This is a genomic window from Sphingomonas sp. GW821-FHT02B09, from assembly GCF_059421875.1.
Window position 1 is genome coordinate 111,806 of record NZ_JBWKVV010000006.1, and the last position, 82,015, is coordinate 193,820.

General features: G+C 63.3%; 89 protein-coding genes and 2 pseudogenes (1 of these 91 only partly in view). 52 read left to right on the top strand and 39 right to left on the bottom strand.

The genetic code is table 11. The annotated features are described in order from the left end of the window. Nucleotides 1-478, top strand: the end of a protein-coding gene (locus tag AC07U4_RS19690; RefSeq protein WP_495196671.1) for a recombinase family protein. It extends 1,415 nt beyond the left edge of the window; the window shows 478 of its 1,893 coding nt (coding positions 1,416-1,893); its start codon lies beyond the left edge, outside the window; it ends in the stop codon at nucleotides 476-478. Here AC07U4_RS19690 and AC07U4_RS19695 read toward each other — a convergent pair. Beyond that, nucleotides 395-1,135 (bottom strand): hypothetical protein, encoded by a 741-nt coding sequence (locus AC07U4_RS19695; protein WP_495196672.1) that lies wholly within the window; start codon nucleotides 1,133-1,135, stop codon nucleotides 395-397. The genes AC07U4_RS19690 and AC07U4_RS19695 overlap by 84 nt on opposite strands. Nucleotides 1,136-1,490: 355 nt before the next feature. Between AC07U4_RS19695 and AC07U4_RS19700 the strand changes: the two genes are divergently transcribed. Then, complete coding sequence (locus AC07U4_RS19700; protein ID WP_495196673.1) at nucleotides 1,491-1,844, top strand: hypothetical protein; 354 nt, start codon at nucleotides 1,491-1,493, stop codon at nucleotides 1,842-1,844. Nucleotides 1,845-1,985: 141 nt separating this feature from the next. Beyond that, on the top strand, nucleotides 1,986-2,294 hold the full coding sequence (locus AC07U4_RS19705; RefSeq protein WP_495196674.1) for a hypothetical protein: 309 nt from the start codon (nucleotides 1,986-1,988) through the stop codon (nucleotides 2,292-2,294). Between the two features lie 238 nt (nucleotides 2,295-2,532). Here the strand turns inward: AC07U4_RS19705 and AC07U4_RS19710 are convergent, their stop codons facing one another. From AC07U4_RS19710 to AC07U4_RS19730, 5 genes are all read right to left on the bottom strand, one after another. Next, nucleotides 2,533-3,354, bottom strand: coding sequence for a hypothetical protein (locus AC07U4_RS19710; RefSeq protein WP_495196675.1), 822 nt, complete (start codon nucleotides 3,352-3,354; stop codon nucleotides 2,533-2,535). Beyond that, nucleotides 3,351-3,875, bottom strand: a complete 525-nt coding sequence (locus tag AC07U4_RS19715; RefSeq protein WP_495196676.1) for a hypothetical protein — start codon at nucleotides 3,873-3,875, stop codon at nucleotides 3,351-3,353. Before AC07U4_RS19715 ends, AC07U4_RS19710 begins: the two co-directional genes overlap by 4 nt. Nucleotides 3,876-3,952: 77 nt before the next feature. Next, complete coding sequence (locus AC07U4_RS19720; protein WP_495196677.1) at nucleotides 3,953-4,279, bottom strand: hypothetical protein; 327 nt, start codon at nucleotides 4,277-4,279, stop codon at nucleotides 3,953-3,955. Then, nucleotides 4,276-4,629 (bottom strand): hypothetical protein, encoded by a 354-nt coding sequence (locus AC07U4_RS19725; RefSeq protein ID WP_495196678.1) that lies wholly within the window; start codon nucleotides 4,627-4,629, stop codon nucleotides 4,276-4,278. The genes AC07U4_RS19720 and AC07U4_RS19725 overlap by 4 nt, the downstream gene beginning before the upstream one ends. Before the next feature lie 43 nt (nucleotides 4,630-4,672). Further along, nucleotides 4,673-5,122 carry a hypothetical protein gene (locus AC07U4_RS19730; protein WP_495196679.1) on the bottom strand — a complete coding sequence of 150 codons (450 nt, stop codon included), beginning with the start codon at nucleotides 5,120-5,122 and terminating at the stop codon, nucleotides 4,673-4,675. Between the two features lie 188 nt (nucleotides 5,123-5,310). Here AC07U4_RS19730 and AC07U4_RS19735 point away from each other — a divergent pair, with 188 nt between their 5' ends. The 4 genes from AC07U4_RS19735 to AC07U4_RS19750 all read left to right on the top strand — a co-directional run bounded on the left by AC07U4_RS19735 (nucleotide 5,311) and on the right by AC07U4_RS19750 (nucleotide 8,071). Beyond that, nucleotides 5,311-6,180: a lysozyme inhibitor LprI family protein gene (locus AC07U4_RS19735; protein ID WP_495196680.1), complete on the top strand. Its 870-nt coding sequence runs from the start codon at nucleotides 5,311-5,313 to the stop codon at nucleotides 6,178-6,180. Nucleotides 6,181-6,229: 49 nt separating this feature from the next. Continuing rightward, complete coding sequence (locus AC07U4_RS19740) at nucleotides 6,230-6,922, top strand: lysozyme inhibitor LprI family protein (protein WP_495196681.1); 693 nt, start codon at nucleotides 6,230-6,232, stop codon at nucleotides 6,920-6,922. 74 nt (nucleotides 6,923-6,996) lie between these two features. Then, nucleotides 6,997-7,491, top strand: a complete 495-nt coding sequence (locus AC07U4_RS19745) for a DUF4189 domain-containing protein (protein ID WP_495196758.1) — start codon at nucleotides 6,997-6,999, stop codon at nucleotides 7,489-7,491. A gap of 61 nt (nucleotides 7,492-7,552) precedes the next feature. Continuing rightward, nucleotides 7,553-8,071, top strand: a complete 519-nt coding sequence (locus AC07U4_RS19750; protein WP_495196682.1) for a DUF4189 domain-containing protein — start codon at nucleotides 7,553-7,555, stop codon at nucleotides 8,069-8,071. 39 nt (nucleotides 8,072-8,110) lie between these two features. Here AC07U4_RS19750 and AC07U4_RS19755 read toward each other — a convergent pair whose 3' ends face one another. Continuing rightward, the gene (locus AC07U4_RS19755) at nucleotides 8,111-8,725 is read right to left on the bottom strand and encodes a hypothetical protein (protein ID WP_495196683.1); all 615 of its coding nucleotides are present in this window, start codon (nucleotides 8,723-8,725) and stop codon (nucleotides 8,111-8,113) included. A gap of 235 nt (nucleotides 8,726-8,960) precedes the next feature. Between AC07U4_RS19755 and AC07U4_RS19760 the strand changes: the two genes are divergently transcribed. The 3 genes from AC07U4_RS19760 (at nucleotide 8,961) to AC07U4_RS19770 (ending at nucleotide 10,759) form a co-directional block, all read left to right on the top strand. Beyond that, the gene (locus AC07U4_RS19760) at nucleotides 8,961-9,554 is read left to right on the top strand and encodes a DUF4189 domain-containing protein (RefSeq protein WP_495196684.1); all 594 of its coding nucleotides are present in this window, start codon (nucleotides 8,961-8,963) and stop codon (nucleotides 9,552-9,554) included. Nucleotides 9,555-9,686: 132 nt separating this feature from the next. Next, nucleotides 9,687-10,133: a hypothetical protein gene (locus AC07U4_RS19765; RefSeq protein ID WP_495196685.1), complete on the top strand. Its 447-nt coding sequence runs from the start codon at nucleotides 9,687-9,689 to the stop codon at nucleotides 10,131-10,133. Nucleotides 10,134-10,318: 185 nt separating this feature from the next. Beyond that, nucleotides 10,319-10,759 carry a DUF2442 domain-containing protein gene (locus AC07U4_RS19770; protein WP_495196686.1) on the top strand — a complete coding sequence of 147 codons (441 nt, stop codon included), beginning with the start codon at nucleotides 10,319-10,321 and terminating at the stop codon, nucleotides 10,757-10,759. A 1,094-nt stretch (nucleotides 10,760-11,853) separates the two neighbouring features. Here the strand turns inward: AC07U4_RS19770 and AC07U4_RS19775 are convergent. From AC07U4_RS19775 to AC07U4_RS19805, 7 genes are all read right to left on the bottom strand, one after another. Further along, a complete protein-coding gene (locus tag AC07U4_RS19775; RefSeq protein ID WP_495196687.1) occupies nucleotides 11,854-12,096 on the bottom strand; it encodes a hypothetical protein in 243 nt (80 codons plus the stop codon). Between the two features lie 351 nt (nucleotides 12,097-12,447). Continuing rightward, the gene (locus AC07U4_RS19780) at nucleotides 12,448-12,768 is read right to left on the bottom strand and encodes a DUF4189 domain-containing protein (protein ID WP_495196759.1); all 321 of its coding nucleotides are present in this window, start codon (nucleotides 12,766-12,768) and stop codon (nucleotides 12,448-12,450) included. 334 nt (nucleotides 12,769-13,102) lie between these two features. Then, nucleotides 13,103-13,579 carry a VOC family protein gene (locus tag AC07U4_RS19785; protein WP_495196688.1) on the bottom strand — a complete coding sequence of 159 codons (477 nt, stop codon included), beginning with the start codon at nucleotides 13,577-13,579 and terminating at the stop codon, nucleotides 13,103-13,105. A 30-nt stretch (nucleotides 13,580-13,609) separates the two neighbouring features. Beyond that, nucleotides 13,610-15,139, bottom strand: a complete 1,530-nt coding sequence (locus tag AC07U4_RS19790) for an ArnT family glycosyltransferase (protein WP_495196689.1) — start codon at nucleotides 15,137-15,139, stop codon at nucleotides 13,610-13,612. Further along, nucleotides 15,136-15,873 carry a DUF4386 domain-containing protein gene (locus tag AC07U4_RS19795; RefSeq protein WP_495196690.1) on the bottom strand — a complete coding sequence of 246 codons (738 nt, stop codon included), beginning with the start codon at nucleotides 15,871-15,873 and terminating at the stop codon, nucleotides 15,136-15,138. The genes AC07U4_RS19790 and AC07U4_RS19795 overlap by 4 nt, the downstream gene beginning before the upstream one ends. Beyond that, nucleotides 15,866-16,279: a DUF6326 family protein gene (locus tag AC07U4_RS19800; RefSeq protein WP_495196691.1), complete on the bottom strand. Its 414-nt coding sequence runs from the start codon at nucleotides 16,277-16,279 to the stop codon at nucleotides 15,866-15,868. Before AC07U4_RS19800 ends, AC07U4_RS19795 begins: the two co-directional genes overlap by 8 nt. Nucleotides 16,280-16,441: 162 nt before the next feature. Next, nucleotides 16,442-16,954, bottom strand: coding sequence for a PadR family transcriptional regulator (locus tag AC07U4_RS19805; protein WP_495196692.1), 513 nt, complete (start codon nucleotides 16,952-16,954; stop codon nucleotides 16,442-16,444). 53 nt (nucleotides 16,955-17,007) lie between these two features. On the opposite strand from AC07U4_RS19805, the gene AC07U4_RS19810 reads away from it, so the two are divergent. Continuing rightward, nucleotides 17,008-18,321: a hypothetical protein gene (locus AC07U4_RS19810; RefSeq protein ID WP_495196693.1), complete on the top strand. Its 1,314-nt coding sequence runs from the start codon at nucleotides 17,008-17,010 to the stop codon at nucleotides 18,319-18,321. Between the two features lie 121 nt (nucleotides 18,322-18,442). On the opposite strand, the gene AC07U4_RS19815 is transcribed toward AC07U4_RS19810, so the two are convergent. Continuing rightward, nucleotides 18,443-19,237, bottom strand: coding sequence for a hypothetical protein (locus AC07U4_RS19815; RefSeq protein ID WP_495196694.1), 795 nt, complete (start codon nucleotides 19,235-19,237; stop codon nucleotides 18,443-18,445). Between the two features lie 118 nt (nucleotides 19,238-19,355). Then, on the bottom strand, nucleotides 19,356-20,189 hold the full coding sequence (locus AC07U4_RS19820; protein ID WP_495196695.1) for an AraC family transcriptional regulator: 834 nt from the start codon (nucleotides 20,187-20,189) through the stop codon (nucleotides 19,356-19,358). Between the two features lie 102 nt (nucleotides 20,190-20,291). Here AC07U4_RS19820 and AC07U4_RS19825 point away from each other — a divergent pair, with 102 nt between their 5' ends. Continuing rightward, nucleotides 20,292-21,491 (top strand): FAD-dependent monooxygenase, encoded by a 1,200-nt coding sequence (locus AC07U4_RS19825; RefSeq protein ID WP_495196696.1) that lies wholly within the window; start codon nucleotides 20,292-20,294, stop codon nucleotides 21,489-21,491. Nucleotides 21,492-21,847: 356 nt separating this feature from the next. Here the strand turns inward: AC07U4_RS19825 and AC07U4_RS19830 are convergent, their stop codons facing one another. Both AC07U4_RS19830 and AC07U4_RS19835 read right to left on the bottom strand, forming a co-directional pair. Further along, nucleotides 21,848-22,507, bottom strand: coding sequence for an MBL fold metallo-hydrolase (locus tag AC07U4_RS19830; protein WP_495196697.1), 660 nt, complete (start codon nucleotides 22,505-22,507; stop codon nucleotides 21,848-21,850). Nucleotides 22,508-22,563: 56 nt separating this feature from the next. Then, nucleotides 22,564-23,295, bottom strand: a complete 732-nt coding sequence (locus tag AC07U4_RS19835; protein WP_495196698.1) for an SDR family oxidoreductase — start codon at nucleotides 23,293-23,295, stop codon at nucleotides 22,564-22,566. A gap of 92 nt (nucleotides 23,296-23,387) precedes the next feature. Between AC07U4_RS19835 and AC07U4_RS19840 the strand changes: the two genes are divergently transcribed. Then, nucleotides 23,388-23,816 carry a MarR family winged helix-turn-helix transcriptional regulator gene (locus tag AC07U4_RS19840; RefSeq protein WP_495196699.1) on the top strand — a complete coding sequence of 143 codons (429 nt, stop codon included), beginning with the start codon at nucleotides 23,388-23,390 and terminating at the stop codon, nucleotides 23,814-23,816. Between the two features lie 153 nt (nucleotides 23,817-23,969). Here the strand turns inward: AC07U4_RS19840 and AC07U4_RS19845 are convergent, their stop codons facing one another. Continuing rightward, nucleotides 23,970-24,554, bottom strand: coding sequence for a TetR/AcrR family transcriptional regulator (locus tag AC07U4_RS19845; protein WP_495196700.1), 585 nt, complete (start codon nucleotides 24,552-24,554; stop codon nucleotides 23,970-23,972). Between the two features lie 74 nt (nucleotides 24,555-24,628). Between AC07U4_RS19845 and AC07U4_RS19850 the strand changes: the two genes are divergently transcribed. The 3 genes from AC07U4_RS19850 (at nucleotide 24,629) to AC07U4_RS19860 (ending at nucleotide 26,209) form a co-directional block, all read left to right on the top strand. Beyond that, nucleotides 24,629-25,036 carry a VOC family protein gene (locus tag AC07U4_RS19850; RefSeq protein ID WP_495196701.1) on the top strand — a complete coding sequence of 136 codons (408 nt, stop codon included), beginning with the start codon at nucleotides 24,629-24,631 and terminating at the stop codon, nucleotides 25,034-25,036. Nucleotides 25,037-25,301: 265 nt separating this feature from the next. Continuing rightward, nucleotides 25,302-25,712, top strand: coding sequence for a VOC family protein (locus AC07U4_RS19855; RefSeq protein WP_495196702.1), 411 nt, complete (start codon nucleotides 25,302-25,304; stop codon nucleotides 25,710-25,712). A 122-nt stretch (nucleotides 25,713-25,834) separates the two neighbouring features. After that, entirely contained in the window at nucleotides 25,835-26,209 is a 375-nt protein-coding gene (locus AC07U4_RS19860; protein WP_495196703.1) for a VOC family protein, read from the top strand. A 246-nt stretch (nucleotides 26,210-26,455) separates the two neighbouring features. On the opposite strand, the gene AC07U4_RS19865 is transcribed toward AC07U4_RS19860, so the two are convergent. The 3 genes from AC07U4_RS19865 to AC07U4_RS19875 all read right to left on the bottom strand — a co-directional run bounded on the left by AC07U4_RS19865 (nucleotide 26,456) and on the right by AC07U4_RS19875 (nucleotide 28,848). Next, nucleotides 26,456-27,085: a TetR/AcrR family transcriptional regulator gene (locus tag AC07U4_RS19865; RefSeq protein ID WP_495196704.1), complete on the bottom strand. Its 630-nt coding sequence runs from the start codon at nucleotides 27,083-27,085 to the stop codon at nucleotides 26,456-26,458. Between the two features lie 33 nt (nucleotides 27,086-27,118). Further along, a complete protein-coding gene (locus AC07U4_RS19870; protein ID WP_495196705.1) occupies nucleotides 27,119-27,355 on the bottom strand; it encodes a hypothetical protein in 237 nt (78 codons plus the stop codon). 62 nt (nucleotides 27,356-27,417) lie between these two features. Further along, nucleotides 27,418-28,848 (bottom strand): IS1182 family transposase, encoded by a 1,431-nt coding sequence (locus AC07U4_RS19875; protein ID WP_495196706.1) that lies wholly within the window; start codon nucleotides 28,846-28,848, stop codon nucleotides 27,418-27,420. Here AC07U4_RS19875 and AC07U4_RS19880 point away from each other — a divergent pair. Then, nucleotides 28,847-30,016 carry an FAD-dependent monooxygenase gene (locus AC07U4_RS19880; RefSeq protein WP_495196707.1) on the top strand — a complete coding sequence of 390 codons (1,170 nt, stop codon included), beginning with the start codon at nucleotides 28,847-28,849 and terminating at the stop codon, nucleotides 30,014-30,016. The two genes, AC07U4_RS19875 and AC07U4_RS19880, sit on opposite strands and share 2 nt — an antisense overlap. A gap of 142 nt (nucleotides 30,017-30,158) precedes the next feature. On the opposite strand, the gene AC07U4_RS19885 is transcribed toward AC07U4_RS19880, so the two are convergent. Further along, nucleotides 30,159-30,890: an AraC family transcriptional regulator gene (locus AC07U4_RS19885; RefSeq protein ID WP_495196708.1), complete on the bottom strand. Its 732-nt coding sequence runs from the start codon at nucleotides 30,888-30,890 to the stop codon at nucleotides 30,159-30,161. A gap of 136 nt (nucleotides 30,891-31,026) precedes the next feature. On the opposite strand from AC07U4_RS19885, the gene AC07U4_RS19890 reads away from it, so the two are divergent. The 4 genes from AC07U4_RS19890 to AC07U4_RS19905 are packed head-to-tail and all read left to right on the top strand — an operon-like array spanning nucleotide 31,027 to nucleotide 35,622. After that, on the top strand, nucleotides 31,027-33,126 hold the full coding sequence (locus tag AC07U4_RS19890) for an FUSC family protein (RefSeq protein WP_495196709.1): 2,100 nt from the start codon (nucleotides 31,027-31,029) through the stop codon (nucleotides 33,124-33,126). After that, nucleotides 33,123-33,338: a DUF1656 domain-containing protein gene (locus AC07U4_RS19895; RefSeq protein ID WP_495196710.1), complete on the top strand. Its 216-nt coding sequence runs from the start codon at nucleotides 33,123-33,125 to the stop codon at nucleotides 33,336-33,338. The genes AC07U4_RS19890 and AC07U4_RS19895 overlap by 4 nt, the downstream gene beginning before the upstream one ends. Continuing rightward, a complete protein-coding gene (locus AC07U4_RS19900; RefSeq protein WP_495196711.1) occupies nucleotides 33,335-34,231 on the top strand; it encodes an HlyD family secretion protein in 897 nt (298 codons plus the stop codon). The genes AC07U4_RS19895 and AC07U4_RS19900 overlap by 4 nt, the downstream gene beginning before the upstream one ends. Continuing rightward, nucleotides 34,228-35,622, top strand: coding sequence for an efflux transporter outer membrane subunit (locus tag AC07U4_RS19905; RefSeq protein ID WP_495196712.1), 1,395 nt, complete (start codon nucleotides 34,228-34,230; stop codon nucleotides 35,620-35,622). Before AC07U4_RS19900 ends, AC07U4_RS19905 begins: the two co-directional genes overlap by 4 nt. Before the next feature lie 321 nt (nucleotides 35,623-35,943). On the opposite strand, the gene AC07U4_RS19910 is transcribed toward AC07U4_RS19905, so the two are convergent. The 4 genes from AC07U4_RS19910 to rpsU all read right to left on the bottom strand — a co-directional run bounded on the left by AC07U4_RS19910 (nucleotide 35,944) and on the right by rpsU (nucleotide 36,989). Then, nucleotides 35,944-36,066, bottom strand: coding sequence for a hypothetical protein (locus AC07U4_RS19910; RefSeq protein WP_495196713.1), 123 nt, complete (start codon nucleotides 36,064-36,066; stop codon nucleotides 35,944-35,946). A 175-nt stretch (nucleotides 36,067-36,241) separates the two neighbouring features. After that, on the bottom strand, nucleotides 36,242-36,454 hold the full coding sequence (locus AC07U4_RS19915) for a hypothetical protein (protein ID WP_495196714.1): 213 nt from the start codon (nucleotides 36,452-36,454) through the stop codon (nucleotides 36,242-36,244). Between the two features lie 110 nt (nucleotides 36,455-36,564). After that, nucleotides 36,565-36,768, bottom strand: coding sequence for a DUF5818 domain-containing protein (locus tag AC07U4_RS19920; RefSeq protein ID WP_495196760.1), 204 nt, complete (start codon nucleotides 36,766-36,768; stop codon nucleotides 36,565-36,567). 20 nt (nucleotides 36,769-36,788) lie between these two features. Next, complete coding sequence (rpsU, locus tag AC07U4_RS19925) at nucleotides 36,789-36,989, bottom strand: 30S ribosomal protein S21 (RefSeq protein WP_495196715.1); 201 nt, start codon at nucleotides 36,987-36,989, stop codon at nucleotides 36,789-36,791. 187 nt (nucleotides 36,990-37,176) lie between these two features. On the opposite strand from rpsU, the gene AC07U4_RS19930 reads away from it, so the two are divergent. The 3 genes from AC07U4_RS19930 to AC07U4_RS19940 all read left to right on the top strand — a co-directional run bounded on the left by AC07U4_RS19930 (nucleotide 37,177) and on the right by AC07U4_RS19940 (nucleotide 39,644). Beyond that, nucleotides 37,177-37,452, top strand: coding sequence for an HU family DNA-binding protein (locus tag AC07U4_RS19930; protein ID WP_495196716.1), 276 nt, complete (start codon nucleotides 37,177-37,179; stop codon nucleotides 37,450-37,452). 78 nt (nucleotides 37,453-37,530) lie between these two features. Then, on the top strand, nucleotides 37,531-38,400 hold the full coding sequence (locus tag AC07U4_RS19935) for a 3'-5' exonuclease (RefSeq protein WP_495196717.1): 870 nt from the start codon (nucleotides 37,531-37,533) through the stop codon (nucleotides 38,398-38,400). A 152-nt stretch (nucleotides 38,401-38,552) separates the two neighbouring features. After that, on the top strand, nucleotides 38,553-39,644 hold the full coding sequence (locus AC07U4_RS19940) for a tyrosine-type recombinase/integrase (RefSeq protein ID WP_495196718.1): 1,092 nt from the start codon (nucleotides 38,553-38,555) through the stop codon (nucleotides 39,642-39,644). 376 nt (nucleotides 39,645-40,020) lie between these two features. Here AC07U4_RS19940 and AC07U4_RS19945 read toward each other — a convergent pair whose 3' ends face one another. After that, nucleotides 40,021-40,806 carry a BrxR family transcriptional regulator gene (locus AC07U4_RS19945; RefSeq protein ID WP_495196719.1) on the bottom strand — a complete coding sequence of 262 codons (786 nt, stop codon included), beginning with the start codon at nucleotides 40,804-40,806 and terminating at the stop codon, nucleotides 40,021-40,023. Nucleotides 40,807-40,880: 74 nt separating this feature from the next. On the opposite strand from AC07U4_RS19945, the gene AC07U4_RS19950 reads away from it, so the two are divergent. From AC07U4_RS19950 to AC07U4_RS19965, 4 genes are all read left to right on the top strand, one after another. After that, nucleotides 40,881-42,026 carry an exonuclease SbcCD subunit D gene (locus AC07U4_RS19950; RefSeq protein WP_495196720.1) on the top strand — a complete coding sequence of 382 codons (1,146 nt, stop codon included), beginning with the start codon at nucleotides 40,881-40,883 and terminating at the stop codon, nucleotides 42,024-42,026. After that, a complete protein-coding gene (locus AC07U4_RS19955; protein WP_495196721.1) occupies nucleotides 42,023-45,100 on the top strand; it encodes an AAA family ATPase in 3,078 nt (1,025 codons plus the stop codon). Before AC07U4_RS19950 ends, AC07U4_RS19955 begins: the two co-directional genes overlap by 4 nt. Before the next feature lie 69 nt (nucleotides 45,101-45,169). Further along, nucleotides 45,170-45,727 (top strand): SLATT domain-containing protein, encoded by a 558-nt coding sequence (locus tag AC07U4_RS19960; RefSeq protein WP_495196722.1) that lies wholly within the window; start codon nucleotides 45,170-45,172, stop codon nucleotides 45,725-45,727. Continuing rightward, nucleotides 45,724-47,259: a nucleotidyltransferase gene (locus AC07U4_RS19965; RefSeq protein ID WP_495196723.1), complete on the top strand. Its 1,536-nt coding sequence runs from the start codon at nucleotides 45,724-45,726 to the stop codon at nucleotides 47,257-47,259. The genes AC07U4_RS19960 and AC07U4_RS19965 overlap by 4 nt, the downstream gene beginning before the upstream one ends. 87 nt (nucleotides 47,260-47,346) lie before the next feature. Here the strand turns inward: AC07U4_RS19965 and AC07U4_RS19970 are convergent, their stop codons facing one another. Next, nucleotides 47,347-47,796, bottom strand: a complete 450-nt coding sequence (locus AC07U4_RS19970; protein ID WP_495196724.1) for a hypothetical protein — start codon at nucleotides 47,794-47,796, stop codon at nucleotides 47,347-47,349. A 233-nt stretch (nucleotides 47,797-48,029) separates the two neighbouring features. Here AC07U4_RS19970 and AC07U4_RS19975 point away from each other — a divergent pair. From AC07U4_RS19975 to AC07U4_RS19985, 3 genes and pseudogenes are all read left to right on the top strand, one after another. Next, nucleotides 48,030-48,185 (top strand): annotated as a pseudogene (locus AC07U4_RS19975) (transposase); the annotation flags it as partial. A 100-nt stretch (nucleotides 48,186-48,285) separates the two neighbouring features. Beyond that, on the top strand, nucleotides 48,286-48,663 hold the full coding sequence (locus tag AC07U4_RS19980) for a transposase (RefSeq protein WP_495196725.1): 378 nt from the start codon (nucleotides 48,286-48,288) through the stop codon (nucleotides 48,661-48,663). A 318-nt stretch (nucleotides 48,664-48,981) separates the two neighbouring features. Next, nucleotides 48,982-52,350: a DEAD/DEAH box helicase gene (locus tag AC07U4_RS19985; RefSeq protein ID WP_495196761.1), complete on the top strand. Its 3,369-nt coding sequence runs from the start codon at nucleotides 48,982-48,984 to the stop codon at nucleotides 52,348-52,350. Between the two features lie 28 nt (nucleotides 52,351-52,378). Here AC07U4_RS19985 and AC07U4_RS19990 read toward each other — a convergent pair whose 3' ends face one another. After that, nucleotides 52,379-52,768: a type II toxin-antitoxin system VapC family toxin gene (locus tag AC07U4_RS19990; protein WP_495196726.1), complete on the bottom strand. Its 390-nt coding sequence runs from the start codon at nucleotides 52,766-52,768 to the stop codon at nucleotides 52,379-52,381. Next, nucleotides 52,765-53,064: an AbrB/MazE/SpoVT family DNA-binding domain-containing protein gene (locus tag AC07U4_RS19995; protein WP_495196727.1), complete on the bottom strand. Its 300-nt coding sequence runs from the start codon at nucleotides 53,062-53,064 to the stop codon at nucleotides 52,765-52,767. The genes AC07U4_RS19990 and AC07U4_RS19995 overlap by 4 nt, the downstream gene beginning before the upstream one ends. Before the next feature lie 284 nt (nucleotides 53,065-53,348). Between AC07U4_RS19995 and AC07U4_RS20000 the strand changes: the two genes are divergently transcribed. After that, nucleotides 53,349-54,002, top strand: a complete 654-nt coding sequence (locus AC07U4_RS20000) for a recombinase family protein (RefSeq protein ID WP_495196728.1) — start codon at nucleotides 53,349-53,351, stop codon at nucleotides 54,000-54,002. Between the two features lie 530 nt (nucleotides 54,003-54,532). Here the strand turns inward: AC07U4_RS20000 and AC07U4_RS20005 are convergent. Beyond that, a complete protein-coding gene (locus AC07U4_RS20005; RefSeq protein WP_495196729.1) occupies nucleotides 54,533-55,024 on the bottom strand; it encodes a hypothetical protein in 492 nt (163 codons plus the stop codon). 217 nt (nucleotides 55,025-55,241) lie between these two features. Between AC07U4_RS20005 and AC07U4_RS20010 the strand changes: the two genes are divergently transcribed. The 5 genes from AC07U4_RS20010 to AC07U4_RS20030 all read left to right on the top strand — a co-directional run bounded on the left by AC07U4_RS20010 (nucleotide 55,242) and on the right by AC07U4_RS20030 (nucleotide 62,464). Next, entirely contained in the window at nucleotides 55,242-55,754 is a 513-nt protein-coding gene (locus AC07U4_RS20010) for a sigma-70 family RNA polymerase sigma factor (protein WP_495196730.1), read from the top strand. Between the two features lie 109 nt (nucleotides 55,755-55,863). Further along, nucleotides 55,864-56,838, top strand: coding sequence for a FecR family protein (locus AC07U4_RS20015; protein ID WP_495196731.1), 975 nt, complete (start codon nucleotides 55,864-55,866; stop codon nucleotides 56,836-56,838). 124 nt (nucleotides 56,839-56,962) lie between these two features. Continuing rightward, complete coding sequence (locus AC07U4_RS20020) at nucleotides 56,963-60,067, top strand: TonB-dependent receptor (protein WP_495196732.1); 3,105 nt, start codon at nucleotides 56,963-56,965, stop codon at nucleotides 60,065-60,067. Between the two features lie 116 nt (nucleotides 60,068-60,183). Further along, complete coding sequence (locus AC07U4_RS20025; protein WP_495196733.1) at nucleotides 60,184-60,948, top strand: Slam-dependent surface lipoprotein; 765 nt, start codon at nucleotides 60,184-60,186, stop codon at nucleotides 60,946-60,948. Beyond that, complete coding sequence (locus AC07U4_RS20030; protein ID WP_495196734.1) at nucleotides 60,932-62,464, top strand: surface lipoprotein assembly modifier; 1,533 nt, start codon at nucleotides 60,932-60,934, stop codon at nucleotides 62,462-62,464. Before AC07U4_RS20025 ends, AC07U4_RS20030 begins: the two co-directional genes overlap by 17 nt. An 84-nt stretch (nucleotides 62,465-62,548) precedes the next feature. On the opposite strand, the gene AC07U4_RS20035 is transcribed toward AC07U4_RS20030, so the two are convergent. Continuing rightward, entirely contained in the window at nucleotides 62,549-62,911 is a 363-nt protein-coding gene (locus tag AC07U4_RS20035; protein ID WP_495196735.1) for a hypothetical protein, read from the bottom strand. Nucleotides 62,912-62,936: 25 nt separating this feature from the next. Here AC07U4_RS20035 and AC07U4_RS20040 point away from each other — a divergent pair, with 25 nt between their 5' ends. The 7 genes and pseudogenes from AC07U4_RS20040 to AC07U4_RS20070 all read left to right on the top strand — a co-directional run. Next, nucleotides 62,937-63,260 carry an energy transducer TonB gene (locus AC07U4_RS20040; protein ID WP_495196736.1) on the top strand — a complete coding sequence of 108 codons (324 nt, stop codon included), beginning with the start codon at nucleotides 62,937-62,939 and terminating at the stop codon, nucleotides 63,258-63,260. Nucleotides 63,261-63,283: 23 nt separating this feature from the next. Next, a complete protein-coding gene (locus AC07U4_RS20045) occupies nucleotides 63,284-63,883 on the top strand; it encodes a biliverdin-producing heme oxygenase (protein ID WP_495196737.1) in 600 nt (199 codons plus the stop codon). Continuing rightward, the gene (locus AC07U4_RS20050) at nucleotides 63,880-64,782 is read left to right on the top strand and encodes a heme/hemin ABC transporter substrate-binding protein (protein ID WP_495196738.1); all 903 of its coding nucleotides are present in this window, start codon (nucleotides 63,880-63,882) and stop codon (nucleotides 64,780-64,782) included. The genes AC07U4_RS20045 and AC07U4_RS20050 overlap by 4 nt, the downstream gene beginning before the upstream one ends. Nucleotide 64,783: 1 nt before the next feature. After that, nucleotides 64,784-65,857 (top strand): FecCD family ABC transporter permease, encoded by a 1,074-nt coding sequence (locus AC07U4_RS20055; protein ID WP_495196739.1) that lies wholly within the window; start codon nucleotides 64,784-64,786, stop codon nucleotides 65,855-65,857. Next, nucleotides 65,854-66,669: an ATP-binding cassette domain-containing protein gene (locus AC07U4_RS20060; RefSeq protein WP_495196740.1), complete on the top strand. Its 816-nt coding sequence runs from the start codon at nucleotides 65,854-65,856 to the stop codon at nucleotides 66,667-66,669. The genes AC07U4_RS20055 and AC07U4_RS20060 overlap by 4 nt, the downstream gene beginning before the upstream one ends. Nucleotides 66,670-66,680: 11 nt before the next feature. Next, on the top strand, nucleotides 66,681-67,001 hold the full coding sequence (gene hmuQ, locus AC07U4_RS20065; protein WP_495196741.1) for a heme-degrading protein HmuQ: 321 nt from the start codon (nucleotides 66,681-66,683) through the stop codon (nucleotides 66,999-67,001). 713 nt (nucleotides 67,002-67,714) lie between these two features. Further along, nucleotides 67,715-68,297: pseudogene (locus tag AC07U4_RS20070) on the top strand (IS5 family transposase); the annotation flags it as partial. 500 nt (nucleotides 68,298-68,797) lie between these two features. Here AC07U4_RS20070 and AC07U4_RS20075 read toward each other — a convergent pair. Further along, nucleotides 68,798-70,273, bottom strand: coding sequence for a hypothetical protein (locus tag AC07U4_RS20075; protein ID WP_495196742.1), 1,476 nt, complete (start codon nucleotides 70,271-70,273; stop codon nucleotides 68,798-68,800). A gap of 587 nt (nucleotides 70,274-70,860) precedes the next feature. Between AC07U4_RS20075 and AC07U4_RS20080 the strand changes: the two genes are divergently transcribed. The 5 genes from AC07U4_RS20080 to AC07U4_RS20100 all read left to right on the top strand — a co-directional run bounded on the left by AC07U4_RS20080 (nucleotide 70,861) and on the right by AC07U4_RS20100 (nucleotide 75,939). Further along, on the top strand, nucleotides 70,861-71,175 hold the full coding sequence (locus AC07U4_RS20080; RefSeq protein ID WP_495196743.1) for a helix-turn-helix domain-containing protein: 315 nt from the start codon (nucleotides 70,861-70,863) through the stop codon (nucleotides 71,173-71,175). After that, a complete protein-coding gene (locus tag AC07U4_RS20085; RefSeq protein WP_495196744.1) occupies nucleotides 71,162-72,151 on the top strand; it encodes a reverse transcriptase domain-containing protein in 990 nt (329 codons plus the stop codon). The genes AC07U4_RS20080 and AC07U4_RS20085 overlap by 14 nt, the downstream gene beginning before the upstream one ends. A gap of 284 nt (nucleotides 72,152-72,435) precedes the next feature. Further along, nucleotides 72,436-73,086, top strand: coding sequence for a DUF433 domain-containing protein (locus AC07U4_RS20090; RefSeq protein ID WP_495196745.1), 651 nt, complete (start codon nucleotides 72,436-72,438; stop codon nucleotides 73,084-73,086). Then, a complete protein-coding gene (locus AC07U4_RS20095; RefSeq protein ID WP_495196746.1) occupies nucleotides 73,083-73,511 on the top strand; it encodes a DUF5615 family PIN-like protein in 429 nt (142 codons plus the stop codon). The genes AC07U4_RS20090 and AC07U4_RS20095 overlap by 4 nt, the downstream gene beginning before the upstream one ends. A gap of 142 nt (nucleotides 73,512-73,653) precedes the next feature. Then, on the top strand, nucleotides 73,654-75,939 hold the full coding sequence (locus AC07U4_RS20100; protein ID WP_495196747.1) for a porin family protein: 2,286 nt from the start codon (nucleotides 73,654-73,656) through the stop codon (nucleotides 75,937-75,939). A 255-nt stretch (nucleotides 75,940-76,194) separates the two neighbouring features. On the opposite strand, the gene AC07U4_RS20105 is transcribed toward AC07U4_RS20100, so the two are convergent. After that, complete coding sequence (locus tag AC07U4_RS20105) at nucleotides 76,195-76,989, bottom strand: hypothetical protein (protein ID WP_495196748.1); 795 nt, start codon at nucleotides 76,987-76,989, stop codon at nucleotides 76,195-76,197. Nucleotides 76,990-77,271: 282 nt separating this feature from the next. On the opposite strand from AC07U4_RS20105, the gene AC07U4_RS20110 reads away from it, so the two are divergent. Further along, on the top strand, nucleotides 77,272-77,709 hold the full coding sequence (locus tag AC07U4_RS20110) for a flagellar protein FlhE (protein WP_495196749.1): 438 nt from the start codon (nucleotides 77,272-77,274) through the stop codon (nucleotides 77,707-77,709). 132 nt (nucleotides 77,710-77,841) lie between these two features. Here AC07U4_RS20110 and AC07U4_RS20115 read toward each other — a convergent pair whose 3' ends face one another. Both AC07U4_RS20115 and AC07U4_RS20120 read right to left on the bottom strand, forming a co-directional pair. Beyond that, entirely contained in the window at nucleotides 77,842-78,531 is a 690-nt protein-coding gene (locus tag AC07U4_RS20115) for a hypothetical protein (protein ID WP_495196750.1), read from the bottom strand. 32 nt (nucleotides 78,532-78,563) lie between these two features. Further along, nucleotides 78,564-79,196, bottom strand: coding sequence for an SOS response-associated peptidase (locus AC07U4_RS20120; protein WP_495196751.1), 633 nt, complete (start codon nucleotides 79,194-79,196; stop codon nucleotides 78,564-78,566). Between the two features lie 60 nt (nucleotides 79,197-79,256). Here AC07U4_RS20120 and AC07U4_RS20125 point away from each other — a divergent pair, with 60 nt between their 5' ends. After that, the gene (locus tag AC07U4_RS20125) at nucleotides 79,257-80,291 is read left to right on the top strand and encodes an IS110 family RNA-guided transposase (protein WP_495196752.1); all 1,035 of its coding nucleotides are present in this window, start codon (nucleotides 79,257-79,259) and stop codon (nucleotides 80,289-80,291) included. Nucleotides 80,292-80,621: 330 nt separating this feature from the next. Next, a complete protein-coding gene (locus AC07U4_RS20130) occupies nucleotides 80,622-81,077 on the top strand; it encodes a hypothetical protein (RefSeq protein ID WP_495196753.1) in 456 nt (151 codons plus the stop codon). A 164-nt stretch (nucleotides 81,078-81,241) separates the two neighbouring features. On the opposite strand, the gene AC07U4_RS20135 is transcribed toward AC07U4_RS20130, so the two are convergent. Continuing rightward, on the bottom strand, nucleotides 81,242-81,511 hold the full coding sequence (locus AC07U4_RS20135; protein ID WP_495196754.1) for an HU family DNA-binding protein: 270 nt from the start codon (nucleotides 81,509-81,511) through the stop codon (nucleotides 81,242-81,244). A gap of 142 nt (nucleotides 81,512-81,653) precedes the next feature. Continuing rightward, a partial coding sequence (locus AC07U4_RS20140) for an AAA family ATPase (protein WP_495196755.1) occupies nucleotides 81,654-82,015 on the bottom strand: 362 nt, incomplete at its 5' end.

An 82,015-nucleotide genomic window follows, 5' to 3' on the forward strand; every position in this document is an offset into this window, starting at 1 on the left:
GAAATTGCTTGTATCGAACTCGTCTTGGGCAGCTGGCAAGCTCTCGGTCGACTTCAACCAACCCTTTGCTATGCTTGAGGAAATCACCCCTGATCACGCGCACGACGGGGCGCCGAACCAAGGCGCTTCTGCTGCCGTTTCCAACCTGGTGAGCCGTACAGGACACGAAGCGGCGAGCGATCAACCTAAACCCCCTTCTTCTAATGTGAGATCGACTCGCATTAGCGATGCGGTTCGGTCCGGTACAGCCCTAATCTCAATTGACGGTCGTGCCGATTTAGGCTCGAGGAGCTGCCGATCAGCCACGCTAGCCCCCTTGATCCAGCCGACGATTTCGCTCGATGCGTGGGTTTGGAGCGTTCCCATGGGTGGGCGAAACGCGGGAGCGCTCCGATCAAGGGATGGTCTGGTCGCCCCACCAGGTTCGGTCGCACTGTACCTTGGGCTTCTTGATCTTGACCGCGAGGGCAGGCCGTAATTTCGGCAGCGCGTCGATGGCTTCGCGGAGAGCTGCAATGTCAACCTTGCCGCGCATCAATTCCTTGCTGCCGCCCAGCCGCTCGGAAGGCCGGATCAATATCCAATCAAGCATATCGTAGCCTTCCGCATAAGCGAGCAGATCGCCGAGCGGTAGTTCGCCATGACCATTGCGCATGTCATGTTCATTAGTGGCAAAAATCTCGGTGGAAAGCGCGGTGCTGCCAAGCACACCATGGGGCTCGATCGGGAAGGGCCGCTGGATTTGCAGCCAGCTCACCCAAGGCAGATCGACGTCCAGCCCAACCTGCAATTGGACGTCGATCTTGCGCAACTCGATTCTGGGCTGGCTCGTCTGACTCCAACCATAGGATAGCTGCAGTTCCAGCGGACGCTGGACCTCTCCTGGTTTATGGCCGACAGGCTGCCACAACACGAAATCGCGCGAGGCTTCTCCGTTTTCGTCAAACATGCGGCTGAGTGAGATGGTGCCGCCCTTCAGCACACGTGTGACGCGGCAATCGTAACGCCATCCATCATCACCTCGGGCAGGCGTAGAGGATGCCTGTGGTTCACCGATGACAGGATGATGCGCGTACGCGACCGCAGGAACCAGCAAGAGTAGCGGCAAGATGTTCAGATGGTAACACGGTGGCATCTGCGATCCCCTGATGTCGGAAAGAACGTCCAGACGTTACAACTATTCACCTAGAGGGATAATACTGTTTGCCGGTCTATGCGGGTAAAGATGTATGAGGAGCGCCGCCCCGGTTTGCGTTTCATCATCAATGCGTTGAGGTGGTGTGGGGGAAGCGGGGGAGGTATGGCATCGCACGTGCCGCCGCTTTGAGGCTTGCCGATGCCGATACCGCAGTCGTAAGTCGGAACGCGGAAAGGCAGTTCCGAGATTATCTAAAGCGAATGCAGTCGCCCCGGGCAGGATCAGTGAGGTTATGACGGAAAGCAGGCTAACGCAAACACGGTCGAGTCCACTGGCGCGCAACGTCACGCGATTGCTCCTGTTCGTGTTTCTGTCGGGCATCGCGTCTACGGCAGTGATCGCCGTCGGCAGAACCGATATGCCGATCACCATCAGGACGGAGATATTCGCCCGTCCTCCGTATTCAAGCGCCACCTACTTCATTTATGATCAGGCCGGCCGCACGGTCTGCACCAAGCTCGCGGTCTGTAACAAATATGAACAGTGCCGAACCAGTTATTATGGCGGCCGTTACGTGGACTGGCTGGATACCGACGAGCAGCCGTTTTCGAAAACGGCTGCTGTCACCATCGCGGCGTCGGCGATGCCGAAGCATACCTGCCTCACCCGCTTCGGCTTCGCGTCCGGAACCGGTTCGAAGCGTTGATGTACGGCCTGCGTAGGGAGCGTGATGGTTGGCGTTGATTCGCCGTGCCGGTCGCCGGATGCTGGCGAACGGGGGCCGGATGCAATACGATATGGTCATGGCACCATCAGGGGTAACCTGCCGGTCGAAGGAGCAGAGGCAATGATGCGCTGGGGAAAGAGCCTTCTGGCATTGTCGTGCTCTACCGTCGTCATGTCGCCGGCCCTGGCCGATGGCGAGATGCCGCCGGTGCCGATGCTGCCCCGGATGTTCAAGAGCTTCGCCGAATGCCGCTCGTTTCTCGATGCGTCATACCAGCAAGATCGCCAGCGAGCGGATCCGACGCCGCGCAAGACCGACGGCGGGACCACGCAGACACTGATCGACAGCGAGGGGCCGAAGGCCATCGGTCCCCGGCAAGCGTCGTACGAAGTGACCGAAGGCTGGGCGAACCGGACTCCGGTTGCTTAAAGCGGCCAGATCAGGACCAACTACAGCTACAAGACGACGCGGGAACGTTGCGACGGCGCGCGTCTGACGGGAGAAACCTCCACCGGATATTCCTTGGAGGGATACGAGCCGGCGCCGGCGCAAGGGAATTGAGCGCGCCTGTCGGGGTTGATGCCGTCTCTGGTGTCGATCCAGCCTAACGGGGTGCCGACGCCGACCGCGCACACCGGTTGCGCCCGATGTAACGAGGCGACCGAGGTCAACGGCACCACAACGCACCCTTGACCATATGCGGCCTGGCGCAACCATTCGCCGGCACGGGGAACGGCTGTCCGGAACGCCGTAAGCCGAGGCGACCAAAGATGTTCGGCATCTCCGCGTCGATCACCGCGAGCGGATTGTTATCGCCGTAGCGCGTCGCACTGCGATAGCGTAGCGCCCGGCTGTAGCCGGTGCCGGCGAAACGGCTGACCGAGATCCAATATCCGAACGGCGCGTCCTGCGTCGGCTCCGCGACGATCACGGCACCCCTGAGCGGCCCCGCCTCGACATAGCGAAGCTCTTGGTTGTTGTTGCGGCCGACGAAATGTTCATAGACCGCGACGAAGGCATCGGTGCCGCGATCATACCGAAGCAGCGCCATCCCGTTCAGTTGATCGCCGTTGCCGGCATGCAGGCTGCCTGCCGAGATGCGCAGCAGCGTCACGCCATTGGCGGGGTGCATCAATGCCGGCGTGCCGAGATAGTGCGGCTGGGAGAAGGTATCGCGCGTGTCTCCGCCGGGTGCGATCAGCAGGGTATCGAGGCGGGGGCGGCAGGAGCGACCGCCGTCCTTGCTGATGCACAACCTGATCGCGCCCGGCTCGGTGCCTTCGGGTGATGGCGTGTCGTTGCTGTCCGGCCCTTGCGTGGCGGTGAAACGCCATGGCGAGCGCGTCGCGAACGGCTTCGACAGGTCCATCGTGGCGATGGTCTTCATCGGCGGAGCAGCGCTGCCGATCGCTGCCGGGAAAGCGACGAGCGCGGCGACCGGCAGGGCAACGGCGACGATCTGATGCCGGATCGCCATGGAACGGATCACTTCCCCTTCTCCTCTTGAAACGCCGGCAAGCGGGCGGGATCGAAGCGCGCGAAGTCGACACCGCCGAGATCGCGTGCATTGAGTTCCTGCCGCACCTCGCGCCCGGTCAGCGGATCGACGGTCCGCCGCGAAACGTGCGCCACGCGCCATGCTTTCGTACGAAGGTCATACTCGAAACGATACTCCGCCCGCATCGCGCGGGTGTCGGTTCCGGCATCGAGGACCGTGAAGGTGCCGGACTGCGCACTCAGCGGGCGATCCGTCGTCGCGCACGGCCCGCAGGTGAGAAGCCGCGCGTTCGTCGCCGCCCGGTAAAGCCTTCCGCTCGCATCGCGGCGCATCAGGACCACCTCCAGTGCATGCCGCGCAAGCGCGCTTTCGCCGTGCACCGGATCGATGACGAGTAACGCATCGTCGTGGCCCTCGCCGGTCAGGTCGCCCATGATCGAGTCGATCACCTTTGCCCCCAGCGCTGCCGTGGTGAGCGTCGCGGCGACATGGTCGGGCGTATCCTGCGCCATCGCGTCATCTCCGAAAGCCGTTTGCGCGACGAGCATCGCAGACAGCGTCACGATGCGATACCTCGCGCACGCCGACATCAGTACGGATCGCTATGCTCGAGGATCTCCTCTCCCATCAACACGCACATGCCAGCGGGATTGGCGTAAATCAGCCGCATCCGGTATTCGCCCTTGTAGACGCTGCCCCATATCTCCAGCACGTCGAAGCGGCGCTTGCCGACGAGCGATGCGACCGTGCCGATCTTGCGGAGACTGGCCGGGTCGATCGTCGCGCGGTTGTCGCCATCGTTATGAAAGCGGAGCAGCTTCAGCGCCCGTGTCCGCGCATCGGCAGCGCACGGGTGCGCCGGAGCGCCCGGCGCCATGCCGGCGACTGCGGCGGCCAACAGCAAGGATGTCATCATCGTTGAATCTCCTCATACTTCATCGTCGGCTGCGCGGCGTGACGGGCCGCCCTGCGGCGCATGAACCGCCTCACGACCAGCACGAGCGTCAGCGCCAGGCTCCCCAGCATCAGCGGCGACAGGAAGATGGCCACCCAGCCCATCATCGTCATCGTGTAGAGCCGGGGCCCGATGTCGACACCCGCGACGATACACAGCTCGGCGCCGGCTTCCGTCGCGCCGCAGCCCGTCAGTCGTGCGGTGACCACACCGGCCATGCAGATCAGCGCGGGCAGCCAGACAAGGACGGTGAGTCCCGTGATCCCCCAGCGTGCGACGCGTCGCAGCGCCGATGCCCCGGTCCCGTTCATAACCGTCCGCTTCGCCCGTGCTGATCTTCCGCCCGCACCACGATCATGAGTAGAACGGCACCCGCGCCAGCTTCCAGCCATCGCCGACCGGCACGAAGACCCGCTGATCGCCGACATCCTCCGCGTCTAGCAGATACTCGCCTCTTGTGATGGGGCCGCTTGCCTCGCCGTCGTCCTCGCCGGGTTTGAATCCCCGGACACGCCCCGCCCGGATCGCCGCGACGACGGCGGGCGTGAAGATGCGGTCGTATTTGCCGAGGAAAGCGGCGCGGTCGCCGCTGGTCAGCGTATCCGGGCTGACCTTGCATCCCGTGTCGCCGCGTTCGCAGTGATGGCCGACACGGAAGTCGACGAACGGCAGGCGCGTCATGCTCACCACCGTATTGCGGTCGTTCGCCAGCACGGCCTTGCGAAAGGTTGCAAAGAACGCGCGAAAGCGCGCCGTCTGCGTCGAGGCAGTTGCGGGCGGCGCCGCGCCCATGGCGAGCGCCATCGGCCCCGGCACGGCGGTCAACATTGCCGCAGCGATGGTGAAGGAGAATACCCGCATGCCGCCTCGCGTTTAAATTAGGACGGCGCGGTCATTACCACTCGGAAACCAGTTGTCGCAAGCATGTCCGGGCGGTTATCATCAGGTATATGTCTCCGTACGCTCGATCATCCCGGTCCAAGGAGCCCGCCATGTCACGCATCCCTTTGCCGGCAGCCGCCCTCGCCGCGATCCTCTTTCTCTCCGCGACACCGGCCCAGGCGATCAGTTGCGGCAAGGCGTCCGGGCGGATCGACCGCATGATTTGCGCCGATGCCGGATTGCAGCGAGCCGACGCCGCCATGAACGCGGCCTATGTGGCCACGCTCAAGGCGACCGGCGACGCAGGGATCCGGGCGATGCTGGTCGCCGGGCAGCGCCGCTGGCTGGCGCAGCGCGATGCGGACCTGGGCCACCTCGACAGGAACGAGAATGCACCCGATGCTGCGACGTGGCGGGGGATCGTCCTCAAGGCGATCCGCGACCGCACCGCCGCCCTGAGCCGCCCGGCCTCCGGCAATCCGAAGCTGCCACAAATGATCGCAACCGCGCTTGCGCAGCGGCGTTTCGCCGCCCGCTTTACCGGTGGCGCCTATGCCGGTTACGACACGTCGTGCACCTTCGTGCCGAGCGGTGACGGCTACAGCTATGGCTGTTTCGGTCGCCAGCGTTACCAGAACAAGGGCCGGGTCTGCTGGATCTCGCAGGACTGGGCAAGCGGCAGCGTTCCCGAGACGCGCTTCGTCGGGCAGGTCGGCAATGGCGGGCTGCGAACGACCGCGACCTGCTCGATCGGTGGCGGTGCGGGTCCGACCTGCCCCGGGTTCGATGCCGGTGGTCGATGGGGTGCTACGTCGGCCCATGAGGCGCCTGAGACACCGCCCTCGCGCCTGCTTCCGCCGATCGATGCGGAAGCCGATTTCGATCCCGGTGCACGCTGGCTGTCGGAGTGCCTGACCTCGCCGGCCTATCCTCCCACCGGCGCGGTCGCGAAGACCGCGGTTCGTCCCGCCGCACGCTGATCGTGGCTATCGCAAGGACATGACATTGGGGACGCACATCGCATCGCTGGTGACGGCATCGATCCTGATCGCAGTCGTGCCGCCCGCCGCGTCGGCTTCGCCGGCGCAGCGAGCCACCTCCGCATCGCCATCCTTCGACTGCGCCGGCGCGTCGACCAGGGTGGAAAAGACCATCTGCGCCAGCCCGGAGTTGTCCCGTGCCGATGCCGAGGTCGCGACGCTGTACCGGCAGCGGCGGCACGATCTCGATCCCGCAGCCGCCGCGTTGCTGACCGAGGACCAGCGTTACCTGCTTGCCGGGCGCGAGCGTATCTTCGGATACGGCTATACCGATTCCACCGGGCTGCTGCGGGACGTTCTCGCGGGCCGGGCCGACTTCCTGCGCCGCATAACGGTTCCCTCGGGCGGCGGGCTGGCGGGGAACTGGGACAATGTGACCGGCGGTCTGACGATCACGCCGGGTGCCGGCGGGCGGTTTCGCGTCCGGATCAACACAAATGAGCCGGTCACGGGACGATGGGTCTGTGAGATCGAAGGAACCGGCCACCTCGCCGGCGGCAATCTCGATATCAACTATGGATCGGACGGTTCGAAGGTGCGGCTAAGGCGTGTCGGGCAGACGTTGCACGTCCAGGCGTCGCCACCGCCGGGCAAGACCGCGTGGACGCCGGGCTATTGCGGGCTGAACGGCTCGGTGGACGGCACGTACTTTTTCATGAAACCGCGCCGTGGCGACAGGTGATCGTCGGTAGCACGTCGGTGCATCGCGTCGGGGTCGCCCCGGTCACCAGTCTTTAGGAGCTTGTCCCGGTGAATATGATCCGTTGCCTTGTAGTCCTGTCGGCCTTCATGCTGCCCTCGGCGGCCTTCGCGCAGTGCGCGCCGGGCATTCCCTCGGCGGGCAATCCCGGCTGCATCCCACCGGATCAGGGCAATTCTCCCTATGGGCAATCCGCTCCGGGGCCAGCGACGCCAAGCGCCAAATGGGCCGAGCTCTGGGGATCCGTCGCGCTCGATTACGATATGGGCCGCTTCGGTACGGTGTCGCAGTCGGCCAGCAAGGCCAGCGCCGAGGCGCAGGCGATGGATCGGTGCATTGCAGCGGGTGGGAAGTCCTGCCGGATCGGGATGACCTACCACAATCAATGCGTCGCCATGGCACAGGCCAGGACCGGCGGACGCGTCCATCTGTTCAGGGGGCCGTATCTCGGGGATACCGAGAAGTCGGCACTCGGCGAATGTCGCCGTGACGGCGCCGGCGAATGTCACATCGCCTATAGCAAATGCAGCTATGTGAGGCGGATTCAGTAATGGCGATGCCTGGCCAACGGTCGCGCCACGAACCCTCCTTACGTTGACGAACGGGAAGACGATGAAACCTATCCTTGGTAGACATCACGCCGCTTTCCTCTTCCTGGCGTTCGCCATGCTTCCGGCATCCGGTGCGTCGGCACAATGCGCCACCGGCGTGAACACCGGGGGTGGCAATTGCGTCCCGCCCGACGCACCCGGCATGCCCGGCTACAATCCTTCCGGAGGCGGTGCCGTCCGCTCCGGACCACGGCCGGTCTGGAAGAAGACCTGGGGCGCGATCGCCATCGATGTGAAGAGCGGAAAGGCTGGCACGGTCATCGGTCATGATGGCAAGGCGGACGCGATCGACGCCGCGATGGGCGACTGCCGGGGGCGTGGGGGCGCCGACTGCCGACTGGAAGTGGCCTATTTCAACCAGTGCGCCGCGATCGGCTGGGGGAGCAATGGCTACGGCACGGCGACAGCTGGCGATATCCGACGCGCCGAGAGCCTCGCAATGGGTGAGTGCAGCAAGGCTGCGCCCGGTGGATGCAAGATCGTATACAGCGCGTGCAGCGAGGCGCGACGGCTGCGCTGACCCGACGGTTCGATGCCCCCTTTGTGGCAGGCCTTCGGTTTATAGTCGGAATCTTTGCGATTCCGTGCCGGGCGTTTGCAACGTGCAGGTGGAGTCTATCGGGTCGGATGTGCACTCGACATACGCAAAATCGCCGATCTTCAGTCCGAGCTTCTTGACCAATGCACCGTAAGCCGCGTTGTTCGGCTGGACACGATGGCCAGCTGGCAAGGAAGGCTCGGTGATGAGCGGTGGATCGTTGCGGGTCAGCGCTCGACCATCCCGGTCGATGACCGCCATCCATTCACAGGTCGGGCAACTGTCCGGCAACTGGCCGTATTGAACGACGAAATACGCGACGCCGTCCTTTGCGATCGCACAGGCGACACCTACCGCAGCCGTATCGTCATGTGGCTCTGAAAACTCCGCGGGCCGAGGCAGGGAGCGACCCACGCTGCCTGTGACGGAAAGCTTCAGCGATGTGGCGGCGCAGTCGTGAGGGCCGCCACCCCCTGCGCATTGGATCGTCAGAGCTGCATCACCACATTTTCGCGATACGGCGATGTCCTGCGCATCGGTAGCCCCACCAGATGCAAGGCAGGCGAAACCGAGCGCGATCGCTGCCGCGCGTGCGAATACGCCCCGCGATAACCATCCCACCTGCACACAAGGCATACGACTTCCCTTTGTGATCAACGGCTTCCGAACGGCCCGGCACAGCATAACATCGCCCGATGTCAGGCTTTTACCCGGACGAATAGCCGACGACCGGAAAAGCAGGCGGTTGCACCAGACATCCCCGATAACTTCATTACACCCGGTTCCAGGGTCCGCAATCGTCTTGTGACATTTGCGCGCCGCTTCCTCCCTCGTCTATACCACAGTCAAACCATGAGGACGGGGCCACCCAATGAGGCGTTTGTTTCTTGCGAGCCTGCTGATGCTGATCGGGGCCTCCCCGGCATGGGCGCAATGCGCGCCGGGCGTACCGTGCGCAGGCAATCCGATGGGTATTCCGCCCGACCGGGACAATTCACCCTATGCCACCCCGCAGGGCGCGGATCAGGGCCAAAGGCAGGCGCCGCGCGCCAGGTCGGAGAGCTATGCCGCGTTCGCGGTCAACCACAAGGGGCAGGTGAGCTGGTCCTTCGGCGAGCGCAATGAAAAGGCGGCAGCCCGCGCCGCCATGGCTTCGTGCGCGGCGTTGCGGACCGATGGATGTCAGATCATCGATACCTTTTCCGGCACGTGTGGCGCACCGGCCGCCGATGCCGCCTCCAACCTTTACATGGCCTATGCCGAACAGGTGCAAACGGCGCAGCAATTCGCGGTCGAGAAATGCGCGCGTGACAGCCATGCCGGATCATGTCGCCTTCTGGGGCGGGCGATCTGTTCCGGTGCCGGTTATTCCGCAAATTATATGCAGGCGGCAAGCGATCGAGCCAGTGCGACGACACCGGCCGAGCTGGAAAAGCTCTCTGCGGGCTATCGGCCGCACCATTGATCGTCCGGGTCTGGCGCATCTGTCGCCGGGGTGCTCCGGCGCCACTTTAAGCCTGGTCACCGGATCCGGGTGACGCCGCCTTCGTTCACACTCTTCATTTCAAAATCGGATTTGGTCGCGAAAGGCTGTGACATGACAAACCACCTGAGGAATACGAAGACGTTCGTGTTGGTGCTGTCGGCCTGGAGCGTCGCAGCTGGATGCGCCATCGCCAACCCCGGCGCTCCCGATCCCTCGTGGAAAACCCGGATGGAGCGGCAGTTGCAGATGGACCGGCAGCTGGTCGCCCAGGGAAGCCTCCCGCCGTCCGTTCTTGAGATCGACGCCGAATTGGTAAAGGTGCCGCCCGGCAGCCCGAGGGCTATTCAGCTCTTGAAACAACAGCTGGCGCTGACGCAACAGCATGCGGACAGGCTCGGGGAGCAGCAGGAAAGCGCAGTTCGCGAACAGCACGACCGGCTACGGATGATCGGTGCCTTGACGGCCCCGCCACAACGAGCGGTTGCGCAACCCCAGGCGCAGGAACAGCGCATGTGTTCCGTGAGTAACGGGCAATTCACAGCCTTACAGCCTTGCTGAGACATTCTCCGCGAAGCTTCGAAGGCCGGGCAAAATGAACGAGCCATCTAAGAGCATTTTCATGTTCTGTCGTAACGGCACGATCCCGCGTTCCGTTTTCGAATCTGAGCTGGATATGACGGCAGACGCTGACCACCCGAGTCTTCGCTCGACTAGCTGAACGGCGTGACGATGGAGCGAGATACATGGCTAGCATCACCGACGCCCAGATCGATGCCGCCATCGAGAGCGGCACGCACGAACAGGAGAGCGAACCACGTGCGGCGACGGCTCGCTACGATCGCCAGCTTGACCGCCTGATCGTGGACCTGACCAACGGCTGCACCTTCGCCTTCCCTCCCCACTTGGCTCAAGGATCGAAACGGGTTGATCCCGATCAACTCGCGAAGGTCGAGGTGCTGGGCCGGGACTACGGGCTGCACTGGGAGGCGATAGACGTGGACCTGTCGATCCCGGCACTGATGCGGGTATCTTCGGCACCAAGACCTACATGGCGCGCCGCGCCGGTCAGGCGTCTTCTCCCGCCGAGGCAACAGCGGCGCGTGCGAACGGTGCCAGGGGTGGAAGCTCTCGCAAGGTCGTGCACACCTGTTTCCTTCTCGCCGACTAAATATGACAAGGAGTGATTTATGCGTTTCTTAAAAAAACTGATGATAACCTTGCCGCTTTTAAGCGGTATTGCCGGTTACGCCAGCGCCCAAGCGAACGCTCCTAATGATGAAGCTACCACCAGGATGCTGAAACAAGCTTTTGAGACAGATAAAAAGGGGGTCGCGATGGGTCTTCTACCCTCATCTGTTTTAGCAATAGACGAAGAGTTAATCAGGACTCCGACCAACAGTCCTAAGGCTCGTCAGCTACACAAGCAGTATATGGCCGCTATGCACGCAGATGGAAGTAAGGCACACGAGCGACTAGAGCGGTCTGAAGCAAAGAGGACCATGTACCCTCCCGCCAGATCGGCTTCTCAACCGCAGGGGCAGCAGCAGCGTATGTGTTCCGTTAACAACGGGTCATCAACCTCGCTGGTGCCTTGCTGAGCGTACATGGGCTTGAGCGTGTGAACGCCCTGCTAGGCCGACTTGTAGAGCCAAAGCAAAGCTAGCGGTTCGGTCGTGCCAAGGGTGGGCACCCCCTCAAGGTCGCGCACGCCCGATCCATTCCAACCTTCCAATTATAATAAGGAGGAACTCTATGGATAGTTTAAGGAGGTCGGTGATAGCCTTGCCTATCTTGGCTGCCTTTAGCAGCCACGCCATAGCACAGAGCGATGGGCCAACGCCCAACAACGGAGCTGTAATCCCAGTCCGACAGCAAATATTGCAGATGGATCGCAATTTGGCCAAGGCTGGCGGTGTTCCATCGTCTGTTTTAAAGATAGACGAAGAGTTGCTGACAATTCCAATTGGCAGTCCGAAGGCTATTCCACTGGAAAAGAAAAAGCAGGCCGCTATGGATGCACATTCGGCTGCAGTTCATAAAGGACTAGAGAGAGCCCAAGCAGAAAGGGCCTTGTACCCTCCTGCCAGAGGAGCTTCCCAGCCTCAAGGGCAGCAGCAACGTATGTGCTCCGTCAATAATGGATCCGCGACATATTTGGTGCCTTGCTGAGACATTCTCTTGCGGACCGTGCCCAAGCCTGGCACTCGGCGAGACGCATAGGCTGACATGCTTGGGCGATAGATACTTGTCAGCTCGAACCCGGACCTCGTGCCGCACGCTACCGCCGCAGCCAAAGGCCGAGATGATGGATGAGCCGCCATTCACCAGCGCTGCGCACCAGATAGACCTTGACCTCGTTGCCGACGTGCGGGGCCAGCCGCAGCGTGTTGGCCCCGCCAAGCCATGATGACGACGTGACAATGTTGCGCTCGCCGGTGAAGTGCAAATCTCGCTTGTCGGGCTCCAGCCAGCCCTTTTCGATCGCCCCGACAGTGAGGGCGATGGTCCAGTGACCAGTCAACAGCCTCTATCCTCGGGCCGGGTAGGAGGTTTCGTGCCGTTCGGAAACCGCCGTCACGAGCCCCGTGGCGATCAGGTCGGCGACCGCTCCCAGTTCGGCGTCGCTCATCGGCGGCACCTCCGCCCGGACCGGCGCGCCCGGGCAGACCAGCAGGGCCGCCGTGACCGCGACAGCCCGTCGTTAACCCCATCGATCGTTCATGCTGTCAATATCGTGAAACCGAGGGGTTGAATCCGCCACGCTCATCGTTTTTGGCAACCCCAACGACAACCCCGATATAATCGCAAAGCGGTTAAATCGTCACAATGCGGAAAATAGATTGCAAACTCATATTTTATGACTACGAATAATCTATAAAGCGCTAAATGGTGTACTACAATCTGAGTACTTGATCACGCATTCGCTGTCACCCGACTGACATTGCGCCATCGCAGATCTCTCCGCCGCCCACTTGGTCTTTGCGCCCCTGAACAGTATTTTGCTCTTTCCCAATGCCATGGCGACACATCCGTTCGCCAGGGAGATCTCGACGGAACACGCAGATCCTCCATTGGCCTTGCAATGTCGCAGAGCTTCGGATCCGGCACCATCGGCGGTAAGCAATCCTGTGGAAACGCCCAATATCATTTTGGCTTTATCAAGCGCCACTGCCTGCCACTGATCCCGCTGCATGACGGGAGGGCGAGAAGACGATCCGCTCTGACCGCCATTATAGCCGGGAATAGGGACGCAGCTCCGCCAACCCTGGCCCTGTTGGGGGTATTGTCCAGCAGGGCAGCCTTGTTCGGCATGTGCCACATGGGATATCGGGAGGGTCGCCAGCAGAGCGATGAATAATAGAAGATGCCTCACGCTGTTCTCCTGTTCACAGGGTAGGCCGGCAACGGGTTTCCAAAGCGATCACATCCATGGCTTACGATCGGCTTTATGAAAATCCCAGTCTGCCGGTTGAGTCCCGGCATGCCCGGCAATGTGTGCATCCGCCAAAAACTGACGCCGTCGAACATCATGCAAGACGTTCGCCGATATCGATCCGGTTGCCGTCGGCGTCGGCGAACACGAAGGCGCGCTGACCGTAATCCTTGTCGGTCAATCGCTTGATGATCCTGACGCCTTCCGCCTCGCACCGCACATACAGCGCCGCGGCATCGCTGACGAAGATGTGCATCACGTTGACGGTCGACGCCTTGTGGTCCGGCTTCCGGCTCAGGTGGATTTCGGCCTCGTCCTTCTTCAGGACCATAAACCCGACCGGATCGCCGTTCTCGAACACCTTTGCAAAGCCCAGGACGCGCGCATAGAAATCGTGCGCGGCCGCGATGTCCCGCACGCAGATGCCGGGCGCGGCACGACCGAAGGCGATGTCGGATATGGCGGACGGTGCCATGCTTCTCTTCCATGTCAGGCAGGGGCGGCGGTGCGCTTGCCGGGTCAGGAGCGGTGTCCGTCGTGGTTTCGTGCCGGTGATCGGCCGATCCGTCAAGGTGGTGGGCTCGATACTGCGTCGAGCGACCTAAGAGTAAAGCTTGAGGCGCGGCCACAATTCGGTCAGCGGCGGCTTCACACCTTCGCACAGGGCGATGACCTTACCGTTCTCGAACGCCATCGCGTAGCGTGAGCTGGTAATGCCGAGCAGCGTCGCCCTGCGGCAATAAGGCTTCAGTCCCTCCATGTCGTCCTGCACGGACAGCACATTGGTCGGGTGCTGTCCGCGCAATCCCCAAAGGTAATATTGATTGTGGCCACTGAGCGTCGGGGGCAGCCCCCGGCCGTAGAGATCAAGTGCTGCGGCCTCGCCATAGTTATCGACCTTGATCGCCGTGGCCGCGCGTTCGCCGACAGGGATACGGCGCCATGCCGCCTCCACCTGATGCACGTAATCGTGCCAACCGAGCTGATCGGCCATGACCTGCGGCAGCACCGTACCCTTGAAGCTGCGCTCCTGCTGCTGGGGGGCGATCCCGAGCCGTTGAATATAGGCTTCGAGCATGGGCGGCGCGAGGATCGGCAGCGCCATCGGTGCTGCCAGCGCCGAGAAGACCAGCGCTGCCGTCAGCGCGATCCCGGTGGAAAACCTGCCGATGCCCGTCCGCATCCGCGGCGCAAGCGCCACGGCACCGATCGCGAACAGCATCGGATAGAGCGGCGACAGGTAATAATCCTTGCCGTGGCCCAGACGGACGATGGCCACGACCGCGATCGCCCCGATCACGAGGAAGCGGAGATCGCGTAGGCGCGGAACCACAAATGGCGCGATCAGTCCCGTGATCCACAGCGGTGCGAAGGCCGGGTTCATGACCATGATCTGGTTGGCGATGAAAGGCAGCAGCGGGATGTCGGCGTTCTTGCCTGCGGCTGACAGCCCGAGTTCGAGAAACGGGAAACCGTGCGCATATTGCCAGATGAACGACGGCAGCGCGATCACCGCCGCGAGCGCCGCGCCGATCCAGAAGGCGGGGCGCAGCAGCAGCCGGCGCTCGGGGGTCAGGATCAGGCCGATGGTCAGGCCGATCACCCAGAACAGCATCGCATATTTGATCTGCAACGCCACCCCGGCGACCACGCCGGCGGCGATCAACACGCGGTCGTCGCCCCCACGCCCGGCCTTGACCAGCAGATAGGCGACGACGGTCCAGGCCAGCGGGTCGAAGGCCGACGTGTTCAGCGTTGCCACGATTCCCATGAGCATCGGCGCGATCGCGCAGGCCAGCCCGGCTATCGCCTCGGCGGTCCGCCCTCCGTCCAGCAACCGGGCGAAGCGCATCCCCAGCCACACCAGCGCGCCGGCGGCAATGGCGGTCGGCACGCGCAGCCCCCAGGCACCGAGGCCCAGCCGGTAGAGCGATGCCGCCATCAGCGGCACCGCCGGTGGCTGATCGACATAGCCGAATGCGGGATGCTGACCGCAGACGATGAAATAGAGCTCGTCGCGGAACAGATCGTAGCGTCCGCCCAGTGCGAGGTGGAAGGCGAAAACGATCAGCGCCGCTAACGATGCTGAAGTGCCAGGCGATCGGCAACGCGCAGGAAGGCCGCCGCTCACACGTTTACCCCCGTCGGTGCAAGCTCGGCCGTTCGCGTCGCGGTCCCGGACCTTCGCGTTCCGAACACAAGCAGCCAGAACGCCAGCGCCGCCTCGCCGATCAGCGTCGGATCCATGAGGTGCGGCGATAGCATCCGGGCGAACGCCGGTGCTGCCAGATCGGCGACGCCGTTGAAGATGTAGCAGGCTCCGGCCAGCACCATCAGCGCGCCGATCGCCTTGGGAAGGAAGCCGCTGCGCCAAACCAGCCAGCCCAGCATCAGACAGTAGACGCCGAAGAATAGCAGGCTGACGTCGTAGCCGTCGCCATGCACCTTGAGCGCGACCAGTACGGCAGCGTCGCGCTGTTGTGCTCCCAGCGCGGCCAGATAGGGTGACGTGGGAAGCAGCCGTAGCGGAGCGAGCAGCAGCAGGGTATCCGCCGCGAGTATGGCTATGCCGATAAGGCTGAAGGCTGCCGCCATCCGCGATACGCCCGCATGGATGGAGCGGAACATGTCGAGGAACAGCGTCGTCACGCCGACATAGCACGCCAGCATCGCCAGATCGGCGATCAGGCCGGCTCGGAACAGCGGCTCATTGGCAAGGATGGCGCGTGCCGTCGCGGCAGCGTCGCTGCCGACGACTAACGATCCGCGCGCGCCTATCTCGGCGAAGAGGCCGAATACGATCGTGCCAAGGTAGAGCGCACCTGCGAGCCGGGCTGGCGTGGAAGAAGGTGCGACCTCAGCCACCGCGAGCCTCGCCGGGCCAGCGGATCGCGATGACGGTGATCGTCAGCGTCAGCGCCATCTCGATCATGGCAAGCACCTTGTAGAACGGTTCGGAACCGGGAAGGCTGATCGCCATGATCGCGGTATAGAACACGCCGAGCACGATGCACGCCCACCGGCAGACCCGCGTCGGCAGCAGCAGCGACAGCGCAACCATCAGGCTCGGGACAGCCATCATCAGCGATACGCCCGTAAGGACGCCGGGCGTGGCGTGACCGAGCGGCCCCATGTTGCCGTGGTTCATGTCCGCCAGCGTGCCCACGACATAGAGGCCGAAATAGTCGCCGTAGATGTAACAGAACATCGTCGACGCCCAGAGCGCTGACAGTTTCACCTTCGTCGGCGCTCGATATTCTTCCAGGCTCACCTGCCCCCCCCCCAAAAAAAGTGTATTGTAGCGGTAACACGGTGTCGCAGGGGGCGCAACGATCGTCAGTGGCGGCGGATCTCAAGCAGTTCGATCCCCAGTGAAAACAAGATCGGCGCCGCTCGAGTTTCCAACGATCCCGTCTGTTCATGGCGCGGGCTGTCATCGCCACCGTTCTATCTGCCGCAAGCGGTCACGCTGATGCTCCAGCGCCAGTTCGATCCGGATCGCCTCGACAGGATCGAGGCCCGACACATGGCTTTCGATCAAGGCAATCTGCTGTTCGATATGCGCTTGAACGTCGGATAGCAGCGCGTTTTTTTCGGGATCGGGCAGCAAAAACCAGATGCCGGCTCGCAGGCGGAAGGGGTCTACTCCGCTACTGGAGGACAGCACGGGGTCGCGAGCCCACTTCATTAATGCCTCCCGCCCCATCGGCGTCAGCGCCAAGCTCCGGGTTTTGCGGCCTCCCGTCGGCTCCGACGCGGAGAGCAGCCCTTCCCCTTCAAGCCGCCGGACGGCGGGATAGACAGCGCCGGCACTCCCCCTCCATTCAAGGGAAAAGGACTCGGCGAAAGCCCGGCGCACATGGAACGCAGTGCGGTGTCCGCGATGCTCGATCTCGGACAAGATCGCACCTTCGAGTTCGGTAAGGCTGCGCCCCTCGACTCCCATTGCCATTCTCCTCGGTTTGTTTGATGGTACGAATCGTACTGTGGAGTGTCCAGATGCGCTATCCGCCTATCATCGCCGCTGCCTTGAGCGTTCTCGCCGTACCGGCCAGCACGATGGCCTCCGGCCCTCAGCAGGTTGCTCCAGCACGGCCCGTAAAGCAGTTCGACAATGACAGGTTGATCGAGGCCTATAAGCAGTCGATCAGCGACGCATCTCACGGTCGCTATATCGATGCGTCTTTTGGTCTCCTCCGGAAGCTGGGGATCGAGCGCGCGGACGAGACCGCCGATCCCGATATCGTCGATCAGTGGGCGCAGGTCATGTCCACGATGACGGGCGTTCCCACCTTTAACAGCGCCAAAGGCTCTGACTTTCGTGTGCCGCAAGATCAGGTCGCGGAGCTTAAAGCATCGAGAGGTGACCCAGCCATTCGAGAAATCGTCAAACGCGCGCGCAATACCCAGATCGTCATTCTCGATGAAAACCACCTCGATCCTCGCGGCAGGGCATTCGGTTTGGAGGTCGCACGCGCGCTGCGCCCACTAGGCTATACCGTCCTTGCCGTTGAAGCCTTGAAGCGCGTGGACGACGATGATGAAGCGCGGCAGAAGATGGCGCAGCTACTGGCTGACGGGTATCCCCGTCAATCGAGCGGCTATTACCTCGATGATCCTGTGTTCGCCGATTTCATCAGGCAGTCGCTCGCCTTGGGGTATCGGCCCATCACCTACGAGAAGATCAGAACTGACTATTCGAAGGACGCCAAGGTGGCGCAGGAGCAGCGCGAGCAGGATCAGGCTGATAACATCGTCAATCGCGCCGTTCGGGCATTTCCCAACACCAAAATCCTTATCTACGCGGGCGAGCATCATGCGGCAGAGCGACCAATCGCGGCCGAGGGCGGAACGCTGCCCATGATGGCGGGCCTGCTCAGGCGCGCGACCGGCATCGATCCGTTGACGATCGATCAAGCCGGACTTTCACCGATCCCAATGAACCGGCCTGATGTCGACCTTTATAAGATTGCGGCGTCGAAGGCCGTCCATCAATCAGTCGTTCTTATGGCGCGCGGTAAGCCGGTGACGGTCGGGCTGCTGGCCGGATCGGTTGACCTGCAAGTCGTCCATCCACCCGTCCGAATGCTTCACTGGCGACCGGATTGGTTGGCTGGCATGGCACGTCACTCCGCATCCATCCCGCCCACGCTTTTGCCGTCCTCCGGCACGCGCCTCGTGCAGGCGTTCATCGCTTCGGAAGGCAAGGACGCGATCCCGGTCGATCAGGTTCTCGTGACCCATGGTAAGCGTGCGCCTACACTCCTATTGCCCAAGGAACGGGTACGCTATGCCGTGCAGGCCGTCCCATAATTTGGTTCGCGACGGGTTTTGGGAAAGCAATTCGATCCTTGTGGGACTGCGCGAGCCTCCTCGCTCGCCGCTCCTCTGCCGGGCGGCGTTAGCCGTTCGAAGCCGATATTAGCCTCGGGTGTCAGACTTGCGCCTGCGAATGGCGGTAAGCGAGCGCGGCGGACCAAGCCAAGGTCGGAACCAGGGCGACAGCTAGCCCGATGTTCTTGCCGAGTGGAACGATTGCGAGATGTGCGACCAGAAACATCAAGCCGAAGCCGCCCATCGCACGCAGCCCGGTCGCAGCGAGGACGGCACTGGGGCCATCGCCGATCCGGGGACGCAAGACGAAGATCAACACCACAAACACAATCGGAAAGGTAGCCAGAACGCCTGTAACGCTCGGGCCGACCATCGCACTCACTCCAAGGACGCTGGCCACGAACACCGCCACGGCAAGCGCGCGCCCCACAAGATCGGATCGGGTAGCCCGCAGGCGTGAGGCGTGCTGCCGTCCAACCGACACGATCGCCCGCGTCACCCAGAGGCCAACGACAAAGGTCGCTACGTTCAGCGCGAGCGCGGTTAGCGCAGACCAGTGAACGGCCTGGATGATCGACGCGGCCACCAACCAAACGAGTACCGCCGGAAGCAAGGCTTCAAAGCGGCCGCGTCCGGTCGCGATCCGGGCATAGGTCGCCAGGAAGAGAATGGTTGCGGCGTTGGCGGCGAAGCTGCCCAAGGCGCTTGCCGAGACGAAATCAGCGGAATGGTTCAGGGCCAGGAAAATGTATGTCGGCCCCGCCGATACAGGCAGGCTCGCCGCCAAGGCTCCGATCACCGGCCCTACGGCCTCCGCGATCACCGATGCCATGACGACGACGGCCGCCGTGACTGCCGCCCTGAGAAAGAAACCGGTTAACCCGTCGACACCCATCCGTTCGCTTAAAGTCGCAAGTCGGAAATTACACAAGGCGGTTTCGACCTGGTACTGTCCGTCATCCGGACAATCGCTACTGTTCCTATATATGATCCCAGTGGGAACGCCCCGGCATTTAACGTGGATGGCGTTCCGCCATGTAGCGGCGCGGCGAGGTGCCCAACCTACTGGTGAACATGGTCGTGAAGCTCGGCACGCTGTCATAGCCGAGTTCGCCGGCAACCTGCTGGATCGACGCGCCGCCCGCGAGTCGCTCAACGGCGCGTACGATGCTCAGTTGTTGCCGCCAGCGCCCGAAGCTCATACCCGTCTGCCGGCGCATCGTGCGGCACAAGGTGCGCTCGCTCATCCCGAGCTGCGCTGCCCAGCTCGCGATCGTACCGCGTGCCGCCGGTTCCCGCAGCATCGACGTCGCCATGCGCCACAGGCGCGGATCAGTCGGCATCGGCAGATGCAGCGTCTCGACCGGAGCGCTTGCCAGTTCGTCGAGCAGCACGCCGAACAGGCGATCTGCCGCGCCGCCTTGCTCATAGTGCGCGGGCAGATGCGCGGAGCGGACCAGCACCTCTCGCAGCAGCGGCGTAACGGCGATCGCGCAGCACCTTTGTGGCAGCCCCTTCGTCACCCCCGGATCGATGAAGGCGTTGCAGCCTTCGAGTGTGCCCGTCGCCTTGATGCCATGCGCGACACCACCCGGTATCCACAGCGCGCTGCCGGGCGGGACGATCCACACCCCGCCCTCAATCTCGCAGCTCAGTGCACCGCGCTGCACGAACATCAGCTGCCCCCGACGATGAACGTGCGGATCCATTTCCAGTTCGTCGACGTCGGTCACGACGAAACCCATCGTCACGACAGGCGGGGGCAGCACGTCCGGGTCGATCCAGTCGGCACCGGCCAGCGATGGGTCGAGCATCGGCATGGCGGCCAGCATCGTCGTTCCGGCCATCGTTTGGCAAGAACGAATAAGAAGATGGCACGGAGCAGGAATGTGGCCACACCCGCTCCCCGCTATATCTTGCGGGAGAAGAACGGCTCGGGACACCGATCGATGACCAGCAGAAACAAGATCCTTATCTGTGGTGCCGGTATCGCCGGCCCCGCCTGCGCCTGGTGGCTGCACCGCTACGGCTATGAGGTCGTCATCGCCGAGAAGGCGCGCGCGCTGCGTGACGGCGGCCAGAACGTCGATATCAAGGGCGCTGGCCAGACGGTGATCGAGCGCATGGGGTTGGGCGAGCGGATCGATGCCTTGGGCACAGGCGAGCGCGGGCAGAAGTTCCTCGACGCCGATGGCCGGGTCATTGCGGCGCTGCCGCGCGGCGCCTTCGGCTGCCTGACCAGCGACTATGAGATTTTGCGCGGCGACCTCGCCTCGGTGATGTTCGAGGCGACGCGGGAGAACTGCGATTACCGCTTCGGCACGGCCGTCACGGACCTGGTGGACATGGCGGACGGCATCGCCGCCACCTTCGCCGACGGGCACGTCGAGAGGTTCGCGGCGGTTATCTGTGCAGAGGGGATCGGATCGACGACCCGGGCCATGGTGCTGCGCGATGAGACCGGCTTCCGTCATCTCGGCGCGACGATGGCCTTCTTCCGCATCCCGGCCCGACCCGAGGATGATGGATGGGCGCATACGGTGAATGCGGCCGGTGGGACTTATTTGACCTTGAGGCCGGGCCGCGCGGGAGAAACCACCGTGCTGATCACCTTTCCATCCGGCAATACCGATGGGGCGGCTGATAGCCCGGCCGGGCGCAAGGCTTCGCTGCGGCGGGCGCTGATCGGACGCGGCAGTGTCGCCGAACGCGTCGCCGCCCAACTGGACGGTGTTGACGATCTCTACGCCGGTCCGATGAGCCAAGTGCAGATGTCCCGCTGGTCGAGGGGGCGCTTTGTCCTGCTCGGCGACGCGGCTTACTGCCCCACACCGTTCACCGGGGCCGGGTGTGCATTGGCACTGGTCGGTGCCTATGTGCTGGCGGGCGAGATGGCCCGCCATGCCGATTACTCGCAGGCGTTTGCCGCCTACGAGGCGTCGGTGCGCCCCTATGCCGAGGAAACTCAACGACAACTCAATCCCGCCGTCATCCGACTGTTCCACCCGCGCAGCCGTGCTGGCATCGCCCTGACCCATGGTTTCGAGCGGCTGATCGCCAGTCGACCGGTAGAAGCGCTGCTGCGCCCCAGCGGCGCCGCCCGCGTGCGTCGCGTAGCCGACGACTTCGCGCTCCCTACGTATCCGTAGCTCTGCCGGGCCAAAGTTGAAGCGGGTTTCGCCGTCCATTGATGAGGTTATCGATCGCATCTTCGCTCCCCTTTACGTCAGGTCGCAACTAGGGCGCCCGATCGACGAACCATTTGCACGCGGCCTGGTTGAGCGGGCGCTGGTAAGAATAGCGCAGTAGGCCGACCAACGCTTCCAGGCAGCTTCGTGCGTGCGCGAAGCTGGCGTCGCACGAACCTATTCCATTTCCCCAACATCCGATGGCGACGACCCGGCCGTCTCGCCGGTAAGTCTCGATCAAGAACAATCCGAGCGTCCCGATCACCGTTCTTTTGTTTATCACACTTGGCGAACAACGAGATGGATAAAGTCGGTTGTTAAGCGTTTTCGCCGGCTTTGAGGCGTCCAACTATCTCCAGGACTCTGGTTCGAGCTGACAGTCGGTCGCTCAAAATCACGCGCTGTTCCCCGCGCATTGACACCCAAGGAATTAGAACATCGAAGTCCATCTCCGCGACGGCTTCCAAGCTGGAGATGTATCGCTGGCGGTCGCTTTCACCAAGAACGACAGCTTCCCAACGGCCGTTGTGATTCCAGATCATATCACCGCTGAACAGCACTCTATGATCGGCGCAGGTCCAGAGGAACATGGAAAATCCCCGCGTATGCCCAGGCGTGGAAACGATCTCGACCGCATGATCGCGATCCATGTAACTCGATAAGTCCGCGACTTTCGGCATCGATGCCTTGGTCTGAGACAGGTCGGCCGTCGCCACGTAAGCGGCTACGTCCAGTCGGGGCGCCTTGTACATCGCCTCGTGCCAATGGCTCATGAGGAGGGCGGATGGTGTGGCCAGCGCAACGATGGCGTTCCTGTCTTGAGACAAGCCGGGCGAATTGTATATGCAGGTGAGACGGTCGCTAGTCTGGATCAGGTACGACCGCACCTCAACGCCTTGCATAAAGGGTAGGTCCGCGGGTTCTGCGGCATAAAGGCCCGGTAGCGAATTTTCCCCGTTCGATACTTCGCGAAGCATTTCTCTCTCCAGAAGAAAGCAGGTGCGCCGCAGGTCCTGACCTGGCCCGCCGTCGTTCAGCCCTCGAATGTGCCGCCGTATTTCTTCGGTACGATGTCGGCCTGCTTCTCGCCTGACCGCACGAGTTCGAGGATCTTATCCGCGACCTGTTCGGGCTGCTGACGATCGGCTTCGTGCGGAGCTTCCATCTTCCTGGCCGACTCCGACCCCGCTTTGATCGAAGCCACCATTTCCGTCTCGGTGATGAAGGGGTACATCACGGATACCGCGATGTTGACATCCTCAAGCTCGATCCGGGCCACCCCCGACACCGTGCTCAACGCGGCTTTGGTCGCACTGTAGGCGGCGCTTTCAGCAAGCGGATGAAACCAGATCCCGGAACTCACATTGACAATGCACCCGGCCCCTTGCTCACGCATGGCCGGAATGACGTGTTGCATCATGACGAGCGGTGCCAGAACATTCAGCTCGAAGATGTCCCGAAAGTCATCAGCCTCGATCTCCTCGATCGGAGCATTAAGTGCCTGCCCGGCACAATTGATCAAAATATCTATGCGGCCGTGGGCCTTCAGCGTTTCCTCGATCGCTCGATCGACCTGATCCCGAACCGTCACATCGCAGCGGATCGCAACCGCACCCTCCAACTCTCCGGCAAGGTTGTTGATCCGATCTTCGCGGCGGGCGAGCAAGATCACTTTTGCTCCGGCAGCGGACAAAGCGCGCGCGGTTGCCGCGCCGATACCAGAGGACGCTCCAGTGACGATAGCGACCGAGCCTCTCGTTTCCATGCTCTAGTTCCTTGTTTCTGGTTTAGCGTTCCCTCAGGTAATCCCCGTATTACCTATCACATGATAGCTATTGGTCAAGGGTAGGAGCATCGATGGACGAAGCAGAGGCACAGAGGCTGTTTGAGCTAGCCGATTTGGTACATGGAATTAGCCGGCAGCTACCGGCCCCCCGGTCTCTCGAGCCGGGGGTGTGCACACCAATTGAAATCCACGTTATGCGATGCATCTCGCAGATGCCGGGAAGCGCAGCGAGCATAGTTTCGCGGGCTTCGCGCCTTCCTTCGAGTAACTTCGCTAGAGTGCTGCGCGGACTTGAGATGAAGGGGCTGGTACAACGCAAAACAAACGATCAGGATGGCCGCGTTGTAAATCTCTATCTAACGGATCTAGCTACGCAGAACTTTATTAAGATGCGAGATGCGTGGAGTAAAGCCCTTGGTGGTATTATAGATGACCCCTCTGAAATCGAGGTGGTCAATAAGACTCTTCATCTTATCGAACAGGCGCTCCTTAGTCGCTAATCCGCCAGAGTTTCAATGTCGAGATCCGCGTCTTTTCGGACCGAACGCGAGATAGAACCAGACTCTCGATTCAGCATCTTAATGGCAGAGCGCAGCCCCTCTTTACTCGTCGCTACCAATCTGTAACCGACCTAGATCGCCGGGTAACCTGCGTTACGACAAGCAACGTCGCGCGGTGATCGCGATCGCTCGGAGATCTGCCAGAGACGCGTCATCTCTGGCTTGCACGGCGATCCCCTGAAGGACGGCACACAAAAAGACCGCGATCTCGTTGCATCGATGGCGAGGCAGCCAATGGCCGAGTTCTTCAGTAAACCGGTATGCCAACGCGGTGCGCCGACCCTCCACTTCCGCCGCAAGATCATCGTGATCCGGGTGACTGGTCAATAACCCGATGGAGATCATGCAGCCGCGTTCGTCCGCTTGTCCTGCAACGGTTAAGATCGCTCGTTCAAACATTGCGGCCACTGCATGTTCGAGAGCAATGCCCTGACTGCCATCTTCGATCAGGCTCAGCGGCGTGAGCTCCGCGTAGCGTTCGAGCGCCTCGCGATACAGTCCGGCCTTGCTTCCGAAAGCGGCGTAGATGCTAGGAGGCGCGACGCCGATCGCCTCGGTCAGCATGGCGAGCGATACCCCCTCATAGCCATGCCGGCGGAAAAGCCGCATGGCCGTTTCCACCGCCATGGCGCGATCGAAGCCCCGCGGGCGGCCACCCTTTTTCGACACCTTATCCATAGCGACTGATAAAAAACCTTGACCAAGCCCCGTCAAGCGCGCTGTTGTGTATCGATCGATAAAAAAGGTGCATTATGATCCTCAAGACCTATGCCAGGATGTTTTCGGACGATTGCGATGCGACCCTGTCGATGCTCGAGCGGCTTCACGGCCGAAAGCCGCATATCCGCTTCCGGTTCGGTGAATGGGAGCTGGGAGGTATCGGTGACATGCTCGTCGTCGCTGGCACAAAGGAGGCACTGGCCCCGATACGCGATACACACGGTCCCGTCATCGTGCATGATATCGAGGCAGTCCAAGCCGAGCTTTTAGCGCAAGGCGCTGTCATCACGACGCCGCTAACCGATGTGCCGACCGGACGCATGCTCTACGCCCGCCACGCCGATGGACTGCACGTTGAATATGTCCAGTGGACGGACGAAATGGTGGAACGCTTCATCCGCATGCCTCAGCGCGAAGGGCGCCTTTCCTCGGAACTGTAGGGGCCTCGGCAAAACGCCATCACCGGCGGGAAAAGCCGCAAGGCTGCTTGAACCGCCATGAAGGCCGCCTAAATTGCGAATCGCCTAAAAAGACAGCGATGCAGGTATGGTGACAACCTGCGGTCTCTTCGGAGACAGTCACGCTTGAGCGGGTGATGCCGCTCTTGGCCATGGCCGGACACAGCGAGGATTAGCCTCGTGCGTGACCGGTCGTCGTTGTCTGACCGCGATCGGCCCGTGTCCGTATCACCAACGGAAAGGCACGATGATGAAGCTGAACCACATCAACCTCTACAGCCACGATACCGAAGCCGACCGGGCGATGTTCGAGCAGTATTTCGGTCTGCGCACGCTCGTCGTGCGGGGCAAGAAGATGGCGATCATGCAGGACGACGACGGACTGGTACTGATCGTCAATCACTTCGACAGTAAGCTCGACGGCTTCGACTATCCCAAGCAGCTCGACATTCTCCATATTGGCTTCATCCAGGACTCACGCGAGGCCGTCGATGCGATGCATGCGCGCCTGAGCGGCGATGGTTGGGAGACGCAGCAACCGCATGAGACGCACGGCGCATGGTCTTTCTACTTTCGGGCGAAGGGCGGCTACTTCATCGAGGTGACGACGCTGACCCCCGTCCGCCCCGAGGAAGCGTATCACGGCGACCGGCAGTAAGGTCCGTCTCTGGTCGGCGGAGCCTTCCGCCGACCGTTCTCCACCCCGATGCCGTTCGGAGGGAATGGCGAACGACATGACCAACGACGTTCTGCAGGTAAGAAGCTATTTTCCGGAGACATATGTTCACGCACATCATGATCGGCAGCAACGACCTCGAGCGGTCCGGGGCGTTCTACGACGCCACTTTCACGGCGCTGGGCGGCACGTTTGGCGAAATGGACGACAGAGGCCGGCTGATCTACGTTTACGAGGGCGGCCGACTGATGATCACCCGGCCAATTAACGGCCATCCGGCGACCGCCGGTAATGGCGGAACCATCGGTATTGCCGCGATCAACGCGGACCATGTCCGCGCGTGGTACGAGGCCGGCATCACGCATGGAGGCACGGCAGTCGAAACACCACCTTGCGAGCGCCCGGACGGTGCCTTCGTCGCCTATCTACGCGATCCGGATGGCAACAAGCTCACCGCGCGAACGAAAACGACGCGGTAGCGGCTTTATGATCGGCGACGCGGCACGGCAAAGAAGCCCATGGGTGGCCAACTTCGAGAGCATCTCAGTACTTGTGTCAGCGCGACGGCGTCAATTGCAGGCGCGGCACCGTTCCCAAGCTGCAACACTACATGTGAGGCGTAGCCGAAGGAGCCAGGCTAAATCCCTTTAGCTTGGCACCACCAAGTGGTGGAATCGAAGACACAGGCCTATGTCGCAACAGGATCGGATTTTTGATCGGCGGCATTAACGGATCGGTTCTGTCCGTACCAGCGGCAGGAAGATGGCGTCGACCCACGCCTCTCTCAGGTCTGCCGGCGGGGGCGCGAAGTTCATGATGGCATGATGCCGAAACAAGTCGCCCAGCAACGTAGACACGGGGGCTTCCAGCGCGGAAGGACGAACCTCCTGCCGGGCAACGGCGCGACGTAGAATATGCGTCTCGACCTCCACCTCGCCCCGGGTCAATGCTTCGTGCAAGGATTTGGGGCCGGATCCAACATCCGAGAGATACTCGCTCGTCAGCAACGAAAAGGCTGCAGCAAGGCCGACGGCCCGTGATGACGCGCGATCCAGAAACTCCAGCAGTTCTGACCGCACATCGCCGCGATCGGGTACGTCGAGCGGATATTTCGCCATCTCCTGACGAATGGCGGCCACGGCCAGTTCCGCCTTTCCGGCCCATCGACGCGCGATCACCGGACGGCTCGTTCCCGCACGTTCGGCAACGTCTTCCATCGTCAAGCCGGAATAGCCGTTGTTCGTCAGTTCCATCCAAGCGGCTTCCAGCAGGACACGCTCCAAATCATTTCCGCGCCTTCGTTCCGCCATGACCCAACCTCTAAAAATAAGATGCGCGTATGCATCTTGACTCATGGGCGAAGAGACTAGATGCGTCGCCGCATCTTATCAAGAAGGCTCGATATGCAGGATCATTCCGACACATTGCCGACCCACGCCGATGGACGCCGCGTTCTCATCGTAGGAGCCAGCATCGCCGGACCGGCCGCCGCCTATTGGCTCGATCGCTATGGCTTCCATGTCACGATCCAGACCGTGCGGAAACTCGCGGCCAAGCAGTTGGTCGCCGCTTTTTTCGAAGCAGCGAGGTACGAGCGCCGGTCTGTTCGGTTTTGCGGCGATCACGGGGAAAGAACGGTCTTACGGGGACTGTGTGAGCGCGTCGCCAGCCCACGGAACGGCGCGGATCAGGCCCGTACTGCTTGGATCAGCCCCTGTACGCCGACGAGGTTGATCGCCCGCCTGAGGTTATAGGCGAGCGCGGTCAGGCTGAACTCGGCTCGGACCTTGTCGAGACCGCGCATCAGGAAGGCGCCCTGGTTCATCCATTGCTTGATCGAACCGAAGGGGTGTTCGACCGTCTCGCGCCGGATGTTCAAGATCTCGGGCCGGGCGGCGAGGCGTGTCGCCATGCGATCGAGGACGGCCTCACCTTCCCATCGGGTGATGCGGCGGAAGTTTCCGCGGGCGCACTGCGCCTTGAGTTCGCATCCGCCACAGGCACGCGGGTTCGAATATTGCACCATGGTATGACCGCCCTGGAACCAGCGATAGCGTGTGTCGAGCTGCTGGCCGCCGGGGCAGTGATAGCAGTCTGCCCCTTCATCGTAGCGGAACCGCTCCTTGGGAAAACGGCCGTCGCCGACCGCCGTACCCCGCTGGGGGCGGGCGACATAGGGCGTGATGCCGGCCCGCTCGCACGCGGCGATGTCCTCGCCCATGTAATAGCCCATGTCGGCGACCACATCGATCCGCTCGACGCCGAGAATATCCTTCGCCGCGCCGGCCGTTTCGGCCAGAAAACCGAGATCGCTGCCCGCATTGGTGACGTGCTGCTCGACAATCAGCTTGTGCCTGGCATCGACCGCTACCTGCGCGTTGTAGCCGACGCCGACCTTGGGATGCGCTGCCATCGCCCGCGCGTCGGGATCGGTGAGCGATAACTGGCTCTCGCCGCTGGCCTTCAACTGCTCCAGCATCGCCTCGCTGACCTGGCGCTGCTCGCGCACCCTGGCGATCTTCGCGGCCAGCGCTTCGCTCCGCCTAGTCATGCCCGGCGGCTCGCCGCGGTCGGCATCGTCGAGTTGCGCGAGGTATTTCTCCAGCCGCTCGTCGGCGGACCTGACATACTTGTCGAGCTTGGCCTTGGTGAAGTTGCGCGTCCGGCTGTTCACCGCCTTCAGCCGCGTGCCATCCACCGCCAGCAACTCGCGTCCGAACAGATCGAGCTTGCGGCACAGCACCACGAACGCGCGGAACACCGCCTTGAACGCCGAGCGGTTGTCGCGGCGAAAGTCGGCGATGGTCTTGAAGTCGGGTCGAAGTCCCCGCAGCAGCCAGATCAGCTCGAGATTGCGGGTCGCTTCCGCCTCGAGGCGCCGGCTCGACCGCACCCGATTGAGATAGCCGTACAGATACAGCTTGAGCATGTCGGCCGGATCGTAGCCGGGACGCCCCGTCGCCTTCGGTCGTGCCCGCTGAAAGCTGGCTTCGCCCAGATCGAGGTCGTCGACGAAGGCATCGATGAACCGCACCGGATTGTCCGGCGACACATAATCCTCCACCGATGCCGGCAGCAGCAGCGCCTGATCGCGCGCGTGACCCTCGATATACGCCATGTCCGCAGCATATGCCGATCCGCGACCGGACGGAATCATAGACGCGAGTTTCCGCACGGTCTGGATCGTCGAGCGAGCCCCGACGATCAGACTGGTCGGCTATCCGATCGACCTTCGCGCGGTAGCGATGGACGTTGCCGTCCGAATGGGTATCGGTCCAGATTTGCAGACTGCGGATATCGATTCGCGTCGGGTCACCTTTGTCGATGGCGATGGGAAGGAGATAGTCGCGGTCGATCCCGATCGGGTGAACGGGAGCGTGCGGGGCCGGGATGTGGAAGTCCCGCGCGGGGTTCTCGCCTCGCTGATAGCGGGGCTGACCCGTGATCGCATCGACTACAGGTTTGGCGTTTCGATCAGCTCGTTACAGGACGACGGCACGGGTGTCGTGGCGACGTTCGATGACGGCGCGACCGAGCGGTTTGATATCGTCATCGGTGCCGATGGCGTCCATTCGCACACCCGCGCACTCGCCTTTGGAACGGAGAGCGGCTTCACCCATCCCCTCGGGTTCAGCTTCCTCGGATTTTCCATCCCCAATGCTTTCGGCCTGGACCGCGAAGCGATCATCTCGAACGTGCCGGGGCGGATGATCGCGATCTATGGAGCGGGCGTACGGCCTGAAAAGGTTTTCGTGCTGATGGCGTTCGCCCACCCGTATCCTCTCGGACGCGAAGCCCGCGACCCCGCATTCCAGCGCAACCTCGCCGCCAAGGCGTTCGCCGGCGCAGGTTGGTGGGTGCCCGATCTATTGCAGGCGATGGGATCGGCCAACGATCTTTATTTTGATCAGGTCGAGCAGGTCCGCATGCCTGCCTGGACGACGGGGCGCGTGGCGCTGGTCGGGGATGCGGCGTATGCCCCGTCCTTCCTGACGGGGCAGGGATCCAGCCTGGCACTGACCGGCGCTTATGTGCTGGCCAGCGAGCTCGCGCGCCATCCGGATCACCAGACTGCCTTCGAAGCTTATGAGCGCAAGTTCCGGCCCTTCGTCGAGCGCAACCAGGCCACCGTCGCGGAAGGCGCGGTCGGACTCATCCCGATGACGCCGGAGCAACTCGAACAGAGGACGCAGGGGCTCGCCGAAGCGGCCGAAGCACCGGCTAATCCGACCGACATGGCGCGTCCGGAGCATGAAGCCTTGGATTTGTCGGAATACGTCGCCTAGGTCTCTGGGCTCTTCATGTGCCGCGGCTACGCCGGACCGCTACTGATCGGTGCGCCCCCGCCGACACGAGAGGAGGGGCACGCACTTGACTTGATCGTTCATCGACAGGGCGAGCTGCCATCCCTCGTGTGTTCGGTCTTGCTCACGCTTCCTTGCGCTGCGCGAAATACTGCGCGGGCGTGCTACCGAGCGCCTTGCGGAACATCGTGATGAAGGCGTTGACCGACTCATAACCCAGCTCGCCCGCGACCCGTTGCACGCTGGCGCCGCCCGCCAGCTCGCGCAACGCGACGACGAGGTGCAGCTGCTGGCGCCAGCGACCGAACGTCAGGCCGGTCTCGCGGATCATCAGCCGCGCGAGCGACCGCTCGCTCATAGCGACGCAAGCGGCCCAGCCGGCGAGCGTGCTGCGGTCAGATGGCGCAGCAGTCAGCGTGTCGGCGATGGTGCGGATCCTGGCATCGCTAGACACCGGCAGGTTGAGGCGCTGGCGCGGCATCTCGGCCAGCTCGTCGAGCATCACGCGCGCAAGCCGGGCGGCGTGGCCATCGGGCGGATAGTCGCTCGGCTCATGCGCCAGACGATCGATCATGGCGCGGATCATCGCCGTCAGTTCCAGCGCGCAGCAATGGTCGGGCAAGCGGCTCGCGCCGGGCTCGACGAACAGATAGTCGACCCGCGCGTTCGCGGTCGCGCGCGCGCTGTGCGGCACCCCGCCTGGGATCCAGATGCCGCACCCCGGCGGCACGATCCACACGTCGTCGGCAGCGGTGCAGGTGACGGCGCCGTGCGACGCCAGGATCAGCTGCGCCTTGCGATGGACGTGGGTGGGCACCTCGGCGGCATGATCGGTGAAGTCGAGCCGGTGGGCCATGGCGGTCGCCTCGGCAGCATCCGGGTCGAGGATGGCAATGGCTGAGCGGGCGGGTGGCATCAGATTGGCAGCTTATAGGGATCGATTGTCCGGATAGCTAATACACGGCCCTGCTGCGAATGGCTATCAACAAGCCATGGGATATTGGCTCTTCTGGTACGGCGGGTGGATCGGACCCGAATGGACGCTGCCCGTATGGCGATGGCCGCGCTGGCGCATCCCGCTGCACAACGCTGCCGTCAGGACGGACGCCGAGGCGCTGCTGTTCTCTGCCAAGAGCTTCGCCGCCGCAATGCTGGCCTATTGGATCGCGCTTCGCATCGGGCTGCCGCGCCCGTCCTGGGCAATTGTCACGGTCTACCTCGTATCGCAGCCGTCCGCCGGCGCCTCGCTTGGTCGCGGCGTCTATCGTCTGGCGGGTACGCTGACGGGCGCGATCGCGACGGTGGCGATCGTGCCGACCTTCGCGAACGAGCCGGTGGTTTGCAGCGTCGTGCTGGCCGGCTGGATCGGGCTGTGCCTGTTTCTGTCGCTGCTCGACCGCACCCCGCGCGCCTACGCCTTCGTGCTGTCCGGCTACACTGCCAGCCTGATCGGCTTCCCCGCGGTCAGCGCGCCCAGTACGATCTTCGACGTCGCGTCGGTCCGCGTGCAGGAGATTGCGCTCGGCATCCTGTGCGCGGTGCTGGTCCATCGCTACGTCCTGCCCCGGCCGATGATCGGGCAGTTCCGCGCCAAGCTGGCGGCGACGATCGACGACGCTCGCCGCTTGGCGGGGGATGCCTTGCGCCATGCGTCGGAGCGCGAGCGCCACGACGATCGCCAACGGCTGGCACTGGACCTGCTCGCTGTGCGCGGGCTGGCGACGCACCTTCCCTATGATCCGGTGGCAGCCAGGCCGGACGATGCGACGCTGCGATTGCTGCACGACCGCCTGGCGCGGCTGCTGCCGCTGCTCGCTGACGTCGCGGAGCGGATCGACGCTATCGACGCGGACGAGCGCACCACGCCGGCTGCGCTGGCCGAGCTGCTGCGCGACGTCCGCCGCTGGATCGCGTCCGAGGTGCCGCTGGAACGCGACAGCGGCGCACTATGGCTGGTCCATCGCGCTCGCGCCCTAGCGCAGAGCGGGTCGACGAGCCTCCCGGACCCCCTCGCGGCCAATGCCGCCGGCCACCTCGCCGAGCTGGTTGCGCTGCTCCACGATTGCGAGCGGCTCGCCCACGAGGCGCGGACCGGCCTGTCGCGACGCCGCGCCGGCCCGCTACTGGGCGACGAGCGACCGGCCGGCTATGTCTTTCACCGCGATCCCATCATGGCGGCGCGCGCGGCGGCCGGCGCGATGCTGGGCATCACGCTCGGCTGCATGGGGTGGATCTGGTCGGCCTGGTCCGATGGCGGGCTGGCGGTTTCGGTGCTGGGCGTCACTTGCGCGCTGTTCGGCAATGTCGACGCGCCTGCGCCCAACGTCCGCAGATACATCACGGGCTCGATCTGGGGCGTCGCGATAAGCCTCGCCTACAGCTTCGTCGTCCTGCCGCGCGTCACCGACTTCGTCGTGCTGGTCGCGTGCCTGGCACCCGCCTTCCTGCTCGCCGGGTCTTTGCAGGCACGGCCGGCGAGCGCCTTCATGGCGCTCGGCATCACGCTGACCATCCCGATCCTCGTCGGGCTGGGCGCGGACTATGGCGGGGACTTCGCCGAGGCGATCAACAGCAGCGTCGCGCTGTTCGTGGGCGTCGGGTTCGGCGCGGTCAGCATGTCGCTGTTACAGACAGTCGCACCCAACACCGGGATCGACCGGCTGCTGCGCCTCGGCCGCCGCGACGTGGTGCGCCGCGCACGAGGGTACGGCCCCGCCGAGGCACGGTGGACCGGGCTGATGATCGACCGCGTCGCGCTGCTGCTGCCACGCCTCGGCCTGTCGACGCGATCGACTGGGGATGGCCTCGACGAGGCGGTGCGCCAACTGCGGATCGGTCACGCCGCGGGCCGGCTGCACCGGCGCCTCCGCCATGGCGCCGGCCCGATTCCGGACGAAGCGCGCCAGTTGCTGTCCGACCTCGCTCTTGCCTTTGCGGATGCCGCCTTGACCGACACCGGCCCGCTGAGCCGGACGGCGGAGCGGCTGGGCGCGCTGGCGGCCGCCAGCGAGGAGTATTGCGCGCTGCTCGATCCGCTGATCGACCTGCGGTTCGCGCTGGCCTTGTCCGGCAACCGGGAAGGATCAGCATGATTTCCGACCTCGATCTCGGTGGCGTCCTCGTTCCCGGCGCGCTGGCACTTGCCTGCCTGGCGCTGGCGCTCACGGTTGGGTTGCTGCGCCTGCTCGCCGCCGTCGGCGTCGCCCGGCAGATCGCCTTCCGGCCGCTCGTCGAGCTGGCCGTCTTCATCATCCTGCTCGCCCTGCTGGTGCAGGGCCTGCCCGCAATCGGACCGCGTCCATGAAGCCTGTTCTCGCCCTCCTGGTACGCTACGCCGTGACGCTCGGCGTCGTCGCGGTCGCCGTGCTGCTTGCGCTCAGTCTGTGGCACAGTCAGCAGCGCACCCCCTGGACCCGCGACGGCCACGTCCGCGCCGACGTAGTGCGCGTGTCGACCGACGTCGGCGGCCTCGTCACGCAGGTGCCGGTGCACGACAACGAGCTCGTCCGCCCCGGTCAGCTGCTGCTAGTCCTCGACCGGCCGCGCCTCGCGGCGGCGATCGGCCGGGCGGACGCCGCGATCGCCGAGGCGCAGGCCCAGCTCGACCAGGCGCGCAAGGAGGCACGGCGAGACCTGGCGCTCGGCGACCTCGTCGCGACGGAGGCGCGCGAGGAGAATGTCGCCAAAGTCCGCACGTCGGAAGCGACGCTGGCGCGCGCGGTGGCGGACCGCAACGTCGCGCGCGTCGACATGCAGCGTACCGAGATCCGCGCCACCGTCGCCGGCACCGTCACCAACCTCGACATCCATCCCGGCGACTATCTGGCGGCGGGCGCGCAAGCGATGGCGTTGGTGGACAGCGCCTCGCTGCGCGTTGAGGGTTATTTCGAGGAGACCAAGCTGCGGCACGTCGCCGTCGGCGACCGCGCGCGCATCCACCTGATGGGCGACGAAGCCGAACTCGCAGGCCATGTCGAGAGCATTGCCGCCGCCATTGCCGACGACCAGCGCGACGATAGTGGCAATCTCCTGCCCAAGGTCGCGCCGACTTTCTCGTGGGTGCGGCTCGCGCAGCGCATCCCCGTGCGTATCCACATCGATCGCCTGCCGGCGGGCATCCGGCTGATCGCCGGGCGGACCGCGACGGTGGAGATCGTGCCGGGTGACGTCACGGCCGTCCGGGGCACTCGCCCGTGAGGTGCTTTCTTGCTCCCTGCCTCGTGCTGCTGGCGGCGGGCTGCGTCGCCGGGCCAGACTATCGCGTGCCCACGGCCGCCATCGTCAACCGCCCTGCGGCGTCGGCGCCATTCCTCGGCGGGCGGAGCCCCGGCGTCACCCAGGCGGACCTTCCGCCGCGCTGGTGGCGTCTCTACGGCGATCCGCGCCTCGATGCTTATGTGGCTGAGGCTTTGGGCGCGAACACCGACCTCCGCGCCGCCGACGCCAACCTGCGCCGCGCCAGTGCGATCGTGCGTGAGGCGGAGGCCGCGCGCACCGTGACCACCGGCTTCAGCGGGCAGGCGGCAGGAGCCCGGATCGGCGGCCCGACCGGCGCCTTGCCCGCGCCGTTCAGCTACGCGCTTGGGCTCGACCTGAGCTACCCGCTCGACTTGGCGGGCGGCATCCGGCGCGGAATCGAGGCGGCGGACGCGCAAGGAGAAGCGGCGCTCGCCGCGCGCGACCAAGTGCGCGTGGTCGTGGCGGCGGCCGTGACGCGCAACTATGCCCGCGTCTGCGCCAACGGCGTGGCGCTGGCGGCCGCACGCCATGTCGTCGCCATCCAGCGCCAGACCCTCGACGTCGCGTTGCGCATGGCGCGCGGGGGACGCGGCACGCGCTTCGACAGCGACCGGGCGCGGGCCGCCGCTTTCGCTAGCGAAGCCGCTATCCCCAACATACTCGCCGATCGCAAGGCCGCGCTGTTCGCGCTGGCCGCGCTGATGGGACGCGTTCCCGTCGACTACCCGCGCGAGCTGGAAGGCTGTGTCGCCATTCCGGCGCTCACGCGCCCACTGCCGGTCGGCGACGGCGCGATGCTGCTCAAGCGCCGCCCTGACGTGCGGCGGGCCGAGCGCCTGCTTGCCGCCGCGACCGCCGGCATCGGCGTCGCGACAGCCGACCTCTATCCCCGGGTCAGTCTCGGCGGGTCGGCGGGAACCGCGACGTCGGTCGGCCACGCGCTGACGCCGTCCTCGTTCGGGTTCAGCCTCGGCCCGCTCGTCTCCTGGTCGTTCCCCAACCGCAAGGCGGCCCGCGCCCGCATCGCCGAGGCCGGCGCCGACACCGACGCCGCGCTGGCCGAGTTCGATGGCTCGGTCCTGCTCGCCCTCCAGCAGACTGAGACCGCCCTGTCCGCCTATGCACGTGCGCATGACCGGCTAAACGCACTGGAGCGGGCCGCCGATGCGGCCGGTCGAGCGAGCAACGATGCCGGAAAGCTGCAACGGTTCGGCCGCACACCCTTCCTCGACGTGTTGAACGCGCAGGCGAGCTATGCCGACGCCCAGACCAGCCTGTCTGTCGCGCGCGCCACCCTGGTCGACCGGGAGATCGATCTCTTTCTTGCGCTTGGCGGCGGGTGGGAGTGAGGATGGCTGTCCATGGCTCTCCCGCTTGACCACAACGTTGGGAAAGCGCTTACTCGCTCGCCGTTCGAGAAGACGCCGGGCTTCCGGCCAACCAGACCGACGGCGATCTTCATAGGGTAGGTGCTTGATGGCCCTTCATATATCTAGAGTCTAAGCAGACTTTGCACGATGTTGACTGTTTTTTTGAAGCCAATTTGCTACGGAAAAAGGACCGGCCTTTCTGGTCTCCTATGAGCATACTTCAACTGCACCATGCCAAGATCCAATGGCATAGCTGCCGGGAAGACCGCACAGTCGAAACTGGAATGTGCGACCGCCTCCTCAACGACTCCGTGCGCGCAAATACCCCATTATGCCGGCATGGATCATGACGATCAGCACGCTGCCCAGGATCACCGGTAGCGTTGTCGCAAACGCGCGCAGCACGTCGCCGGCAACGATCATGCGGGTGTGATCATAGATCAGCCATATCGCCCCGGTGGCGAGCGCCCACCATATCAACCTGGCAACAGAGTACATCTGCGGGCGTGACCGGGAAATTGCTCTGGCATCGAAACATCGTCACCGAACGCCCTCTGATAGCGCACAGCGGGCAAGGCATACGCTTGGTAGCGGCGGATCAACTGCAAATCTCGCGTTCCGCATCACGTATGGCCTTTTCCGCATCGCGCTTGATGGTAGCGGCGGATGAACGCTCGGCTTGGTCGGCCATGGTGTCCCATCGCTCGGCGGCATGGAGCGCGCGGGCGCGCACCTTGGGCAGGCTTGTGGCGTCAGCCTCCTGACGCTGCTCCTGCGCACGTCGACGGTACAGTTCGGCATCGTTGCTCATGCTTGAGGCATATAGCAGGGATTGCGGTCGTCGCTGAACAGGGTGGGGCAGGCGGGGCTGCATCATGGTGCAATGGAGCACCAACAACCATCTGGAAGCCCGTCATCCTCTCAGGCAGGCGCCACGCCATCGGCATTGACGAGATCGACGCCGACCAGGGTGCCGACCAGCCGCACCCGCTTCTCGGCCAGATCCACCGGTGTGCGATGCAATTCCAGCATATAGCGGCCGCCAAGGTCACGACGCAGGTAAAAGGCGCCGCCATCGCGGATCAACGTACCGGTCTCATCGATCCGGCTGCCGATCATCCTCATGCCTGGCCGGGCCCCGCCGGTCATTGATCGCGTTCGGCACGCTTGCGATCAGCCTTGCGAGCGCGGCTGATCGCGGCTGCCCGCTCGCGGGCGCGCTTCTCGGATGGCTTCTCGTAAAGGCGGCGCAGCTTCATCTCGCGGTAGACACCTTCGCGCTGCAGCTTCTTCTTCAAGGCACGCAGTGCCTGATCGACATTGTTGTCGCGGACGATGATCTGCATGGCGGTGGGGCTTTCGTCTGGTCGTGGTGTGGGTGGCGAGCGGGGCTGTATGGCGGGGTGAAGGGCAAGGCAAACGACCGGTCCGGCATTGATCGGCACGCAGGTCTGGCAGCCTTGGTGGAGGCGTGCGATTGATCCTGCGCGGTTTTGCCGCGTAAGGGAGTGGACCAAATCTGGGATGACATTCATGAATAACGCCGAACTCGCCGAAACCCTGGTCGCCAATCATGCCATGTCGAAGGCCGATGCCCGCAAGGCGGTCGACGACCTGCTGGCCGCGATCGTCGCTGCTACGGCCAAGGGCGAGGAGGTCTCGCTGACCGGCTTTGGCAAGTTCAAGGTCAAGGACAGCCCGGCCCGTGAGGGCCGTAATCCGGCAACCGGCGAAACCATCCAGATCGCCGCATCGCGCAAGCTGACGTTCGTGCCCGCCAAGGCGGTCAAGGACGCGCTGAACGGCTGATCGCATCGCTACCGGTGCCACTGCTCCTCCCGGGAGCGGTGGCATAGGTCGGTCATGGCAGGGTAATGACTGCGGGCTATGAACGATGAAACATCCGCGCACGAGCGGGCAGCTGCCCTGCTCGACGGGCATCCCGACTACCGGGTGTTGCGTGCATTGCCCCCGCCCGGGGCCTATCCCGTCGCGAAGCCGCAAGGGCAGGTGCGCACCGCCGCGGTCATCGATGTCGAGACCATCGGCCTCGATGCGGATCACCCGATCATCGACCTGGCGATCCAGCGCATCGCCTTCGACGCACGTGGCGTGATCGTGCAGGTCGGCCAGCCCCGGCAATGGTTCGAGGACCCCGGCGTGCCGATCCCGGCCGAGATCACTAGGCTGACCGGCATCACCGACGCCGATGTCACTGGCAAACGCATCGATACCGCTGAGGCCGTCAGCCTGATCGCAAGCACCACTGTCGCCATTGCCCACAATGCCGCCTTCGACGCCCCCCGGGTCGAACGGCGTCTGCCTGCCATCGCCGGCCATGCCTGGGCATGCTCATGCAACGAGGTGCCATGGCCCGAACTGGGCTTCGACGGCCGCAAGCTCGGTCACCTCCTCATGCAGCAGGGCCTGTTTCATCACGGCCACCGGGCTGCGGTCGACGTCTGGGCGACGATCAACCTGCTTGGCAGCGCGATGGCCGATGGCGAAACCGCGCTGGCCAAGCTCATCCGGCAGGCGGAGCAGGCGAGCGCGAGGATCGAGGCTGCGAATGCTCCGTACGATGCCAAGGATGCGCTGAAGGCGAGAGGGTATCGCTGGCATCCCGACAAGCGGGCCTGGTGGACCGAGATCGCCGCGGCAGATGAGCCGGCCGAACTTGAATGGCTGCGTGATACCTGCTCCTGCACCCATCCGCAAATCTCCTCCGTCACATGGAAGCAGCGGCATCGCGGGTGAACGCGGACAGTCTGCATTTTCAGGTTGCACGAACCCGCTCCGCGGGAGGGGTGCGTGCGGCGCGGTTGAGATGATGGAAGGGACGTTGAGCTTGGATTGAGCGCGGCAGAAGGCAGGCAGAACATCAAGGCTCCACCAGAAGGAGCCATGCCATGACGACCCTCGTTCCTGTTGCCGTCAGCCCGTTACGCCAGCGTCTCATCGACGAGATGGATATACGGCGCTTCGGCCCTGAAACGCAGCGCAACTACATCCGCGACGTCGGGCGGTTTGCGACGTTCCTGGGGCGTCCGCCTGACACGGCAACGGCGGAGGATGTGCGGCGCTTCCAGATCGAGCAGTGTGACCTTGCCGTGCCGGCGCCGACCATGAACGCCATCGTGTCGGCCCTGCGGTTCTTCTTCATCCAGACGCTCGACCGGCCGGATCTGGCCCGCAAGCTGATCCGCATGCGGCATGAGCGCAAGCTGCCGGTGGTGCTGAGCCAGGACGAGGTGGCGCGGCTGCTGGAGGCGACCACGTGCCTGAAGCATCAGGCGGCGCTGTCGGTCGCGTACGGCGCCGGACTGCGTGCGGCTGAGGTCGCCGCCCTCAAGGTGCGTGACATCGACAGCGAGCGCATGCTGCTGCGGGTCGAGCGCGGCAAGGGCGGGCGGTATCGTAACGCGATGCTCCCGGTCGGGCTGCTGGCGCTGCTGCGGGAATGGTGGCGGGTCGGCCGGCGGGAGGGCGTGCTGCACGCCGATGGCTGGCTGTTCCCCGGACAGCACTACCTCAAGCCGCTCAGCACGCGGCAGATCTACCGGGTGGTGGTCGAGGCGGGGCAAGCGGCGGGCATCGGCAAGCGGGTCGGACCGCACACGCTGCGGTACTGCTTCGCGACGCACCTGCTCGAGGACGGCATCGACGTTCGCGGCGGTGCCGACCGCCAGCAGGTCATGACGCTCGCCGCCGACGAGTTCATCCGCCGCTTCCTGCTCCACGTCCTGCCGAAGGGCTTCCATCGCATCCGTCACTACGGCCTGCTCGCCGGTGCCACCCGCAAGGCGCATCTCGAACGTGCCCGCGAGCTGCTCGGGGTCGCACCGCCCGCGGCGCCCGACGCACGGGCCGAACCGGACGACATCAGGCCGCCATGCCCTTGCTGCGGCGGGCGCATGGTCGTCGTCGAAACCTTCGAGCGCCAGTGCCAGCCCCGCGCACCACCGGCTCGTGCACCACTATCCGGGATGCAGGCGTCGTGACCCGGCACGGCCCGAGGGCAACATACCCCGCAGCGCCGGTGCGTGCGGAGACGACGTCGTTTGCGCCGACCGCCGCCAGAGGGGCAGTCACAACAAGCAGAGCCGGGCTACCCGCACTGGCGAACCCGTCACGCCCTCCTGGAACCGGCCGGTTCGCACTCAGGCTCGCACCCGCGCCTGTCGTGTCCCTGGCCACCGCAGCCGGACGGAAACCGAAAACCCCATAGTGCACCGCCTGTGGCCCGCGGGTTCGGGCTTCCAAAACTTTCGTACGCCTGCCGGCATCCGAAACTCTTCAGAAAAGCGGCCTGGCGGCTTTCGGGCACCAATTGTCTGCAAATGGCCGTTCATTCATTTGGCAGCGAGTAGGACGCCGTTACTCGTCCGGCATGTGTTCCAGCCTAGAGCTAGGAAGGTCGAGTCCCCAGCGACGATCGAGGTAGAAGGCGAGGGCAGCTCGCGTCTGGACGATCAGAACCTCGGCGTCTGCGAAGCCGTACTCATCCCGCGCCGTCCGCTGCTGTTCCGCCGAGAGGTCACCTCGTGGACGTAGCGCAACCCGGACCTTTGTTTCCCAATCTAGGTCGAGCGGCAGTGCTTCGGGTAGCGGCTGGGTCGCGAAGCTGCTCGCCTCCGATACCCGTACCGGCAGGTAGTCGCGCCACTCGTCGTGCCGGTAGCTCCATGCTCGGAAGTGCAGGCGCTCGCCGTCGTATCCGATCCGCGTCGGCGCGATCCACTGCGAAGTGGTCTTGCCGGAGCTCATCGATACGTAGTCGATCTCAATCTTGAGGTTCCGATCCATTGCCTGGAATAGGTGCCGCATAATTCCGGCGGGGCACTGCCGCTTGGGCATCGGCAATTCATCGAACCGGCCGGCGGCGCCGTCTGCGATGACCTCGAGCATGGGCGGTAGTTCGCCCGGGCCCTCGAGACCGATATGCCGATCCGATGCGACGTACGTCTTCCGCACCGTATCGTAGAACGGCAGCGGCTCCCGGCAGCGCGCGAGATACTCGCGGAAATCGACTGCGGCCTGGGCGGGCGAGATGCCGAACTTGCGGGTCAGGGCGCTGCGGTTCGCCTGCCCGCGCCACCGGAAGCACTGGTCCAGATACGCTAGACGCGATCTGACCGTTCGACGGAGATCCTGTGCTTCCATGCGCGACCGCTACTTGACGGAACCAACGGTGTCCATATAGCTTCTGCACGTATATCCACTATACGGAGACACAGGTGCGAATTCTCCATACCGGCGATTGGCATCTCGGGCGGCAGTTCCATGCGGCGTCGCTGGACGAGGACCACGACGTGGTGCTCGCCCAGGTAGAGGAGGCGATCGCGGCGCATGCGCCCGACGTCCTGATCATCGCCGGTGACGTCTTCGATCGAGCGACGCCTCCACAGACCGCGCTCAGGCGGTTCAACGACTTCGTGCGGCGGGTCGGGGCGACGAGCCCCACGGCAATCGTGCTGATCGCGGGCAATCACGATTCGGCGGCGCAGATCGGGATGATGGGCGTGCTGGCGGATGCCGACCGCTCCTTGGTGCGCGGCCCGCTCGATCCCGAGGAGCGGCCGCTCCTGCTCTCCGACGAACACGGCCCGGTGGCGATCTCGGCCCTGCCATTCTCGTACGAGTTCGCCGCGCGCGCATGCTATGGCAACGACAACATCTCATGCCCCGCCGACGTGCTGCGCGAGCAGGTCGCGAGCGCCAGGCGTCACCTTCCCGACGGCGCGCGCTGGGTGGTCGTTGCCCATGCCTTCGTCGAGGGAGCGTCTACCAGCGAGGGCGAGCGGCCGCTCACCCGCGCCGTCGGGGGCATCGAGACGGTGCCCTCGTCGGTGTTCGAAGGCGCCCACTACGTCGCGCTCGGACACCTCCACCGCCCGCAGGCGGTCGGCGCCGAGCACGTGCGCTATTCCGGAGCCCCGCTCGCCTTCGGCTTCGACGAGGAGGGGCACGAGAAGTCGATGACCCTCGTCGACCTAGCCGCGGACGGCTCGGTGACGACCACGCCGATCCCTTTCGTGCCGCGGCGGCGCATCCGCACGCTTCGGGGAAGGCTCGCCGAACTGCTGGCCGCGCCGGAAGCGTCGGACGATCTGATTAGCGTCGTGCTGACGGACAACACGCCTCAGATCGATCCGATGAAGCGCATCCGCAGGCTGTATCCGCATGCGGTCCAGCTCGCCTACGAGCGCAACGCCACGCCGGGCGAGCAGCGCTTGCGCGAGGGGAGGGCGGCGCTCGAGCGACCGCAGGAGGTGATCGCCAACTTCGTCGGCTTCGTCCGGGAGCAGGAGATCAGCGAGGCGGAGCGTGCGCTCGTCGAGACGGCGCTCGGCGACATGGCCGTGGCGGGAGAGGATGCATGAGGCCCGTCGTCCTCACCATGACGGCTTTCGGTCCCTACGCCGGCACCGAGCTCGTCGACTTCCGTGAGGCCACTGACTCCGGTCTCTTCGGCATCTACGGCGCAACGGGCTCGGGCAAGTCTTCGATCTTCAACGCCATGACGTTTGCGCTGTTCGGCGTCGGCGCCAAGCCGGAGCAGTCGATCGCCACGATGCGGTCCGGTCATGCAGATGCGGACCGTCTGACGGAGGTGTCGCTTCTCTTCGAGCTTGGCGACAAGCGTTACTTCGTGCGACGTCAGCCGGATCAGTCGCGGCCCAAGATGCGGGGCGAGGGCGAGACGGTCAGCACTCACAAGGCGTGGCTCTTCGATGCGACCGCGATCGCCGTCGACGACGTGACCGCCGACAACTGCGGCGTCGTGCTCGCCGAGATTAAGGTCGGCGAGGTGCTGAAGCTGGTGAAGGAACTGCTCGGCTACGGCGTCGAGCAGTTTCGGCAGATCGTGTTGCTGCCGCAGGGTCGCTTCGAGCGGTTCTTGATCGCCGACAGCAACCAGCGGGTCGAAATCCTGCGCGACCTTTTCGACGTCAGCATCTATCGCCGCATGGCCGCACGGATGAAGGAGGACGCCGCGGCGGCGAAGCGCGACTTCGACGACGGTCACCGCCTTGTCGCCCAGCGCCTCGCAGACGCTGGCTACGCCAGCACGGACGATCTCGCGGCTGGCATCTCTGCGGCTGCGGAGACGGCGCAGGCTCATCACGACGAAGCGACGTCGGCCGAAGGTGTCGCCCGGACGGCCGAGCAGGCGCATCTTACGGCCGAGGCGGTGGAAAGTCGCTTCAAGGCTGCGGAAGATGCGGAGCGCCGCAGGCTCGAGCTGGAGCAGGAGCGGGCGGAGATCGAAGGTATTCATGTCGTCCTGACTCGTGCCGAGAAGGCCCAGCGCGCCGTCGATCTTGCATCCCGCTTGACCGAACTCGAGGCGGCGCGCGTGACAGCCGTGAAGTTGGAGAAGGACGCTCGGACAGTCGCGGAAAATGCCGACAGGCAACACGGCATCTGCGAGGAGGCCGCCACGCTCGCTCGAGGCAATGCCGAGCAGCTCGAAGGCCTCTCCGCCCAGGCGGCGGAGGTCAAGCGTCGCACGGACCTGCTCATGGGTGCAGCGGACCTGAAGAAACATTGGTCTGCCAAGCGAAGTGATCTGGATGGGACTGAGAAGGCGTTTGATCGCTCGGAGGGCGAACGCGTCCGACTCGACGCGCTCCATGTCCGCCTGGGAGATGAAGTCGAGAGCGCACGCAAGGCCACGCTCGAGCAGGCGGAACTGAAGGCGCAGCTCGTCAACGCGACTGCAGAACATGCTGCAGCCAAGGCCTACGACGCAGTGGACCGGAAGGTCGTGGGCGCTCAGAGCGATGTCGAGCAAGCCAAGAAGGCGAGGGATGCCGCCACCAGTGAGGTCGAGCCGCACCGCATCGTTGCCACCGCCGCGGAGGGGGCCTTCATCGACGCGCAGGCCCAGGTTCTGGCAAGCATGCACCTGACCGATGGCGAACCCTGTCCCGTCTGCGGGAGCGCGGAGCATCCGTCTCCCGCACACGGCGACGGCGATCCTCGTGCGCTCGAGACGGAGATGCGCGCTGCCCGCGAGCGCCTCGATCGCGCAGTGCGGACGGCCGACCTCGCCGAAGCCGCGGTCAGAGCCGCCGAGGCGACGTTAGAAGAGCGCGTTGCCGAACTCGCTGCGCTGACGGCGCCCAGGTCGTCCGTCGCTGACGCGGCCAGCGCAGTCGCGCGCGTCCAGGGCGAACTCGACGCCCTTGGCAAGATCCCCGCACCTGCCGAACTCGAGCAGCAGGCCGCACAGGCGAAGGCCTCGCTGAGCACTGCCGTCGCGGAGGCGGAGAAGACGCGGGAGATCCTGCAGAAGGCCCGCACCGAGGAGGCCGTTGCCGCCCGTTCGTACGAGGATGCGATTGCCGGCGTGCCGGAAGCGCTCGGGGCTGAGGGCGCGCTGGAGCGGGAAGGCGCGGCCATCGCCTCATCGATCAGGGTGTTGCGTGACGCGCTGGCGGGAGCGGAGGAGGCTCTACGGAACGCCGCAACGGCGAGGGACACCACCGCCGCCAAGGTGCTCGGCGCGATCGATGCCGTCGCGCAGGCCGAAACCGAGGTGGAGAAGGGACGACTGAGCTTTGAAGCTCGCCTTGCCGAAGTGGGGCTGAACGAGGCGGCCTATGAACTCGGATGCGTGGATATCCCTCAGATCGCTGCGCACGCGGAGCGGATCCGGGCCTATCGGAACGATGTGGCGATCGCCGAGGCACAGGCAACGGCCGCCGCCGAGGCGATCAGGGATGTGGAGCGGCCCGACCTCGCCGCTCTCGCGGTGGCGATGGACGGCGCACGGGCCGAGTGTCTGAGGACCCGCACGGCGGCTGCCGACGCCGATGCCGCGAGGAAGGTGCTGGACGACCTGCTCTCGTCCCTGCGCAATCAGCTGGAGCGACTGACCAGACTGGAGGAAGAGACGGGACCGCTGCGCGGGCTCGCCGACGCCTTCACCGGCGACAACCTGATGAGAACGCCGCTCGAGACGTTCGCGATCGGCGCCATGTTCGACCACGTCCTCGACGCGGCGAACCTGCGGCTCGATCCGATGACTGGCGGCCGCTACCGGTTCGAGCGAGACCTGCAGGCGATCGGCGGCCGGACCAAGCGCGGCCTCGACATCCGCGTGCACGACATCCAGACCGGGCGGCCTCGTGAGATCAGCACGCTGTCCGGTGGCGAGACGTTCATCGCTGCGCTGTCGCTCGCGCTCGGCCTCTCCGACATCGTCGAGATGAGCCACGGACGCATCCGCCTGGATACGATCTTCATCGACGAGGGGTTCGGGAGCCTGGACACCGAGAACGACAGCGGCACGCTAGATCTCGTCCTGCAGGTGCTTCAGGAGATCGTCGGCCGGAACCGTGCCGTCGGCCTAATTTCGCACGTGCCGCTCGTCCAGCAGGCCGTGCCGAACGGCTTCTCCATCGTGAAGGGGATGGGTGGGAGCCGTGTCGAACGAAGGGCGGCCTGACCAATGACGGCCGACGATCAACGAGCCGCTTGCCGGAGGCACGATGTGGCCGGAGGAGTACAGGACACGATGACCGAGTTCACGCAACTGGAAGATCAGATCCGCGAGTGCTTCGGCCGGGTCGTCTACACGCACAAGACCCACGAGAAGATGGGCGATCGTTGCGGACGGACGCTTCGACGGTTCAAGCTCGCTCAGATCGTCCTCACCGCGGTCACGGCGTCGGGCGCCTTCTCGGTCATCTTCCTCGACCAGGTCGCGCTGAAGATCGCCACGGCCGTAGCTTCGATCGCGAGCCTGATCATCTCGGGATACATGAAGGGCTTCGATCCGGGCGGGACTTCGCAGAAGCATCGGGATGCGGCGGCGAGCCTGTGGCCGATCAGGGAGTCGTACCTGTCGCTGCTGACCGACCTGCGCACGCAGCGAATCTCGGACGACGCCGCCGTGAAGCGGCGCGACGATCTCCAGGCGAAGCTCGCCGCCATCTACAAGGGCGCGCCCCAGACGACCGCCGCCGCCTACTCGGACGCGCAGGACGCGCTGAAGAACCGGGAGGACCTGACCTTCTCGGACGGGGAGTTGGATCTGCTTCTCCCCTCGTCGCTGCGAAAGGCCCAGGCATGAGCCAGCGCAACGTGATTGGGGAAGTGCTGATCGAGGACCTGGCGGAGACGCTGCAGGTTCCGCAGTCCCGCTACGAGGCGGCGGACCGCAGCTACAGGTCGGTCGCGGACTGGCTGGATCGACCCGCCTCCGTCTTCGCCGGTGTCGATCTCGACGTCTACACCCAGGGTTCGTTCCGGCTGGGAACGGCCATCAGGCCATTGAGCGGAGAAGAGCACTACGACCTGGACGTCGTATGCGAATTCGATCTTGGCAAGTGGGATCAAACGCAGGCTCAACTGCACGCGGACCTTGGCAGGGAACTGAAGTTCTACGCGGCTCGATACGGCATGGAGGCTCCCTCCCCATGGGATCGATGCTGGACGCTCAACTATGCGGACGAAGCGCAATTCCACATGGACGTCCTCCCGTCCGTGCCGGATGGTCAGCGCCGGAGGCTGATCCGCGAACAGGCGTCTTCGTCCTCCGACCTCGTGAGGGATGCGATCTCGATTACCGACGCGCAGCACCATAACTACCGTCGGCTAAGTGATGATTGGCCCGCCAGCAATCCCAACGGCTACGCGGCATGGTTCCTGGGCCGGATGCGACCGGTCTTCGAGAGCCGGCGGAGGGCCATGGCGATCGAGGCCCGTGCCGACGTCGCGGACATTCCGACGTATAGGATCCGTACGCCACTGCAGTCGGCAATCCAGATCCTAAAGCGTCACCGCGACATGAGGTTCGTCGACGAGCCCGAGGGAAGACCCAGCTCGATCGTGATTACCACATTGGCCGCGCACGCCTACGGGCAGGAGAGCACCATCGCCGGTGCGCTGCTCAGCATCCTCGATCGCATGGATGCCTACGTGGAATGCCGTTCCGGCGAGTGGTGGATAGCGAACCCCTCCGATCCGCGGGAGAACTTCGCCGACGCTTGGAACGACGACCCTTCGAAGCAGGTAGCGTTCGACGACTGGCTGCAGACCGCACGAGCGGATTTCGCCGCCGCGTCGAGGCTCGGCGACGCGACAGAGTTCGTCGACGTCCTCGCTCCCAGGATCGGTCGTGACCTCGTCGAGGCCGCCGTCGCGCGCCGTGGAGGCTCACGACGGCCGGCTGTCACGTTCGCGGCACGGGCGAACCGTGCGATGCGGCGGGTGCTCGATGCACCGCATCGCAGACCAGCCAGCTGGCCAACCTTCCGTGACGGCAGCGTCGACATCGTGGTCGCCAGCGCGATGCGCGACGGCTTCAGGCCTCAGGTCTTCGGAAGCGGCGAGCCGATCGCCCGCGGCTCGGAGCTGCGCTTCGACGCTAGAACGGACGTGAAGCGTCCATTTGACGTGTTCTGGCAGGTCGTGAACACCGGCGAAGCCGCGAAGCAGGCGCGCGACCTCCGCGGCGGCTTCGACGTGGGCGACATCACCCCCGGCGTACTCTCCCGCGAAGAGACGGCGACGTATCCGGGCAGCCACAGCATCGAGTGCATCATCGTGAAGGACGGGCTGCTTGCCGCAAGGAGCGGACCGTTCCTAGTCACGATCGCGTAGTTAGGGCCGGGACCCACTAAGTACTGCCAAACGATAAGGGTTGCAGTAAAGGCCGTGGCCGAGAAGAAGGCGGTAAGGCATCAAACCTCATCCTACATTCGGGCGAGCCTTCATCAGACGGCATGCGAGCATCTGGTCACCCCATCGTGTGGCGAACGTCTCGGATATCTCGAACCAGCTGCCATCGTTGCCGACTCCATGGTTGCGTCCCATGCAAGAGCACTGGCACTCGTGGCCGACCGCATTCAGGCAAGCCGGGGAACAGTTCTCCTGTTCGCGGTAGGGTTGGATCACGTAGACCGCCCCAAAGGTGGCAAGCGCACGTTCCACGAAGTCGTTGAACCAGGCCTTCGGTATCTCCCAACAGCGTTTGCTGGCGATCCATGCGGGCGAGGTGCGTCTGTCGTTCTGCAGCCAGGACCGGTTAGTCTCAGCATATGGAAGCCGCAGCCGCAACAGCTCCCCCTTACCGGTCCTGCGAAGGATCACCGGGACCTCGCGCTGGTTCCAGATGCTTGTGAGTTGCTCGGCGTCCATCCCGATTGCCCCAGGTTGATCGTGCAACCGCCAGCGACTGGGCCGACATCGAGGGCAGCTTCGGTCACGTCCCGTCCGGATCGGTTCCACGTCACTCTCACCGATGAACTGCCGCTCGTCTATGCAGTTTCGCTAGGATGATCGCCATCATCGCGGACAGTGATCGCCATCATGTTGGAACGCTGATCGCCATCATCGAGGAATCGTGATCGCGATGATGTCGGAATCCGCATATTGCCGATCCGCGCGATCCAGTGCGGGTGATTCATCGCCTGGATGACATTCTGCGTGCCCGTGTGTTCGCGATTGCGTGCGGCTATGAGGATGCCGATGATCTCGATGCTCTGCGCGACGATCCAGGCTTCCGCCTGGCGCTCGGCAATACGCCAGCGGGCACGGTGCACGTGGCAGTCCCCAGGACCGCCGGTCATGACGGGGCAGCCTTTCTACCCGCAATCGGAGCGTGGGTGCCTCTCCGTGCGCGCGGTCATGCTGGCGGTCGCCGGGATGTACGTGAAGGGCGTCTCGACGCGCCAGGCCGAGGCAGTGCTGCGCGAGTTCGGTATCGAAGGCTTGTCGTCGTCGCAGGTCAGCCGCGCGGCTGCCCTGCTCGATGACGAACTGGAGGCGTGGCGGACGCGCCCACTGGGCAAGATCCGTTACCTCGTCCTCGACTCGACGCGCGGTACGAGAAAATGCGCCAGGGCGGCGTTGTGCGCGATGCTGCGGGGGACTGTCGTTGGGCCCCTGACCTCTGCGCCACGCTGGGTGAGCGATGGGCTTGATGCGACAAGTCAGGCTGGACGCTGCCCAAGCCTATCCACTATGCTGGTACGCAGTGGACAATGTACGGGTACCTTGGTGTGAACACCTTCCGTCACAGCATCCTGCAGCTGGCAAGGGAGATGGCCGACAGTGGTCAATATCGTGGTTGGCGATCGATTGAGGCACGGCTGCGGGGCGATGGTCTATCTCGTGTCCGTGAGGCACTGAACGACGCCGATGTCAGGCATGAACTTGATTCCCGTTGCAGGGTAATGCGCGCTACTCCCTGATGAAATACAGGCCGCATCATGGGACAACCGCGCATTTGGCCCCTTATCAACAAGCAGGGTGGCCTTCGCTGTTATGATACCGGACATTACCGACGCTCTTATAAGGTGCGCCATCACGAACGCGCGGATGATGGAAGCGGGTCGGGAGTATTGGCGGAGCGGCCGTATCGGGCGGCTGGAAGTGGGCGCGGACGGGGTGGTTGTTTCCGCTTCGGTGAAGGGTACGGCGCGCACCCCTTACCTTGTCGAGCTGCGCTTTCGCCAGGATGGAAGCGTCATGACATCCTGCACGTGCCCGGTCGCGATCGGTTGCAAGCATGCCGCGGCGGTTTTGTTCGCGCTACAGGCTGCGAAGACGGTCACCAGATACGATGCCAGCGACGCGAAGTCGGGCTGGAAGGGAATCCCGGTCGAGCATGCGGCACCACGCCAGACGGTAGAGCCGCTGCCGGCAGCGCTGGCGCAATGGGCGGCAGCGATAAAACCGCTTACCAAGCGGCATGGCATCGAACCATATCCCGCCGCTCGGGCCATCCTGTATGTCGTGAAGGTGCAAGCGGTCTCCGGCACCGCAAAGCTGTCCAGGAAACGGCCGCTGGCAGCGATGACGTCGCCGGGTTGCGCGCTGCGCCTGATCATCGAGCCGGTCGATGTTGCACTCGATGTCGATGGCAAGCCGACAGGCAGCGGCACCAAGGTGTACGCGGGCAGCCTCTATCCTGGTTACGGCAGCCCGGCACACATGAGTGACGAGGATCGCCTGATCGTTCGCCGGCTGCAACAGCGGCTCGGCGACACCGATCATGAAGGTTGCCTGAGCGGGGCAGGGGGCGCCGACCTTCTCGTACGCATCATCGCGACGGGGCGATCGCGTTGGGAGAACCCGCGCGGGCCGGTACTGTCGTCGCAGGCGGCAGCGACGGCACGGCTGACGTGGATGCACGATGATCTTGGTCACATGCGGCTGTTGGTCGACGGCATCGGCTCGAACAGCGTGGTGGCGCTGGTCGCTCCACCGGTCCTGATCGATACGGTCGGCGGGGCGGTCACGCCGCTCGACCTGGCGGTATCCGCAGCGCTGGCCGAGCAGCTGCTGCGGCTGCCGCCTGTCGGCCCGGAAGCGGTCGCGGGGCTGGCAGCGCGCTGGAGCGATCTGGTGCCGGGGGAAGTGCCCGCGCCTGTCGCCCCCGATATCCGGGACCTGGGCGTGATCGCGCCGGTCCCGGTCGTGTCGCTGTGTATCGACAAGGTTGCCATCGAAAGCTGGTCGCGCTCACGCTACCGCCATGATCATCGCATGCAGGTGCCTTGCGCGCTCGCCCGTGTCAGCTTCGACTATCAGGGAACCATCGTCGATGCTGTGACGAACGATCAGACATTGCTGCTACGCGATGGCGACACCCTTACACGCCTCACGCGCGACGAGGATGCGGAGGACGCGGCGTTCAACCGCCTGATGCTCGCCGGGCTGATGCCGCTTCACGATTTTGACGAAGCTGCTCCGGTCGCGCGGCAGGGGTGGGACCAGGTGCCCGATCTGCCGGCATCGGCAGAGGACTTCACCTCGTTCCTGATCTACGAGGCAGAGCCACTGCGCGCCGAAGGCTGGCGCGTCGAGACGACGGCAGGCTTTCCGCTGCGCGTACTGCCGGTCGAGGCCGAAGGCTTGTCCGCGGCAGTGGTGCCGTCCGGAATCGACTGGTTCGACATCGAGCTGGGCGTGACCGTGGACGGGGCGCGGATCGACCTCGTTCCCGCGCTGCGACGGATGCTCACGACATTCGAGGCCGGTGAGTTCGGTGCGCTGAGCCGCGACCTTGCCGACGCGGATGACCTGCTGCCGGTGGCGCTAGGTGACGGGCGGGTCGTGACGGTGCCGGCTGCTGCGATGCTGCCGGTGCTGCGGGCGCTGCTCGCATTGGCCGCGAACGATGCGACGCCGGTCGGGGCTGGCGGTCGGTCGGGGTTCTCGCGGTTCGACATGGGGTTGCTCGGTGAACTGGAGGCGACGACGCCGGCGCTGGCGTGGAGCGGTGCCGACGCGTTGCGGCGACTGGCGCGCGAACTGACGCAGCTACGGTTCGCCCCGACGCCGCTGCCGCCGGGGTTCACGGCCATGCTGCGGCCATATCAGCAGACCGGCTTCGACTGGCTGGAAGCGCTGGCACGTGCCGGCTTCGGCGGATTGCTCGCCGATGACATGGGGCTGGGCAAGACCGTGCAGACGCTGGCGCATATTATGTCGCGCAAGGCGGTGGACGCCAGCCCGGTACTGATCGTCGCACCGACCTCGGTGCTGCCCAACTGGCAGGCAGAGATCGCGCGCTTCGCACCTGGCCTGTCGGTGCTGGTGCGGCACGGCGCTGGCCGCCACGATGCGACTATCCCGATCGGCGGATGCGACGTGGTGTTGACCAGCTATCCGCTGCTGGTGCGTGATGTCGATATTCTCGCCAAAGAAACGTTCGCACTCGTCGTGTTCGACGAGGCGCATGTGCTCAAGAACCCGCGCACCGGCAGCCATGCCGCGGCGAAGCGGTTGCAGGCGCAGCGCCGGATCGCGCTGACCGGCACGCCGGTCGAGAACCGGCTGACCGATGTATGGGCGCTGTTCGACCTGGTCGTGCCCGGCCTGCTGGGATCGCAGCGCGACTTCCAGCGGCTGTATCGCACCCCGATCGAGAAGCACGGTGACGGCGAGGCGCGTGCCCGACTGGCACGAAAGCTCAGGCCGTTCATGCTGCGCCGGACAAAGGACGCCGTGGCACCCGACCTGCCGGCCAAATCCGTCATCCAGGTCGCGGTCGTACCTGCCACCGCGCAGATGGCGCTGCATGAAAGCCAACGCATCCTGATGCAGCAGCGCGTGCGTGACGAGATCGCGCGTGTCGGGCTGATGCGTGCACAGATCATGGTCCTGACCGCACTCACCCGGCTGCGGCAGGTGTGCTGCGACCCGCGGCTGCTGCCGGATTGCGGCACGAAGCCGCCGGGCTCGGCTAAGCTGGAGCGCCTCATCGAATTGTTAGGGGAGCTGATACCGGAAGGACGGCGGATCATCCTGTTCAGCCAGTTCACGTCCATGCTCGATCTCATCAAGCCGGAACTTGATCGGCTCGGTCACGGCTGGGTCGAGCTGACCGGCACGAGCAGGGACCGCCGGACGCCGGTCGCCCGCTTCCAGGCCGGGGAGGTGCCGCTGATCCTCGTCAGCTTGAAAGCGGGCGGCACGGGGCTGAACCTGACGGCTGCCGACACCGTGATCCTCTACGATCCGTGGTGGAACCCGGCAGTGGAGGCGCAGGCGATCGACCGCGCGCACCGCATCGGCCAGCGCAAGCCGGTGTTCGTCTACCGCATGATCGCCAGTGGCACGATCGAGGAGAAGATCCTTGACCTCCAACACCGCAAGGCCACACTCGCCGACGCGATGTGGAGTGACGAGGCGGCGACCTCAGCTGGCTTGACGCAGGAGGACATCGACTTCCTGCTCGGGTAGCCGTGCCAAGAAGTATCTGTAGGTTAAGTCAGGGGCGGATCAGTTCGATCCGAAGCCCCTTAACCTTCACCTTCTTCCATTCGCGATCACCTGTGAGGGCAGGGACGCCGAGTTGAAGAGCCAGCGCCAGGCAGGACCGATCACCTAGGCCGCGGCCGTACTGACGCGTCTGGGCGTGCAGAGCCGCAGCCGCATATGCCGCACTGACATCGTGCGCGCGGACATCGAGGCGGAGTTCATCGAGCAGTTCGCGGGTTGTTGCCTCGTCGAGTCCGCTGAGCAGCAGCTCCTTGATGACCCCCTGGAGGTTGACCGCCGAGATGGCCGCACGACCGATATGTGGTACGACCTTGTCGGCACCGGGTTCGTCCCGAACCAGCGCCAGTACCGCGGATGCGTCGAGGACGACGGAGGTCATTGCGCTTCCCCATCCTCGTCATCGGATGTGACCTCGCCAAGGTCAGCGGCAGCCTCAACCTTTCGGTCATGCAGGAAGTTCTCGGTCGTGCGCACCTGCTTGGCATGTTCGCGGTAGAGCGCTTGCGCTCGCGATACACCATGTCCGATCGGCGACAGCCGGACCTGATCGTCCTCAACGGTCAGGATGACCTTGGCATCTCCGTGCAGCCCCATTGCCTTTCGCACTGAGGCAGGAAGTACCATGCGGCCATTACTGGCCACCTTAATATCCATGGTTTGCGTGACCATCATCATGCCTCCTAAAATTTAGGCTCGAGTAGCGATATGCTACTTACGGCTGAATGGCAAAGACCGACGGTGGGGCATGGCCGCAGGATTGACCAGGATAATCCGCCCATCTGGGTATACCCGATTGCCACAAATCGGTGAACGACACCTGCTGCAGCCATAATGGGTCGGTTTGATTGGCCAGGCTACCAGATATCGCTATAGTTGGTTTGTAGCCAAACCCAAGGTGATCGCCAATATGGGTATACCCAAGAGAGCCTATGCACAATGCGCGAGCTGGAAGAGTGACCATGATCAAGGCAGCACGAGTGTACCTGCGGGTCAGCACGGAGGAGCAGAATCTCGCCCGCCAGGAAGCGATCGTTGCGGGCGCGCGGTTAGCTGGCTTTTACGTAGCGGCGGTTTATCGGGAGAAAGCGTCGGGTGCCCGGCCGGATCGACCGGAGTTGCTGCGCATGGTCGCCGACCTCCAGCCTGGCGAGGTGGTCGTCGCGGAGAAGATCGACCGGATCAGTCGTTTACCGTTGCCTGAGGCAGAGTTGCTGGTGGCGACGATCCGAGGGAAGGGGGCTCGGCTAGCAGTGCCCGGCATTGTCGACCTCTCCGACCTTGTCGCCGACAGCTCCGGCGTTGCCCGGATCGTCCTTGAGGCAGTGCAGGACATGCTGCTGCGCGTCGCACTTCAAACCGCGCGGGATGATTACGAGACGCGCCGGGAGCGGCAGCGCGAAGGTATCGAAATCGCCAGACGGGCAGGGCGGTATACCGGCCGCAAGCCCGACCTTGCTCATCACCGTCGGATCATTGGGCTGCGCGATGCCGGCATGAGCATTGCCCGCACCGCCGAACTGGCAGGATGTAGTATCGCTCAGGTCAAGCGTGTGACAGCCCTTCACCGTGCAAGAGCAGCCACTGCGATCGGCGCTGATAGCCTGCAGGGTTAAGTGTAGTCAGGCCGAGTCCTTCGCCTGAAGTATCACGGTCAGGCCCGACGCAGTGGCAAGGTTCATCAGTGCGTCGAGCGATAACCTTCAGCCTACTTTGCAAGAGGCGGTCGAAGCGCGGGCAGGTGTTGCCGGGTTATTGCTGGCGAAGGGGCACAGCGAGAAGAGCTGCTGACACCTGGCAAGCCGATGTCGCGATCCGGCTTGTGGACTCATCTGCGACGAGTGCGGAGGCAGCGGTTACAAGCGGCCGACCGTCACGAGCCAACGCAAACAGCGCTAGCAATCGTGCCTCGTCATCGCTGACTCGATCGTAACCGATCGGGGCGAACCTCAGCGTTCCCGAACTGTGCCTGTCGAGGATGTGCATGACATCTAGGAAGGCGTGCGTGGTGTTGCCTATCTCACGATTGGTAAAGCCGGTGAGGATGCCAGGACAGGGGCAGCGACCGCGTCGCACCGCGCTCACCCAGAACCTCATGGCCGATAGAAGAAACAAATCGTTTCTTTCGAGAGCGGCGGCCGGTTGATCAAGAAAGCGATACAAGGGTTGGATCCTTGTGTTGGCCTGCCTGCATGAAGGGGCAGGTGATGGTGCGGGAAACAGACCGCAGATCGGAGACGAGATCGGGACAGAGACTGCGTACGCTCGCCACCGCCCAGGCGAGTGCCCCGGGTAGCCCGTGCGGGATCATGTCGGTACCGATCGTCGGCGAAGCGGAAACGGTGGAATCCGATCCAAGCAGATGGAGCAGGGCCTGCTCATCGGGACTGAGTTGGTGTGCGCATAACCGCTGGGGCTCCAGTGGCCGACCCAGCATGTCCGCAGTCAGGTCGAACAGGCTAGCCAGCGCAATCGAACCCTGTTTCGAAATGCCCGACGCCTGACAAAGCACGACGAACGCCGCCAAAGGCAGTCGCTCCCCTTCTAAGTCGGCCGACCAGCAATACCGCCGCATGAGATGCACAACCGTCATTGCGGCATCACCGGTCGAGGCCACGATCCGTGCAACGTACACCATTCTTCCATCTCCGCTATTGCGAGCTATTAGCATACCGGTACACGGTTCGATAGGTGAATATGGACCGAAGCTTACAGGTGTTCTGGTGTTTTGAAGATGCCGGATTCTCAAACGCGCCCGTGGCTCACGCCGCACTCTTAAGGGCAATTAATGCGATTGACTCGCAACAATGGGTCTGCGAGGGCCGGTGAGCCGATAATGTCGGGAGTATATGGTCGTGTCTCGTCCAGACCCGGCTTTGGGCATATTTATCCAAGAGCGTCATGCGCTGGTGCGCTACGCCATGAGGCTGACCGCCAACCACGCCGATGCAGAAGATGTCGTGCAGCAGGCATGGCTGCGCTTCGTATCAGCCGATCGTGGAGAGGCTCTTGCTCAACCAGCATATTATTTGCGCCGCATCATCCGGAACCTGGTGTTCGATCGTCGACGGTATGACAAGCAGCTAGGCAAACACGAGCAGCAGGACTGTCGACACGTCGTAGAACAGGTGGCAAGCGATCATCCCTCGGCGCTGGCCGAGTTGGTCGTCCGCGACGAGCTGCGCATTGTTCGAGAGACAGTTATATCCATGCCGGAACGCATGCGGCGCGCCTTCGAACTCCATCGCATCGAACGTCTTACGCTAGTTGAAATCGCAGCCCGCCTCGGCATCTCGAAGAGCCTCGCGCATACGCTGGTTATCGAAGGCCTGGAACGATGCAAGCAGGCCTTGAGAGAAGCTGACTGACCTTTCAAGTTCGTTCTGTTGGAAAAACGATCGCGCCATTCGTCTTGTCAGGTAGCGTCGGTGTTATCGGCGTGCTCGTATCGGAGCTGATGGACCCAGGCAGGACATGATGATCGAAGCTGGCAACGACAATGACGAGGAGAGATCGATCAGCCGTCAGGCAAGCGCCTGGTTCGTCATGCTGGAAGAAGCGCCGGACGACACCGCCTCACGGACGGCATTCGAGGCATGGCTATGCAACGATCCGCGCCATGCGGCAGCATGGCAGGAAACCATCGTAGTGACGGCCGCTATCGATCGCGCTTACCCGTCCAAGTGCGATGTGCCCGCGATCGACCGACGAGGTGGTCGTGATCGCCGTGGCTCAAGGTGGCATATGTGGGCCGGCTCGGCCGTCGCAGCGACAATGGCATGGCTGGCGATGCCGAGCATCGTCACGACCTTGCGCGCCGATCAATCCACCGGCACTGCAGAAATACGGACAATCACGCTCGCCGATGGCAGCCGGATCGTCCTGGCGCCCGGATCGGCTCTTGCCGTTTCAATGGAGCGGGACCGACGCAATGTCCGCTTGTTGAGCGGCGAGGCGTGGTTCGACGTCGTGCATGATCCGCACCGCCCCTTTCTGGTAACGGCGGGTGAGAGCCGTGTCCGGGTACTGGGAACGGCCTTCGACGTCCATCTGACGGAAGGCCGCACAGGGGTAGCGGTCGAACGTGGGGCGGTTGCGGCCTCGATACCGGGTCGGGCGGACTTCCCCGACAGGATCGTGAGGATTGGGCAGACGCTTGATCTCTACTGGCGTGGCGGCATAGCGCTCGGCAAGATTCAACCCCGACACGTGGCGGCATGGCGGAATGGCCGGGCTGTGTTCGTCGACCGTCCGCTCGGCGAGGTGATCGATGCGCTGAAGCCATGGTACCGCGGATACCTCCTAGGACGCGGCGCGGGCCTTGAGAGCGAGCGGGTGACCGGCGTCTACGATCTTCGTGACCCGGATGCAGCGCTTGATGCACTGGCAAAGGCGCATCGCATCGAGGTGCGGCAGATAACGCCATGGGCACGCCTCGTCTCAGTTCCCTAAAAAAGCACCGAGCAACAAATTTTTTTTGGAAATCCGATCACCTGGCTCGTCTTACATGTGTGCGACTGGTTCTCATTATCGATTGCCCGTTGTGCACAGGGAATGACGAGAAGGTTGAAAACCGGTGATCTTGGGGGAACAACTACACTATCCGAGGCGGCGCCGTCTGGCGGCATCGCTGCTCCTCATCACAACGGCGGTCGGCGGCTTGGCGATGCCGTCGATCGCTTGGGCGCAAGCCGCTCAGGCGCGGCGATCGTTCGACGTTCGCGCGCAGCCGTTGAGCAGCGCGCTGGCCGAATTCGGAATGCAGTCGGGCTTGCAGGTCAGTGTCGACGCGGCCGAAGTGCGCGGCATAGACAGTCCAGGCGCGAAAGGCGTTTTGACCCCTCAGACTGCGCTTGACCGCTTGCTGGCGGCAAGCGGCTGGCGCGCCCGTATCACCGGCCGGGTGGTCACGCTCGAGCGGGCATCACAGGTCGCGGACGGCGCGATCACCACTGGTACCCTCAAGGTCGAAGGTGACCAGGCATCGACCACGACGCTTGGCGAGGATCGTGACGCGCGCGGCGCCGACGACATCTATGACAAGGACACCACCACGACCTACATGGGGAAGGAAGAGGTCGAGCGCTACAAGGGCGTGACCTCGTCCGACGTGCTGAAGGGCATGCTAGGCGTCTATAGCGGCGATCCGCGCAATGGTGGCGCGATCGACCCCAGCATTCGCGGCATCTCCGGGCCGGGCCGCGTGCCCGTGATCGTCGATGGCACCGAGCAGGCGCTGACCGTGTGGCGCGGCTATAACGGCGTCAGCAACCGCTCGTACATCGATCCCAACTTGATCTCGGGCATCCAGATCCAGAAGGGTCCGGTATCCGAGCGGGGTGTCGACGGCGCGATCGGCGGGGCGGTCGTGATCCACACGCTTGATGCCGACGACATCCTCAGGAAGGGGCAGACGTTCGGCATCGAGGCGAGGATCGAGGGCGGCAACAATTCGACGAAGCCGCGCTGGCCGACGCTGCTGACGGGCAAAGACTATCGCGACGTGCCGAACTTCCTCGGGCCGCCCGGAAATCAGACGCAGCCGAGCTTTCCCTATTTCGATCCGGCCCTGCGCATCACGCCGCGGACCAGCGCTGACAACGACTTCGTGTCGTTCGGTAACAAAGCGGCGCGCATCGCGGTCGCCGGTCGGATCGGCAGCGTCGACCTGTTCGGCGCATATGCCTATCGGACGCAGGGCAACTACTTCTCGGGTAAGCACAACGCGGGGTACTACTCGCAAGACGATCTGGAGGCGACGCCTGGCAACTTCGTCCAGCGGATGGCCCTGACGTACACCCCTGGCATCGAGGTCGCCAACACGTCGTCCAACACCTCGTCGTGGCTGGCCAAGGCGGTCTGGCACATCGACGATGTGTCTTACCTGAAGGCCGGGTTTCGCGACACGCTAGCGCATTACGGCGACATCCTGCCCAACCGCATCATCGTCGATCGTGGCGGCCTCGGCGCGGTGCAGTGGCCCGAAGCACGTGTTCGCACACAGGCCTACGACGCCGAATACCGGCTCAAGCCCGATACCTGGTGGCTCGACCTCAAGGCCAATTTTTGGGCGACACACACGATGAGCGCCACCAATAATCTCGGCGGCTTCCCGGATTCGGCCTCGATCGACAATCCGATCATCGTCAACACCGCGATCGCGCATTACCGCAACGATCGTCTGGGCGTCATCGCGAGCAACCAGTTCAAGCTCGGCTCGCGCCTCGACCTGCTGATGCAGGGCAACTGGCAGCGCGAGGTCTTGCGCTCGCAGGACGGTCTCGATCGCAGCGTAGCCTGCAACTTCTGCCAGTATCCAAGGTCCGGGCGGCGCGAGGAGTATCGCTTCGATGCCAAGGCGGAATGGCGTCCGGTCAGCTTCCTGAAGTTCAACGCCGGCATCACCTACGCGGGCTTCTCGGCGACCGACGATCTGCTTCGTCGCCTTGTCGCATCGGGTCAGGCGCCGCAGTCGTTTGCGATTAGCAGCTATACCACTAATATAGACTATAACGTAACTGACAAATCCAGCTACAGATATGTAGCCTACCAGTTCTACCTCAATAGCTTCGACGCGGATACGGCAGGTGCTCTCGCGGACGCTGATGCCGAAAATTATGATCCGCAGTATGACAACGGAGGTCGCCAGCTTAAGGACGATCAAAGCTTCTCAGTCGGTGCTGACGGGAGATTTCGTCGTGCGGACAATCTCTGTCAAAATGGCTTCTACAATGACAAGCCGGGGTATGATCCTAAGTCATGCTCAATAAGCGGCCAGACGGTCGGCTACACCGCCACCGATGCAAACGCGAACAACGCCGGTCATGGCTGGGCGCCAATGGTTTCCGCGACCGCCTACTTAAACGGGGCGAGCCGAATCTATGCGCGCTATGCCGAGGCGTACCGGTTTCCCAGCATCTTCGAGAGCACGCTCGGCTTCTCCGCTTCGTTCAACCCGCTCGCCAAGCTGAAGCCGGAGCATATCCATTCGACCGAGGCGGCGTTCATCCAGGATCTGCGACCGATGCTGGGCCTCGCGGACGGTCAGAAGGCTGACTTCAAGCTGACCTGGTATCGCAACGTCACCACCGATGTGATCGAACGTAGCACTACGCTGCTGTTCTCGAACATCGACAAGCAGGTTATCTCCGGGATCGAGGCCCAGTCGCGCTTCGACAACGGCCGGTTCTTCGGGGACGTCGGCTACGCGCATGTCTTCACCAACAAGGCTTGTGACGAAAGCCGGGCCTTGCAGACCGACGCAAGCCACAGTGCGCTGCAACGTATCCCCAACTGCGTGAAGTATGGCTTCTACGGTGGCTATCTGCTGACGCAGGCGGCGCCGGACGATTCATTCAACGCCACCGTCGGCGCACGCTTCTTCGATAAACGGCTTGAGATCGGCCAGCGCTACACCTGGTACAGCGAGTACGACAACCGGCAGTTGCGGGGCTTGCTTAACGGCACGCCCCCGATCGACGGCATCAGCCTCAACGTCCCCTATGCCTGGGGCGCGTCGCTGACCGTGGACGCCTATGTCCGCTTTCGCATCAACCCTAGGTTCACCGCCGAACTCGACGGCACCAATCTTACCGACCGTTACTATGGCGATCCGCTGACCCGCTCGCTCAATCCCGCACCGGGCCGGACCGTGCGGATCAGCCTGACCGGTCGCTTATGATTTCACGAGATTCGGGAGCCGCCACCACGCCTGACATTCGACACGCGGGCTGAAGCGACGACCCCCGGATGACCGCACCCGAAATGTCGGGTGCTCCACCAAGCAGGAGTACTATCATGACGTCCTCTTACCTCAAGCTCGCCGCACTCGCGGGCGCAGCCGTGATCGGTTTCACCGGAACGGCACAGGCGCAGATCGTTGGAACGTCCAGCGACGCCAACAAGGTCAACATCGGCGCGAGCACCGTCAACGGTGGTCCGCATGTGTCCGGGCGCCCAGGCATCGGCGTGCCGAACACCAATCTCACCACCCGCGTCGATTTCCAAGGGCTGCAGGCGTCATCGCCGCCCGTCAACGGCGTTACGACGATCACGCAGGTCACCGGGACCACGACCGATCACAGCAAATTCGGCCGCTTCGATTTCGCCAAGGTGGGCGCCAACGACGTCTACTTCGGCGAGTGGTCGCAGACCGGCAGTGCAACGGCGGGCGACCATACCGTCTATTATGCCGGCACCGCGACCGGCACGACGGTGCCGACCAGCGGATCGGCGACATATTCCGTCAAGGGGATCAGCGACTATGCCACGAAGGGCCAGCTGAGCGGTACGTTCACCGCCAACTTCACCGGCAAGACGCTGACGGGAAGCATGGCCAACAGCGCCAACAACTATAGCGTGAACATCGGCACGGCAGCAATCGCCAGCAATGCAACGTTCAGCGGACAGAGTGGAACGGCTACATCGGCCGGGGTGCGCGTCGCCTCTGGCGGGCAGGTCAGCGGGCAGTTCTTCGGCGCGAATGCCGCAGCGCTGGCCGGCATCGTCAACTTCACCGGCGCACGCCAGTACAGCACGGCGTTCGGTGGCACGAAGAACTGATCTGACGTGCAATGGAGCAAGGGTCTTTACGACCCTTGCTCTTTGCCGGTCCTGGCTGCCGCTGCTCGCGCTTGTCGCGAGCGGCGCGCCTGTCATCGCGCAGGCGCAGCAAGCCGGCAACCTCGACACGCGCCTTCGCCTCGATGAGGGCGCGGAGCGCCGCAAGGCGCAAGCCGACACGCAAGCGCGTGATGCCGACCCGACCGACACGACCTCCATCGAGATCGACGGCTCGACCTACAGCGTCGGCCACAACGTCGACGATCTCGGGCATGCCCTCTACATCTCGGTCTCGCGGAAGCGCTGGGCGGACGTGCGCCGCTTCCTTGGGGTCTACCGGACCCTCCCGAACCATGACGAGGCGTTGCTGCTCTATGCCGACGCCGCGCTGGCGCGCGAACGCGGCGATCTCGACACGGCGCTGCGAGACTATCGCGCGCTCGTCGCCCACCAGCCCGAATTCATGCCCGGGCGGCTCGAGCTCGCCCGCACCCTCTTCCTTGATCACCGGGACCGCGAAGCGGCGCAGGTGTTTGACGGCGTACGTGCAGAACTGGCCACGCAGGGCGACAAGGCCGCCGGCGTGCTGCAGACGGTGGATGTTTTCCGGGGCGCGCTCGCCAGGCGGCGGGGCGTGCAGGGCAGCGTCGCGATCGGACCCGAATACAGCTCCAACCTCAACCAGTCGTCGGCAAGTTACACCTGCCTGCTGCCCGGCGAGGACGGAAACTGCCTCATTGACCGCAAGGTACCCGACCCGATCGCCGCGGCGGGCATCAACATCGAGGGCAATGCGACATGGCGCCTGCCGCTCGCCGGACATGACGGTATCAGCACCCGCGCTCTGTTCTTCGGCGATATCTTTCCTGGCAACGATGACTACAGCCAGACGGCCTTGTCGCTCTACGCCGGCTATGACCGCCGCACGGCGCGGACGGGCGTAGTGCTGGCACCCTCCTTCGACATCGGGACGCTTGACTCCCACCGGCTCTACGACGCCTGGGGCGGGCACGGTGAGTATAGCCTGACGATCGGCGGACAGGCGCTCGTCCGGTTCGAAGCCAATGTGCGCGACTTTGCCTACCATCTGGACGGCTATCGGAACTTCGGTGGCCGGCAGGCCGACATGGCGCTTACCGGGTGGTACACGCTGCCGCGTGGCTGGTCGCTGTTCGGCGGTCCAGATGCGGTCGACAAACGGGCGCGAGATCCGGTCAACGGCTATCGGCAGTATGGCGGGCGCGTCGGCGTCGACAAGGTGTTCGGAGGCTTCGCCGAAGTCCTGCTGACTGCGTCGCTGCGACATCGCGATTACCGCGCCTACAGCGCGCTTCTCGAGGCGAAGCGGCAGGACACCGAACAAAATTACACGCTGCTCGCGCGGCTACCGGGGCTTCGCGTGGCGGGCTTCAGCCCGAGCTTGCTGGCGCAGCATGGCCGCACCACCAGCAACGTCGACTGGCTCTACTCCTATCGTCGCACGAGCATCAGCCTGAGGATAGACCATGGTTTCTAACCCTGCTCTCCAGCCAGCGGCCTGGTTTTCGACACCGCCAGGGGCTGGGGCCGAGTCTGTCAATGCCGCGGTCGACCGGTCCGGCTATCGCCGCCCGGCCGCCTGCGATCGGCAAGGAGCAGCCGGCGTCGCGCTCTTCGCTGCCATGGCCATCGTTGCGGTGACCTGGCACTGGTCGCAGCCCCCGGCGATCTCCTCGGCGCGCCCCGCACCGCGCTTGTCGGTCTTCGACGTGGCACCGGCGTCGCCGCAGCCGGTGAAACCTAATCTAAAGGTCGAATCTCCGCCAAGCCCCGTCGCGCCAGCTCCGCCCCTGTCGAGCAGGCTTCCCCCGCCATCGATCTTGCGCCTGCCGATCGCTTCGCAGCTACCGACAGCATCGAACGAGCCAGCGCCACAAAGCGAGGCCAGAGCGGTTCCCGCCACACCGGCATCGCCACCTGCCACGGCAGCCCCTCCTGCCGCCAAGCCCGTGACCGCCGCGAACCCTGCGGCCGAACGATCGGCGCGAGCCAACTGGCAGGGTGACCTGCTCGCTCATCTGCGCCCCCTCCTGCGCTACCCGCGCATGGCGCAGAGTGCCGGGCAACAGGGCGTTACGCTGGTCGCGGTTGCGGTGGATCGCAGCGGCGCCGTCCGTTCGGTGCGCGTCGCCCGTGGCAGCGGCTACCCGGTTCTCGACCAGGAGGCGGTGGCGACCGTCAAGCGCGGTGCGCCGCTCCCCGCGCCGACCGCCGACATACCCGGCGATCCGGTCGCGGTGGAACTCCCCATCCAGTTCAGCCTGCGCGGCTGACCCCTCCAAATGAAAGGAAAACCATGGCAGGCCTGCTGATCGATCGTCCACCCGAAGCGCGCACCCAGCGCCTGACCGCCGCCACGCACGAGACGCACGACCGTCTGGATACGCGGATCATCGGCGCCGAACCGTTCCGCGATCGTGCACAGTACGCGCGCCTGTTACGGATGCAGTATCGTTTCCACCGCGACATCGACGCGCTCTACGCCATGCCGCTGCCGATCGCCGCGATCCTCGATCTGCCCTCGCGACGTCGACTGAACAGGATCGAGCAGGATGTGCGCGATCTGGGGCTGACCGTGCCAAAGGATGATCCACTCCCGCTGTTTCCTGCGACACCGATCGATCCCGCCGGGGCCACGGGCTGGCTGTGGGTGGCGGAAGGATCGAACCTCGGTGCAGCGGCGCTGCTCAAGCGCGCCTTCGCACTGGGGCTCGGCGAAACTTTTGGCGCACGCCACCTCGCCGGTCACCCGGCCGGGCGTGCAACGCAGTGGCGTGAAATGACAGCCGCAGTGAACGCCTTGCCGCTCAGTGACGAAGAAGATGCGCGCCTTGTAGAGGGCGCGCGTTCGGCGTTCGCTCGCGTGCGTGCGCTCGCCGACGAGAGCTTCGCGTGACGCTGCGCGACGATGTCGCCACGGTGCGCACCATCATGCTCCCCGCGACCCGCCGCGAAGCGATCTCGACCGCTGCCCTCGGCGTGCTGGCGCTCCACGCCGGAGCGGCGATCGCCGCACCGCCCGATCTGCGACGCATCGTATGCATTGGTGGAGCGATCACCGAGATCCTCTATGCCCTGGAAGCCCAGCGGCAGATCGTTGCGATCGACACAACAAGCCAATACCCGCTGGTAGCGCTCAAGGAGAAACGCAACATCGGCTATATGCGTGCCGTATCCGCCGAAGGTGTGCTGGCGACGCGGCCGACGCTGATCCTGGCGATGGCGGACGCCGGTCCTCCGCAAGCGCTGGAAACATTGCGTGCTTCCGGCATTCCGCTGGTTCGCATCGACGATACGTTGAGCCCTGCCGCGGTGATCGGCCGGGTGCGCAGACTGGCGACACTAGTCGGGGCGCAAGCGAAGGGCGAACAGGTCGTCTCCGGGATCGAGACCGGCTTCCGTCAGCTTGGCGTCTGGCGGCGCGCGCATCCCGCCCGCAAGCGTGTCCTGTTCGTCCTGTCGCTCCAGAACGGACGGCCGATGGTCGCGGGCAAGGGTACCGCAGCGGACGCGATCATCACGATGGCGGGCGGGATCAATGCCGCAGGCACACTCGACGGGTACAAGCCGGTCAGTGATGAGGCATTAGCGACACTGGCGCCCGATGCCGTGCTTGCCATGGACCACGCCGGCCCGAGTATCGACGTCGGGGCGCTCGATGCGCCCGGGTTCCAGTTGACCCCCGCCGGCCGGCGGCATGCCCTGATCCGGATGGATGGCAGCTACCTGCTCGGTCTTGGTCCGCGCACGCCGATCGCCGCACTCGAACTCGCCCGACGTCTCCATGCCGTCTAACGTGAACCAGAACTCGCCATCCGGGCGGCGGATCGGACGCACTCCGCTTCTGGCGTTGCTTGCCGCAGCGCTTGTGGCTGGCGCGTTCATCGCACTCGACATTGGCGCGACCACTACCGGCCTCCGTAGCGTGCCGGGGCTGATCTACGCCCTATGGTCCGGGCGTACGCTCTCGCCAGATGAGCAGGTCGGATGGCTGGTGATGACCGGCATCCGCCTGCCGCGTCTGGTTATGGGCGTGCTCGTCGGTGGAGCGCTCGCCACGTCGGGTGCCGCGATGCAGGGGCTGTTCCGCAATCCGCTCGCCGATCCGGGGCTGATCGGCGTCTCGGCGGGCGCGGCACTGGCCACCGCGCTTGTGATCGTACTCGGCGACGGATGGCTCGCGGCGTGGATACAGCCGCTCGGAACCTGGGCGCAACCGCTCGCGGGTCTATCGGGCGCTCTGGTCGGCGCGGCGCTGCTGACGGCGATCGCGACGCAAAGCGGGGTGACCTCTGTCGCAACGGTTCTTCTCGGTGGCATCGCGCTAGCGGCGTTTTGCGGCGCACTGACCGGACTGCTCGTCTACCTCGCCGACGACCGTGCCCTTCGCGATCTCAGCTTCTGGACACTGGGTAGCCTGTCGGGTGCGTCGTGGCGGGGGATCGGGGCTGCGTTGCCGTTCCTGACGATCGGAGCGCTTTGCCTTGCCACGCTCGCTCCCTCTCTCGATGCGCTCCTTCTCGGTGAAGAAGACGCCTTCCACATGGGACACGATGTCGAACGCACCAAGCGGCTGACACTGATGGCGGTTGCGGCGTTGACGGGAGCAAGTGTCGCGCTCGTGGGCATCATCGGGTTCATTGGTGTACTGGTGCCTAACTTCATACGCCTGATCGCAGGGCCTTCGCATCGAACGCTGGTGCCGGCGAGCGCCCTGCTGGGCGGACTGCTTTTGATCCTGTCCGATACACTGGCCCGGACGATCGCGGTGCCTGCCGAGGTGCCGGTTGGCGTCATCACCGCGCTGATCGGCGCACCGGTCTTTATGTGGCTGCTGCTCCGTGACGGCGGCCGGGTGGCGCGGCTATGATCCGTCTCGACAGCGTCAGTCTTGTAGTAAACGGCAGGAAGCTGCTCGACGGCATCGATCTTATTCTACGACCGGGCGAAACGACCGTTCTCATCGGCCCCAATGGCGCCGGAAAGTCGTCCCTGCTGCGGCTGATCGCTGGAACCACCGCTCCATCCTCAGGGCAGATCCTGTTTGAGGGAAAGCCACTCGGGACTTTCGGCCCAAGGCAGATCGCGCGGCGACGCGCAGTATTGAGCCAGGCGCAGGCAGGCGGCGATGCCTTCACCGTGGAGGAACTAGTACAGCTCGGCTGCCGGGCGATCGGGTCGACCGTACGACCCGCCATCACACAGGCACGGGTCAAGGAAGCGCTCGGGGAGGTAGGTCTATCAGACCGACGGATGCGGGTCGTCGGAACGCTATCGGGCGGGGAACGCCAGCGTGCCCATCTCGCGCGGACACTGGTCCAGCTGCGTGCGGGCGCGACCGGCGGTACGCCCGGCACCCTTATCCTCGACGAGCCCATTGCCGCTCAGGACCTGGCTCAGCAGAAGCGCGTCCTTGAAGTCGCAGCTGTGCATGCTCGTAGCGGCGGCATGGTCCTGATGGTGCTCCACGATCTGAACTGGGCTGCGCATGTCGCGGATCGCATCGTCGCGATGAAGAATGGCAGGATCATCGCGGATGGCACGGCCAGAGCAGTATTGACGCGCGAAACGCTGAACACCTTGTTTGCCGTCGATCTGGTGCCAGGAAGGACACCTACCGACCGCCCATTCATCTTGCCGCAAACCATGACGATCGCACAGAGCGCATCAGAACGACTATGAAAGGAGACGATATGTTTATCGCAATGAACCGGTTTCGCGTGAAGCTCGACGAGCAGGAGGCTTTTGCCGCGCGCTGGCTTGACCGTGACGTATACCTGAAAACAGTACCGGGCTTCGTGGCGTTTCACTTTTTGAAAGGACCCCGGCGCGACGACCATGTCCTCTATGCGTCGCACACCCTTTGGCAAACCTATGAGGACTTCGAGGGGTGGACCCGTTCCGAGGTATTCCGCGCCGCTCACGCGTCCGCCGGGTCGAATAACACGCAGACGATCGGACCACCCGAATTCGAGGGTTTCGCGGTGTTGCAGGAGGTGAACGCCAACCAGTAACCAGCGTAGTGCAGCAGAATACAAAATCGCCGTCCACAAAAGGGGGCAATTTTACTGGAGCATCGTGGATCGTGCCCGCAAGTATAATACGATCATTTGGCACCCTGAAAGGAAGGCGAGGTCGCCGATGGTCGATCGTTTGAGAAAATAACTTAGATGGCGGCGAGGCAGGCGCGCTACCTGCGCTGCCAACCTGCGACGGCAACTTGCCGGTGTGGTCTTGTTACGGTAGGTGCTCGTTGGTCCTTGATACATCGAGAGCCAAAGAAGACTTAAGCCAAATTTAGCCGCTGACTTTATAACCCATTTCGCCACGGAAAAAAGACCGGCAACTTGTGGTTGGCTCAGGGTACACCCTAAATGCACTGGGGCGAGCGCTTCGATGCCAGCTGTGCCAACCAGATCTGATCGAAGGAGCAGGCGAGGGGGCACCTGCAAAGTATGACGCCGTGGAGATCGTATCACGATCATTCCAGGAAAAGCTCGAAGCGGGCTATATCGTCCAGGCTGAGCAGCTTCACCACGAAAGCATCCGTTACGGCGATCGACCGTTCGACTAGGGAAGCGAGCGCCATACGGTTCGCGTTTTGCGCAACGCTAAGCTTTGCTTTGATGGCCGCAATATCGTCGATTTCGACGCTGCGAAGCCACGTCAGACAGGCACCTAGAGGCTGTTATGGACTTGAAAGCGGGCCTGATTCATCCGTTGGTGGATGAGTATTTGCCGCAAGCCGTATCCGTCTGACGTCAGCGACGAGGAGTGGTCGCTGGTCGCGCCGTACCTGCTGTTGCAGCGTGAGGATGCGGGGCAGCGGGAGCACGACCTGCGCGAGGTGTTCAACGGCCTGCGCTACATCGTGAAGACGGGTGCGCCGTGGCGGTGGATGCCCAACGACCTGCCGCCGTGGGCCGCGGTGTACCAGCAGACGCAACGTTGGCTGGCGGCGGGGTGCTTCGAGGCGCTGGTCGACGATTTGCGCGCGGTGCTGCGTCTTGCGGCGGGGCGCAAGGCCGAGCCGACCGCCGCGATCATCGATAGTCGGACGCTGCGGTCCACGCCCGAGAGCGGCGAGCGGGCCGGCTATGACGGTGGAAAACGCAAGAAGGGCTCGAAGATTCACATGGCCGTCGATACGCTGGGTCATCTGCTGGCACTCCACGTCACGCCGGCCAGCGCGGAGGATCGCGGCGAGGTGGAACGGCTCGCGCGGACCGTACAGGCCGTCACCGACGATGCCGTCGAACTGGCCTTGGGTCGACCAAGGCTATACCGGCGAGCGAGCCGCCAACGCCGCGGCCAGAGCTCATCGTGCGGCGCAAAATCGAGAGATCGATCGGCTTTTCTGCGCCGCCATGGACGACGCCCCCCAGGACGAACGGTCTTGGGTCAGGCACGTTGAAGCCGTCGTCGGTGAGGTGGATAATACGATCGTTGTTGGTTTCGTCGTAATAGAAGGTCCTCGGCTCGTCCGTTGCCGGCAGGCCCCAGAGAGCGATCGCCGGATCGCGCTGTTCGTCGACGTCGATCTTGATCGGCACGGGCGTCCCGACATCGCCGCCCTTCTTGCCGTCATCATATTCTTGCATAACGCTCTCGATCCTCTGTCCGCCGCGTCGATGACGATAGCGCGCTGATGCACGACGCACAGTTCGCGGCTTGGCTGAGCGGACGCGACCGAACGTCTAGCATCGAGGCAGGAGGTCGGGTGGGCTCGATGCCCACTCGATCTTCTTTGCTCAACCGTGAGGGCAGGGGGCCTTGCGGCCCCCCTGGGCGGCGACCTCCCGAAACGCTCCTACAGATCCGTCGTGCCGCGCAGCAGATCGATGACGGGGCTGCCTTTCTCTTTCAGTTCCTGACGCATTTCGGCGCCCAGGAAGTCGTACGTCGTCGTCTGGGAAAACAGCACGCGAGGAGAGGGGCCACGCCAATAGCCCTCGCCGTCCTCGAACCGGTAATGGACGATACCGGGGAACAGCTCGTCGTCGATCGGCACCAGCGCATTCGGATTATGGTACATCTGAAGCTCGTCGGGCCAATCCTCGTGATAATCCGGGTTCTCGATGTCGAGATCGAAAGGCACGGCATCGAACGCGCCGGGTGACGGGTCGCTGAGCCCGCCTCTGCGGACGAGGCTGACGAACCTGTCGCCAAATCCGGCCCTCACCCCCATCCGATTGAATTTGGAGACAGTCCCGGCGTTTGAGAACAGCACGGCCGAGACATGCTCGGTATCGGGCTGCCAGAAGAACGGCCGGTCGACCGTCTTCGTGCCCGCCGACCATTGTGAAACCGTCTTTTCGACCCCGTATCGATTGCCGTCGGCATCGACGCTGACGGCGGCACTCGCGCCGTAGAGATAGATCGGGATGGCGGTGTGCGACCAGACCATTGATCCCGGCGCATGGAAGTCGGCGATCGCGAGCACGAAGGGGTAACCCGAGACGTGCGGCGCCTCCCAATAGCGCTTCTTCATCTTGCTGTAGAGCGGCGAGCCGAACTTGAGCGGCATCTCCTCCTCGATGAACCGCCAGAAGTCCTCGGGCGGCCCGCTAGGTGCTCCTGCAGCCATCGCGCTGGCCATCGGATCGGCGCCGTTGGCGGTCACGGCTTCGATGAAGATCCGGGCGTCACCCTTCACGAGGCAGAGATCGGGCACCGCAAGGCGGTGATCGATCCCGAAGCCGAGCGCGCGCATCGCGGCGAAGAGATACAATTCCCAAGTCCGAGCGCTGTAGCCGGTGGTCTGGAAATCCTGGACGAGATTGCCGTCGAGATCGGGAACCCAGCGTGCGACCTCGGTGAGCATCGCGCGGGCAGCCGATTGGGTCGCGCCATCGCGGAGCAGCAGATAGGCGGGGTGCAACGTGACGGCCGGGGGTTGCGGCGCGAACAGGTCGACGCCTTGCAGCAGCGCAGGATGACCGGCAAAGTCAGGCTCCAGCCCCGCGAGCGGGGCGCTGCGCTCGTCTCCCAGGATGTCCTCGGCACAGCGCGCGGTCGGATATGGTCCCGCCTGCGTGAAGCCCCGCATCCGTCCCGCTTCGTCACGCGCCAGCGCCGCGATCCAGAAGTTGCGATGCTTGCGGTGGTGGAGAACGGCCGCGAGGACGCGCTCGTCAGCCGTCGACCAGCATGACCCCGTCGCCAGTTCGTGCTGCATCTCCGGATCCCAGCCCCACAATGTGAGCGCGTCGAAGCGTTCGCGGGTCATGCGCTGGAAGCTGGCTGTCTGCTTCGTGTCCTGCCCGGGGCCCATGTCTCCTGCCATGTCGAGCAATCAACCCGAACGCCGGTCGGGAAGCAATCCCTTTGGCTGGCGACGGACGTCGCGTTCGGACATCGCCCGCCACGACGTGAGGGCAGCTTTACCACCGCAACTGGCAGCCAAGCAGATTATTTATCGCCCCAGGCGATATTTGATCTTGCGGGCGCGACTGGTGATCCGTACACCGATCTGGCGATGGTAGCTCATAGTGAACCCGTCAGAAGCAGGGGCGATCTCAAGCCCTGTGGGAGAATGGTTCTCCCGACTACCACCTGTGTCTCGGCGGGGGGGCGGCGCGCCGCGCCCGCCCGGGACCGGGCGCGGCATGCCCGAGGTATAAACGCTCCGGAACATAGCTCTCACCAGTGCCTACGGGGGCCGGCAGTCGTCGCCGGTCTGGCCGACAGGAGAGCGCCAAATGAGCCACGACCTTCGCACGCAGCGGCACCAGCCACGACCTCCGTCGCGATGGCTCCTTCTGATGAAGGTGTTCATCGCGGTGGGGCGAGTGGTCTCGTTCGTGATGTTTCTTCTGAAGCATCACGAATAAGCGGTGACCTCGGGATAGCCGACCAAAGGACATCCTCCGAATGACGAAACGACCTACGATCAACGAAGCCCTGCGCCTGTTGCGCCTGTACTGCCGCTACTCGCAGGCCGAGATGGCGGAGCGTGTCGGCGTAACTCAGTCGCTGATCTCGGACGTCGAGGGCGGGCGCAAATCGGTCAGCATGGACCTCCTGGAGGCGTACAGCGCGGCCGTCGGGGTCAAGATGTCGCAGCTCCTCTTCTTCGCCGAAGAGATCGAGGGGCAGCCGATCGCCCGCCGCGGTCAACTGATCGTCGCGGAGAAGGTACTGCACCTTCTCGAGAAGCTGCGTCCGGCCGAGCGTGAAGCGGCCTAGGGATCGGCGCTACGAGCGCTTCGGGCTGGATGCCTCACTGTGGGCGCAAGACCCGACCCAGCAGGATGTCGCGCGCCTGCTCGGCATGACGAAGGATCAACTTGAAGCGATCATACGGGACAAGGAACGCTATACCAGTCGGCGAACCCTTGAGATCAACGGCAAGCTGCGCAATCTCGCGATCCCTACCGGCAGGCTTAGGCGGGTCCACGAGCGCCTGAAGTTCCAGCTGAACAAGATCAAGCAGCCGCCTTACCTGTGTAGTCCGCGCAAAGGTATCGGACAACGCGACAATGCGGAGCGCCACGTTGATGGCGCGCAGCTGCTCAAGATTGATATCCGCCAATTCTATCCGCGCACGATGCAGGAGGATATCTGGCGTTGGGCGCATCACACGATGGGGATCCGCGACGATGTCGCCGGTCTGATCGCGAAGCTGGTCGCGATCGACGGCCGCATGCCGTTCGGCTCGCCCGTCAGCCCCGTCCTGACGACGCTCGTCCACCGGCCGATGTTCGACCGGGTATACGAAGTCTGTGGCGTTCGAGCGCTGGCGATGTCGCTTTGGGTCGACGATCTCACCTTGTCGGGTATGGAGGTTACGGCCGAAGCGATAACGGCTGTCCGCCAAGCGATCCGCGACGGTGGATTTCAGACGCACAAAATCGAGCATTTGACGACGGCGAGGCCGGTCGACATCACGGGTGTTCCGATCTCGGCTGGACGGGTCCTGGCACCGCTGGCGTTACATCGCCGGATCCAAGAAGGATATACGGCCCTTCGGGCGGCGACGGCGGATGCGGATCGGGCAAGCACCATCGACAATCTGTTGAGCACTCGGCACCTATCGCTATCATCTTGGCGCGTCGACACGAGAGGGGCGCATGACAGCCGACCGCATGCACGCCCTGAAGCAGCGGCGGGCGCGGATGGCGATGACGGCGGTGACTACCCCGGCGATCGTGACGGTTCATGAAGCGGCGAGTTTTGCGACGCTGCCCTGGGAGTAGGGATGCGGGCCAGCCCACCGCGACCCTTTTTCTCGAGGGACGGCCCTCACCCCGGGCAGGTTGCTGGCGGCAGCGCCGCCTTTCCAAAAATCACGTGTGGAAAGAAGCTGCCTGGTTTTCCAGAAACTAATTCCCGCAAGTGAAACGGGCGACACGGTGTAGACGCCTTGCCTCCTCCTCCGCCATCCTTGATCGCCAATCGCCCACAATATATATTCCCAACGATGGGAAGACATTCGAGGTGTGGCCGGTGATCGAAACGGTGGACTTGCTCAAGCCGACGGAAGCAGCGGTCATTTCCGGCGTCGAGCTCAATATCGTCAACCATGCGATCGATCGGGCGCTGCCGGCGCGCGTCGTACACCGTGGCAAGGGCAAGGGTGTCTGGGCAGAGGCCTGCTTTTACATTGCCTTCTACCATCACAGCGCCGGCAGGCTGACGGCCAACGAGCGCCGCTTCGCGATCCTCGATATCGACAAGCGGGTGGAGGCGGCCGGAGAGGGGGCCTCGCGGTGGCTTTCGCTGCGCCGGCACTGCACGGTGCGCCATGATTTCCTCAAGCTAGACCTGGAAACCTTCTGGGACGAGACGCACGAACGGTGGGGTCGTTATCTGGCGGCACGGGAAGCGGTGAAGGTCGATCCCAACATTCTTGGCGGTACGCCCGTCGTCGCCGGAACACGGGTTCCGGTCCATGATATCGCCGCATCGGTCGCCGCAGGTCTGCCTTTGTCCCGCATTGCCAGCTCGTATCCCTCGTTGGACGAGGAGCAGATAGAACTGGCGACGCTTTACGCCCGGGCCAATCCGCTGCAGGGCAGGCCACCGGAACGTCGGGCTCTGACGGAGGCGAAGGTCTTGTCGAAGCGTACGATCGCGCGACGACGGCTGAGCGCGTGAAGCTCTTCATCGACGAGTGCCTCAGCAGCGAACTCGTCCATCGCGCCGTTGCCCGCGGGCATGAGGAAACGACGAGCGTCGCCTATCGCGGCCTTGCGGGCACTCAGGACTGGAACCTCGTCCCGATCGTCGTAGCAGGCGATTACACGCTCGTGACGAGAAACTCGATCGACTTCCGGGGCGCAGCGGATCGGCCAGGTGAGAAGGGCCTCTACAGAAATCTCGAACTCCATCCCGGCCTGATCTGCCTGAACGGCCCCAAGGGCATGGATCTCGACATGCAGATCGAACTGTTCGACGTCGCGCTCGACGAGATCGAGCGGCTCGCCAACGATCTGGTCAACCAATGTTTGGAAATCACCCTGACTGGCGAGGGCGATCAGGAGAGCATTGAGATCACTCTCTACGAGCTGCCGGCGATCTAGCCGCGCTGGACAAGCGCTGCGCTGCCACTCCGCTTTGCGGCCTGCCCACTAGGCTCTCACGGGTGTTATTGATATTTTGGAGTGAGGTGGGGCGCCGCTTCTCAGCCCATGGGCATTTGGATGGAATTTTTGTGACGGCAAGATGACCGATACGCCCAACGTCCTCCACAGTTTATCGTTCGTGCTCGCCGGAGCGGCCATTTCTATTCTGGCAGTCGTATCAAGCAAATCGGCTGCTGCGCAGTTGCCGCCTAAATCAGGTGAAGCTGCGGACATCGTTGTCACGGGCCGACGGTTAAGGAGTGTCAAACCAGAAGATGTCACCGACACCATTCCGTCCACGACGATCAAGGCTTATGGGGAAGACACTATTGGGGCGCTGATCAGTCGGCTTGCAGCTCGTTTCGGTCGAAACTTCTCGATCGTGGTCAACGGTCGAAGACTAGCCTCCACCGATGCGATCGACGCTCTCCCTCCGGAGGCGCTAGCTAGAATAGAGGTGTTGAGGAGCTCGAAAGGAGCTGAATATGGTTTCGCGCCCGGAGACGCCGTCGTCAATCTCGCGCTTAGACCAAAGTTTCACTCTACCTCACTCGAGGGAGGTGTCACTGGAACGACGGAGGGGGGAGGCGATACTGAAACCGGCGGGGTGCGCTACAGCCGCATCCGCAATGATAATCGACTGAACTTGGCCCTAATCTATAACCGCCAAAGCGGCCTCCTGCGCAGCGATCGTATCGCAGCTAGCACCGCTGATCCTGCGGCACCACTTTACAGTCTGCTGCCTCGTCAGGATCTCGTCACCCTGACATCGGGTTACGCCATGCCGCTCGGCTCGCTCAACATGGACCTGAGCGCGCAAGCCGGCGCGGTTCAGTCCACAACGCGGACCGGGCCGATCCTTGCCGCGGGCGGCGCTTTCGATCTGTCCCGACAGCGAAGCGACACGCGGTATATCCAGATGGGCGCAACGCTGAACGGCGACATCGCATCGTTCTTCTGGTCTGTGTTGGTGAACGGCGACGCAAACCAGACATCCATCACCAATGCGCACGGTCAGGCCGTAGCGATCGACGCCGCTGACCTCGCCCAGGATTTCATTCCGGCCTTCCTGCCTCGCGACACACGAACGCTCGTCCATAGCCTCGGTGTGACCACAACGCTGAACGGCAGGCTGTTCACGCTCCCGGCGGGGCCGGTAACATTCGATACCACCTCAGGCATGCGGCAAGGCACTCTGACAAGCATCGTGGAAGGTATGCCGAACGGTCACACCACAACCGCTTACAAGACGTTCTCCGCGCATGGCGGGATCAACGTGCCAATAGCGCAGCGTGGGATAGGGTGGCTGGGTCAGTTTGGTGATCTCAACCTGCATGGAGGGATCGATTATTCCGCGTTCAGCAAGGTTGGAAGTGCTGGTGGAGTATTCTCGTCTCTCGAGTGGACGCCCTTCGCCGGTCTCCTGATCTCGGCAAGCCATGCCACAGCCCCAAGCCTGCCGTCCGCAACGCAGCGCAATGCGCCGATCGTCGCCCGATCCGGCGTCTTGATCTACGACGCGGTCACCGGCCGGGTCGTGCCCGTCACTGTCTTGACCGGAGGTCGAGACGATGTGCGCGAAACCCGTTCCTCAAGTTCGACCGCGCTAGTGTCCTATCAAACCAATACGCATCTGGCGAATATCAGCGGCTCGCTGTCCTACACAGTAGGCCGGACCACTGATCCGCTGCTTTCCTTCAGCACACCATCGCCGCTTGCGCAGACGCTGCTTCCGAGCCTGTTCACGCGCGCCGCAGACGGCACACTCCTCCAGTTCGATAGTCGCCCTTTCAACGCCCTCGATGAGACGACACGACAGGTATCCGCCACCTTGCATCTCAATGGTCCCGGATCGCCGCGTTCCAGCGCTGGCGCGCAAGGCGGACTGGCGATCGGCGTGACCCCACCCAGGCATCTCCTGATGTGGGATTTGAACCTCAGCTACGCCTACATGCTCAGTCACCGACTGCGGCTGCCGGGGACAGGCGGCAGGATAGACCTGCTGGCGACGCCGCTCAGTCTGGCAGGATCCGGGGCCGCCCGGCACCATATCGGCCTGCAATGGACGGTGGCGAAACCGGGCTATGGACTCAACGGCTCTGTAACATGGGACAGCGGAGCACTTGCGCGCTCGATCGACGCTGCCAGTGCTACGACGACGCGCTATTCCGCCGTCACCAAAATCAACCTCGAGGGCTTTATCGAGTTGGATCGCGCAAAGAGCGAGGCCGACCCACGAAGCCTACGATTGAAGATCAGCATCGACAACGTTCTCAACCAGCGCCTTTTAATCACCGGCTATCCCGGCCTTGATACCCGGTTCCAGCGGTTCCTGATAGATCCCTACGGGCGGACGATACGCATGACAGTCCGGAAATCTTTATAGTAAGACGACACGGAGCCGTCTAGTTGGCTACCATTTTATACTATATGCCGTCCATCTAACAGCTAAATCTAATCTTCCACTATAATGAATTATAGCAGTTCTGCGCACCTTAAGTTATGATTAGGCAGGTAACTTTTATATGGGTCACCTATCCGGCCGATATCTATTGGAGGGCTTGCTGATTACCTCTTTCGCTCGACCCAAGATGCCGGACATGACGCGACCTAATTGACGGATCCGGGCTCCATAAACTGCCTATATCAATTCTCTAAGAAAGGACAGGGTCGTTGATGATTGCGTGTTCCCTGCTTTAACTGAGTCTACTAGGAGGTTTATCATCGCTACGGGAAGCCCAAGCTTCCCATAGAGATCAACCTTAATCTTATCAAAAGGGTCGGTTGACGATGCGGACGCAGCTTCATTAGCATCGACGTCGCCGTATCCGGTCAGCTCCTTTTGTGGATCATAGACCAACGTCTTGATTCCTAGACGACTATCTCGGCGAACCATGCCAATATCGGAAGCCACCACCTCTACCTGCCCAAGATCAGCGCCATTTCTTTTGGCTAGTATGTACATGTCGGTCATATTGTCGAGGTCGGATGATGATAGCTCGGATAAGAAGCTAGATGAGCCTAACCTCCCCTTTCGTTCCGTATCGCTAGAACGTATATTCGAGATATCGGAATTGTTTCCTTTTAACGCCTCGATTATATTCCCTTTATCTAAAGAAATCCCAGCCTTCAGCCCATCATTGACCATCTTCGAAGCGGCGGTATCAAAGATGTAGTTATTATATCGCTCCACGTTTATGTATGCGCCGGGACTTACCGTTCCCCGATTATAACCGGTAAACGGTTCCATGTGCTCTTGCCGCACATATGCATTCGCAGCCTCGAACATAGCCGAAGCGGATTGAGCTTCCTGGGACAAAGAGGCGCGAGTTAGACCGGCAGGGCCGTTCACAGGTGCCTCCGGCCCCTTGATCGCCTCCGTTCGGGTCGCCGTCGTCTGGACGAGCCGCGCGATGGATGTAGCCTCGACCTTCATGGTAACCTCATGTTCGGGTAGCTGTAACCCGATACATCAAAACGACCAGCCAACGGAATTCTTTCGAGAAATCTTTGTTGCACGTCGGTTTAAAATGGATAGCTGGACCACACGCAGGTAAGCGCACGATCAGATTGGCTGCCGTAAGACGCAGTATCAAACAACCATGCGATTGACTTAGCGTCTGTAGGAGGAGGGGCGCCATCAGCTTCCCAGTCTTTTCCTTGCAATGGATTCACGCTAACGCGTCAATGCCAGATGGGCTGGCATGGGAGAGCGTTGATGCACGGTTTTGCGAAGATGGCTTTGGCTGGTGTCGCCCTAGCCTCGGCCTCCGCTGCGCTTGCAGCGAATTACAATTGGACGCAGAGCCTGACAGGACCGAACGTCTACGGCACAGACAGCGAGGATTCCAACTTCTTCACAACGCCTCAAGCGGCGAAGAAGACCGGATCCAAGGTAACGACGCTTTCTTGGTCGTATGGCCGGTATAACAACGGGTCCGCACAGCAGAAGGTGAAGATATGCTACGCCGACCGTTACGGAACAACCTACACGACGTGCGTCGACGTTTCCAGTGCCTCGTCGGGCACCACTAGCGTATTTTCAGGATTCGACGCTGCTGGTAAGTTCAAAATGACATTCACTCTCCAAGGCGGCGGAAACTATCCGGCAACCGCAGGTTTCCAGAACTCGATTCTTGTGAACTACACAGCCTGATGTAGGTACGATAAGTGTGTCGATAGCGTGAGATCCCGCCGTCGACACACTTTGACTAGTAGGGTATGCGCGCGGCGCACACCTTGTTAGCAGCGCTACATGAATCTGTGAGGGCAATGCTGGCTATCATAGTCATTTCTCTGATTTAGGATCAATAGTCGGGCCGCGCTTCCATGACCCGGTAGGCCTTATGCTTACGTTCTTAGTCGCAGCGGGAACGATCAAGTCACGGGTAAGGATCCAGGTTGTCGCCGGATCGGACGCGATAATGCGGCCACGGAAACTTTTCTCGCCTATCTGGTATATAAAGCAGCATCCAAAAGATGCTGATTTTGAAAATATATCGATATCATACTTGGCTGCCTTCGAGCCTGCGGGGGCTGCACCTAGGATGCCAGAAGCTAGGAGACACATAACGCCGATTACAGTAAGAATACGATTGATTTGACCTTTGTTCCTATTAGAAAAGTCTGTTGCCGCGCGGCTGAAGCGCCAGCCCCTGCTATTACCATAGACGACTAGGGCACACGCAGCGATTATACATCCGAGCTCTAGCAGCAATATGGGAAATAGCCAAATGGCCCCGTTACATGCGGCGTAAATGGTCGCGTAATAGCCGTGTATGATCGTCTCGAATGGTCGCGAATCAACTACACCAAAGGCTAAGCCAAAGTGCTCTAGCATCTCAGACCTGTAAGTATATCCTGCGAGATAGCCCCATGACGCCGCAATTGAGGTAAGCGCAGCCAAATTTGCAAAGGCTGATTTAAAAACACCCTCGCCAGTCATCAGCTTGATCGCGGAAACATCTACGTTTTGCATGGCTCCTCAAAAACCTCTATTGCTATAATTCGCTAAATTTGGCTCATCAGTTGAGAAGGGTAGGGAGCGACAAGGTCACGCACTTCATCCCAAGGCGACACCAGCCACTTATCATAGTCCTCGTCATGAAGTATAACAGGCATCGCCTTGGGATGTATCGGAGCGACGATAGAGTTTGGCTCCGTGGTGAGGAAGCCAAAGGCGTTGCCCCGGTCCGCTGGCCGCCAGATGCCAGCGAACGCGAAGATCGGGCGGCTCGGTACGTCAAACCAGTGCAGCGGCTTTTTGCCGTCCTCACTAGGAGCTAACCCGTACTCGGAGAACGATGTCACCGGCACCAGGCAGCGCCGCGTCGGCGTGCTTAGCATTGACCGCCAGAAGCCTGAGGTAAGGTTCCGCACGTTGGTCACGTACTTTGTCAGCTTCGTCGCGGTGTCGCGTTTGCTCGGGACCTGCGTCGGCACACCCCATTCCATGCGCTCGATCCGCCGATCGCCGCCATCCTGCACGATTACAGCCCCATAGGACGGGGTCTTTTTTCCAGTAGGGAAGATATCATCCGCCGGAAACGTCTCATCGACCTCATAGGGAGGGCGGATGCCGAACGTCGCCGCCACTTCGGCCTGCTTCGCCGTCAGCCTATAGATGGGGTGATTGCGGTTCACACTCTTCGACGCACACCGTGATTGGCGCCGGCATGGGGCCGGCAGACGCGGAGTAGTGCCATGACGCAGTATGTTGGACTCGACGTCTCGCTTGCCGAGGTAGCGATCTGTGTGGTCGACGAAGACGGGACGATCGAGTTCGAGGGCACCGATCCGTCCGAGCCCGACGCCATAGCCGACTGGCTGCTCGAACGTGACGTTCATCCAGATAAGGTCGGGCTGGAGATCGGCGGCCTCGCGCGCTGGCTGTATTCCGAGCTTGCCACTCTTGGCCTACCGATGATCTGTATCGATCCTCGCCGGCTCCGCGCACTGACCAAAACCATGCCGGTGAAGACTGACCGGAACGACGCGCGCGCCATCGCTCAGGTGATCCGAGTTGGCTGGTATCGCCCGGTCCACATCAAGAGCCTGGTCGGCCAAGAACTGCGCATGCTGCTGGCCAACCGCAAGACGCTCCTCGTCAAATACGGCGACATCGAGAACGAGGTGCGCGGCACGCTCCGCGCCTTCGGGCTGAAGCTCTCTGGCCGGATCGCTTCCGGGCAGTTCGAGCAGCGCGCCATGGAGCTGGTTGAGGACCGACCGAGGCTTGCCGCCATGGTGAGGCCGATGCTCATCGCGCGAACAGCGTTACGCGAGCAGTGTGGCGTGCTGCACAAGATGCTGCTCGATGCCGTCGCCCGGGACGACACCTGCCGACGCCTCATGACCGTGCCTGGCGTTGGAGCGGTCACGGCCGTCACCTTCCTCGCCGTCATCGATGACCCGAGCCGCTTCCAGCACTCGCGCGATGTAGGTGCCCACCTTGGCATGACGCCCAGAAAGTATGCCAGCGGTGAGGCGGATTGGAACGGCTCGATCTCCAAGACAGGCGACGCCCTAATGCGCACGACGCTTTACCAGGCGTCTCTGGCGCTGCTGACGTGGTCGAAGCGCTGGTCGACGCTGAAGGCGTGGGGCATGGCCGTGGCGAAGCGGCGAGGGCTGCGGAGGGCCATTGTCGCGGTCGCGCGTAAGCTGGCGATCGTCATGCACCGCATCTGGGCCGACGGTACCGAGTTTCGTTGGACGCGCGAGGAAGCCACCGCATGATGGTCTGATCCCGCGCGACCCGAACCAGCTCCGCCGCGAGGCGGGGGCAAGCCGAGAGAACGAGGTCGAGGCGACTGCGCTGTAACCGGAGTGCCACCAGAGCCCGTCCAAGGTAGATAGCAGCCCTCGATCAGCCATCGAACGACCCATGGTGAGGCGGCTCCGCGCCGACCTCGGACACGAGCTCGAACCTCGGAAGGCCCAACCATGATACTGACCCGGTCAGGCGCTCAGCTTGGTCGCGGCGAACGTCGTCTATTCTCTCGCGAACGTCTGAATCTTGGGGAAGCGGTCATTGCGGTGTCGGCTTGCTGTATATAGCACGCGGCTATGAGCGAGCAAAAGCCGGTATCCGACGGCGCCACTTACCGCCATTTCTTCGAGGACGGCGAGGTAAGGCCGGGATTTTCAAAGCAGTATATTTCGTTGTGGTCGGAATGGCTGGGGAAGGACCGACTTCACCTATTAGATGAAGTTTCTGAAGACGAGTGGTCAAGGTTTAACCGAATGCTGTTGGCCGCCTTCGATGTTTTCCGTATGGGTGTGGTCAACCACATGGCGCAGACCGTTGATTTCCCTGAGAAGCTTGAGCCGCTCTTAGACGATTACCAGACAAGCAGAAATAAGGACGGCTCGCGATTCTTGCAGTTCGTCATTCCAGACTTGGACTGTGTGCTGTCAGAGGAGTGGGATTATACATACATACTCTGGCATCGGAGCATAGAGGCTTTGGATGCGATAAAGCCTCTGCTCGTTCAGGAAAAGCTGGAGCATTTCGCAGAGTAGCTTTTCCGTCGGGGCCACGGTGCAGACCGTGCCTGCGCGACGACTACAAAATGGGCGTCGGCCGTAACTCGGCTTTCCGCTTGCGGCCAGAACCGCAATCACACAACCGATTGCACATCCGCGCCTCCTATCGGCGCCGGCGACCGATCGCCGGCGCATGTCCGTCAGAGCTTGTCCTTCAGGCCCTTGGCGGCGGTGAACGACACCTTCTTCGACGCCGCGATCGTCATGGCTTCCCCGGTCGCCGGGTTGCGGCCTTGGCGCTCCGGCCGATCCTTGACGGCAAACTTGCCGAACCCAGGAACGGAGACTTCGTCGCCCTTCGCTGCCGCGTCTGCGATCTGATCGAAAACCGCCGTGATCGCCTTCTTGGCGTCGGCCTCGCTCGAACCCGTCGACATGGCAACGCCCTTAGCCAGCTCGCTGATGTTCATGCTATTCATGCTCCCTAGAAAAACGAGCGGGATCCTTACCCATGACGAGCGACGACACAAAGACCGTGCTGGATGGGGTGACGACACGAAAGTGTGTTTTGCGTACGCCAGCGAAGAACGCGAGGTGAACGGCGGAGGTGGGTCAGCGTGAAGGCCAAACCCAGCGGAAGTAATGGTCTTCGTCGCTGTGCAGGAATGTCTCGCCGCAGTCCTTCTCCAGCCGGTATGTTCTGGTGTCCGGATCGCCTGCCAAGCCGGAGAGCAGCCGTTCGCTGTGCGAGACGACGACGATCTGGCAGGTCTTTGCCGCTGTGGTCAGGAGCCGGGCCAGCGGGTCCAGCAGGGTTGGGTGGAGACTGGATTCCGGTTCGTTGAGGATGAGGATTTCCGGCTTGCTCGGCGCGAGCAGCGCGGCGCACAACATGATGTAGCGCAGGGTGCCGTCCGATAGTTCGCTGGCCCGCAGCGAGCGGAGCAGACCGCGCTGCCGCATGGCGACGCTAC

Coding starts and splice junctions, on each gene's coding strand:
- AC07U4_RS19695 (WP_495196672.1), bottom strand. CDS start 1,135: ATGCCACCGTGTTACCATCTGAACATCTTGCCGCTACTCTTGCTGGTT.
- AC07U4_RS19705 (WP_495196674.1), top strand. CDS start 1,986: ATGATGCGCTGGGGAAAGAGCCTTCTGGCATTGTCGTGCTCTACCGTC.
- AC07U4_RS19715 (WP_495196676.1), bottom strand. CDS start 3,875: ATGGCGCAGGATACGCCCGACCATGTCGCCGCGACGCTCACCACGGCA.
- AC07U4_RS19720 (WP_495196677.1), bottom strand. CDS start 4,279: ATGATGACATCCTTGCTGTTGGCCGCCGCAGTCGCCGGCATGGCGCCG.
- AC07U4_RS19725 (WP_495196678.1), bottom strand. CDS start 4,629: ATGAACGGGACCGGGGCATCGGCGCTGCGACGCGTCGCACGCTGGGGG.
- AC07U4_RS19730 (WP_495196679.1), bottom strand. CDS start 5,122: ATGGCGCTCGCCATGGGCGCGGCGCCGCCCGCAACTGCCTCGACGCAG.
- AC07U4_RS19735 (WP_495196680.1), top strand. CDS start 5,311: ATGTCACGCATCCCTTTGCCGGCAGCCGCCCTCGCCGCGATCCTCTTT.
- AC07U4_RS19745 (WP_495196758.1), top strand. CDS start 6,997: ATGATCCGTTGCCTTGTAGTCCTGTCGGCCTTCATGCTGCCCTCGGCG.
- AC07U4_RS19750 (WP_495196682.1), top strand. CDS start 7,553: ATGAAACCTATCCTTGGTAGACATCACGCCGCTTTCCTCTTCCTGGCG.
- AC07U4_RS19755 (WP_495196683.1), bottom strand. CDS start 8,725: ATGCCTTGTGTGCAGGTGGGATGGTTATCGCGGGGCGTATTCGCACGC.
- AC07U4_RS19760 (WP_495196684.1), top strand. CDS start 8,961: ATGAGGCGTTTGTTTCTTGCGAGCCTGCTGATGCTGATCGGGGCCTCC.
- AC07U4_RS19765 (WP_495196685.1), top strand. CDS start 9,687: ATGACAAACCACCTGAGGAATACGAAGACGTTCGTGTTGGTGCTGTCG.
- AC07U4_RS19770 (WP_495196686.1), top strand. CDS start 10,319: ATGGCTAGCATCACCGACGCCCAGATCGATGCCGCCATCGAGAGCGGC.
- AC07U4_RS19780 (WP_495196759.1), bottom strand. CDS start 12,768: ATGCAGCGGGATCAGTGGCAGGCAGTGGCGCTTGATAAAGCCAAAATG.
- AC07U4_RS19805 (WP_495196692.1), bottom strand. CDS start 16,954: ATGGGAGTCGAGGGGCGCAGCCTTACCGAACTCGAAGGTGCGATCTTG.
- AC07U4_RS19810 (WP_495196693.1), top strand. CDS start 17,008: ATGCGCTATCCGCCTATCATCGCCGCTGCCTTGAGCGTTCTCGCCGTA.
- AC07U4_RS19815 (WP_495196694.1), bottom strand. CDS start 19,237: ATGGGTGTCGACGGGTTAACCGGTTTCTTTCTCAGGGCGGCAGTCACG.
- AC07U4_RS19820 (WP_495196695.1), bottom strand. CDS start 20,189: ATGGCCGGAACGACGATGCTGGCCGCCATGCCGATGCTCGACCCATCG.
- AC07U4_RS19825 (WP_495196696.1), top strand. CDS start 20,292: ATGACCAGCAGAAACAAGATCCTTATCTGTGGTGCCGGTATCGCCGGC.
- AC07U4_RS19830 (WP_495196697.1), bottom strand. CDS start 22,507: ATGCTTCGCGAAGTATCGAACGGGGAAAATTCGCTACCGGGCCTTTAT.
- AC07U4_RS19835 (WP_495196698.1), bottom strand. CDS start 23,295: ATGGAAACGAGAGGCTCGGTCGCTATCGTCACTGGAGCGTCCTCTGGT.
- AC07U4_RS19840 (WP_495196699.1), top strand. CDS start 23,388: ATGGACGAAGCAGAGGCACAGAGGCTGTTTGAGCTAGCCGATTTGGTA.
- AC07U4_RS19845 (WP_495196700.1), bottom strand. CDS start 24,554: ATGGATAAGGTGTCGAAAAAGGGTGGCCGCCCGCGGGGCTTCGATCGC.
- AC07U4_RS19850 (WP_495196701.1), top strand. CDS start 24,629: ATGATCCTCAAGACCTATGCCAGGATGTTTTCGGACGATTGCGATGCG.
- AC07U4_RS19855 (WP_495196702.1), top strand. CDS start 25,302: ATGATGAAGCTGAACCACATCAACCTCTACAGCCACGATACCGAAGCC.
- AC07U4_RS19860 (WP_495196703.1), top strand. CDS start 25,835: ATGTTCACGCACATCATGATCGGCAGCAACGACCTCGAGCGGTCCGGG.
- AC07U4_RS19865 (WP_495196704.1), bottom strand. CDS start 27,085: ATGAGTCAAGATGCATACGCGCATCTTATTTTTAGAGGTTGGGTCATG.
- AC07U4_RS19880 (WP_495196707.1), top strand. CDS start 28,847: ATGTCCGCAGCATATGCCGATCCGCGACCGGACGGAATCATAGACGCG.
- AC07U4_RS19875 (WP_495196706.1), bottom strand. CDS start 28,848: ATGGCGTATATCGAGGGTCACGCGCGCGATCAGGCGCTGCTGCTGCCG.
- AC07U4_RS19885 (WP_495196708.1), bottom strand. CDS start 30,890: ATGGCCCACCGGCTCGACTTCACCGATCATGCCGCCGAGGTGCCCACC.
- AC07U4_RS19890 (WP_495196709.1), top strand. CDS start 31,027: ATGGGATATTGGCTCTTCTGGTACGGCGGGTGGATCGGACCCGAATGG.
- AC07U4_RS19895 (WP_495196710.1), top strand. CDS start 33,123: ATGATTTCCGACCTCGATCTCGGTGGCGTCCTCGTTCCCGGCGCGCTG.
- AC07U4_RS19900 (WP_495196711.1), top strand. CDS start 33,335: ATGAAGCCTGTTCTCGCCCTCCTGGTACGCTACGCCGTGACGCTCGGC.
- AC07U4_RS19910 (WP_495196713.1), bottom strand. CDS start 36,066: ATGATCGTTGCCGGCGACGTGCTGCGCGCGTTTGCGACAACGCTACCG.
- AC07U4_RS19915 (WP_495196714.1), bottom strand. CDS start 36,454: ATGAGCAACGATGCCGAACTGTACCGTCGACGTGCGCAGGAGCAGCGT.
- AC07U4_RS19920 (WP_495196760.1), bottom strand. CDS start 36,768: ATGAGGATGATCGGCAGCCGGATCGATGAGACCGGTACGTTGATCCGC.
- rpsU (WP_495196715.1), bottom strand. CDS start 36,989: ATGCAGATCATCGTCCGCGACAACAATGTCGATCAGGCACTGCGTGCC.
- AC07U4_RS19930 (WP_495196716.1), top strand. CDS start 37,177: ATGAATAACGCCGAACTCGCCGAAACCCTGGTCGCCAATCATGCCATG.
- AC07U4_RS19935 (WP_495196717.1), top strand. CDS start 37,531: ATGAACGATGAAACATCCGCGCACGAGCGGGCAGCTGCCCTGCTCGAC.
- AC07U4_RS19940 (WP_495196718.1), top strand. CDS start 38,553: ATGACGACCCTCGTTCCTGTTGCCGTCAGCCCGTTACGCCAGCGTCTC.
- AC07U4_RS19945 (WP_495196719.1), bottom strand. CDS start 40,806: ATGGAAGCACAGGATCTCCGTCGAACGGTCAGATCGCGTCTAGCGTAT.
- AC07U4_RS19955 (WP_495196721.1), top strand. CDS start 42,023: ATGAGGCCCGTCGTCCTCACCATGACGGCTTTCGGTCCCTACGCCGGC.
- AC07U4_RS19960 (WP_495196722.1), top strand. CDS start 45,170: ATGACCGAGTTCACGCAACTGGAAGATCAGATCCGCGAGTGCTTCGGC.
- AC07U4_RS19965 (WP_495196723.1), top strand. CDS start 45,724: ATGAGCCAGCGCAACGTGATTGGGGAAGTGCTGATCGAGGACCTGGCG.
- AC07U4_RS19970 (WP_495196724.1), bottom strand. CDS start 47,796: ATGGACGCCGAGCAACTCACAAGCATCTGGAACCAGCGCGAGGTCCCG.
- AC07U4_RS19980 (WP_495196725.1), top strand. CDS start 48,286: ATGCTGGCGGTCGCCGGGATGTACGTGAAGGGCGTCTCGACGCGCCAG.
- AC07U4_RS19985 (WP_495196761.1), top strand. CDS start 48,982: ATGGAAGCGGGTCGGGAGTATTGGCGGAGCGGCCGTATCGGGCGGCTG.
- AC07U4_RS19990 (WP_495196726.1), bottom strand. CDS start 52,768: ATGACCTCCGTCGTCCTCGACGCATCCGCGGTACTGGCGCTGGTTCGG.
- AC07U4_RS19995 (WP_495196727.1), bottom strand. CDS start 53,064: ATGATGATGGTCACGCAAACCATGGATATTAAGGTGGCCAGTAATGGC.
- AC07U4_RS20000 (WP_495196728.1), top strand. CDS start 53,349: ATGATCAAGGCAGCACGAGTGTACCTGCGGGTCAGCACGGAGGAGCAG.
- AC07U4_RS20005 (WP_495196729.1), bottom strand. CDS start 55,024: ATGGTGTACGTTGCACGGATCGTGGCCTCGACCGGTGATGCCGCAATG.
- AC07U4_RS20015 (WP_495196731.1), top strand. CDS start 55,864: ATGATCGAAGCTGGCAACGACAATGACGAGGAGAGATCGATCAGCCGT.
- AC07U4_RS20025 (WP_495196733.1), top strand. CDS start 60,184: ATGACGTCCTCTTACCTCAAGCTCGCCGCACTCGCGGGCGCAGCCGTG.
- AC07U4_RS20045 (WP_495196737.1), top strand. CDS start 63,284: ATGGCAGGCCTGCTGATCGATCGTCCACCCGAAGCGCGCACCCAGCGC.
- AC07U4_RS20060 (WP_495196740.1), top strand. CDS start 65,854: ATGATCCGTCTCGACAGCGTCAGTCTTGTAGTAAACGGCAGGAAGCTG.
- hmuQ (WP_495196741.1), top strand. CDS start 66,681: ATGTTTATCGCAATGAACCGGTTTCGCGTGAAGCTCGACGAGCAGGAG.
- AC07U4_RS20075 (WP_495196742.1), bottom strand. CDS start 70,273: ATGGCAGGAGACATGGGCCCCGGGCAGGACACGAAGCAGACAGCCAGC.
- AC07U4_RS20080 (WP_495196743.1), top strand. CDS start 70,861: ATGACGAAACGACCTACGATCAACGAAGCCCTGCGCCTGTTGCGCCTG.
- AC07U4_RS20100 (WP_495196747.1), top strand. CDS start 73,654: ATGACCGATACGCCCAACGTCCTCCACAGTTTATCGTTCGTGCTCGCC.
- AC07U4_RS20105 (WP_495196748.1), bottom strand. CDS start 76,989: ATGAAGGTCGAGGCTACATCCATCGCGCGGCTCGTCCAGACGACGGCG.
- AC07U4_RS20110 (WP_495196749.1), top strand. CDS start 77,272: ATGCACGGTTTTGCGAAGATGGCTTTGGCTGGTGTCGCCCTAGCCTCG.
- AC07U4_RS20115 (WP_495196750.1), bottom strand. CDS start 78,531: ATGCAAAACGTAGATGTTTCCGCGATCAAGCTGATGACTGGCGAGGGT.
- AC07U4_RS20125 (WP_495196752.1), top strand. CDS start 79,257: ATGACGCAGTATGTTGGACTCGACGTCTCGCTTGCCGAGGTAGCGATC.
- AC07U4_RS20130 (WP_495196753.1), top strand. CDS start 80,622: ATGAGCGAGCAAAAGCCGGTATCCGACGGCGCCACTTACCGCCATTTC.
- AC07U4_RS20135 (WP_495196754.1), bottom strand. CDS start 81,511: ATGAACATCAGCGAGCTGGCTAAGGGCGTTGCCATGTCGACGGGTTCG.